Genomic DNA, 115,343 nt, shown 5'->3' on the forward strand with positions numbered 1-115,343 from the left:
CTGAGAGGCGGTGTAAGTGAACTGTAGTTGCCATGTTTTACGGCAATGAGAGCAGAGATAGCGCTGATGTCCGGCAGTGCTTTTGCCGTTACGCACCACGCCTTCAGTAGCGGAGCAGGAAGGACATCTGATGGAAATGGAAGCCACGCAAGCACCTTAAAATCACCATCATACACTAAATCAGTAAGTTGGCAGCATTACCAGAAGCCGGTTAACTAACCGGCTTCTGTCTGTTGTAAATCCACTCTACCTTATGTCTCCGGGGTGTGTTTATACCCCGTCAGCATCAGTATTAGGCTCTCTTTAGAAGAGGCGGGGCTGAACTGGTAGTGGTTGCCCTGACGGTCGCCACCAATGTACCAGGAGATTTCCGTCTTGCCCGCCGCCAGCGCTTTGCGCACCGCCTTATCAACGTCGACCATGCGATATTCACGCTTGTTGTTGAGATACAGCAGCGCATCCGACGAGTAATTGCAGGCCGGACGATTTTTCCAGGTGACGGTGGCGGGATCCCAGTCGTTGCTTGCCGGATAGAAGAAGATCTGATCCGCGCCGTTGGCCTCGACTTTTCCACCATAGATCCGCACCCGGTATTTGAACAGGGACGGATCCTGGCCCTCAGGCAGCGCAGGGATCTTAAACTTAACCAGACTCATCGTTTCGCTGTTACGGGTGCGACCGCCGTTTTTCCAGTTATCCTGAACCAGCAGGGTCTCCGCCCCAGGTACCGGGGTGGTTGGGGTCTCGCTACTCACCCAGACGTTTGCCAGCGCCTTTGAATAGCCATAGGGGACGTTAGTGCCGCAGTCCATGCCCTGATTCATGCACATCTCGGTCATAAAGCGGGCGCCGTCTTCAGTCCAGCCATTCATAAAGTCGGCGTGGGCGGTATAGAGGCTGCCCCAGTGTTCTTCACGCACATCGCCATTCATGGTGGGATCGAGCGACAGCTGGGCTTTCGCGGTATCCAGGGAAGTGATCCCGTGCAGCACATAGGCCACGTTCATATTTACCGTCGGGATTTTCACCGGATAACCGGACGGGCACTGCCCTTTCACATCGTAGGTCGCATTCGCCATGCCATGGTGCGGCTGCAGATGGATACCATCCCAGCAGTTAGGGAACTGGATCCCGATATTAAACTGCACCGCATCTTTGGCTTTTCTCAGCCCACACACTTCCCCGACTTTATTGCTGTAGCCTTTGCCATTAGCGCATAAGAAGGTAATGCGGGAGTTAGGCTTGGTGCCGTGGTGATCGCCCGCCAGCAGCGCCAGCCCGGCCGGGAACGGGCTGAGCGGGAACTGTTCGACGTTAGACGCCTGGTAATAGGTCTTTTGGTAGGCGGGTTGAACCACCGTCCCGTCCGGCAGGCGCAGCGACGGCGCCCAGTAAGCTGAGCTGTCGGCTTTGTTATCGCAGGTGGTTTCTGACTGCTTACGCAGTGATTGATAGGTCGAATGGGCGTCCGTATGGGTGTTGCCGAAAAAGTCGTGCCACATCGCCTGGTTGGTTTTGCCAAACATCATTATGGCGTCATCGCCCAGGGTATGGTTATAAGCGCAGACGACGTGTGCCTGCGGGCCTGCATGGGCATAAAGTGACGGCAGCAGCAGTGCTGACGCCATCGCGGTATAAAGTGCGGTCCTTTTCATAAGTATCTCCTGATAGAAAGGACCACATTGGTAACAAAACGGCACTAACGCTTCGAATTATTTGCGCAATATTTTTCTACTCTTACGCGCTTTACAACGCCGCCGGGCGTTTGTGCAGATACCCCAGCGTCAGCAGACAGATCATCGCCCCGGCATAAAAGGTATATTCCGCCCCCCACATTTCCCAGATGATGCCTGCCCCCAGGCTGGCAATCAGCAGCGCTACGCCGCTTACCATACTGAACAGGCCAAACGCTGTACCCCGCAGGTCGGGAGGTGCCGTCTTCGCAATCATCGCGGTCAGCAGCCCCTGAGTCATCCCCATATGGATGCCCCACAGCGCCACGCCGGCAATAATCCCCATCCAGTGGGTGCTCAGCGCCAGCACGATATCGGCGGCGATCAACACCGCCAGCCCCCATTGCAGCAGACGGGTATGGCTCATGGCATCGGAGAGTTTGCCAAAAGGATAGGCCGAAAACGCGTAAAGCAGATTCATGGCGACCATCACCAGCGGGATCAGCGCCAGTGGAATGTCCGCCTGCTGGGCACGCAGCACCAGAAATGCCTCACTGAAACGGGCGAGAGTAAAGACGGCGCCGAGGCCAATCACCCACCAGCAGCTGGCGCCGAGACGTTTCAGGTTCTCTTTTTTAATCGGATTAGACCGTTTATGGACGACGGGAGAGGCAGGTTCATGCAGGCCAAAAAAGAGCAGCACGACGGCAAGCACGCCGGGGATGACGGCGATCCAGAAGATGGTGCGGAAATCATCGTGCCATAGCAGCATCATGCCGACCGCCAGCAGTGGGCCGAGAAAGGCGCCAATAGTATCCATCGACTGACGCAGCCCGTATGCCGCCCCGCGCAGCTCCGGCGGCGTAACGTCAGCCACCAGCGCGTCGCGGGGGGCACCGCGGATCCCCTTCCCTACCCGGTCGATTAAGCGCGCCCCGAGGATCATCCCCGACGACGAGGCGAGCGCAAACAGTGGCTTGCTGGCCGCACCCAGCCCGTAGCCCAGCAGCGCCAGCCCTTTGCGTTTCCCCAGATAGTCGCTGATGGCGCCGGAGAAGACTTTGATGATCAGCGCCGTGGCTTCCGCCAGCCCTTCAATCAGGCCAATAAAGATAACGCTGGCGCCCAGGGTGGTCACCATAAAGAGCGGTAATAAGCTATGGATGATCTCCGAGGAGATATCCATCAACATGCTGACGCCGCCAACGACCCAGACCCCTTTTGGGATCCGGCTCAGCGTGGAAAACCGGGAGACCATGCTCCACTCCTGTTAACGGGGAAAAAATCATTTAACCCGAAACGGCACAGGAGTGAAACAGGCATTCATCGCGTTGGCGACTCAGTGTTTATCGCTCCCGCCGAGGAAAAATATACCCAGCGGGATAGCCAGCAGCACGGTAAAGACCGTGCTGTAGACCAGCACCATCGCCGATTGCAGCACATACATGCTGGTGGTCCACTCCGTCAGCGGGATGTTGTACTGCTCAACCACGCCAATGATAGTCACACGGCCTACCCCCATCACCGCGATCAGAAAAACCGTCAGCAGTGCCAGCAGAAATTTTTTCCCCGCCGGGGTATTGAGTTTATTACGTACCATGCGTGTTTCCTTCACAGATAGATAACAATGATTGCAGCTCACCCTACCACGATCGCCCCTCTTGGGCCAATTCAGAATTTAAAACCAAATCACAAGGTGATTTCCAGTTATATAAACTAGGTAGAAATAAAATTAAGGTAAAAAACACCATTCATGGTAGTGTATGGCCACCGTTTGACATAAAAAGGAATCACTGTGAAAAACGCCGCTAAAAGTCTCATCACTCTGCTGGCTCTGACCTGCGCCAGCGCATACGCCACCCCTGCTGGCCAGCCGCTCAGTAAAACGGCCCCCTACCCGCAGGCGGAACAGGGGATGAAGCGCCAGGTTATCGACCTGCCCGCGCAAAAAGATGAAGCGAATTACAAGGTGGAACTGCTGATCGGCCAGACGCTGGAGGTGGACTGCAACGTGCACCGCCTCGGCGGTCAGTTAACCAGCAAGACGCTGGAAGGCTGGGGATATGATTATTACATCTTTGATAAGGTCACTTCGCCGGTTTCCACCATGATGGCCTGTCCGGACGGGAAAAAGACAACAAAATTTGTGACCGCGAATCTCGGCGAGCATAGCCTGCTGCGCTACAACAGCAAGCTGCCGATTGTGGTTTATACGCCTGCGAATATCGAGGTGAGATACCGTATCTGGCAGGCTGACGAGAAGGTAGAAAGCGCCGTCACGCGTTAATAAAAAAAGCCGGGTAAATCACCCGGCTTTTTTATATCAGAGTGCGATATCCGCAACCGGTTTGCTTTCCGGCTGGGAGGTCGCCTGCGCCTCAGGCTGAGGCGCCGCATCCGGTGCCTGCGGTTTTTCATACTTCAGCTGCAGCACGCGGCTGGTGTACTCCTGCTCGGTGGCCTCAACGTTGCCGTTCAGCGCCGTACCGTATGAAGGAATAATGGTCTTCAGCTTCGCCTGCCACTCCGGGCTGGCGACTTTGTCTTTAAACACTTTTTCCATCAGGTGCAGCATAATGGGTGCCGCGGTGGAGGCGCCCGGGGATGCTCCCAGCAGCGCGGCGACAGTGCCCTCTTTATCGCTGACCACTTCAGTGCCCAGACGCAGCACGCCGCCTTTTTCCTCATCACGCTTGATGATCTGCACGCGCTGGCCCGCCTGCCACAGACGCCAGTCCGCTTTCTTCGCTTCCGGATAATACTCTTTCAGCGCCTCAAAACGATCGTCATCGGAGAGCATCACCTGGCTAATCAGATATTTCACCAGATCGAAGTTATCCAGACCAACATCAACCATCGGACCCACGTTAGAAGTGGTGGTGGAGCTGAGTAGATCCCACAGCGAACCGTTCTTCAGGAATTTGGTTGAGAAGGTGGCGAACGGCCCGAACAGCACCACGCGCTTACCGTCGAGAACACGAGTGTCGATGTGCGGTACCGACATCGGTGGTGCGCCCACGGACGCCTGACCATAGACCTTCGCCAGATGGCGATTCACCACTTCTGGATTTTCCGACACCAGGAACTGTCCGCCAACCGGGAAGCCCGCGTAATTCTCCGCTTCAGGAATACCGGTCTCTTGCAGCAGCTTCAGCGCCGCGCCGCCCGCACCGATAAAGACAAACTTCGCCTTAATGACGTGCTCTTCTTCATTGTGCTTCAGATCGGCGACGGTCACGCTCCAGGAGTTGTCCGCGTTACGCTTAAAGCCGCGCACTTCGGTATTCAACGACAGGTTGAAGTTCTCTTTTTTCTGCAGAGAGCCCACCAGCTGACGGGTGATTTCACCGTAGTTAACGTCGGTACCGATTTCCGTGCGGGTGGCCGCAACCTTCTGGTTCGGGTCGCGCCCTTCCATCACCAGCGGCGCCCACGCTTTGATCTGGGCGTGATCTTCGGAGTACTTCATGCCGCGGAACAGCGAGCTTTGCTGCAGAGCAGCATAACGTCCGCGCAGGAAGTTTACGTTGTCGTCCCCCCAGACAAAGCTCATGTGCGGGACAGTGTTAATGAAACTGTGTGGATCGTGCAGCACACCGCTGTTCACCTGGTGAGACCAGAACTGACGGGAGATCTGGAACGCTTCGTTGATCTCCACCGCTTTCTCAATGCTGATAGAGCCATCTTTCTTCTGCGGGGTGTAGTTCAGCTCCATTAACGCAGAGTGGCCGGTTCCGGCGTTGTTCCAGCCGTTAGAGCTCTCCTGCGCTACGCCGTCCAGGCGTTCAACCATGGTCATGGACCAGTCCGGCTGAAGCTCCTGCAAATAGGTTCCCAGCGTGGCGCTCATGATCCCGCCACCAATTAACAGAACGTCCGTTTCCTGCTCTTGCGATGCCTGAGCCTTCGCCGCCATGGAGACAGCACTAAGGCTTGCCGCCGCAGCCAGCAGCAGGGCAGTCATTTTTTTCATAATTAATGCCTTCGTAATACGCGTTTGTTCGCTATTTATGCAGATGAAGTCGAGTGCGGCGCCACGGTAGCAATAATTAAATATTGTTTAAAGGTTAAATAATTATTGTAATTATGATAATAAATGTCGCTGCATTTGTAGGGGTATGGCTAATCCGGTGCTGGAAAAGTGCGCCATTTCCCGCTACTATGCAGCGCTTTGTGATCGCGCGCACAGATGCCTCTGGGCTGCACTCATTCTCCTGACCTGCGAAAAACTATGTCTTCAGTACACGCTTCTCCATCTGCGCTCTCTATCCTGCGCTCTCCATCGCTGTTTATGCGTGAAACCCTTGCCGGTGTTATCACCGCCCTGGCCTTGATTCCGGAAGTGATCTCGTTCTCTGTCGTCGCGGGGGTTGATCCGAAGGTGAGCCTGTTTGCCTCGGTGGTCCTCTGCCTGGGGCTGTCGGTGATGGGCGGTCGCCCGGCGATGGTGACGGCCGCCGCGGGCTCCGTGGCGCTGGTGATTGGGCCGATGGTCCATCAGCATGGCGCGCAATACATCCTGCCAGCGGTGCTGCTGGCTGGCGTGATCCAGATCCTGTTCGGCGCGCTGGGAATGGCGCGTCTGATGCGTTTTATTCCCCAGGCAGTGATGACCGGGTTTGTTAACGCCCTGGGGATCCTGATTTTCTTTGCCCAGGTGCCGCATTTCTGGAGCAGAAGCCCGCTGATCGTCGGCCTGTTTGTGCTCACCCTGCTGATTGTGCTCTGGGCGCCCCGCTACATTAAAAGCGTGCCCTCCCCGTTGATTGCCATCGTGGTGCTGACACTCTATACCGTCACCAGCGGCCAGCTGCTACCGACCGTGGGGGATGAAGAATCAATTGGCGGCGGCCTGCCGGGGATCACCCAGATGCTGGTGCCGCTGAATCTGCAAACCCTGAGTATTATCTGGCCCTGCGCCCTGAGTATCGCCTTTGTCGGCCTGATGGAGTCGCTCCTGACCGCGAAGCTGGTGGATGAGCTGACGGCGACCCCGTCCAGCAAGCGCCGCGAAAGCATGGGACTGGGCGTGGCCAATATCATGGCGGGCTTCTTTGGCGGGATCGCCGGTTGCGCGATGATCGGTCAGACCATCGTTAACGTCGAAATGGGCAAAGGCCGCAGCCGCGTCTCCACCTTTGCCGCCGGGCTGGTACTGCTGGTGCTGGTCACTGCCCTGAGCGAAGTGATGGCGAAAATTCCGATGGCGGTGCTGGCGGGGATCATGGCGATTGTCGCCATTAAAACCTTCAACTGGCAGAGCATTCGCCCTGCCACGGTGAAAGGGGCGCCGGTTGCGGAAACGCTGGTGATGCTGGTGACCGTCGGGGCCACCGTTTCAACCGGCAACCTGGCAATTGGTGTGGTAGGCGGGATTATCATGATGGTGATCCTCCCTGCCCGCCTACGACGCAAACACGCCGTTACAGCAGAAACAGCGTCGCCAGCCCAAGAAAAATAAAGAAGCCGCCAGTATCGGTAATGGCGGTGATCATCACGCTCGACCCCACTGCGGGGTCGCGCCCGAGGCGGGTCATGATCATCGGGATGAGGACGCCCATCGTCGCCGCCACCAGCAGGTTCAGCACCATCGCCAGAGTCATTACCCCACCCAGCGCCATATCGCCGTACAGCCACCAGGTCACACCCCCCATGATGCCGCCCCACACCAGGCCATTAATCAGCGCCACGCCGAGCTCACGCAGGATCAGGAAGGTAAAGTTGCCCGGCTGAATATGCTGAAGCGCCAGGGCGCGCACGATCATGGTGATGGTCTGATTACCGGTATTGCCGCCAATGCCCGCCACGATAGGCATCAGCGAGGCCAGCGCCACCAGCTGGGAGATGGTGTGTTCAAATCCGTCAATGACACGTGAGGCGATGAAGGCGGTGCAGAGGTTGATCGCCAGCCACGCCCAGCGGGTTTTCACCGCCTTGCTCACCGGGGCATAGACATCCTCTTCGGCACTTAACCCGCCGAGGGCGCGCATATCGTTGTCGGTCTCTTTGTAGACCACGTCGACGATCTCATCGATGGTCAGGCGCCCCAACAATTTGCCTTCCGGGTCAACTACGCCCGCGCTGAGCAGGTTGTCACGTTCAAAGGTGCGGGCGGCTTTTTCGGCGTCATCTTCCGGGGAAAAGAGCATCGGCTGCGTTTCCATCACCTCGCTGACGAGAGTCTGGGTGCTGTTAAGCAGAATGGTCTGTAGATCAAGCTCGCCGAGCAGGGTTTTATCCCGGGAGGTCACAAACAGCTTATCGGTGTTCTTTGGCATTTTGCCCAGACGTCGCAGGTAGCGCTGGACCGCGCCCAGGGTTACGTCAGGGCGCACCGTAATGACGCTGAACTCCAGGATTGCGCCGACGCGGTCCTGCTCATAGTGCATCACCTGTTGGACCCGGGCACGGTCCTGGGGCGGCAGCGACGCCAGCAACTGTCCGGTCAGGTTACGCGGCAGGTGCTGGACCATGTAGAGCTGGTCGTCGATATCCAGGGTGCGTACCGCGTCGAGAATGGCCTGGTCGCTCATCTCGTCGATCAGATCGTCCCAGACGTTTTCGGAGGCTTCGAGCAATACCTGACCGCGCTCGTGATCCTCCACCAGCCGCCACAAAGCGTGGCGCTCTTCCGAGGGCAGCGCTTCGAGGGTGTCGGCGAGATCCGGCGGCGGCAAATGGGCTACCAGCGCCCCTACCTCAGCAATATCGTCGGCTAACGTCCCGACATCATATTGCTCAGCCAGGGTCAGTTTACCCAGCAGGGTGGAAGTGAGCGCTTTGTCGGTGGTCATCAGCCAGATCAGGCGCGCACGCTCTTCATCGCGCAGCCGTGCGCTGTTTTTGCTTAATACAGACATTAAATATCAATCCATTAAATAAGTTGGCATTAAGCATAGCGTGGGGTTGTGTAAATTTTAATAAACGGATGAGAGGAGAGGTCAAAAAAGCAGCAGGCGGAGAAAACAAGATTGCAGGCCGGGTGAGGCGAAGCCGCCACCCGGCACAGTTACGCTCAGGCGGTACGGGCTACCGCATCACGCGACGCGGCATCGCGCTCCGCGCCGGTCAGTTCCGTCAGCTGGCCGCTGCGCATCTCAAGCAGACGGTCGGCATGGATAAAGTAATGGTCGTCATGGCTGATGGCGAAGATGGTTTTGCCCATCTGCTGCATCAGCGGCAACAGGACCTGGTAAAACTCGCGACGGAAATGCGGGTCCTGATCGGCAGCCCACTCATCCAGCAGAATAATGTCACGTTCTTCCGCCAGCGCCAGCAGCAGCGCCACGCGCTTCTTCTGCCCTTTTGACAGCTTGAGGTTGAGGATTTTGCCATCCTGCAGCTCCAGCTTGTGGGACATTTGCAGATGCGCCAGCCATTTTTCCACCAGCGCCGGATCGGCCTGCTTGCCTTCTGGCCCCAGCAGCTGATCGAACAGCCAGACGTCGGTAAACACCGCCGAGAAGAGCTTGCGGTAATCCTCCGGTTTTTCAGCACTGAGCGGTTTACCGTCCAGCAGGATCTCACCTGACTGGGGCTGATACAGGCCGGTCAGCAGCATCGCCAGCGTCGATTTACCGCTGCCGTTACCGCCAATCAGGAACAGCAGCTCGCCGCGGTTAAGGGTTAAATTCACCGGCCCGACGGAAAATGCATTGTCCTGGTACTGGAAGGTGACGTTACGCAGCTCCAGCGTCTGCCAGTTCGGGAAGGCCTCAGGACGCGGGAATTCAGGTTTGTACGGCGCGAGGGCAAACTTACGCAGCTTGTTAAAGGCGACCTGGGCGCTGAGCAGGGTCGGCAGCGCCCCGACGGCAGAAAGCAGCGGCGTACGCAGGAACAGCAGGGTCAGCGAGTAGGTGGCGGCGACGTTAGTATCCGCCCAGCCGAGGCTGTTCGCCATCCAGAAGACCAGGCCAATCGCCCCCAGCATCATGATGTTTGACCAGTTGACCGCGCTCAGGTGGAAGGTATCGGCCCGCACGATGTGGTGGCGATACTCACGGGCATCCGGAATATAGAGGTTGTTAAAGATATGCTCGGCACGCTCGCGGTTCAGGGTCAGCTCTTTGCGCCCTTCCAGCACCGTCTGATAGTCGTTATAGAGCTTATCTTCGGTTTCGCGCAGCACCGCCATGTGTTTGTAGACCCGCGACACCAACAGGTAGCCGCCCCAGATGGTGATCGCAATCCACAGGGCGGTGATGGCCAGCATTTTGGTGGAGAGCCAGGCCAGATAGGCCGCCGATCCAACGGTCAGGATAATCCCCTGCACCAGCTCCGGCAGACGCACAAAGGCGATGGTGATTGAGCGCACATCGCTGGTCAGCCCGGCCAGCAGCGAGGCGCTGCCCAGCTGCTCGACGCGTTCAACCTGGGTATCCAGAATCCGCTTGATGAACTCGCTGCGCAGGCGGTAGACAAAGTGGTGACCGAGCGTCGTGAGCGCCAGCTGCGAGCCGAGCGTGACGGCCATCAGCAGGACCAGCAGACCGAGAAATTCCGGCAGCACCATCAGGGTGGTATCAACAGTTTCAATCAAACGCAGGTTGATAAAGGCGATCAGCCCAATACCCAGCGCGGCGCTGAGCAGGCTTAATGCCATCACCGCGATAAACGGCCAGCGATATTGGCGCCAGACCAGTAACAGGAGTTCCATGCAGAGCAATCCAGACAAGAAAAAACAGCCAGCAGTGTAAACTGCTCGCCGTTTACATCAAGAATAATTCTTATTTTTATTCGCTGTACGCCGCCTGGCGGAAGGTCAGGTTGTAGCGATAATCGCCGGTAAGAGGATGCGTACCAGGCTTAAGGGACTGAATGCCGTGGTAAAACAGTCGTGATGGCCCGCCCCAGACCACCACGTCGCCGTGCTCCAGCAGCAGGCGTTGCAGCGGATCGTTACGCCGTAATCCGCCGAACTGGAATACCGCCGGCAGGCCGAGGGAAACCGAGACAATCGGCGCCCGCAGGTCCGCTTCATCTTTATCCTGATGCAGCGAGAGCTTAGCCCCAATCGCGTAACGGTTGATGAGACAGGCGTCCGGCTGGAACTCAGGATAGCCCGCCGCGCAGGCAGCATCGTGGCACAGGGTGGCAAACGCCTCCGGCATGGGGGGCCAGCGAGTATCGGTAAGAGGATCGTCCGGGGAGTAGAGATAGCCCCGCTGATTGGTGGTCCAGCCCAGCCCGCCACAGTTGGTCATTGCCACCGACATGGTGTAGCCCCCGGGGGTGACCATCTGGCGGAACGGCGAGACGGTAGCCACCTGTTCGATTGCCTGTATTAATGCAGGCGCTCCAGCCCGGGCGAAGCGGCGCAGGATCACCGCACCGGGCGCAAGCGGCTCCTGCCAGGGTTGTTCATCTGCAAAGAGATCGAGCATCACACCTCCTCTTTTTTCGCTTCCCGACGCAGCAGCGCCGCTTTGCGGGCCGTACCCCAGCGGTAGCCCGAGATCCCGCCATCGCTTCGCACCACACGATGACAAGGGATGATAACCGCCAGTTTGTTGGCAGCACAGGCCCGGGCCACTGCCCGCACCGCGCCAGGATGTCCAATGGCGTTTGCCACCTGTTGATAGCTTGCCGTTTCGCCGCCGGGAATGGCGCGCAAGGCCTGCCAGACCTGACGCTGAAAGGCGGTGCCGCGAATATCCAGCGGCAGGGCGAGCGCCACGGCGTGGTTATCCACGCTGGCGATCACCCGGGCGACGCGGGCGGCAAAGGCGGCATCTGCCTGTTCCCGCCGGGCGTGCGGAAAAAGGGTCGCCAGCTCGGCAACCAGCGTGCTGTCGTCATCGCCGGGTAAAATAGCGCAGATCCCCCGCGCGCTTTCCGCCACCAGGCAACGCCCCAGCGTACAGTCGCTCAGGGCGTAGCGCACGGTGGTCTCTTCCCCGCCGCTGCGGTACTGCTTCGCGGTCATCCCCAGCGTGGCATCGGCGTTGCGATAGTAGCTGCTGCTGTCGGGGAAACCGGCCGCCAGCACGGAGTCGGTAATTTTATCTCCCTGCGCAAGGGCATGACGCAGCCGTTTCGCCCGCGCCGCCTGCTGCCAGGCTTTAGGGGTCATCCCGGTGGCGGTTTTGAACAGACGATGAAGATGATACGGGCTCATCGCCACCTGCTGCGCCAGCTGCTCAAGGGTCAAAGGTTGCTCCTGCTCCAGCAACCGGCAGGCTTTTTCGATGGTGGCGACGCGCTGCGCCTGCGGATCCGGTTGATCCGGGCGGCAGCGTTTGCAGGGACGAAAACCCGCCTGCGCCGCCTGGCGGGCATCAGGATAAAAGCGGACATTCTCACGCAGAGCATGGCGCGCCCGGCAGGAGGGGCGGCAGAAGATGCCGGTGGTCTGCACGGCAAACACAAACTGACCATCGGCATGGCGATCGCGGGCCAGCACCGCCAGCCAGCGTTCATCATCATTATTCAGGTTCGGCTTTTTCATGATCGGCTCCTTCTGTAAGCATACTCATAGCCTGCCTGAGCGCCAGCCGACAAAAACCCGCAACCTTGCTTTTTAATTCTTCCCGTTAACGAGGAAACTGGCAAACTGCGGGGACATCCAGGTTTTGAAGCCCTCCCCTTCGCGGGTGATCATATAGACAGCCAGCCCTTGCTGACGCACAACCTCTTTGGCTTTTTCCGTCCCCAGCACCATCAGGCCCGTATCCCAGGCGTCGGCTTCCAGTGCCGTAGGGGCAATCACCGTTACCGACACCAGATTGTGCGTAATCGGGCGACCGGTCTGGGGATCGATCACATGGGAGATGCGCTTGCCGTCCAGCTCATAATAGTTGCGGTAGCTGCCAGAGGTACTGATGCCGTGACCGTTGATATCGACAATGGCCTGTACGGCGTTTTGCTCATCGGTCGGCTTCTGGATCGCCACGCGCCAGGGTTTATCGCTGGCGTTCATGCCCCGGCTGACCAGCGCCCCGCCCACCGACACCAGGTAGCGCGGGATCCCCTCTTCAGCCATCAGCCGGGCCAGGTGATCGGCGGCATAGCCCTCCCCGACCGTCGAGAGATCGACAAACAGATCGGGGATATCCTTTTCGAGGTATTGCTTGCCGGACTGATTTATCACCGTCAGATGCTGGAGGCCCGTTTGCGCCCGGGCATCGTCAATCTGCGTCTGGTCAGGGGTTTTCACCGGCTGCTTGTTCGGGCCAAAGCCCCACAGGTTAACCAGCGGGCCGACGGTAATGTCCATCGCGCCGTTCGTTTTGTAGCCCACCCGCAGCGATTCGGTGACAATGTCAGCCATCGCTTCGCTCACCGGCCAGGGCGAGGTACTCTTCGACTGATTAAAGCGCATCAGCGCGGAGTCGTTTTTATAAGTGGACATTAACTGGTCATCGCCGTCCAGCTGAGCCTGGATCTTCCCGCGCAGCTCTTCAGCCCGGGCAGCGGAGAGATCGATGGCGCTGACGCGCCAGAAGGTACCCATCGTTTTCCCTTCCAGCACCGTCGCGGCGGCGGTTTCGCTCTTTGCAGAGGGAGCAGGTGCGTCACACGCAGCCAGCATAAACAGCGTCGCCAGCAAGCCGACACGCAAAAAAGTAATTTCCATTCGTTATTATCCTCAAGCCTGAGACCGGCAAGAGTACACCAAAAAACAGGCTTTGTAAGGGCCTGATGGTAAAACAAAAAAAAGGGGCCCTTTGGCCCCTTTCGCAATAGTACGTAAGACTTAGAACTGGTAAACCAGACCCAGTGCTACGATGTCATCGGTGCTGATGCCAGCCTGACGGGTGAAGGAGTTATTATCCAGCAGGTTAATTTTGTAATCCACGTAGGTGGACATGTTTTTGTTGAAGTAGTAAGTCGTGCCAACATCAACATATTTCAGCAGATCCTGGTCGCCGTAGTTATCAATGTCCTTACCTTTAGACTGCAGGTAAGCCACGGATGGACGCAGACCGAAGTCGAACTGGTACTGTGCAACCACTTCGAAGTTCTGTGCTTTGTTAGCGAAGCCGTAAATGTCGCTGCCGTTCTGAGAGTTGCCGAAACGGGTGGCGTTGTAGGTCTGGGAGTACTGCGCTGCCAGGTACAGGTTGTTCGCGTCATATTTCAGGCCGCCGCTGTACACTTCAGCACGGTCGCCGTCGCCGTAAACGCCTGCAGCGTTCTGGTCTGCGGTACGTTTAGAAGAGGCTGCTGCCGCACCTACGCTGAAGCCTTCGCCCAGATCGTAAGTCAGAGAGCCGCCGAAGCCGTCGCCGTTCTGTTTCAGCAGGCTACGGCCGGTGTCGTTTTCGCCGCTGACGCTGCCGTTTTTACCCTGGTACTGCAGAGCAAAGTTCAGGCCGTCAACCAGACCGAAGAAGTCCTGGTTACGGTAGGTTGCAACGCCGTTAGCACGGGATTGCAGGAAGTTGTCGGAACCGTAGGTGTCGCCGCCGAATTCTGGCAGAACGTCGGTCCAGGAGGTGACGTCGTAGATTACGCCGTAGTTACGACCGTAGTCGAAAGAACCTGCTTCAGCGAACTTCAGACCTGCGAAGGCCACACGCGTCCAGGACTGGTTGTCGCTCTCGGTGGTGTTGCCCTGAATCTGGTATTCCCACTGACCGTAACCAGTGATCTGATCGTTAACCTGAGTTTCGCCTTTGAAGCCGAGACGCATGTAAGTCTGATCGCCATCAGCGCCGTCGTCATCAGAGAAATAGTGCAGACCGTCTACTTTACCGTAGAGATCTAATTTGTTGCCGTCTTTGTTATAAATTTCAGCCGCATTCGCTGCGCCTGCTACCAGCAGTGCTGGCACCAGGAGGGACAGTACTTTAACTTTCATTATTTTAACCCTCTGTTATATGTCTTTTATTACCACTGCTTACTGATTAACCCTCTTAACCAGTCGGCAAGTTCATTCTCCTCAAAAATACAGAATAATCCAATAAGAATATGATACGAAAACTTTTAAGATGTTTCATATTGCCGTATAGATGTTTCAAATTGTAAATTTCAGGGAACTTTTTGTCCGCACATTTAGTTAAAAAATAGCGCACTAAAAATCAAAGTTTAAAAATTTATCATATATATCAATAATTTACACAAAAATAAATTATAGCACTGATTGACAAAACAAAAACCGCAGCGGCTACTAAAATATCTCTCGCTATCATCATTAACTTTATTTATTACCGTCATTCAAATTTGAATGTCTGTTTATCCAGAATTGAACCGAATGCAATGCATTCGGTTTTTTTTTACTCATCTTTACGCAATTTTATATAATTTGTGCTACCCACCTGTAACTATAACGACTATTAATTAAATCTTCGCTTGCTATTTTTAGGCTCATAAATTGCGTCTTGAATTTAATTTCTTGTTTATTCGTGCTATTTTTTCCAACTATTGTGAGTTATTTGTACAATTTTCACCTGGGCGTACAGATTTAAGACAATCCTTTTTCGTCCTGCAACGACGTGAAAAAGTCAGCCTCACCCGTGGCGTGAGGCTGGAAATTCGATTATTACGCTTTATACTGCCCTACTCGCCTGAAGCGCAGCCATAACGGGTTAAACACATCAATGAGTCAGTCTGAAACCACAGCCGCGAACAAGTTCTCCCTGCTTCCGGGCAGCATTACTCGTTTCTTTCTTCTATTGATCGTTGTGCTGTTAGTGACCATGGGCGTAATGGTGCAAAGCGCCGTGAACACCTTGCTCAAAGACCGCAGCTATCAGATTGTCGATATCAGCCACGCGCTGCATAAGCGCATCGATACCTGGCGCTACGCCACCTGGCAGATTTACGACAATATCGCGGCAACCCCTACCACTTCCTCTGCTGAAGGTTTGCAGGAGACGCGCCTGAAGCAGGACGTTTACTATCTTGAGAAAACGCGACGCAAAACCGAAGCCCTGATTTTTGGTTCCCACGACAGCGCTACGCTGGAGATGACCCAGCGCATGTCGACCTATCTGGATACGCTGTGGGGCGCGGAGACCGTTCCCTGGTCGATGTACTATCTCAACGGTCAGGACAACAGCATGATCCTGATCTCCACCCTGCCACTTAAAGATCTCTCCTCCGGGTTCAAAGAGTCTACGGTGGGTAATATTGTCGATTCCCGTCGCGCGGAGATGCTGCAGCAGGCTAACGCCCTGGATGAGCGCGAAAGTTTCTCCTCCCTGCGCCGACTGGCCTGGCAAAATGGCCACTACTTTACCCTGCGTACGACGTTCAACCAGCCAGGGCATCTGGCCACGGTGGTGGCCTTTGATCTGCCCATCAACGATCTGATCCCGCCGGATATGCCGCTGGAAAGCTTCCGCCTGGAGCAGGACAACGGAGCGCAAAACCTGCGCACGCCGACGGATAAAGAGAGCCCTGACAGCGTCTCTATCACCTTTAATGGTTCGAAAATCGAAATTGCTTCCACCCTGAACACCACCGGCATGCGTCTGGTCTGGCAGGTGCCTTTCGGTACGCTGCTGCTGGATACGCTGCAAAACATCCTGTTGCCCCTGCTGCTTAATATTGGTCTGCTGGCGCTGGCGCTGTACGGTTACAGTACCTTCCGTTCGCAGCCAGGTCGCCAGAGCGATGTTCCTGTGGCAGCCGGTACCAACAACGAGCTGCGTGTCCTGCGCGCGCTGAATGAAGAGATTGTCTCTGTGCTGCCGCTCGGCCTGCTGGTCCACGACCAGGAGGCTAACCGTACGGTGATCAGCAACAAAATTGCCGACCACCTGCTGCCCCACCTGAATCTGCAAAACATCACCAGCATGGCGGATCAGCACCAGGGGGTGATTCAGGCCACGATTAATAATGAGCTGTATGAGATCCGCCAGTTCCGCAGCCAGGTGGCATCGCGCACGCAGATTTTCATTATTCGCGATCAGGATCGCGAGGTGCTGGTCAATAAAAAGCTCAAGCAGGCGCAAAGGCTGTATGAGAAAAACCAGCAGGGCCGCGCGGCGTTTATGCAAAATATCGGCGAAGCGTTCAAGCTGCCGCTGAAGGCGCTTGCCAGCGAAGCCGCCCATTTATCCACCCCGGAAAGCATGCAGCTTTCCGCTCATGCCGATACGCTGGTACGGCTGGTGGATGAGATCCAGCTTGCCAACATGCTGGAAAATGACACCTGGAAGAGCACGGCCTCGCTGTTTTCCATTCAGGATCTGATTGATGAAGTGGTGCCGGAAGTGCTGCCGGTCATCAAGCGTAAAGGGCTGCAGCTGCTGATTAACAACCCGCTGCGCGCGAACGATGAGCGTCATGGCGACCGTGACGCCCTGCGCCGCATTCTGTTGATGCTGATCCAGTACGCAGTCACCACCACCCAGATCGGCAAAATTACCCTTGAAGTGAGCAGCGATGAATCGGCTGAAGACCGTCTCACCTTCCGCATTCTGGATACCGGCGAAGGGGTTACCGCCAGCGAAATTGATAATCTGCACTTCCCGTTCCTTAACGAGACTCAGGGTGACAACTATGGCAAAGCCAATGCCCTCACCTTCTGGCTCTGCGATCAGCTGGCGCGTAAGCTTGGCGGCCATCTGAATATCAAAGCGCGTGAATCGCTGGGCACCCGCTACTCTCTGCACGTCAAAATGGCGGCAAGCCCGCAGGACGCGGAGGAGGATGAACGCCTGCTGGATGATGTGGTAATAATGGTGGACGTGACCTCAAACGAGATCCGCAATATTGTGGTTCGTCAGCTGGAAAACTGGGGTGCAACCTGTATATCCCCTGACGAACGGCTGGCAAGTCAAGAATATGATCTCTTTTTAACAGATAATCCGTCTAATCTTACTGCCTCGGGCTTGCTTTTAAGCGATGATGAGCCAGGCGTGCGGAAAATTGGCCCCGGCCAGGTGCGCGTCAACTTTAATATGAGCAATGCTATGCAGGAAGCTGTACTACAACTAATAGAAGAGCAACTGGCGCAGGAAACGATCCCGGAATCCCCACTGGGTGGCAATGAAAATGCTGAACTTCATGCCAGCGGATATTATTCGCTCTTTGTAGACACAGTTCCAGATGATGTTAAGAGGTTGTATACTGAATCGGCCGTGAACGACTTCGCGGCGCTGGCTCAGACAGCACACCGGCTCAAAGGGGTGTTTGCCATGCTTAATCTGGTTCCAGGCAAGCAATTATGTGAAACGCTGGAACATCTTATTCGTGAGAAAGATGCCGCCAGCATAGAAAAATACATCAGCGACATTGACGCCTACGTCAAAAGCTTGCTGTAGCAAGGTAGCCCTATACATGAACAATATGAACGTAATTATTGCCGATGACCATCCGATTGTACTGTTCGGTATTCGCAAATCACTTGAACAGATCGAGTGGGTGAATGTAGTCGGTGAATTTGAAGATTCCACAGCACTGATTAATAACCTGCCAAAGCTTGATGCGCACGTGCTTATCACCGACCTTTCCATGCCTGGAGATAAGTACGGTGACGGGATTACGCTGATCAAATACATCAAGCGCCATTTCCCAAGCATTTCGATTATCGTGCTGACCATGAACAATAACCCGGCGATTTTGAGCGCGGTTCTGGATCTCGATATCGAAGGCATCGTCCTGAAACAGGGCGCGCCGACCGATCTGCCGAAAGCGCTGGCCGCGCTGCAGAAAGGGAAAAAATTCACGCCGGAAAGCGTCTCTCGCCTGCTGGAAAAAATCAGCGCTGGCGGTTACGGCGACAAACGCCTGTCGCCAAAAGAGAGCGAAGTCCTGCGTCTGTTTGCCGAAGGTTTCCTGGTCACCGAAATTGCCAAGAAGCTGAACCGCAGCATCAAGACCATCAGTAGCCAGAAAAAATCGGCGATGATGAAGCTGGGCGTGGAGAACGACATCGCCCTGCTGAACTACCTCTCCTCCGTGACCCTGAGTCCGGCGGATAAAGAGTAATTCCGTGAAATGCCGGGTGGCGCTTCGCTTACCCGGCCTACAATGCCCGTAGGCCCGCGCAAGCGAAGCGCCGCCGGGCAATAAAAAAGCCCATTTCTGGGCTTTTTTTTATCCCCGCGCTCTCCTCACCCGCTCCGCATATACCGACAGCGTCTGTTTCAGGACATCCAGCGTTACCGGCTTGGAAAGACAGCTATCCATCCCCGATTCCAGACAACGCTGCTTCTCCTCTGCCAGCGCGTTAGCGGTGACACCCACCACCGGCAGCGTCAGACCGAGCTGACGGATGCGCTGAGTCAGGCGATAGCCATCCATATTCGGCATGTTCACATCACTCAGGACAATGTCGATATGGTTTTTGCTCAACACATTGAGGGCATCCACGCCGTCATTCGCCGTTTTACACTGATAGCCCAGCGAGCCGAGCTGATCGGCTAGCAGGCGGCGGTTAATCGGATGGTCGTCCACCACGAGGATCATCATGTCCTCATTCAATGACTGCTCGGATTCCGGCGACGGCAGCGACGTTGTCCCGTCCGCGCTGTCCATTTCCACACGATAGATACGCGCCAGCAGCGTAATCAGCTCGTGCGGCGAGGCCACGCTGTTCACCCACTCACCGTGCGCACGCTCCAGGGCGATACCGATATGGCGCCGACAGAAGATCACCGCCGCTTTACCCTGCCACGGCTTCGTCAGCTCATCGTCGGTGAGAAGCATATCTTCCGCGTCCGGGGTTTGTCCGGCGTAGCGCGCCACCCGGATGCCGTACGAGGTCAGCAGGGATTCCAGGTAGGCATACAGCGAGGCATTATTGACCGCCAGCCAGCAGCGTTTATCGCTTAATCCCTCTATCAGCATGTTAGCCGGTGACTGCGCCGCATAAAGTGGAATACGGATAGTAAACTGACTGCCCATGCCCGGTTCGGTATCCACCGAGATGTCGCCGTCCATCATGCTGATCAGTTTTTCACAGATCGCCAGCCCCAGCCCGGTGCCCTGGAAGTTGCGCTGAACCCCCGTTCCCACCTGGAAGAACGGGTCGAAGAGTTTGACTACCTCTTTGGCCGGAATTCCCACCCCGGTGTCGCGCACGCGAATGCTCAGGTAGTCCCCTGCTTTGGCGACATGCATCACAATGCAGCCCATGTCAGTAAACTTAATGGCGTTGCTGAGCAGGTTGGAGATCACCTGCTGCAGGCGCATCGGATCGCCCTGCAGCGTTAGCGGCACGTCCGGCTCAATAAAGCAGTACAGCCCCAGCTGCTTACGCACCACCAGCGGCAGGTAGTTGGCGCTGATATGGTTCATCACCTCGCGCGGCGAGAATTCGCGCGGTTCAATTTTCAGCTGCTCGGACTCGATTTTAGAGAAATCGAGAATGTCGCTGATGATTTTCAGCAGCAGGCTGGAGGAGTTGTTCATCGCCGTCACCAGACGGTCAACGCCGCGCGGCAGCTCTTTGGTCTGCAGCAGATCGAGGTTACCGATAATTCCGTAGAGCGGCGTACGCAGTTCGTGACTGACGGTGGCAAGGAACATCGATTTCGACTGGCTGGCCTGTTCGGCGGACTGGGCCATGTCCTGCAACGACTCTTCCATTTTGACGCGCGCGGAGACATCCACCAGCACGCAGATGGCAACGTTCTCATTGCGATAGCGCGAATGGACAAAGCTTATCTGCAGGTTGGTGTTGTTACTGGTCAGGACATCGACGAAGTTGACCTGCTGCCCGCAGATAATTTGCGTCAGCCGCTGTCGGTCCTCATGGGTGAGCATATTGAGATAGTTATGCGCCAGCTCGTTACTGAGGATGTTGGTCCCGTCAAGGGTGCGTAAAATACAGATCCCCACCGGCGCAGAGGCAACAATCTTGCGGTTAAACTGCTCATGCTCTTCAAGACGCTGGGCATCGTTCTCCGCCGGAATAAAGATTTTACGCTCGTACATCCGCGCGAGGGTAAACAGCGCAATCCCCACCAGCACGTTCAGCAGTACCGAGTTGAGGATCAGTATCCGAATACGCTCCAGCACCATATCCACTGGTACGGAGTAAACAATGCTCAGCGACGAAGGCGGCAGGCTTTTTTTCAACACCAGGTCACGAAAACCGGCGCTGTAGCCAAACCATGAGCGCTCCTGCATCCAGCGAGGATCAACCTTCAGCCGCGATTCCGGCCCGGCCAGTGAAATGAGAGAGTGACCGTTTTCATCGAGAATGGTCACGCCCATCGGCAGATTCCCTGGGGTGAAAAAGTTCTCCATGCGGATAGTCTGCTCAATACCGAGCATCGCCTGCAGACGGTTGCCCAGATAAACCGGCGTCAGGGCATAGAAGTAGCCTACTCCTGAACGCGGACCCTGGCTTATCCAGAACAGATTATTACCGCGCTCATCCTGCGGCGCGTTACGGTATTTGATGATCCGCTCGTGCAGGCTTTTCAGTGCGCTGTCGCGGTCCACCGGCACATCGCGCAGGCCAAAATCGGCCATACAGAGATTTTCGCTGCCAATCAGGAAAACGCGGTTCAGGTCATAGGCTGCCGAGAAGTTATCGCGCCAGTAGCGCATAAACCAGGCCAGCGACTCCAGCGATCCCCGCCACGCTGAGCCCATCGCCGAGCAGTCAGAGTCGGGGAAAAGCGGTTCAAAGTTGGGGACATCCGCCTTACTGTCGCGCCCGCGGATAGCCAGCACACCATTCTCCGCCGTCAGACGGTTTTCGGCGATATACTTGAGCTCCTTCATGACGTCCGCGGTGCGCTGAATATAGCGCTGGGACTGATCGAAGCTGAGGCTAAACTCCTGACGGATCTCCGCCTCCTTCTGGTGCAGCGCATTGACGATGTAAAACACCGAAAATAGCGCGATAAGCACCCAAATCAGGAGCGCCAGCGCCCGAAAAAGATAGCGAGAAACTTTCAGCGTGGTTCGAAAGGAGACGAGGTATTTCAAGGGGGCGAGGCTCCGCCGTCAGGTTCACAAGGAATGGGTTAAGGTAGCGGTAAATCGCCGCCGTCGCAACGTTCGGTTGTCTGCAATTCAGCGCCGCGACAAAAGAAAAGGGCCGGAAACCGGCCCTTTGTCATCAGAAGAGATTACTCTTCGGCATCATCTGCCGCATCATCGTCGATTTCCGCTTCCGGCGCGATTTCATCGTCACCTTCTGCCACGCTACCGTCGATAGAGTCGAGCTCTTCGTCATCCACTGGCTCAGCAACACGCTGCAGACCCACCACGTTTTCATCTTCCGCGGTACGGATGAGGATCACGCCCTGGGTGTTACGGCCCACCACGCTGATTTCCGATACGCGGGTACGCACCAGCGTACCGGCATCGGTGATCATCATGATCTGGTCGGCATCATCGACCTGTACCGCGCCAACAACGGAACCGTTGCGCTCGGTGACTTTGATCGAGATAACGCCCTGGGTGCCACGGGACTTGGTTGGATATTCGTCCTGGGCAGTACGCTTACCGTAACCATTCTGGGTGACGGTGAGGATTGCGCCTTCGCCACGTGGAACAATCAGGGAGACCACGCTGTCTTCACCCGCCAGTCTGATCCCGCGGACACCGGTCGCCGTACGGCCCATGGCGCGCACCGCGTTCTCTTTGAAGCGCACCACTTTACCGGCGGCAGAGAAGAGCATCACTTCGTCGGAGCCGGAGGTCAGATCCACGCCAATCAGTTCATCGCCTTCGTTCAGGTTGACGGCGATAATGCCGGCAGAACGTGGGCGGCTGAACTCGGTCAGAGCGGTTTTCTTCACCGTGCCGCTGGCGGTCGCCATAAAGACGTTCACCCCTTCAGCGTATTCGCGAACCGGCAGGATCGCCGTAATACGTTCGTTTTGTTCCAGCGGCAACAGGTTGACGATTGGACGTCCACGAGCGCCACGGCTCGCTTCCGGCAGCTGATAGACCTTCATCCAGTACAGACGGCCCCGGCTGGAGAAGCAGAGGATGGTGTCGTGGGTGTTGGCCACCAGCAGGCGGTCGATAAAGTCTTCTTCTTTAATACGTGCCGCTGACTTGCCTTTGCCGCCACGACGCTGTGCTTCGTAATCGGTTAACGGCTGGTACTTCACGTAGCCCTGGTGAGACAGGGTAACTACAACATCTTCCTGGTTGATCAGGTCTTCGATGTTGATATCTGCGGAGTTGGCCGTAATTTCCGTGCGACGCTCGTCGCCGAACTGATCCCGGACCAGCTCCAGCTCCTCGCGGATTACTTCCATCAGACGATCGGCGCTGCCCAGAATGTGCAGCAGCTCAGCGATCTGCTCCAGCAGCTCTTTGTACTCGTCGAGCAGTTTTTCATGCTCAAGGCCGGTCAGTTTCTGCAGACGCAGATCCAGAATCGCCTGGGCCTGCTGTTCGGTCAGCCAGTATTTGCCCTCGCGAATACCGTACTGCGGCTCCAGCCACTCAGGACGCGCGGCATCGTCGCCGGCACGTTCCAGCATCGCAGAGACGTTGCCCAGATCCCACGGCTGCGCGATCAGGCCCGCTTTCGCTTCGGCAGGGGTTGGCGCACGACGGATCAGCTCGATGATCGGATCGATGTTTGCCAGGGCTACCGCCAGCGCTTCAAGGATGTGCGCACGATCGCGGGCTTTACGCAGTTCGAAAATAGTCCGGCGGGTCACCACTTCGCGGCGGTGACGCACGAACGCGCTCAGAATATCTTTCAGGTTCATGATCTTCGGCTGACCATGGTGCAGTGCCACCATGTTAATACCGAAGGAGACCTGAAGCTGCGTCAGGGAGTAGAGGTTGTTAAGTACTACTTCCCCTACCGCGTCGCGTTTGATTTCAATCACGATACGCATGCCGTCTTTGTCAGACTCATCACGCAGCGCGCTGATACCTTCAATACGTTTCTCTTTAACCAGCTCGGCAATCTTCTCGATCAGGCGCGCTTTGTTCACCTGATACGGAATTTCGTGGACAATAATGGTCTCACGGCCAGATTTGGCATCCGCTTCCACTTCGGCGCGGGCACGAATATAGATCTTGCCGCGACCGGTACGGTAGGCTTCTTCGATACCGCGACGGCCATTAATAATCGCTGCGGTCGGGAAGTCCGGGCCCGGGATGTGTTCCATCAGCCCTTCAATGCTGATCTCTTCATCGTCGATATAGGCCAGGCAGCCGTTAATCACTTCGGTGATGTTGTGCGGTGGAATGTTGGTCGCCATACCTACGGCGATACCGGACGAACCGTTTACCAGAAGGTTAGGGATCTTCGTCGGCATAACGTCAGGAATTTTTTCCGTGCCGTCATAGTTGTCGACAAAATCTACCGTCTCTTTTTCCAGATCGGCCATCAGCTCATGGGCAATCTTCGCCAGGCGGATTTCCGTATAACGCATTGCCGCAGCGGAGTCGCCGTCGATAGAACCGAAGTTACCCTGACCATCAACCAGCATGTAACGCAGCGAGAACGGCTGCGCCATACGGACGATGGTGTCGTACACCGCGGAGTCACCATGAGGATGGTATTTACCGATTACGTCACCAACGACACGGGCAGATTTTTTGTACGCTTTATTCCAGTCATTGCCCAATACGTTCATGGCGTATAGTACGCGACGGTGTACCGGCTTAAGTCCATCGCGGACATCCGGCAGCGCACGGCCAACAATGACCGACATCGCATAATCCAGATAGGAGCTCTTCAGCTCTTCCTCGATGTTAACCGGTGTAATTTCTCTCGCAAGGTCGCTCATCTAACCGCTATCCCTCTACTGTATCCCGGATTCAAAGGTCGGAAATTATAACACACCCGCTTAGGTTTAAACTAATTTGCTTTGTTATCCTGATATACTTCCTCGTCTTTAAATTACGGAGTAAAAGCGTCCATGAATGCGGAAAAATCCCCGGTGGCTCACAACGTTGACCATGAAGAGATCGCTAAATTCGAAGCGGTGGCGTCGCGATGGTGGGATCTCGAAGGTGAGTTTAAACCCCTGCACCGCATTAACCCCCTGCGTCTGGGCTATATCGCGGAGCGCTCCGGCGGTCTGTTCGGTAAGAAGGTGCTGGACGTTGGCTGCGGCGGTGGCATCCTCGCTGAGAGCATGGCGCGCGAAGGGGCAACCGTTACGGGCCTGGATATGGGATTTGAACCTCTGCAGGTCGCCCGCCTTCATGCGCTGGAGTCCGGTGTGCAGGTCGACTACGTGCAGGAAACGGTTGAAGCCCACGCGGCGGAGCACGCCCACCAGTACGATGTTGTCACCTGCATGGAGATGCTGGAGCATGTTCCCGATCCGCAATCGGTGGTGAAAGCCTGTGCCGCGCTGGTGAAACCGGGCGGTCAGGTGTTCTTCTCTACCATCAACCGCAACGGCAAAGCCTGGCTGATGGCGGTGGTCGGCGCGGAGTACGTGCTGCGGATGGTGCCAAAAGGCACGCACGATGTGAAAAAATTCATCAAGCCGGCGGAATTACTGAGCTGGGTCGACGGCACCAGCCTGAAAGAGCAGCATATGACCGGCCTGCACTACAATCCCCTGACCGACAAATTCAAACTGGCGCCAGGCGTGGACGTTAACTATATGCTCCATACCACCGCCAAAAATGAGCAAGAGTAATTACTCTTTTTCTGACGAATGCGCAGCAGTTTGTTGCGCATTTTTGACCACCCGTTGAAGAAATCAGCAGTCGATCAAATTTTCATTTTTTTTTCTGGAATATTGACATGTCGTCCAGGCCTTACGGTACGAGGACTTACGCTTTTTTACGCTTTGACAACCTCAATTTAACCTCAAAATCAACTCTTGTACTCAAAAGAATCCTTACTAGAATACTCACCATCTTGCGTTATGCTTAATGCGAAACCCCTATATATAGTATTTATCCACAACAACCTGTGGATAAACGGGGGATATTTCTTTTTTTCACGGACAGGTAAAAACCCACATGAATCAGAGTCTGCTGGTGACAAAGCGCGACGGTACCACCGAGCGTATCAATCTGGACAAAATCCATCGAGTTCTCGACTGGGCAGCAGAAGGGCTGAATAACGTATCGATCTCCCAGGTTGAACTGCGCTCCCATATCCAGTTCTATGACGGCATCAAAACGTCTGATATCCACGAAACCATTATCAAAGCCGCGGCGGATCTCATCTCCCGCGACGCGCCGGATTATCAGTACCTCGCTGCCCGTCTGGCGATTTTCCACCTGCGTAAAAAAGCCTACGGTCAGTTTGAGCCGCCAGCGCTGTTCGATCATGTGGTGAAGATGGTCGAGCTTGGCAAGTACGACACGCATCTGCTGGAAGACTATACGGAAGAAGAGTTCAAGCAGATGGACGGGTTTATCGATCACTGGCGTGATATGAACTTCTCCTACGCCGCGGTGAAACAGCTGGAAGGGAAATACCTGGTCCAGAACCGCGTGACCGGCGAGATCTACGAGAGCGCCCAGTTCCTCTACATTCTGGTGGCGGCCTGCCTGTTCTCGAACTACCCGCGTGAAACCCGTCTGGAATATGTGAAGCGTTTCTACGATGCGGTTTCCACCTTTAAAATTTCTCTGCCAACGCCAATCATGTCCGGCGTTCGCACCCCAACCCGCCAGTTCAGCTCCTGTGTGCTGATCGAGTGCGGCGACAGCCTGGATTCCATCAACGCGACCTCCAGCGCGATTGTGAAATACGTTTCCCAGCGTGCCGGTATCGGCATCAACGCCGGTCGCATTCGTGCGCTGGGCAGCCCGATTCGTGGCGGTGAAGCGTTCCACACCGGCTGTATCCCGTTCTACAAACACTTCCAGACCGCGGTGAAATCCTGCTCTCAGGGCGGCGTGCGTGGCGGTGCAGCCACCCTCTTCTACCCGATGTGGCATCTGGAAGTAGAAAGCCTGCTGGTGCTGAAAAACAACCGTGGCGTGGAAGGCAACCGCGTGCGTCACATGGACTACGGCGTACAGATCAACAAGCTGATGTATACCCGTCTGCTGAAAGGTGAAGATATTACCCTCTTCAGCCCGTCCGACGTCCCGGGCCTGTATGATGCCTTCTTTGCCGATCAGGATGAGTTCGAGCGTCTGTACAGCAAATATGAAAAAGACGATAGCATCCGTAAACAGCGTGTGAAAGCGGTTGAACTGTTCTCCCTGATGATGCAGGAACGCGCCTCTACCGGCCGTATCTACATCCAGAACGTTGACCACTGCAACACCCACAGCCCGTTCGATCCGGTCGTTGCGCCAGTGCGCCAGTCCAACCTGTGTCTGGAGATCGCCCTGCCGACCAAACCGCTGGAAGATGTGAACGACGAAAACGGCGAAATCGCCCTGTGTACGCTCTCTGCGTTCAACCTGGGTGCGATCAACAGCCTCGACGAGCTGGAAGAGCTGGCGGTGCTGGCGGTTCGCGCCCTGGATGCGCTGCTGGATTACCAGGATTACCCAATCCCGGCGGCAAAACGTGGTGCGATGGGTCGTCGTACCCTGGGCATTGGCGTCATTAACTATGCCTACTGGCTGGCGAAAAACGGCAAACGCTACTCCGACGGCAGCGCTAACAACCTGACGCACCAGACCTTCGAAGCCATTCAGTACTACCTGCTGAAAGCCTCGAACGAACTGGCTATCGAGCAAGGCGCCTGCCCGTGGTTCAATGAAACCACCTATTCCAAAGGCATTCTGCCGATCGACACCTATAAGAAAGACCTGGATGCGATCGCCAACGAGCCGCTGCACCTTGACTGGGAAGGCCTGCGCGAGTCCATCAAGACCCACGGCCTGCGTAACTCCACGCTCTCTGCCCTGATGCCGTCTGAGACCTCCTCGCAGATCTCTAACGCCACCAACGGTATTGAGCCGCCGCGCGGTCATGTCAGCATCAAAGCGTCGAAAGATGGGATCCTGCGCCAGGTGGTGCCGGATTATGAGCTGCTGAAAAACAACTACGAGCTGCTGTGGGAGATGCCAAATAACGACGGCTACCTGCAACTGGTAGGGATCATGCAGAAGTTTATCGACCAGTCGATCTCTGCCAACACCAACTACGATCCGTCACGCTTCCCGTCCGGAAAAGTGCCGATGCAGCAGCTGCTGAAAGACCTGCTCACCGCCTACAAATTTGGCGTGAAGACCCTGTACTATCAAAACACCCGCGACGGTGCGGAAGATGCGCAGGACGATCTGGCCCCGTCCATTCAGGATGATGGCTGCGAAAGCGGCGCATGTAAGATTTAATGTAAATGCCGGGTGGCGCTACGCTTACCCGGCCTACGATTTTGTTTGCCCGATCTACAAAATCTCTCACAGGACATACTCATGGCATACACCACCTTTTCACAGACGAAAAACGACCAGCTCAAAGAGCCGATGTTCTTCGGCCAGCCGGTCAACGTGGCGCGCTACGATCAGCAAAAATATGACATCTTCGAAAAGCTGATTGAAAAGCAACTCTCTTTCTTCTGGCGTCCGGAAGAAGTTGACGTTTCACGCGACCGCATCGATTTCCAGGCGCTGCCGGAACACGAAAAGCACATCTTCCTCAGCAACCTGAAGTATCAGACGCTGCTGGACTCCATTCAGGGACGTAGCCCGAACGTGGCGCTGCTGCCGCTGATCTCCATCCCGGAGCTGGAGACCTGGGTCGAGACGTGGGCGTTTTCCGAGACGATCCACTCCCGCTCCTATACCCACATCATCCGTAACATCGTCAACGATCCGGCGATTGTCTTCGATGATATCGTCACCAACGAACAGATCCTGAAGCGTGCCGAAGGCATCTCCCACTTCTACGACGATCTGATCGAATTGACCAGCTACTGGCATCTGCTGGGCGAAGGTACGCACAGCGTGAACGGCAAAACCGTCACCGTGAACCTGCGTGAACTGAAGAAAAAGCTCTACCTGTGCCTGATGAGCGTGAACGCGCTGGAAGCGATCCGCTTCTACGTCAGCTTCGCCTGCTCCTTCGCCTTTGCGGAACGCGAGCTGATGGAAGGCAACGCCAAAATCATTCGCCTCATCGCCCGCGATGAAGCCCTGCATCTGACCGGCACCCAGCATATGCTGAATCTGCTGCGCAGCGGCGCTGACGATCCGGAGATGGCCGAGATTGCGGAAGAGTGCAAGCAGGAGAGCTATGACCTGTTTGTTCAGGCGGCACAGCAGGAGAAAGAGTGGGCGGAATACCTGTTCCAGGGCGGCTCCATGATCGGCCTGAACAAAGATATTCTCTGCCAGTACGTAGAGTACATCACCAATATCCGCATGCAGGCGGTCGGCCTGGATCTGCCGTTCCAGACCCGCTCCAACCCGATCCCGTGGATCAACACCTGGCTGGTCTCTGACAACGTGCAGGTTGCCCCACAGGAAGTGGAAGTGAGCTCCTACCTGGTCGGTCAGATTGACTCCGAAGTCAACACCGACGATTTGAGCGACTTCCAGCTCTGATGAGCCGCGTAACGCTTCGTCTTTCTGGCACAGAGCTTCTGTGCCAGGAAGAGCACCCCTCCCTGCTTATTGCGCTGGAATCCCACCAGATTGCCGTTGAATACCAGTGCCGCGAGGGCTATTGCGGCTCCTGCCGCTGTCGTCTGGTGACCGGTCAGGTTGACTGGATAACCGAACCGCTGGCTTTCATCAACGACGGTGAAATTTTGCCCTGCTGCTGCCGGGCAAAAGGGGATATAGAGATCGAGATGTGATTGTGCCGGGTGGCGCTTCGCTTACCCGGCCTACAAAACCGCAGTCCGTAGGCCGGGTAAGGCGCAGCCGCCACCCGGCAATTTCAGCGTTAATTCTTCAAAAAGCTCACCGCTTTATCCGGGAAATCCGTAAACAACCCGTCCACATCCGCCTGCTTATATAACACCTCGTAAAGCTGATTCACATCCGTGGCATACGGCGGCAACTGGTCAGCACGCACCGTATACGGATGCACCTGCATCTTGCTGGCGTGAGCCTCTTTCACCATCGCCGTCAGCTTCACGTGGCCCGGGGATGAACCTTCCGCCACCAGCATGTGGTAATCCGGCCCGATCCCGTCGGCGTACTGCGCGATCTGCTTCATCGCGCCCGGCTTAAACATCCAGTCGTAGTTGTAGTTTACCCACTTGCCGTCTGCCTGTTTCTCCTGGGTTTCATTCCAGTCGGTATAAGCGATCAACTGGACCAGATTGAGATCCATCCCCATCTTTGGCTCCAGCTCGGTTTTGATGCGCTTCAGTTCCGCGGCATCAAAACACTGGAGGTAAACTTTGTCCTTCTTGCTGGTGTAGCCGTACTGTTTCAGCACCTCCAGCGTTTTCGCGGCGATATCCTTCCCTTCCTGATGGTGGAACCACGGCGCTTTGATTTCCGGGTAGATACCGATATGTTTGCCGGTCGAGTGGTTCAGTCCCTGAACAAACTCAATCTCCTCCTGGAAGGTATGGATGCGGAAGTCCGATTTACCCATCGGGACACGTCCGGGGTAAACCTGCACCTTCTTACCGTTTTCAATCTCAAAGCCCTCGGTAAAATTCAGAGAGCGGATTTCATCCAGAGTGAAGTCAATGGCGTAAAAACGGCCATCTTTTCGGGCGCGGTACGGGAAACGATCCGCCACATCGGTCACCCGGTCAAGATAGTGGTCATGCAGGACGACCAGCTGGTCGTCCTTCGTCATCACCAGATCCTGCTCCAGATAATCGGCCCCCTGCGCATAGGCCATCGCTTTCGCCGGCAGCGTATGCTCCGGCAGATAGCCGCTTGCGCCGCGATGGGCAATAACGATTTTATCCGCCGCCAGGGCGGAGCCGGACATCAGGCCCGCCAGCAGCAGACCGGTCGCGATTTGCGTTAATTTCATAGCAGTGCTCCTTATTGACGACGCGCCAGCACTTCCGCGTGGTGACGTTTTTCACCGATCATGACCACAATCAGCAGCAGTACCGCCAGCACGCTGCCGCCGATCATCACCATAAAGCCGCCGTCCCAGCCGAAGAAGTCAACGGTATAGCCCACAATAGCGCTCGCCGCGACCGAACCGCCCAGGTAGCCGAACAGACCGGTAAAGCCTGCCGCCGTACCTGCCGCTTTTTTCGGTGCCAGTTCCAGGGCATGCAGACCAATCAGCATAACAGGGCCATAAATCAGGAAGCCGATGACGATCATACAGGCCATGTCCACGCCCGGGTTGCCCGGCGGGTTGAGCCAGTAGACGACGGTGGCAATGGTCACGAGGGTCATAAAGAAGACGCCCGTCGCGCCACGGTTGCCCTTAAACACTTTGTCCGACATCCAGCCGCAAATCAGCGTCCCCGGGATCCCGGCGTATTCATACAGGAAGTAGGCCCAGGAGGATTTATCCAGCGCAAAGTGCTTCACCTCTTTCAGGTAGGTCGGTGACCAGTCGAGGATGCCGTAACGCAGCAGGTAGACGAACACGTTCGCCACCGCGATGTACCACAGCAGTTTATTCGGCAACACGTACTTCATGAAGATCTGCTTTGCCGTCAGCTCTTCTTCATGCTTCTCGCTGTAATCATCCGGATAGTCGTTCTTGTACTCTTCAATCGGCGGCAAACCGCAGGACTGCGGCGTGTCGCGCATCAGCGCAAAGGCGATAATCGCCACCAGGATTGCCCCAAAAGCTGGCATATAGAGCGCGGCGTGCCAGTCGTTGAACCAGGCCATCCCCAGCAGGAACAGCAGCGGTGGAAGCCCGCCGCCCACGTTATGGGCGCAATTCCATACCGACACGATACCGCCGCGCTCTTTCTGCGACCACCAGTGCACCATGGTGCGTCCGCACGGTGGCCACCCCATCCCCTGGAACCAGCCGCAGAGGAACAGCAGCACAAACATAATGGCGATACTGGAGGTCGCCCACGGCACAAAGCCCATGAACAGCATGACCGCTGCCGCCAGGATCAGACCGGCGGGCAGGAACACGCGCGGATTCGAGCGATCCGACACTGACCCCATAATGAATTTCGAAAAACCGTAGGCGATAGAGATCCCCGACAGCGCGAAACCGAGATCGCCGCGTGAGAAGCCCTGCTCCACCAGGTACGGCATGGCAAGCGCGAAGTTTTTACGTACCAGATAGTACGCCGCATAGCCAAAGAAAATCCCCATGAAGATTTGCCAACGCAGACGGCGGTAAAGAGGGTCTATCTCTGCCTCTGGCAGTCGCGCCCGATGTGGCGCAGGTTTAAAGATACTGAGCATAACAGCCTCCGTGGCCTTTCAAAAAATGACCGGACAACACGCGCCCGGCCAGAGAGGCGGGGATGTTAAGAAATCACGGTAATTGTTACTGTGAATCAACGCACAGATTGTTACAGAAATATGACAGAATGCGCAAAAAAGCGCATGAAATCACGTTTCGCTTTCGAATTTCGCTCGTTTGCGTTCGATATCAAACAAACCACAGTTTTTATGTGGCTAAATGAGATAAAACGAACACAGAGGGTTGGCAATGACAATTCACGATCCACGCTATAGCGATGTGATTATCATTGGCGGGGGCGCGACCGGCGCTGGCATCGCCCGCGACTGTGCGCTCAGGGGGCTGAGCGTCACGCTTCTGGAGCGCCATGATATTGCAACGGGCGCCACCGGGCGCAATCATGGTCTGCTGCACAGCGGCGCCCGCTACGCCGTCACCGACGGCGAATCGGCACGCGAATGTATCGCCGAAAACCAGATCCTCCGGCGCATTGCCCGTCACTGCATTGAGCCCACCGACGGTCTGTTTATTACGCTTCCCGAAGACGATATTGCCTTTCAGTCAACCTTCATTACCGCCTGCCAGGCCGCGGGCATTCAGGCGCAAGCCATTGACCCGGCCCTAGCACGCCGCATCGAACCTTCGGTTAATCCGGCACTGACGGGTGCAGTAAAAGTCCCGGACGGCACCGTGGATCCGTTTCGCCTGACGGCGGCCAACATGCTGGACGCCCGCGAGCATAGCGCGCGGATCCTGACCGGCCATCAGGTCACCGGGCTTATCCGTGAGGGGCATCGCATCAAAGGCGTGCGGGTCCTGGATACGCAGTACAATGAACAGAGCGAGCTGTATGCCGCCGTGGTAGTCAACGCGGCGGGGATCTGGGGGCAGCGCATCGCGGAATACGCCGATCTCTCTGTGCGCATGTTTCCGGCCAAAGGCTCGCTGCTGATCCTCGACCACCGCATTAACAACCATGTCATCAACCGCTGCCGCAAACCGTCTGATGCCGACATCCTCGTACCGGGCGATACCATTTCGTTAATCGGCACCACCTCCACCCAGGTGGACTACCGCGAGATTGATTACAATCGGGTCACCGCAGAAGAGGTGGACATCCTGCTGCGCGAAGGGGAAAAACTGGCGCCGGTGATGGCCCAGACGCGTATTCTGCGCGCTTACGCAGGGGTGCGTCCGCTTGTCGCCAGCGATGACGACCCGAGCGGACGCAATGTCAGCCGCGGCATTGTGCTGCTTGACCATGCCGCGCGCGACGGGCTGGACGGCTTCATCACCATCACTGGCGGTAAATTGATGACCTACCGTCTGATGGCCGAATGGGCGACGGATGCCGTCTGCCGCAAACTGGGCAATACCGCACCGTGCGTGACCGCAGACCAGCCCCTGCCCGGCTCGCGCCAGTCCACCGAGAAAACAGTACAAAAAATTATCTCCCTGCCCGCCCCCCTGCGCGGTTCGGCCGTCTATCGCCATGGCGACAGAACACCGGTCTGGCTCGGCGAAGGACGACTGAGCCGCAGTCTGGTATGCGAATGCGAAGCCGTTACCGCCGGGGAAGTGCAATACGCGGTGGAGAATCTGACGGTGAATAGCCTGCTCGATCTCCGCCGCCGTACCCGCGTCGGGATGGGCACCTGCCAGGGGGAGCTGTGTGCCTGCCGTGCCGCCGGGCTGTTGCAGCGTTTTCATACCACCACCGCCACCCAGTCGCTCGATCAGCTCAGCGATTTTCTGAACGAGCGCTGGAAAGGCATTCAGCCTGTCGCTTGGGGCGATGCCCTGCGTGAAAGCGAATTTACCCGCTGGGTGTACCAGGGGCTTTGCGGTCTGGAGAAGGAGCAACGCGATGAAATTTGACACCGTGATCGTCGGCGGCGGGCTGGCGGGTCTGCTCTGTGGCATCAAACTCACGAAGCAGGGGCTGCGCTGCGCCATCATCACCCGGGGCCAGAGCGCCCTGCACTTCTCGTCGGGCTCGCTGGATCTGCTGGACGATACTTACCGCGATACGCTGCCGCCGGAGCATCCCTATCATCTGACTGGCGCGCATAATGTTGAGCGCTTTGCGCTGGAAGCCGAAGCGTTACTGGCTGAGTGTGGCGCACGCATGCAGGGCAGCGCCAGGCAAAATCATCAGCGCGTCACGCCGCTCGGCACCCTGCGTTCCGCCTGGCTCAGCCCGGAGGAGGTACCCGTTGCCCCGTTCAAGGCCACGCGCGTGCGGGTGGTGGGCATTAGCGGTTTTCTGGATTTTCAGCCCCATCTGGCGGCCGCCTCGCTCAGTCGCCAGGGTATCAACGCTGAAACAACAGAGATTGAGCTGCCCGAGCTTGATGTCCTGCGCGATAACCCCAGCGAGTTTCGCGCGGTGAATATTGCCCGTTTTCTCGATAACGAAGAGAAATGGCCTCAGCTGCTTGAAGCGCTCAAACCGCTTGCAAAGGGATACGATGCGCTCTTTATGCCCGCCTGTTTTGGCTTACAGGACAACCTTCTGTGGCGCTGGATCTCCGACCGCCTGCCCTGTTCGCTCGGCCTGCTGCCAACGCTTCCCCCGTCCGTGCCCGGCATTCGCCTGCATACCCAGCTTCAGCGCCAGTTTGTGGCCCAGGGAGGCGTGTGGATGGCGGGCGATGAGGTGAAAAAAATCACCCTGACTGACGGCGCGATGAGCAAAATCTGGACCCGCAACCACGACGACATTCCGCTTCGTACGCGTTACGCGGTGCTGGCAAGCGGCAGTTTCTTCAGCAACGGCCTGCTGAGCAGCCGGGACGGCATTCGCGAGGCGATTATGGGGCTGGATGTCAGCCAGAGTGCCTCCCGCGCGGACTGGTATCAAAGCGATTTCTTCAACCCGCAGCCGTGGCAGCAGTTCGGCGTAATCGTGGATAACCAGCTGCATCCGCAACTTTCAGGAAAGTCAGTACCGAATCTCTACGCCATCGGTTCGCTTTTGGGCGGATACGATCCTATCGCCCAGGGCTGCGGCGGCGGCGTCTGCGCCATAACGGCGCTCTATGTGGCAGAGCAGATTTGCCAGCGCACGGAGGCTGCACAATGAACGACACCCGCTTTGAAAGCTGCATCAAATGCACGGTCTGCACCACCGTCTGCCCGGTCAGCGGCGTTAACCCGCGCTATCCCGGTCCGAAACAGGCCGGGCCGGACGGCGAGCGCCTGCGTCTGAAGGACGGCGCGCTGTACGATGACGCGCTGAAATACTGCATCAACTGCAAACGCTGTGAAGTCGCCTGCCCGTCGGATGTGAAAATCGGCGACATCATTCAGCGCGCCCGGGCACGCTATAGCACGCAAAAACCGTCGCTGCGCGATGCCATTCTCAGCTATACCGACCTGATGGGCAGCGTCTCCACGCCGTTTGCCCCGCTGGTGAACGCCGCGACCTCGCTGAAACCGGTGCGCCAGCTGCTGGATGCCACGCTAAAGATCGACCATCACCGCAGCCTGCCTAAATATTCCCACGGCACCTTCCGCCGCTGGTACAAATCGGTGGCGGCGGAACAGGCGCGGTATGCCGACCAGGTGGCGTTCTTCCATGGCTGCTACGTGAATTACAACCACCCGCAGTTGGGCAAAGATCTGCTGAAAGTGCTGAACGCCATGGGTACAGGGGTGCAGTTGCTGAGTAAGGAGAAGTGCTGTGGCGTGCCGCTGATCGCCAACGGGTTTACCGATAAAGCGCGCAAACAGGCCGAAAGCAACGTCTCGTCGCTGCGCGAGGCCATCGTTGATAAAGGCATTCCGGTGCTGGCCACCTCCTCGACCTGCACCTTCACGCTGCGGGATGAGTATCCGCACCTGCTGGACGTGGACAATACCGGCCTGCGCGAAAAGATTGAGCTGGCAACGCGTTTCCTGTGGCGCAAGCTGGACAGCGGACAGACGCTACCGCTGAAAAATTTACCCCTGAAAGTGGTCTACCACACGCCGTGCCATATGGAAAAAATGGGCTGGTCGCTCTACACGCTGGAACTGTTGCGGTTAATTCCAGGGCTGGCGCTGACGGTACTGGATTCGCGCTGCTGCGGCATTGCGGGGACGTACGGCTTTAAGCGTGAAAATTACGAAACATCACAGGCGATTGGCGCGCCGCTGTTCCGCCAGATTGAGGAGAGCGGCGCCGATCTCGTGGTGACCGACTGCGAAACCTGCAAGTGGCAGATAGAGATGTCCACCAGCAAGCGCTGCGAACATCCCATCACACTGCTGGCGAAGGCGTTGGGTTAGCTATCGCCGGGGCCGCAGCCCCGGCAAACCGGTTACTCAACGAACAGCGATTCCACCACGTTGATCCAGCCGTGCTGGCTGGCCACCTCTTTACCTGCCAGCCAGCGACGCAGCATGTTTAGCGCCATCATGGCGCAGACTTCCTGACGCACCGCCAGGCTGTAGCGCGACGCGCTCATCTTAACGCGCAGGGCATGGGTGCCTTCCGGGGTAGCCAGGGCAAAGTTAAGATGATCCTCTTCCACACCCGACACCGCCAGAGCCAGACCGGCAAAGTGTTTTACGCGCCGCTCGGCAACCCAGTGGGCAGTTTGTGCCAGGGTCTCCTCCTGGGAAGGCACCACTTCGCTTGCCAGCAGCGGAGCGCTTACCCGCGAGAGCTGTAACGCCAGCAGGCCACCGGTGAACTGCTCGCTCAGGGTCAGGCTCAACTGACGGGCCTGCAGATCGCGGGCGATTTGTGCCGGAAGGCCTTCGGTGCCTTCAAAGATCAGGTTTTCGCCCGCCACGCGCTGCACCTCAGGCCAGAGCGCCAGCATCGCGTCTTTTTCCGTGGCCGGGCCGGTGAGCTTTAGCTCGATAATCGGCATGGAAGAGCGATAACCCATCGTCACCCCTGTCGGTAAGCTCAGGTGATCCAGGCTCTGCGCCAGGTCGCTCTCCGAGCGGCCAAAGGTGGTGAGACGTAAACAGATCGGGGGTTCAGGCAAGGTAAAACGCTGGCGCAGACGCGGCAGGATCTGTTGTTCGACCATCACCTTAAATTCGGACGGGACGCCGGGGGTAAAAAACATCAGGCAGCGATTAAGTTGAATGGCAAAACCACAGGCGGTGCCGACCGGGTTATCCACCAATTCCGCGCTGGCCGGAATTTCCGCCTGCTTGCGGTTGCTGGGAGCCATCACCCTGCCGCGATCGCTAAAGAAACGCTCCATATGGCTGAGCCACTCGGTGTGCAGCACCAGCTCTTCACCTTTTGCCGTGGCGGCGGCCAGCGCGCTCAGGTCATCGCTGGTTGGGCCAAGCCCGCCATTTACAATCAGGACATCCGCGTGTTCGCTGCGCTCGCGCAAAATATTGACCAGTGCATCCAGCGAATCGCCCACCGTATTACGGCGCGTTAACGGTAATCCCTGTTCAAAGAAAATATCAGCCAGCCAGGCCGCATTGGTATCGGTAATTTGTCCATGCAGCACTTCATCGCCAGTGGACAGCATCTCCACGTTTATCATTGTGTTCTCCCGCTTAGGTGGTGAAAACACTATAACGCAATCGGCGGAGGGAGAAAGAGAAACAGGCGCGGCAGGAGGCCGCGCCGGGGGGATCAGAAGCCTGCGCTCACGCCCACGTACGGGCCATCAGCAAGGGCGTTGTCGCGGTTGCCCTCTTTGCCCGCCAGGTTCAGGTAGCGATAACCCGCTTCGATGGTAATCGGACGCATAATGGTCCAGCGTGCACCAGCATTCGCCTCTTCATAGCTGTCGATACCGCTGGAGAGGGAGTCCGGAGAGTAGTAATACTCGCCGAACAGGCCGAAGCTGTCGCCAATTTTCCACTGCAGACCGCCGCCCACTGCCGCCGCGTAACCTTCGTCACCGTCGTTCGGGTTGGTGTAAATGCCTTTACCGCCGACGGTCGCCAGGAATGGACCAAGCGGAACGTTAAAACCGAGGCCCAGGCTTGCCGCATCGCCATCGTCGTCGTTATGCGTCCAGCCGCCGGTCATCGCCAGGCCTGCGCTATCCGTGCCAAGACCAAAGCCCAGGTGGGTATAATCCTCGCCCGCCGAGCCGTTGAAGGAAATAGCGTTGGCTGCTGCCGATACACACATCAGGCCTAAGCCCATTAATGCCACTTTTTTCATTGTCGTGATCCCGCACAATTTTATAGAAAGCCCCAAAGCGCGTGATTTTAACGTGCGTGGGCCAACGATCAACGACGACGTGATGTAATAAAAAATTAGATTGTAACGAGTTGATACTTACAGGTTTTAACAATGTTAAAGCCAGGGAAACAGGTTACACCCGGTAACATTGCGCTCGATCAATAATCACCCACCCTAATTTACTTAGATTAATCTGCGCTCAAAACGGAATTACCCACCAATACTGATAAAGAAGGAAGACAATATGAGCAAAAAAGGTTTAACCACCGCATCCGGTTGCCCCGTCCCCCATAACAACAACGTTGCCACCGCAGGCCCGCGTGGACCGATGCTGCTGCAGGATGTCTGGTTCCTGGAAAAACTGGCCCATTTCGACAGGGAAGTGATCCCGGAACGTCGCATGCACGCTAAAGGCTCAGGCGCATACGGCACCTTTACCGTCACCCAGGACATCACCGCTTTTTCCCGCGCGAAGCTGTTCTCCACCGTCGGTAAAAAAACCGATCTTTTTGTCCGCTTCTCTACCGTGGCTGGCGAACGTGGCGCTGCGGATGCGGAACGGGATATTCGCGGTTTCTCGATCAAGTTTTACACCGAGGAGGGCAACTGGGATCTGGTCGGGAATAACACGCCGATTTTCTACCTGCGGGATCCGCTGAAGTTCCCGGATCTTAACCACGTCGTGAAACGCGATCCGCGTACCAACCTGCGTAACCCGACTTACAAATGGGATTTCTTCTCCCAGCTGCCGGAAACGCTGCACCAGCTGACCATTGATTTTAGCGATCGCGGACTGCCGCGCTCCTATCGCACCATGCACGGTTTCGGCAGCCACGCATTCAGCTTTATTAACCATAACAACGAACGCTTCTGGGTGAAATTCCACCTCAAGTCGCAGCAGGGTATTGAGAACCTGCAGGACGATGAAGCCAAACGCCTGGTCGCGGAAGATCGCGAGAGCTCGCAGCGTGATTTGTTCACCGCTATCGAAAAAGGGGACTTTCCGCGCTGGACCTTTTATGTGCAGATCATGCCGGAAAGCGATGCTGCGAAGGTGCCTTACAACCCGTTCGATCTGACCAAGGTCTGGCCACACGGCGACTATCCGCTGATGGAAGTGGGTGTGCTGGAGCTGAACCGTAACCCGGATAACTACTTTGCGGAAGTTGAGCAGGTGGCGATGTCGCCTGCTAACGTGGTGCCGGGGATTGGCTTCTCACCGGATCGTATGTTGCAGGGGCGTCTCTTCTCCTACGGTGATGCACACCGCTACCGCTTAGGCGTCAACCACCATCAAATTCCGGTTAACGCCCCGCGCTGCCCGTTCCACAACTATCATCGTGACGGTGCCATGCGTGTGGACGGCAACAGCGGCAACGGCGCCACCTATGAGCCAAACAGCTTTGGCGTCTTCCAGGAACAGCCTGACTTCAGTGAACCGCCATTGTCCCTTGAAGGTGCCGCTGATCACTGGAACCATCGGGAAGATACCGACTACTTCAGCCAGCCGCGCAAGCTGTTTGAACTCCTGAGCCCGGAAGAGCATCAGCGTATGTTTGACCGCATCGCCGGGGATATGAAGGATGTGCCGGCGTTCATTCAGGCGCGTCAGATTGCCCTTTTCAGCGAAGTCCATCCGCACTATGGCGCGGGTGTCCAGGCTGCGCTGATGCGTCTGGCGGAAGAGAAGTAAAAAACTAACGGGAGCCCTGGCTCCCGTTTTTCGAATAATTAATGTCTGGCCTGCTCGACAATCTCGGGTGCCAGCCCGGTGAGTTGGGTGACCATCTCAGGCTGCAGGCCCTTTTCCAGCATGGCCTTCGCGATACGAAGCGCTTCCTGTTCAACGCCCTCCGCTCTTCCCTCCGCTCTGCCCTGACTTAATCCCTGAGCCATGCCCTCTTCCCGGAGATATTGCGCGATATTCATTAATGTCTCCTTATGCTGATGATCCTTCGTCCTGTGTGCTAATGCCTGCAAAAACGCTGCGGGATCGGCGGTATGACCGGCCTGAAGAAGATAGTTCAGCAACGTTTTTAGCTGGGCGTTGCCAGTGTATCCCAGCGCCAGGATCCTGACCAGATGCTCATGAAGTTCCAGCATGTCCCGTTGCCGGACATGCTTTTGCAGCAGTTCCAGCATCGCAATCCGGCGGTGCTGCATGATGCTTTCGTCCGGCAGACAGGTGATGTCAACCAGGGGAAAGGGGCCGGTATAAAGAGATTCGGCCTGTTCAGGCATCAGAAAGCCATCGAGCCAGCGCAACGACCCTGGATAAGGTGAGATCCGACCATGATAAAACAGCAGCGGGATCACCAGCGGCAGCTCGCGGTGGCCTTTGTCGAGATGTCGCTGCATGGCGGCAATCGCGTAGCGCATCAGGCGAAAGGCCATGTGCCGATCCGGAGAGCTTTGATGCTCGATCAGCACATAAATATACCCCTCACCGTTAGAAGTATTAACGGACCAGAGGAGATCGGCATGACTTTGGCGAAGATCCTCTTCGACAAAGCTGCCAGACTCCAGCCGCAATGATGATAAATCACAGAGAGCGCGTAATTGTTCAGGCAAGTGGATCGTTAAAAAATCACGTGCCGTCTCCGGCTGCGACAGAATATGACGAAACACCGCGTCATGCGGGTTGGGTGTTGATGGGCTGTGCATATTTTCCCTTGCGCCAGTTCCTTTTGCCGGAAAATAGCACAGCGCCTGCTGCAGGGAAGATTGTTGACCTCCTTTCCCGAGCAGGCTCGCAAATCAGCCTCTTAACGACTGGTGAACCCACTGTTGCAGGGCGCGACGGGAGATCTTAATCCCGCCATTTTTCAACTCTGCCGGGAGCACCAGCCAGTGCACCGGCTGCTGAAAGCGCGCCAGTTTGTCGCTGAGCCAGTGCGGAAGCTGTTTGATATCCGCTCCCGCCTCGCATTCGACCACCGCCACCGGCCGCTGGCCAAACTCGGCATCATCCAGGGGAACCACATACACCTGGCTCACCTGCGGATGGGTCACGATCACCCGCTCCAGCTCTTCCGGCTGGATCCCTTCCCCGCCGCTGAAAAAAAGGTTATCCATGCGACCAAGGATCGTCAGGCGTCCGTCAACCATTTCACCGCGATCGCGGGTAGCGAACCAGCCCTGTGCGTTGGTGATACTGACCAGCTTGCCGTCACGCCAGTAGCCGCTGGCCATGCAGGGGGCCTTCAGCCACACTTCGCCCTCCACCAGCTTCACTTCCCGGCCCGACAGGGGGTAGCCGACATCCGCCAGGCCATCCGCCTCTTTGGCACACACCGTGGAGGCAAACTCCGTCAGGCCGTAGCCGCACCAGCTGCGAATGCCCCGGCTTGCGGCTCGCTGGGTTAATTCAACGGGGATCGCCGCGCCGCCCAGTAGCACCGCTCTGAGCGCAACATCCTCGCCGGTATTGAGCAGACGCCAGAGCTGGGTAGGCACCAGCGAGGCGTGGGTGCAGCCCTGCAGCATCTGCTCCAGAGGCTGTTTTTCACAGACGGTCAGGCGGGCACCGGCCAGCAGCCAGCGCCAGAGGATCCCCTGTCCGGAAACGTGAAACAGCGGCAGGGAGAGCAGCCAGTCGTCCTCGCCGGTATAGGGCAGAAGCGACAGCACCCCTTCGGCACTGGCAAGATGGGCAGCACAGGTATGCACTGCCGCTTTCGGCAGCCCGGTCGAGCCTGAGGTTAAGGTCATCGTCGCCAGCCGTTCTGGTTGCCACAGGGCGCCTGCGGTTCCCTGCTGCGGGGTAAGCGTCAGATCAGAGAGGCCGGCATAACCGCCCGCACCGTTGAGAATCAATGCAAACCGCAGCGTCAGGGGGGGCAGCATGATCTCCATCAGCGATCGCGGCAGTTGCGGGTTCACCGGCAGGATCCGCGCTCCGCACTGCAATAGCGCCAGCCATGCCAGCAGCGTGTCGGGATGATTATGTGCCTGCAGCATCACCCCATCGCCTTCCCTTACTCCCTGCTGCACAAAACCGCTCGCCAGCGTATCGGTACGCTGGCAGAGTTCGCGCCAGGTCAGGCATTCGCCGTTAAGCCGCAGCGCCGGTTGTTCAGCCTTGCGCGCGCACCAGTGCCGCCATGGCCAGTCAGAAAAGGTCATAGCAGCGGCTCCAGCGCCTCACGGTCCAGACATGGCAAAGTGCTGCCCGGCCAGGATCGCAGCAGCTGCGCCTGCATCAGGCTCAGGGTGTCCAGCCCGGGTACCGTATCCGGCGTGTACTGCGCGGCAATGCGCGCCAGCTGGGTCAGACCGAGGCTCGACTCAATGGACGAGCTGATGACCGCCGTCAGCCCCAGGGCATGGGCCGCGTTTACCTGCTCATGCACTTTCGTCAGGCTGCCGGTGAGCGTGGGTTTGATCACCACCGCTCTGACTCCCGGCTCGGCAACGAATGCAAAATCGTCCTCGCGCAGGCTTTCATCCCAGGCAATGGCGATCCCTGTCTCGCGGGCGAAGGCCAGCGAGTCCGCGCGGGTTTTACAGGGCTCTTCCAGAAAGGCAATGCGATCGCGCCAGGCCGGATTGACATACTTCGCGAACTGCTGCGCCTTCAGCGGCGTCCAGGCGCGGTTAGCATCCAGACGCAGGCGCAGGTCCGGGATGGCCTCCAGCAGCAGATTCGCCACCATGCCATCACGCACCGCTTCATACAGACCGACCTTGATTTTCGCCACTTTTTCGCCCGGCATCGCCGCCAGTGCAGCAAACAGCTCATCGGGATCGCCGGTGCAGAGCGGTGCGGCGCGGTAGTCCGCCTGTTCCGGCAGGCTGCCGTCCAGTTCCGCCAGCGCACAGCTGATACCAAAGTCTACCGAAGGCAAACCCGGCAACAGCGGCGCCTCGCCGTTGCGCCACGCGCCAGACCATGCCCGCACTGCCGTTTCGGCTTCCTCCAGCGTTTCACGGCTGAAGCCCGGTAAGGGGGCGATCTCTCCCCACCCTTCCCGACCATCCTGCTGCAGATGAACGAACAGACCGTCGCGGGTTTTTAACCGCCGCTCGCGCAGTACCACACCCGCATCCATCGGTATCTGCCAGCGGTAGATCTGCACGCTGCGCATTACGGATTCCGTTTATATTTGCTGAAATCCGGCTGGCGCTTCTCGTTAAACGCGTTGCGCCCTTCCTGACCCTCTTCAGTCATGTAGAAGAGCATAGTGGCGTTACCCGCCAGCTCCTGCAGACCCGCCTGACCGTCGCAGTCGGCGTTCAGCGCCGCTTTCAGGCAGCGCAGCGCCATCGGGCTGTTCTGCAGCATTTCACGGCACCAGCGCACGGTCTCTTTTTCAAGGTCGGCAATCGGCACCACAGTGTTCACCAGGCCCATGTCCAGCGCTTCCTGAGCGTTGTACTGACGGCAGAGGAACCAGATTTCACGGGCTTTTTTCTGCCCGACAATGCGCGCCATGTAAGAGGCACCCCAGCCGCCGTCGAAGGAACCGACTTTTGGTCCGGTCTGGCCGAAGATGGCGTTCTCCGCGGCAATGGTCAGATCGCACATCATATGCAGCACGTGACCGCCGCCGATGGAATAGCCGGCGACCATCGCCACCACAGGTTTCGGGCAGGTGCGGATCTGGCGCTGGAAGTCGAGCACGTTCAGGTGGTGTACGCCTGAGTCATCCTGGTATCCGCCGTAGTCGCCGCGCACCTTCTGATCGCCCCCGGCGCAGAACGCTTTTTCACCTTCCCCGGTCAGGACGATAACGCCGATATTGTCGTCGTAACGCGCATCCGCCAGGGCCTGAATCATCTCTTTGACGGTTAACGGGCGAAACGCGTTACGCACCTCTGGACGGTTAATGGTGATTTTGGCGATGCCGTCAGTGGACTTGTGGTAGCGAATGTCGGTATAGCCTTCGGAGCAGTCCAGCCATTCCACCGGTGCATAAAGCATGTTTTCATCAGGGTAGATCATAGAGTGTCCTTAATTGAAAGACGGAGTATCTGGGCCAGACGCTCAGCCACCGCAGCGGGGTTTTCCCGATGGGCGTTATGTCCGGCGTGGGGAATTTCATGGCGGGTGGCGGTAAGCTGCCGGGCAATATCCCGAAACTTAGGGTCCTGCTCGCCATAGAGATAGAAAAAAGGAAGTGCGCACGAGGCGAGCTCAGGGCGTAAATCGGCTTGTTCGGCAAGCGACGTCGCCTGGAGCATGGCGGCCAGAGCTGGACCATTATTCTGGCTACGCAGGGCGACAAGCTGTTCGCGCTGCGCGGGGGTTAGCGAGGCAAATACCGGCTGCTGATACCAGTCGGCAAACACCGACGCCAGAGGTTCATGGCGCAAGCGTGCCGCCCACTGCGCATCGGAGGCGCGACGGCTCGTCCGCGCGTCTTCATCGCTCAACCCCGGATGCGCCCCCTCCACAATCAGCCCCTGTAGCCCCCCGGGCCGCTGGCAGGCGTGATACATCGCAATGCGGCCGCCGAGGGAGTACCCCACCAGCCAGTAATTTAGTATGTTGTAACTAAAAAGGGTGCGATTCAGTAAACCGCTGAGGTCATGGAAATCACTCACCACAATGGAGGCCGACTCTCCGTGTCCCGGCAGATCGAGATAGAGGCGGGAATAATCGCTCAGGCGCTCTCCTGACATCTGCCATTCGCGGCAATCGCCGGAAAAACCGTGCAGGAAAACCAGCCAGGGCTTATCCGGCTGACCTTTACGCTGGGTTCCCGCGAGGATCATAGATGGCTTACCTGCGCCAGCAGGTTTTGCAGCATCTGCGCCCCGTCGCTGTCGTTTACCACCACCTCGATTAGCGTGGCGCCGGGTTTGCTCCACGCCGTGCTGAGCGCGCTCTCCAGCTCCGCCCAGTTTTCCGGGCGCTGATACTTGAGGCTGAACATCGCCGCCGCATGTTCAAACTGCACGTTCTGCGGCATCAAATAAAAGCGTTCCCGTTCGCTCTGCGGCGTCGGCAGCAGGGAGAAAATCTGGCCGCCGTTGTTGTTGATCACCAGCAGCACAAAGGGCGCCGAAGCCTGACGAAGCAGCGCCAGCGCGTTCAGATCGTAGAGCGCCGAGAGATCGCCGACGATCGCCAGCGTCGAACGGGCATTCGCGCGCTGAACCCCTGCTGCGGTTGAAATCAGCCCGTCGATACCGCTGGCGCCACGGTTACTGTATACCGGGTAGCCCGCTGGCAGACGGGAGAAGGCGTCAATCAGACGCACCACCAGGCTGTTGCCCACAAACAACTGCCCCTGTTCAGGCAGATAGCGATGGATACGGTGGGCCAGCTGCGCTTCACCGAATGCGTCGCTGTGTTGCGCCGTCAGGTCCCAGGCCTGGCGAGAGAGTTCAGGAATCTCGGTTGCCCAGGGGGCGCGTTTTTCCGCCGGATGCAGCTCCAGCCATTCGGCCACGCTGGATACCAGCCGACGGCCACGATGTTGCGCGGGATCCAGCCGCCCTTCGCGGGAATCGACCAGCCAGTACTCTTCCGGCCTGCAGGTGGCCTGCCACTGCAGGAGACGTTTACCCGTCAGGCTGCCGCCAAGCTGCACCACAATCTGCGCCTGCTCCAGTTCGGTCACGGCTCTGGCGTTGCCGAGCCAGAGATCCGCGCACGGCAGCGGCTGGCCGGTCTGGGAGAGCACGTCGCCAATCAGCGGCCAGCCAAGCCGTTGCGCCCACTGCGCTACCTGCTTGCCTTCCTCGGCGCTCATCCTGCCCGCGATAACCACACCACGTTTCTGCCGCCAGAAGAACCAGTCGCGCTGTTGGGGGCTTGAAAGCGCCGCCGGGGCGCGCAGCCAGGGCTTATCGCTCTGCCACCAGTCGCCCAGCGCCTGCTGCCACTCAAGATCGGTCTCATCCATTTCGCCATACAGCGGCTCGGCAAACGGACAGTTAATGTGCAGCGCCCCGGCACGCAGCCCGCCCAGGGCGTTATCTACCGTCGAGACCAGCCAGCGGGCGGGAATATCGCGGGTCGGACGCGGCAGCGACAAGGTTTCTGTCGGATGGGTGGCAAAAATCCCCGACTGGCGAATGGCCTGATTGGCGCCGCAGTCGATCAGCTCCGGAGGACGATCCGCCGTCAGCAGCACCAGTTTTTCACCGGTCAGACCGGCTTCGATCAATGCGGGATAGAGGTTAGCCACCGCCGTGCCGGAGGTCACGATCACCGCTACCGGCTCATGGCTGGCTTTTGCCAGCCCCAGCGCCAGATGGCCGAGACCGCGCTCATCAAAATGGGTGTGATGAATAAAGGCGCGGTTTTCGGCGGCGGCCAGGGTCAACGGCGTTGAGCGCGAGCCGGGCGCGATGCAAACATGCCTGACGCCATGGCGGGTCAGGGCTTCAAGGATCACCGCCGCCCAGCGCCGGTTAAAGGAACTCACTGACATGGAATTGTCCGGTATCAATATTGCGACGTAGTATAAATAATAGAGAAAGATGTAATTTTGATATGAATCGGGAATGTATGACTCAGTATTAATCCTTTAGGAGCAGAGAGCGCAGCCCGGCAGCTTTATTTTCAATCTCCTGCCACTCCTGATCGGGGTCAGAACCGCTGACGATCCCCGCCCCGGCATACAGGCGAACACAGCTCTCCTCGACGCTTGCCGAACGCAGCGCCACGCAGAACTCGCTTTGTGCTAACGAGAGATACCCGGCAGAACCGGCATACCACTCCCGGTCAAAGGGTTCATTGTGGGCGATGAAATCCCACGCTGCCTGACGCGGCAGACCGGCAACTGCCGCGGTGGGCTGCAGGCGCAGCAGGCACTGTTCATCATCCGGCTGTTGCAGCGCGGTCCAGATGCAGCGGCGTAAATGCTGAACCTTACGCAAACGCACGATTTGCGGCGGGAGGACATCAAGTACCCCATTTTCCCGCTGCAGGCGCTGGCAGATATCCTCAACCACCAGCATATTTTCCCGCTGGTTTTTATCGTCGTTCATCAGCCAGTTACCCAGCCGCGCGGCATGGGCATCGTCCGGGTGGCTCGCAACGGTTCCGGCCAGCGCTTCGGTGCGCAGCAGCAAACCGCGCCGCCGCCACAGCCGTTCCGGCGACGAGCCGAGAAATGCCCGGCTGGCATCAGTGCGCATAAAGAAGTGGTAGCACTTGAAGTTGACCTGGCGGCTGGCCGCCATCAGCGCGGCGGGGTTTACCGCCTCGTTAAACTGCAAATCTGTCGCCCGGGCCAGCACCACTTTATCGAATGCCCCCCGGCTGATAGCCTCTGTCGCCCGGGTAATCAGCTGAAGCCAGCCGGCCCGGTCAGGGAGATGCGTTTCGCTCACCACCGCTTGCGTGACCGGGGCGACAGGCTGGCTCTCCGCCAGTGTCTGCATAAACTCCCGCGCGCGCTGGACCTCCGCTTTCAGGGAAGTGTTGCTCCAGAGCACCAGGCGCAACGTTGCGGTCCCGCCGAAGCGCTGCCACAAAAGGCGCGGCAGGAACAGATTGCCCTGCTTTGGATCGAAGGCATTAACGCCCACCACTCTCAGGTCGGGTGCGTGCGGATAACGGTTTAAAAACTGACGGGCGGCGGATAACGAGGGGAAATGCGTTATCGCTCCGAGAGCAGCATACTCTTCGTCGCCATTGCGCTGCTGCCAGTAGAACTGCGGGTAGATGTGCTGGGCATTCAGCCAGCCGAGCGGATCAAACGCATCGTTGAGGGCAAAGGAGACATCGAGATAATGCAGGCCAGGGGTATCGGGAAAATCGTCGGCTAATTGTTGGCAAAGGCCTTTCAGCGCGGTGGAAATCGAGTGCACGCGAACTTCTCCCAGCTCAAAAACCTCACATTATAAGGGGTACTAATCAGAAAAAGCAGTACCCCCGAGTTGGCAGGGAGAAGCGTTCGTGCTGTGTTGTTAACGGCGGGCGAGTAAAATACCCAACACCAGGCCGGCGGCGGCACCTACGCCAATCCCCTGCCATGGCTTTTCACGGACATAATCATCCGCACGATAGACCGCTTTTTTGGCCTTGTAATAGTATTGATCGGACGCATGACCCACGCGCGTTTTCACATCATGTAGAGCCTGCTCAGCACGCGCTTTTAGCTCAATGTATTTCTGATCGGCCGGATCGCCGGAAGAGCGTAAGACCTCCTCCAAGGTTTCACTCAGCAGGGTCAGATCGTCATCTACATGGTTATCCGATGATTGATAAGACATAGTGTTCTCCATGTGGTTGCATCAGTTCCGTAACTATAGACAATGCTTGACGATTCCGCCTGCTACGCTTGTTGTACCTCTTTCGCCATACCCATGTGCGGAATGCCATCTTCGTCGTAGATATCCGTCACCTGCACAAAGCCAAAACGGGCATAAAAGGCGTGCAGATGCGCCTGCGCTCCGAGGTATAACGCCTTGTCGGGTCAGTTATTTTCACAGGAACGCAGCGCGTGCTCCATCAGGGCATAGCCCAGCTTCTCGCCCCGCGCCTCGCGGCTGATAATCACGCGGCCAATCACAACGGGGGAGAAATCGTCGTCACTTTTCAGAATCCTCGCATACGCCACCAGCTGGTTGTCTTTCCAGCCGAGGATATGGCGGTTCTCCCCCGCCAGGTCTTCGCCGTCAATGTCCTGATAGGGGCAGGTTTGTTCAACGACAAACACCTCACAGCGCAATTGAAGTAAGGCGTAAAGCACAGGAACGGTCAGCTCGCTATGGTGCAGATCTTGCCACTGGATCATTGGGGTCTCCTTATCGTGAGGGGAGCCGTTATACTAATGACTTTTCGTCCCCGGTGCAGAGGCTGAGTGCATTATGGAGCTGTTTTTTTTAGGAACATCCGCTGGCGTACCGACCCGTACGCGCAACGTCACCTCAATTTTGCTGGATCTCCAGCACCCCACCCGCAGCGGACTGTGGATGTTTGACTGCGGCGAAGGCACGCAGCAGCAGCTGCTGCGCACCGCCGCGCATCCCGGCAAGCTGGATAAAATTTTCATCACTCACCTGCACGGCGACCATCTTTTTGGCCTGCCGGGGCTGCTGTGCAGCCGCTCGATGGCGGGGAATATCCAGCCGCTGACCATTTACGGCCCGCCCGGTATCCGGGAGTTTGTCGAAACCAGCCTGCGGATCAGTGGCTCGTGGACAGATTATCCCCTCGAGATTATTGAGATCAAACCGGGCGTGGTGTTCAAAGATGATGCGTACACGGTAACCGCCGCGGCGCTCAATCACCCCGTGGAGTGTTACGGTTTTCGCATTGAAGAGCGGGATAAACCCGGCGCGCTGGATGGTGCCGCGCTGATCGCCGCAGGAGTGCCCTTCGGCCCGCTGTTTCAGCAGCTAAAACGCGGCGAAAGCGTCACCCTGGAAGATGGCCGGACTATCAACGGTGCGGAGTATCTCTCCCCGCCCCGTCCAGGTAAGAAGCTGGCCATCTTCGGGGATACCGCCCCCTGCGAGAACGCCCTTGCGCTGGCTCAGGGCGTCGATCTGCTGGTGCATGAGGCCACGCTGGAGGTAGCGATGGAGGAGAAAGCCAACAGCCGCGGCCACAGCTCCACGCATCAGGCGGCCAGGCTTGCCCGCGACGCGCAGGTAAAAAAACTGATTGTCACCCACGTCAGCTCCCGTTACGACGCCGAAGGCTGCGCCATGCTGCTGGCGGAGTGCCGCGCCATCTTTGCTGCCAGCGAGCTGGCAGAAGATTTTGCTACCGTGCGCGTTTAATGCTCTGGTTTTCCCCGAAACTGCCGATAACCCTATCAGGCCGGTATTTTTCACTGAGGGGCAAACATGGATAACTTCCAGAAAGACATTGATGACAGGGCAAATCTTACTCTGTCGAACCGATTTGAGCTGCTGCTGTTTCGTCTTGGCCGCTCAATGAATGAAAACAAATCTGAGCTGTTCGGCATCAACGTCTTTAAGCTTCGCGAGATTGTGCCCATGCCCTCGTTCACCAAACCGGCGGGGATGAAGTCGCCCCTGATGGGTATGGTTAATATTCGCGATCAGGTGATCCCGGTTATCGACCTGGCCGCGGTGGCAGGCTGCAAGCCAACGACGGGGCTGAACATTTTGCTGATCACCGAGTATGCCCGTAGCGTCCAGGCCTTTGCCGTGGAGTCGGTCGAAAATATCATGCGCCTGGACTGGAAGCAGGTGCATGCGGCGGAAACCGCGGTCAGCGGACGCTATATCACCAGTATCGCCTGTCTGGATGAGAAGACGGATACCAACGATCTGGCGATGGTGCTGGACGTTGAGCAGATCCTCTATGACATCACCCCGGCCAACCACGACCTGCATGCTACCGATCTGCAGATCACCAAATTCAATATCAAGCCGGGTGCGGTGGCGATTGTGGCGGAAGACTCTAAAGTGGCGCGCTCAATGCTGGAAAAAGGGCTGCAGGCGATGCAGATCCCGGCGCAGCTGCATATCACCGGTAAAGAGGCCTGGGAGAAGATCGGCGTGCTGGCCGCGCAGGCCCAGGCGGAAGGGGTGCCCATTACCGATAAAATCTCGCTGGTGCTGACCGACCTTGAGATGCCGGAGATGGACGGCTTTACCCTGACGCGCAAAATCAAAACCGACGCCATCCTGAAGGACATCCCGGTGGTGATCCACTCTTCCCTGTCCGGTAACGCCAACGAAGATCATATCCGCAAGGTGAAAGCCGATGGCTACGTGGCGAAGTTCGAACTGAACGAGCTGTCATCGGTGATTGAAGAGGTGCTGGAGCGCGCAAACAAGAAAATCGACGGGCCGCTGATTAGCCGTAAGCAGCTGGCTTAATTTGCACCATTTTGCCGGGTGGCGCTACGCTTACCCGGCCTACAAAACCTGTAGGCCCTGCAAGCGCAGCGCCGCTGGGCAATAAAAAACCCGCCGAAGCGGGTTTTTTTGTTTCTGGCGTTTTTTACATCAGCGGCATCGCATGCTGCACGATGGTGATCAGCGGCTGCGGATAGATACCGAAGATCAGCACCAGCAGCGCGGAGATGAGCACCACAATACCGCCCGCGCTGTACTGCCAGTTGCCTGGCGCATCGCGGTTGAGCTGCTGAGGCGCACTCAGATAGAGGCTCACGGCAACGCGCAGGTAGTAGTAAAGACCAATCGCGGAGCCGATAACGACACCCGCCGTCAGCCACCACAGACCAGCCTGCACACCCACTGCCAGCACGTAAAACTTCCCGATAAAGCCGAGCGTCATCGGGATACCCGCCAGCGACAGCATCATCACGGTCATCACCGCGGAGAGGATCGGACGGTGCCAGAACAGACCACGGTAGGAGAAGAGCGAGTCGGCATCCGGGCCACGGTACGGGCTGGACATCAGGCTCACCACGCCGAAGGCGCCGAGGCTGCTGAACAGGTAACCGGCCAGGTAGACACCCACGGTCTCCATGGACATCTGACCGCTCTGCAGGGCAATCAGCGCCACCATCAGATAACCGAGGTGCGAGATGGAGGAGTAACCGAGCAGACGCTTGATGTTGGTCTGGCTCAGCGCCATCAGGTTACCGAAGATGATGGAGACGAAGGCAATAATACCCAGCACCACGCGAACCGCTTCGCTGTCACCCACCGGGGCGTAAAGGAACAGACGCATCACCACCCCGAAGATAGCGATTTTGCTCGCCGTCGCCAGGAAAGTGGATACCGGCGCTGGCGCACCCTGGTAGACGTCTGGCGTCCACAGGTGGAATGGCACCAGAGAGAGTTTAAAGCCGAGACCAACAATCATCATGCCCAGACCCGCCAGCAGCAGCGGCTCGTGCAGCATGCCGTCGCCGAGGCTCTTGCCGAGCGCTTCAAACGAGAGGTTACCGGACTGAGCGTAGAGCAGCGCAATACCAAACAGCAGGAAGGACGAAGCAGCAGCAGACAGGATCGTATACTTGATACTCGCTTCCAGAGAGCGCTTCTGGCGGAAGGCATAACCGATCAGGCCGAACAGCGGCAGCGAGATCAGCTCAATACCGAGGAACAGCGCCGCCAGATGGTTGGCATTAGCCAGCAGAATGCCGCCCAGGGCCGCAATCAGAACCAGCAGGTAAAACTCTTCTCTGTTGTCGTTGTACCCTTCCAGCCACGGGTAGGCAAAGGTGCAGGTCGCCAGACTGGCTAACAGCACCAGCCCGGTGTAGAGCATGGCGAAGCCATCAACGCGCATCAGCGGCGTGACGTCCATCGCCCCCGCCTGGCCAACAAACCAGAGGGAGACTAACGCAGCGTTCAGACCCAGAACCGCCAGCGTGGCATTCAGGAAGTGATTGCGTCGCCACGCAATGGAGAGCATCACAACCACCACCGTCAATCCGACGATCAGCAGCGGTAGCAGCGCAATCAGTTGTTGTGGAGTTATTGTCATGGCGATTTACGGCCTTGTAGTAGAAGCAGAATTAACAAACCACTGCTGGATGTTACCCATCGCGGAGTGCGAGGTATCCAGAATCGGCTGCGGGAAGAAGCCCAGCAGCACCAGCAGTACGACCAGCAGCAGGATGATGAACAGCTCGCGCAGCGACATCCCCGGCAGTTCTTTGGCAGCGATCTCACTCTTCGCTTTACCGAAGTAAGCGCGGTGCAGCATCGCCAGCGAGTAAACGGAGGCGAACACCAGACCGAAAGTGGAGATCACGGTGATCGTCGGCACCACTTTAAAGCTGCCGAACAGGATCATAAATTCGCCAACGAAGTTACCGGTTCCCGGCATCCCCAGCGTGGCAACCGCGAAGAACATCGACATCGCTGGCAGCCATTTGATTTTGCTCCACAGACCACCCATCTGACGCATATCACGGGTGTGCAGACGTTCGTACAGCTGACCACACAGGATGAAGAGACCGGCTGCGGAGAGACCGTGGGCAATCATCTGGATCACCGCGCCCTGGTAGGCCAGCTGGCTGCCGGTGTAGATAGCAATCAGCACGAAGCCCATGTGGGAAACGGAGGTGTAGGCAATCAGACGCTTGATGTCGTACTGCGTGAAGGCCATCCAGGCACCGTAGAAGATACCGATCACACCGAGCCACATGGCAATCGGCGCAAACTCTGCGGAGGCATTCGGGAACAGCGGCAGCGCGAAACGCAGCAGACCGTAGGCCGCGGTTTTCAGCAGGATGCCCGCCAGGTCAACAGAACCCGCCGTTGGAGCCTGGGAGTGCGCGTCTGGCAGCCAGCCGTGCAGCGGCACCACCGGCATCTTCACCGCAAACGCAATGAAGAAGCCCAGCATCAGCAGGTATTCTACGCCGTGGGACATTGGGGTCTTCAGCAGGTCCTGATAGTTGAAGGTCCAGACGCCGGTCGCGTTGTAGTGCACGAAGACCAGCGCCAGGATGGCAATCAACATCACCAGACCACTCGCCTGGGTATAGATGAAGAACTTGGTGGCCGCCGTGATACGCGTTTTACCGTCGGACGCCTTATGGCCCCACAGCGCGATCAGGAAGTACATCGGCACCAGCATCATCTCCCAGAAGAAGAAGAAGAGGAACATGTCGATGGCAAGGAACACGCCGATCACGCCGCCCAGGATCCACATCAGGTTCAGGTGGAAGAAGCCCTGGTATTTTTCGATTTCTCGCCAGGAGCACAGTACCGCCAGAACGCCGAGCAGACCGGTCAGCACCACCATCAGCAGCGACAGACCGTCAATCGCCAGATGGATCGTGATACCGAAACGCGGGATCCACGGCAGAATGAATTCAGACTGCCACTGCGGAATGCCCGCAGACTGGGTCAGTGAATAGCCGCCCTGCAACCAGAGTTGCAGGCCAAGCGCGAGCGTCAATCCCATGGTGATCAGCGCAATCCAGCGCGGCATCTTCACGCCAAAGCGTTCGGTCTGCCAGCACAGGAACCCACCGATAAAGGGAATTAATATTAGCCAGGGTAGTAACATGGCGATTTGCATTCCTTTTTAAGGCCCCCAGAAGGGGCCTGATTTTCAACGAATTCGAATAAAATTCACTTAACGATCAACGCAATACCATCAGCAGCGCCAGCACCACAACCGCGCCGATGCTCATGGACGCTACATACCAGCGCAGATACCCGTTCTCGCTGAACAGCAGGCCTTTACCGGCCAGGCGAGAAAGGAGTGCCGGGATGTTCATTACCGCGTTCAGCGGATCGCGTTTGATAAGCCACGCAATGCCGAGGAACGGTTTCACGAAGATCATGTCGTACAGCCAGTCGAAGCCCCACGCGTTATACCACCAGGTGCCCAGCAGACGGCCCGGCGCACTGTTGGCAACGGCAGTCACCAGCGTACGTTTGCCCAGCCACAGCCATGCCGCAATCAGGATGCCCGCGATAGCGACCACACCGGAGGTGATTTCAAGCGTCAGAACGCGACCGTGCTCAAGCTCGGTAGTGTCTGGCAGTACGTCCTGCAGCGGTGGCACAATCATCGCGCCAACGAAGGTGGAGAGTACCAGCAGCACAATCAGCGGCAGGTGGTGGGTAATCCCCTTCCCTGCGTGAGCGTGAATTTGTTCTTTACCGTGGAAGACGATGAAAATCATACGGAAGGTGTACAGGGAGGTCATGAATGCACCGACCAGACCCGCAACCATCAGATTGATATGCCCGTTCGCCATGGCGCCCGCCAGGATTTCGTCCTTACTGAAGAAGCCCGCGGTAATCAGCGGCAGTGCCGCCAGCGCCGCGCCGCCCACCAGGAAGCAGACGTAAACCAGCGGGATGGACTTACGCAGTCCGCCCATTTTGAAGATGTTCTGCTCGTGGTGGCAGGCCAGGATCACCGAACCGGACGAGAGGAACAGCAGCGCTTTGAAGAACGCGTGCGTCATCAGGTGGAAAATCGCCGCGTCCCACGCCTGTACGCCCAGCGCAAGGAACATGTAACCGATCTGGCTCATGGTGGAGTAAGCGAGAACGCGTTTGATGTCGGTCTGGACCAGCGCGGCAAAGCCTGCCAGCACCAGCGTCACCGCACCGACGATACCCACCAGATGCAGAATTTCCGGGGTCATCAGGAACAGACCGTGGGTACGCGCAATCAGGTAAACACCGGCGGTCACCATGGTGGCGGCGTGGATCAGCGCAGAGACAGGGGTTGGACCCGCCATCGCGTCGGCAAGCCAGGTCTGCAACGGCAGCTGTGCAGATTTACCCACAGCACCACCCAGCAGCATCAGGGTTGCCCACCACAGCATATTGTTGCTGGCTTCGAAGTGCGCAGGCGCCAGTTCCACCATCTCGCGGAAGTTCAGCGTGCCCAGCTCGTTGTAGAGAATGAACAGCGCGAAGGCGAGGAAGACGTCACCCACACGGGTCACAACGAACGCTTTCATGGCCGCTGCGCCATTCTTCGGATCGGTGTAGTAGAACCCGATCAGCAGGTAAGAGCAGAGACCCACCCCTTCCCAGCCGAGATACATCAGCAGCAGGTTATCCGCCAGCACCAGTACCACCATGCTGGCGATAAACAGGTTGGTGTAGGCGAAGAAGCGGGAGTAACCCTCTTCACCGCGCATATACCAGGAGGCGAACATGTGGATCAGGAAGCCGACACCGGTAACCACGGAGAGCATGGTCAGAGAGAGACCATCCAGCACCAGATTAAAACCGATGTTGAAATCACCCACCGACATCCAGGTCCAGAGTGGAACGCTGAAAGCCTGACGTCCGTTGTTAAAGAAGTCGATCCCCGCATACGCTGTTACCAGTGCGGCCAGGCCCACAGAGCCCATGCCGATGGTCGCAGAGAGATTTTCAGACCAGCGGCCGCGTGAGAACGACAGCAGCAGGAAGCCAATCAGCGGAAAAATAATGGTTAAGGCAAGCATGTTCATCCACGCAACTCACTTACTGAATCGATGTTCAGGTTCTGGCGGCGACGATGGAGCTGCAGCAACAGCGCCAGGCCAATACTCGCTTCCGCAGCCGCGAGGCTGATAGCGAGAATGTACATCACCTGACCATCGGTCTGGCCCCAGTAGCTACCGGCAACCACAAAGGCCAGCGCGGAAGCGTTGATCATGATCTCCAGGCCAATCAGCATAAACAGCAGATTGCGGCGGATAACCAGACCGGTTAAGCCCAGCACGAATAAAATCGCGGCGAGGATCAGTCCGTGTTGTAAAGGGATCATGCGTGATCCTCCGTTTTTCTTTTCGCGCTGTCGTCCTTACGGTTGCTCAGCACTTCACCCATGCGCTCTTCGCGACCTACGTGGAAAGCCACGACCAGGCCTGCCAGCAGCAGCATCGAGGCCAGTTCCACCGCCAGTACGTATGGCCCAAACAGGGTGACACCCACCGCTTTGGCGCTGATTGGCGTGCCGTCGATACCCTGGTCGTTCACACCCAGAATGGCGTAAACGATCACCGCCAGCATGATGGCCGACAGAATTGCAGGGCCAATCCACACCTGCGGTTGCAGCCACTGACGTTCCTGCTCAATTTCAGAGCCGCCCAGGTTCAGCATCATCACCACGAAGACGAACAGAACCATGATGGCCCCGGCGTAAACGATGATTTCAAGCGCACCGGCAAAGTGTGCGCCCAGCGCAAAGAACACCCCGGAAATAGCCAGCAGCGAAATGATTAAATAGAGCAGCGCATGCACCGGGTTGGTGTGCGTAATCACTCGCAGCGTAGCCAGGATGGCGATCAGGCCACAGATATAAAAAGCGAATTCCATTGCCCCTCTCCTTACGGTAACAGGCTCTTGACGTCGATAGGCTTGGCTTCGTTCTCTGCTTCGCCCTTATCTTTGCCGTCGATTGCCATACCCGCCATCCGGTAGAAGTTATATTCCGGGTATTTGCCCGGACCGGAAATCAGCAGATCCTCTTTCTCGTACACCAGATCCTGACGTTTGAATTCACCCAGTTCGAAATCGGGGGTCAACTGAATCGCCGTGGTCGGGCACGCTTCTTCACACAGGCCGCAGAAGATGCAGCGTGAGAAGTTGATGCGGAAGAACTCCGGGTACCAGCGACCGTCCACCGTCTCTGCTTTCTGCAGAGAGATACAGCCAACCGGACAGGCTACCGCACACAGGTTACAGGCAACGCAGCGCTCCGAACCGTCCGGATCGCGCGTCAGCACGATACGGCCACGGTAGCGCGGCGGCAGATATACCGGTTCTTCCGGATACATCCGGGTTTCGCGTTTAGAAAACGCGTGCAGGCCGATCATCCAGATACTGCGTACCTGGGTGCCGAAGCCTACCAATAATTCTTTCAAGGTCATGATCTCAAAGCCCCTTATGGCTGCTGCCAGAGAATGACAGCCGCCGTTACCAACAGATTGACAAGCGTCAGCGGCAGGCACACTTTCCAGCCGAAGGACATTACCTGGTCATAACGCGGACGCGGTAATGCAGCGCGAATCAAAATGAACATCATCATGAAGAACGCGGTTTTCAGCGCGAACCAGATGAACGGCGGTAAGAACGGGCCATGCCAGCCACCAAAGAACAGCGTGACCATCAGCGCGGAAATGGTGACGATACCGATGTACTCGCCCACGAAGAACAGACCGAACTTCATACCGGAATATTCAATGTGGTAACCGTCGGCCAGTTCCTGCTCGGCTTCTGGCTGGTCAAACGGGTGACGGTGACATACCGCCACGCCCGCGATAGCAAAGGTAACAAAACCAAAGAACTGCGGGATGACGTTCCAGATGTCGGCCTGGTTGTTGACGATGTCGGTCATGTTGAATGAACCGGCCTGCGCCACCACGCCCATCAGGGAGAGACCCAGGAACACTTCGTAGCTGAGCGTCTGCGCGGAAGCACGCATCGCACCCAGCAGGGAGTATTTGTTGTTACTGGACCAGCCTGCGAACAGCACCGCGTAAACCGCGAGGCCTGCCATCATCAGGAAGAACAGAATGCCGATGTTCAGGTCAGCCACCACCCAGGTCGGGCTGACCGGAACGATAGCAAACGCCAGCAGCAGCGAGGTAAAGGCGATCATCGGTGCCAGAGTAAAGATTACGCGATCCGAGAAGCGCGGGATCCAGTCCTCTTTAAAGAACATCTTGATCATGTCCGCGACCAGCTGGAGTGAACCACCCCAGCCCACGCGGTTCGGTCCGTAACGGTTCTGGAACAGACCGAGCAGACGACGTTCACCGAAGCTCATGAACGCGCCGCAGGAGACCACCACCAGCAGAATAACAACCGCTTTCAGGATGTTCAGCAGGATGTCGATAAAATCAGGCGTTAACCAACTCATGCTTTTGCCTCCTGCAGGTTATCAAGACGCGCGCCCGCCAGCACCGGGGCAATGCCAGGCATACCCATCGGCAGACCCACCTGCCCTGCTGTCAGACCTTCAGAGATAATCAGCGGCAGGCTGATTGTCTGGCCTTCATAGCTAAAGCTGATGTTCGCGCCCGCGTTGACGCCAAGCTTCGCGGCATCCGCCGGGTTGAGCTTGATGTACGGCTGCGGCATACGGGTCTGGAAGACCGGGGAACGCTGGGACAGCTCGTCGCTACCAAACAGATGGTAGTACGGCGCAATACGCCAGTTGCCCTCTTCAGCCTGGAAGCGTGCCGGAACGGTGGAGAAGAACGCCAGACCGGTTTCGGAGGCTTCAATCAGGCGTACGCCCGGATCGCCGTGGCGCAGAGAACCACCCACTTCAGCCTGGAACTTGTTCCATGCCTGCGGGGAGTTCCAGCCTGGCGCCCATGCGAATGGGATCTGCGAACGTGGCGCAGACGGCTGGTTGTTCCCTTCCATCGAGAAGGCGAACATGGTGTCTTTATCCTGCGGCTGACGCGGTTCGTGTACGCTGATGTTGGCGCGCATTGCAGTACGGCCACTGTAGCGATGCGGTTCACGCGCCAGTTTCTGGCCGCGAATACGGAAGCTCGCTTCCGGCGCCGCATCTTTGATGCCTGCCAGCTGCGGCAGCTTTTCAATAACGGCGTCGATCACGTGGTCGAGCTGCGTCCAGTCCACCTCACGGCTCAGCACGGTGCTATGCAGGGAGTGCAGCCAGCGCCAGCTTTCCAGCATCAGAGTGGTGTTGTCGTAGTAGGCCGGGTCATAAACCTGGAAGAAGCGCTGGGCGCGGCCTTCGTTGTTAATCACCGTCCCGTCGCTTTCCGCGAAGCTTGCCGCAGAGAGCACCAGGTGCGCTTTGTCCATAATGGCGGTGCGCTGATGGTCAATAACCATCACCAGCGGCGCCTTAGAGAGCGCAGCATCTACGCGTGCGGCAGAAGCATGGCGGTGGAGATCGTTTTCAAGTACGACAACGGCATCCGCAGAGCCAGATTCCAGCTCGCTCAGCGCCTCTTCCAGAGAGCCGCCGCCGATCATGCCCAGACCAATGCTGTTTACCGCACGGGCAATCATGGTCACGCCAACGTCGGCGCCACGGCCTTTCAGCGCTTTGGCCACGTTCGCCGCCGCCTGAATGATCTCGCTGCTGCCGGCGTTGGTACCGGAGATAATCAGGGGTTTCTTCGCACCGGCCAGCGCCTGCACGATCACGTCAACTTTGTTCTGCAGGTCGCGATCCAGTTCAACGGCCGGGGCACTGCTGTCCAGGCCGTTAGCAATAGCAAAGCCGAGACGGGCCTGATCTTCCACCGGTGCGCGGTAGGTCCAGGCGGCGATGTCGTCGAGACGGGTGTCATCAACGTTGGTCACAAACAGCGGATGCTTCGCGCGCTGACCGATGTTGAGAATAGCCGCGATCTGCCAGTCAGCCACTTTCTGTGCCGCTGCCATTTCACGCGCTTTCCCTTTCACCGCCTGACGAACCGCCAGGGCTGCGCGCGCGCCGGTCTGGGTCAAATCTTCGCCCAATACCAGTACCGCATCATAGGATTCGATTTCGCGCAGCGCCGGGGTATGGATACCACCTTCGCGCAGCACTTTCAGCACCAGCTGCAGACGTTCCTGCTCGCCCTGAGCGATACCGGTGTAGAAGTTATCCGCACCCACCAGCTCGCGCAGCGCGAAGTTGCTTTCGATGCTGGCGCGCGGGGAGCCGATACCAATCACTTTCTTCGACTGGCGCAGAATGTCTGCCGCGCCCTGCATCGCCTGTTCAGCGTTCAGGGTAATGAAGTCATCGCCACGGCGCTGAACTGGACGACGCGGACGGTCTTTCAGGTTCACATAGCCATAGCCGAAACGACCGCGGTCGCAGAGGAAGTAGTGGTTAACGGTACCGTTGTAACGGTTTTCGATACGACGCAGTTCGCCGTAACGCTCACCCGGGCTGGTGTTACAGCCCAGCGAACACTGCTGGCAGATGCTTGGCGCAAACTGCATGTCCCACTTACGGTTGTAACGCTCGGAGTGGGTTTTGTCGGTGAATACGCCGGTCGGGCAGATCTCTACCAGGTTACCGGAGAATTCGCTCTCAAGCGTACCGTCTTCCGGACGACCGAAGTAGACGTTGTCATGCGCGCCATAGACGCCCAGATCCTGACCATCCGCGTAGTCTTTGTAGTAACGCACGCAGCGGTAGCAGGCGATGCAGCGGTTCATTTCGTGAGAGATGAACGGCCCCAGATCCTGGTTACGGTGGGTACGCTTGGTAAAGCGATAGCGACGGAAGCTGTGCCCGGTCATGACGGTCATATCCTGAAGGTGGCAGTTACCGCCCTCTTCACAGACCGGACAGTCGTGCGGGTGGTTGGTCATCAACCACTCCACCACGCTTTCGCGGAACTGTTTCGCTTCCAGATCGTCGATAGAAATAAATGTGCCTTCGGCGGCTGGCGTCATACAGGACATTACCAGGCGACCACGCGTGTCTTCCGCGTTTTGATATTGCTTCACCGCACACTGGCGGCAAGCACCGACGCTCCCCAGCGCCGGATGCCAGCAAAAATACGGAATATCAAGGCCGAGAGACAGACAAGCTTCCAGCAGGTTGTCCGCCCCGTTGACCTCATATTCTTTGCCGTCTACATGAATCGTAGCCATTAGCATGCTTCCAGTTGTCTCGAATAAATTCGAGCGTTAATCAAAATTCTTTTTACGCTTCATCCTTCAGGCTGCCTCTGCGTTGGCTTCCCTCGCTCATACCAGTCACTTACTGATGTAAGCTCCTGGTCCTCACTCAGTCGCCGCCTTGACGCAGACTGAATGATTTTGCGTAAGGGATTACCAGCGCGCTTTAAGCAGGTTCGGCTGAATACCATTGATTGAATGGGTATTGCTGAACGGCTGCTTGATGCCTGCTTCGAATTCGTCGCGGAAATATTTAATCGCGCTTTGCAGCGGCTCGACCGCACCTGGCGCATGCGCACAGAAGGTTTTACCTGGACCCAGGAATCGACACAGTTGCTCAAGTGTCTCGATATCCCCAGGCTGGCCTTCGCCACGCTCAATAGCACGCAGGATCTTCACGCTCCACGGCAGGCCATCACGGCACGGTGTACACCAGCCGCAGGACTCGCGGGCGAAGAACTCTTCCAGGTTACGCACCAGCGATACCATGCCAATCTCGTGGTCGACGGCCATCGCCAGCGCCGTACCCAGACGGCTGCCTGCTTTACCAATGCTTTCGAATTCCATCGGCAGGTCAAGGTGCGCTTCGGTCAGGAAGTCAGTCCCTGCCCCACCCGGCTGCCAGGCTTTGAATTTCAGTCCATCGCGCATGCCGCCGGCGTAATCTTCCAGAATCTCACGTGCGGTGGTGCCAAACGGCAGTTCCCAGACGCCAGGATTTTTCACGCGGCCGGAGAAGCCCATCAGCTTGGTACCGGCATCCTTACTTTTAGAGATGCCCTGATACCACTCCACGCCGTTGGCGAGGATCGCCGGGACGTTACACAGGGTTTCGACGTTGTTTACGCAGGTCGGTTTACCCCACACGCCGGAGCTGGCCGGGAATGGTGGTTTGGAACGCGGGTTGGCACGGCGGCCTTCCAGGGAGTTAATCAGCGCGGTCTCTTCCCCGCAGATATAACGCCCTGCCCCGGTGTGCACGAACAGTTCGAAGTCGAAACCGGTGCCAAGAATATTTTTGCCCAGCAGGCCCGCTTCAGTGGCTTCGGCAATCGCGCGACGCAGGTTCTCTGCCGCTTCGATGTACTCCCCGCGGAGGAAGATGTAGCCGCGATAGGCTTTCAGGGCGAAGGCGGAGATCAGCATGCCTTCCACCAGCAGGTGCGGCAGCTGCTCCATCAGCAGGCGGTCTTTATAGGTGCCCGGCTCCATCTCATCGGCGTTACACAGCAGGTAACGGATGTTCATGGATTCGTCTTTTGGCATCAGGCTCCACTTCAGACCGGTGGAAAAGCCTGCGCCGCCGCGCCCTTTCAGGCCAGCGTCTTTAACCGCGTTAACGATCTCATCCGGCGCCATGCCGGAGAGGGCTTTACGCGCCCCGGCATAACCGTTTTTACTCTGGTACTCTTCGAGCCATACCGGCTGTTTGTCATCACGCAGACGCCAGGTCAGCGGATGCGTCTCAGCAGTACGAATTACAGTTTTCATTTGTACTGCTCCAGCAGGTCAGGAATGGCTTCCGGCGTCAGATAACTGTGAGTGTCCTCATCAATCATCATGGTCGGCCCCTTGTCGCAGTTACCCAGGCAGCAGGTTGGCAGCAGGGTAAAACGACCGTCAAAGGTGGTCTGGCCCGGCTTGATATTGAGCTTCTTCTCAATCGCAGCCTGAATGCCCTGATAACCAGTGATATGGCATACCACGCTGTCGCAGTAGCGGATCACGTGACGGCCTACCGGCTGACGGAAGATTTGGCTGTAGAATGTAGCCACGCCTTCGACGTCACTCGCCGGAATACCCAGCACTTTTGCGATCTCATAGATCGCGCCATCCGGCACCCAACCACGCTGTTTCTGTACGATTTTCAGCGCTTCAATGGACGCCGCACGCGGGTCTTCGTAGTGGTGCATCTCGTGCTCAATGGCGGCACGCTCTGCTTCACTCAGCTCAAAAGCCTCGGTTTGTGGTTGTTGATTCTCGTGCATAATTAGCGGTCCACATCTGACATAACAAAATCGATACTACCCAGATACACAATCAGGTCAGAGACCAGACTGCCGCGAATGGCTGACGGGATCTGCTGCAGGTGCGGGAAGCTTGGCGTACGTACACGGGTACGGTAGCTCATGGTGCTGCCGTCGCTGGTCAGGTAGTAACTGTTGATACCCTTGGTCGCTTCGATCATCTGGAAGGATTCTTGCGCCGGCATAACCGGACCCCAGGAAACCTGCAGGAAGTGCGTGATCAGGGTTTCGATATGCTGCAACGTGCGCTCTTTCGGTGGCGGCGTGGTCAGCGGGTGATCCGCCTTGAACGGGCCTTCCGGCATGTTGTTGAGGCACTGCTCAAGGATGCGCAGGCTCTGGCGCAGCTCTTCCACTTTCAGCATCACGCGGGTGTAGCAGTCGGAAACACCGCCGCCCAGCGGCACTTCAAAGTCGAAATTCTCGTAGCCAGAGTAAGGACGCGCTTTACGCACGTCGAAATCGATACCGGTGGCGCGCAGGCCAGCACCGGTGGTGCCCCACTCCAGCGCCTCTTTCGCGCCATAGGCAGCCACGCCCTGGGAACGGCCCTTCAGGATGGAGTTGCGCAGCGCGGCTTTCTCGTAAGAGGCCAGACGCTTCGGCATCCAGTCGAGGAACTCACGCAGCAGACGATCCCAGCCGCGCGGCAGGTCATGCGCGACGCCGCCAATACGGAACCAGGCCGGGTGCATACGGAAACCGGTGATCGCTTCCACCAGATCGTAAATCTTCTGACGGTCGGTAAAGGCGAAGAAGACCGGGGTCATCGCGCCGACGTCCTGAATGAAGGTGGAGATGTAGAGTAGGTGGCTGTTGATACGGAACAGTTCAGACAGCATAACGCGAATCACGTTAACGCGATCCGGCACGGTGATGCCTGCCAGTTTCTCAACGGCCAGCACGTACGGCATTTCGTTCACGCAGCCGCCGAGGTACTCGATACGGTCGGTGTACGGAATGTAGCTGTGCCAGGATTGACGCTCGCCCATCTTCTCGGCGCCACGGTGGTGGTAGCCGATATCTGGCACGCAGTCGACGATCTCTTCACCATCAAGCTGCAGAATGATACGGAAAGCACCGTGCGCAGACGGGTGGTTTGGACCGAGGTTGAGGAACATGAAGTCCTCGTTGTCGGTGCTGCGCTTCATGCCCCAGTCTTCCGGCTTGAAGGTCAGCGCTTCCATCTCCAGATCCTGCTTGGCTTTGGTCAGCTCAAACGGATCGAATTCGGTGGCGCGCGCCGGGTAGTCTTTACGCAGCGGGTGGCCGGTCCAGGTCTGCGGCATCATAATGCGCGTCAGATGCGGGTGGCCATCGAAGGTCATGCCAAACATTTCCCAGGTTTCACGCTCATACCAGTTAGCGTTCGGGAAGAGTTTGGTGATCGTCGGCAGATGCATGTCGTTTTCAGACAATGCCACCTTGAGCATGATATCCGTGTTGCGGTCTATTGAGATCAGGTGGTAGAAAACGGAAAAATCCGCCGCGGGTAAACCCTGGCGGTGAGTACGCAGACGTTCGTCCATGCCGTGTAAGTCAAACAGCATGACGTAAGGTTTAGGCAGTTTCTTGAGGAAATCAACCACTTCCAGTAACTGCTCACGCTTCACCCAAACAACGGGTACCCCGGTGCGGGTGGCCTGAACAGTAAAGGCATCCGGCCCAAAACGGTTGCGCAGTTCGCCGATGACCGGGTCATCCAGATGATCCCGTGTTTGCCAGGCGGCGTCTTGCGCGGTTAAGTCGGTCATAGTGTTCACCATTGCAAAAGGTCCGTGGTGACTGTCGGGCGTGGCTTCGCGCTATTTGAATAGTGATATGCGAAGGTTATCTCCATGCCCACAGGCGCAAATTAAATTTCGTCTGGTGTCCGCAGATTGGTCACTGCGATACGTTCACCGCGTTTACGCTCGCGCTCAGACTGCATGTTAGCGCGGTACACACCCTGGTCACCCACAACCCAGGAGAGCGGACGGCGTTCTTTGCCAATCGACTCCTGCAACAGCATCAGCGCCTGCATGTAGGCTTCCGGACGCGGTGGGCAGCCCGGGATATAAACGTCAACCGGGATAAACTTATCTACACCTTGCACGACGGAATAGATGTCGTACATGCCGCCAGAGTTGGCACAAGCGCCCATGGAGATAACCCATTTCGGCTCGAGCATTTGGTCGTACAGACGCTGAATGACCGGTGCCATTTTGGTAAAGCAGGTGCCCGCTACCACCATCAGGTCAGCCTGACGCGGAGATGCACGCAGTACTTCTGCACCAAAACGCGCAACGTCATGCACCGCAGTGAATGACGTCACCATTTCAACGTAGCAGCAAGAAAGGCCAAAGTTGTATGGCCAGATGGAGTTCTTACGACCCCAGTTGACCATATCGTGCATGGCATGCTCGAGCTTGCCCATGTACACGCTTTTGTTGACTTCTTGCTCCAGGGGGTCGGTTACGATCTCCTGCTTTTGCAGGGGGTAACGGTCATTCTCACCGTTAGGATCTATGCGGGTGAGCGTATACTCCATCTTATTGCCTCGCTGTTACTGCTGACGATTAGGGATACTGTTTTCCGGGTTGATACGTTCACGGCGTGAACGTGCAGGTGTCCAGTCCAGCGCGCCAATACGCACCAGATAAACCAGACCGGCCAGTAACACTAAAATGAAAATTGCGGCCTCGACAAAGCCTACCCAGCCACTCTCACGAATGGAGGTCGACCATGCGAACAGGTAAAGCGCTTCCACGTCGAAAATGACGAAGAACATGGCTACCAGATAGAACTTGGCAGACAGGCGTAAACGCGCGGTACCTACCGAATCGATACCCGATTCGAATGGCGTGTTTTTGTGCCTTGCGCGGGCGCGACCGCCCAGGAACCAGCCGCCGACTAGCATCAGGCAGCACAGGCCAATGGCAACGATAAGAAAGATTGCGAATGCCCAGTGATGAGCGATGACTTCTGTGGATGTTGACATACTCATTGCTTACTCATCAAAAGTGATACCTGGAACACTGCTCTTACTGGCAGATGGGCATCACATCGATTCATGGGGAGGAACAAATAACCGTACACTAACTGTCGAAAATGAGACATAGACAGCAAAATGATGTGGTTTTTTACTCCTTTCTATAACCTTTTGTCAACTTTAACAAAAGTTTCTTCACATTAAATTACATTGATCGAACTTCATTAACATTTAATGCCCTTTACCCTCATTAAATGTGAGGCGCATACCTGCGTGGGGGTGTTGAATCGTGTCCGTAATGTACTAATACAAAGATTACCCGCCTATTTTGACAGGCTTTGCCGTCGATTCCTCCCCCCAATGAGGAGTATTTTCTTGATCTGTGACACGCTTTTGTTAATTCAATCAAAAAAACGGCAACATCTTTGCTGCTTTTTTAACATGCCCATTGACATTAGAAAGAACAAGTATAGCGGGATTTTGGAGAAAGGCAGGATATCTATCAGATTGATAAAACAGAAAATTAGCAATGACTTAAGTCAAACCCCTCTGGGTTCCATGCAAAAAAAGAACCACTGCGCGCAGAGGCAGCGGCAGTGATTCGTCATTGTCTGGGCGAATTGTTATCAGATTATTAGGGATTCGTTTACTCGAAATCGCTTTCAATGATTACCGAGTCATCCCCTCCTTGTTGAGTAACAGTATTGTACTGCCAGGGGTTATGGTAATCATCCATGGCGCTAAAGATAGTCTGCGCAAGCTCGTTGTTACTGGCCGGATTATGGCACAACAGATATTCCGTATCCGGCAGCGCGGGCAATCCATCCGCTTTGCCTAACACACGCAAATCGGGGCTCATCATCTCAACCGGACGAGCCGTTACGCCGAGCCCTGCTTTTACCGCGGCGCGGATCGCTGGCAGCGTGGAGGCAACATAGGCCAGGCGCCATGGCACATTGGCGGCGTTGAGCGTAGCCAGCACAACGTCGCGGAACGGGCTGGGATCGGCCAGCAGGACTAACGGCACCGGCTCGCCGCGCTGCAACGTGAACTCGGCGGCGCAGTACCAGTGTGTCGGCGAGGTGCGTAGCGTCAGACATTCGAACTGGCTGGTACGATGGGTGGTGACCACCAGATCGACCTCCTGCTCCTGCAACATATCAACCATAAAGGCGTTGCGTTTCACTCTGACATCAAGAGCAAGTTTCGGGTAAACCGAACTGATGCGGTTGAGCAGGAACGGCAGAATGGTGTCGGCCGACTCATCAGAGGCGCCCAATGTTAAGACACCCTGCAGGTTGCTAAACATTAATGATGAACATGCTTCATCATTGAAGCGCAGAATTTTTCTGGCGTAACCCAGGAGCTGAATACCATGCTCCGTTAACAGCTTATTGCGGCCATGACGGGCAAAAAGCTCTTTACCGACCAGTTGCTCCAGTCGTTGCATTTGTTGGCTCACTGCGGACTGGGTACGGCAAACTGCCGCCGCCGCAGCAGCAAAGGTGTTCAGATCGGCGACCGCCACAAAGGTTCTCAGCAGATCGAGGTCGAGATTCAGTATCGGACGATTTGCATTAATCATATCTTTTCACTTACAGGTTGCTCGTACGGAGCTGCCCCGGGTTTAAGCTGTGTGCGTAAAAGTAATACAGTTCCTTCTGAACGAAATCCGCTGACGTCCCGGTCTGGCAGGGGCCTGCATAATGTAATTGTGCTGGTTATATCAGTGGTCAGAAACAACTTATCTGACGTTATTTTTATTCTCAAAATCGTTCGAGATATATAGGTATTTGCCGGATGATGTAAATTCGATTAAAGAAGATGCATATCCAACGTCAACTTTATCGCAGTACAGGTTGAGCGGCAATGGTATCGCTTAACTTCTCAAGGCAGAGATAATTCTAGCAATTACAATAAACTATTAAAGGTCCAGGCATCAAGGCCTGCTGTGACCTGTTATCTTTCATCGCTAAACCCGGCATACATCTTACCCTAAAACCTTTTTCTTTATAAGCCTTATTGCAAATCCTTTGATTTAACCTGAATGGTAACTAGCTAAACTAATTTTATTTATATTAACGAAAGTTGCGATTTCGTCTTTATTTAGAAATAAACAATAATTGAAACCGGACTTAATGATTAATAATGCTTAACATTAATTTCACATGAGCAACGTTAATATAAAAAGGCAGGAAAGCGAATAGCAGTGAGTTTCATTCAGCTTTAACGAAAAATCACTACAGTAAACTGTAGCACCGCCAGCGTAAGCCGCTCAATTCACGCCTTTTTTACAGCGTAAAATCCATATTAAAAGACCCGTAACAGGACAAAGCACCAGCAACATCCCAAAATACACACAATAAAGTGATTAACCCCTTTAAAAATAGTTAAAAGATTCAGAGTAAACCGTCAGCAATGCACAAAATCTTCTTCTGCCAACGCTTCAAAATCGGGCGTTCGAGGAGTACATTGTTTCGTGCTGACTCCACGGCAGGACGTCGCAATAACAGTGAAAAGGTCAAAGATTCATGTCACCCATCGAAAAATCCAGCAAGTTAGATAACGTTTGTTATGACATTCGTGGCCCGGTTCTTAAAGAGGCAAAGCGCCTCGAAGAAGAAGGTAATAAAGTACTTAAGCTCAATATCGGCAACCCGGCGCCATTTGGTTTTGATGCACCGGATGAAATTCTGGTTGATGTGATTCGCAACCTGCCGACGGCGCAAGGCTACAGCGACTCCAAAGGTCTCTACTCTGCGCGTAAAGCCATCATGCAGCACTATCAGGCGCAGGGTATGCGCGATGTGACTGTAGAAGATATCTATATTGGTAACGGTGTTTCCGAGCTGATTGTCCAGGCGATGCAGGCCCTGCTGAACAGCGGTGACGAAATGCTGGTTCCGGCTCCGGACTACCCGCTCTGGACCGCGGCGGTCTCCCTTTCCAGCGGTAAAGCGGTGCACTACCTGTGTGACGAATCGGCTGACTGGTTCCCGGATCTGGATGATATTCGCGCCAAAATTACGCCGCGCACCCGCGGCATCGTCATCATCAACCCGAACAACCCCACCGGCGCCGTCTATTCCAAAGAGCTGCTGCTGGAGATCGTCGAGCTGGCCCGCCAGCATAACCTGATCATCTTCGCGGACGAGATCTACGACAAAATTCTGTATGACGCCGCGCAGCACCACTCTATTGCCGCGCTGGCGCCGGATCTGCTGACCGTCACCTTTAACGGCCTGTCAAAGACCTATCGTGTTGCGGGCTTCCGCCAGGGCTGGATGGTGCTGAACGGGCCGAAGAAACACGCCAGAGGTTATATCGAAGGGCTGGAGATGCTGGCCTCCATGCGTCTGTGCGCCAACGTCCCTGCGCAGCATGCGATCCAGACGGCGCTGGGTGGCTATCAGAGCATCAGCGAATTTATCGTGCCGGGCGGGCGTCTGTATGAACAGCGACAGCGCGCGTGGGAGCTGATCAACGATATTCCGGGCGTCTCCTGCGTGAAGCCAAACGGCGCGCTCTATATGTTCCCGAAAATCGACATCAAACGCTTCAACATCTTTGACGATCAGAAGATGGTGCTCGACTTCCTGCTGCAGGAAAAAGTGTTACTGGTACAGGGAACGGCGTTTAACTGGCCGTGGCCGGACCATGTGCGTATCGTAACGCTGCCGCGTGAAGATGAGCTGGAAATGGCCATCACCCGGTTTGGACGCTTCCTCGGCGGATACCATCAGTAAACAACTCTCGGGCTGCCACTGGCAGCCCGATTTGCATCTCACCGCCCCTCCCCTCACAATGAAACCTGTCGCTGTGCAGATTTAAGGTAACTTATGAGTCAGAGTCATTTCTTCGCCCATCTTTCCCGACTGAAACTGATCAACCGCTGGCCGCTGATGCGCAACGTGCGCACCGAGAACGTTTCCGAACACAGCCTGCAGGTGGCGATGGTCGCCCACGCGCTGGCCGCCATCAAAAACCGTAAGTTCAATGGTCAGCTGAACGCCGAACGTATCGCGCTGCTGGCGATGTACCACGATGCTTCAGAAGTGCTGACGGGCGATCTGCCCACGCCGGTGAAATACTTCAACTCGCAAATCGCCCAGGAGTACAAGGCGATTGAAAAAATCGCCCAGCAGAAGCTGGTCGACATGGTGCCGGACGAGCTTCGCGATATCTTTGCCCCTTTAATAGACGAGCAGAGCTACAGCGAAGAGGAGCACTTCATTGTGAAGCAGGCCGATGCGCTCTGCGCCTACCTGAAGTGTCTGGAAGAGCTCTCTGCCGGCAATCACGAGTTTTTACTGGCGAAAACGCGTCTGGAGAAGACGCTCGAAGCGCGCCGTAGCGAGGAGATGGACTACTTCATGGAGGTGTTTGTCCCGAGCTTCCAGCTGTCGCTGGATGAGATCAGTCAGGATTCGCCGTTGTGAGTTATGCCCGGCGGCGCTTCGCTTGCCGGGCCTACGGTTTCCAGGCAGCAAGCGTAGCGCCGCGGGCAAAACTGTCAGAATGGGAACAACATCGGGATCATCACTACGCACACCACCATCACCAGGATCGTGAAGGGCACGCCGAGCTTTACGAAGTCGCTGAAGCTGTATCTTCCCGGCCCCAGCACCAGGGTGTTAACCGGTGACGACACCGGCGTCATAAACGCCGCGGAAGCGGCCATCGCCACCATCATGGCAAACGGATAAGGTGAGACTCCCATCGATTTCGCCATCGCCAGCGCAATAGGCGCCATCAGCACGGCAGTTGCGGTGTTGGAGATAAACAGCCCGATCGTGGCGCACATAACAAACAGGCACATCAGCATCATGTAAGGGCCATAGCCGCCGCCCAACTCCATCAGTCCTTTCACCACTAAATCGACACCACCGGTTTTTTGCAGCGCCAGCGCAAAGGGCATCATGCCGACGATCAAAATGATGCTCGGCCAGTGAATCGCTTTGTAAGCGCTTTCAGCGTCGATACAGCGGAATTTCCCCATTAGCAGACAGGCGATGATCGCCGCCACCGGATTAGGGATTTCGTCGGTCAACATCAGGGCGACCATCAATACCAGACAAAAAATGGCGTGCGGTGCTTGGCTGTGGGCCGGGGATGCATCGCTGACCTCAACAGGCAGGTTAAGCACCACAAAGTCTCGCCCTCTCTGCCCCAGCTGGGTAATCAGCTTCCAGTTACCCACGACCAGAAAGATGTCCCCCAGCTCCAGAGGCTCATCCACCACCGAGCCATCCATCGCCTCGCCGTCACGCTTTAACCCCACCACGTTCAGACCGTACCGGGTACGAAAGCCGATTTCGCGAATGGTTTTGCCGAGCAGCTCCGACTCAGGGATCAGCGAGACCTCGGCCATGCCCACATCCAGCGCCTGATCGGAGAAGTACTCCCCGCGCAGGACCATCGGCTCCAGCAGCTGCTCGCTGCAAAATTCGCGCAGATCGACCTCTGCCGAAGACATATCAATGAGCAACACATCCCGGGCGCGAAACTCCGATACACCATTTACGTTAACGATAACCCGACGAAAACGGCGCCAGCGCTCCACGCCGATGACGTTGGCCCCGTAGCGTTCGCGGAGTTTTAGATCGTCCAGGCGTTGCCCAATCAGCGGCGAACCGGGGCGGATCGCCAGACGGCGCGCGCGCCCGGTGAGGCGATACTCTTTGATCAGATCGCGAAACGTGCGGCGCTTCCAGCCGTCGCGGGTTTTATCCTGCTTTTCGCTTTTCAGGGCAAAGCGGGTTAACAGCATATAGACAATGCCTATCACCAGGACAATCAGCCCCAGCGGCGTCACGCTGAAGAAGTCGAAACCGTCCAGGCCTTCACGCAGCAGTTCACTATTCACCACCAGGTTCGGCGGAGTCGCCACCAGCGTCATCATGCCGCTGATAAGCCCGGCAAAACTCAGCGGCATCATCAGGCGCGACGGCGAAATCTGCATGCGCATGGAGACGCTCAACACCACAGGAATGAAGATAGCCACCACCCCGGTGGAGCTCATAAAGGCCCCGAGTCCAGCCACGGTGAGCATCAAAAAGACCAGCATTTTGGTCTCGCTGTTGCCCGCCACGCTCACCAGCCACGAGCCCATACTGGTTGCCACGCCGGTCCGCACCAGGCCGTCGCCGATAATAAACAGGGCGGCAATCAGAATCACGTTGGGATCGCTAAAGCCGGAAAAGGCTTCCGGGAGGGTTAAGGTGCCGCTCAGCACAAAAGCGACGATCACCAGCAGCGCCACGGCATCCATGCGGATTTTGCCGGTTGCAAAAAGAATAATGGCGATAAGAAGCAGGCTTAACACCCAGATAAGTTCACCGTTCACAACAGATCCTTGTCAGAAAAGAGTGCATCAGATAGTGCCATAAAAAAGCCCCAACAATGTGGGGCTAAATCATGTGATTACATTTTCCGGGTGACTGTTACATTCCCGTCGGGCTCACGGCTGACGGCGAGTGCCTCCAGCGTGGTGAGCACAAAATCCGCCTCATCCAGACGCGGCGAGTTAGCGGGGACATTGACGGCAATGACGTGGCTTCCGGCATTGAGGCCCGCCAGCACGCCGGCTGCGGCATCTTCTACCACCACACACTCTTCAGGCGCCAGCCCAAGCAGCTCCGCGCCCAGTAAGAAGGCATCGGGCTCTGGCTTGCCGCGCTTGACCCGCTCCGCGGTGATAAAGACTTCCGGCAGCGGCAGGCCTGCCGCTTTATGGCGGGCATGGGCCACAGGAACCGAACCGGAGGTGACGATAGCCCAGGGGATTGCCGCTTCATTCAGATGGGTGAGCAGCGCCTGTGCCCCCGGCAGCGCGGTGATACCGTCGGTATCGGTAGCCTCGACCTGCTCAAGCCAGGTGAACTCCGCCTGAATTTCCGCTTCACTTTTTCCCTGGAGAAAGTGCCGTAAAGAGGTTATGGCCTGTTTGCCATGGATAAAATTCAGTACGTCCTGATGGTCAATGCCATGCCTGTCGGCCCAACGGCACCAGGAGCGTTCTACAACCGGTAGCGAATCGACCAGCGTACCGTCCAGATCAAACAGAAAACCTTTACACTGCACATCTACCTCCGTCAGGCATTAATAATTTGTTGGATCTCGTTGCTGCTCAGGTGGTACTGGCGCGGGCAAGCGTGCCACACGCTGAGCATGCGCTGATATTTTTCCCACATCGGGGTCTGGGCATTAAAGCCATGGGTACCGGCATCGAAATGGGTATAGCGACCTTCGACATTGACCATAAAGCGGACATAGCTCAGGTAACGGGATTCGGTGGCCGCATCAAAACCCAGGAAGGTGACACGACGTTCATCGATGGTCTGGGCATCTTTCAGGTTGGTCCAGGAGACATGCAGGGCGTGGTACATCTCCATGATGTCGATGACCTGGCGGCAGGTCTCTTCTTTCAGTTCGCCAAAGTCGCGATCCAGCTCGCGCATCTGTAAACCAAAGCCACGTTCGACGATAGTCTGCAAGCGGCGATAGCGCTCTGCGTTGTCGGGATCAAGCATAGTCATCATTTTGTACTGATTGGACAAAATCAGACGTTGAGCGTGGGTCATTTCCATCTTTCGACTCCTGTTGCGCATGGCAGCTTTAAAAAAAGACACGGTAACGGTGGGTTACTGTGCCTTCTTTTGATCATCGTTTCGATGATCAATCACAAGTCATCAAGGAATGTTTTATCAAGTTGCTTAAATGCCCGCTTCAGCGTATCCGCCAGCGCCTGATAATCGGGTTTTCCCTCTACCGGCGCGAGCGCCTGTCCGGCATCCTGCAGCTTACCGCGAACCTCATAGAACCAGGACAACACGGATGGCGGCAGCGGTGTGACCGAGCGTTTACCAAGCCACCACAGCCCCTGCATCGGCAGGCTCAGGGCAAACAGCGCGGTAGCAACGGCAGGGCCAAGCTGCCCGCCCAGCGCAATCTGCCAGCACAGGGTAAAGACCGCGAGAGGCGGCATCAGGCGAATAGCGTGACGAGTGGCGCGGATCACTCGGTTTTCAATAAAGACGGGCGCCAGACGCTTTTCCAGAGGCCACGTCTTTGCATAGTGCTGCCCCCGGCGAAAAAGGCTAAAAAAGCTCACGGATGGATGCTCGGGTGTCGACATGGCTTACCTCAACTTCACATATAAAGATTAAAAAAATCGTGCAAAACCACAACTGGTCATGACAACGTTCAAAAACTTTTGTCAGCGCTACCCAGTATCAGGTATCCTGTGCCGGCCTGCAAAGGCCTTAGACGAGGAACGTTCACTCGTCAAATTATCGCATATTATGCCATTGCCGGAAAAATGCGCAAAATGGCATAAAATCATATGTATTCTTTTCATGATGCCAGAATGTCCTTCCGGCATGATGTTAATCATAAATGTCAGCGATATCTTGCGCTACGATCCTGGACTCACTGACGTTTTTTTAGCCACGTATCAATAATAGGTACTTCCATGTCGAGTAAGTTAGTACTGGTTCTGAACTGCGGTAGCTCTTCCCTCAAATTCGCCATCATCGATGCGCTTAACGGTGAAGAGTACCTTTCTGGTTTGGCCGAATGTTTCCATCTTCCTGAAGCACGTCTGAAGTGGAAAATGGACGGCAGCAAACAGGAAGCGGCTTTAGGTGCAGGCGCCGCTCACAGCGAAGCGCTGAACTTTATCGTTAACACTATCCTGGCACAAAAACCGGAACTGTCCGCTCAGCTGACCGCAATCGGTCACCGTATTGTTCATGGTGGCGAGAAGTACACCAAATCTGTGGTCATTGATGACAGCGTTATTCAGGGCATCAAAGACTCAGCCTCTTTTGCACCGCTGCATAACCCGGCTCACCTGATCGGTATCGCTGAAGCACTGAAAGCCTTCCCGCAGCTGAAAGACAAGAACGTGGCCGTATTTGATACCGCGTTCCATCAGACCATGCCGGAAGAGTCTTACCTCTATGCCCTGCCGTACAAACTGTACAAAGAGCACGGCGTTCGTCGCTATGGCGCACACGGCACCAGCCACTTCTACGTCACGCAAGAAGCAGCAAAAATGCTGAACAAGCCGGTAGAGGAAGTGAACATCATCACTTGCCACCTGGGCAACGGCGGTTCCGTTTCTGCTATCCGTAACGGCAAATGTGTTGATACCTCTATGGGTCTGACCCCGCTGGAAGGCCTGGTCATGGGTACTCGCTCCGGTGATATCGACCCGGCGATCATCTTCCACCTGCACGATACCCTGGGTATGAGCGTAGAAGATATCAACAAGATGCTGACCAAAGAGTCTGGCCTGCTGGGTCTGACCGAAGTGACCAGCGACTGCCGTTACGTTGAAGACAACTACGCAGAGAAAGAAGACGCTAAACGTGCAATGGACGTTTACTGCCACCGTCTGGCCAAGTACATCGGTTCTTACACTGCACTGATGGACGGTCGTCTGGATGGCGTAGTCTTCACGGGTGGTATCGGTGAGAACGCGGCAATGGTGCGCGAGCTCTCCCTGGGCAAACTGGGCGTGCTGGGCTTTGATGTTGACCATGAACGTAACCTGGCCGCGCGCTTCGGTAAGTCTGGCTTCATCAACAAAGAAGGCACCACGCTTGCAATGGTTATCCCAACCAACGAAGAGCTGGTTATCGCGCAAGACGCGAGCCGTCTGACTGCCTGATTCCACACCGCCAGCAATGCTGGCGGTGCTGTTTTGAAGCCCGCCCGTTTTCGGCGGTAACGAAAGAGGATAAATCGTGTCCCGTACTATTATGCTGATCCCGACCGGAACCAGCGTAGGCCTGACCAGCGTCAGCCTCGGTGTGATCCGTGCGATGGAACGCAAAGGCGTTCGTCTGAGCGTGTTTAAGCCAATCGCTCAACCACGTGCTGGTGGCGACGCACCAGACCAGACCACCACAATTGTTCGTGCAAACTCTAACCTGCCAGCCGCTGAACCGGTGAAGATGAGCCACGTTGAGTCTCTGCTCTCCAGCAACCAGAAAGATGTGCTGATGGAAGAGATCATCGCTAACTACCACGCTAACGCCCAGGATGCGGAAGTGGTGCTGGTAGAAGGCCTGGTTCCGACGCGCAAGCATCAGTTTGCCCAGTCTCTGAACTTCGAAATCGCCAAGACGCTGAACGCGGAAATCGTGTTTGTGATGTCCCAGGGTACCGATACCCCGGAACAGCTGAAAGAGCGTATTGAGCTGACCCGCAGCAGCTTCGGCGGCGCGAAAAACAGCAACATCACCGGCGTGATTGTGAACAAACTGAACGCCCCGGTTGATGAGCAAGGCCGTACCCGCCCTGACCTGTCCGAAATCTTCGACGATTCCTCCAAAGCGAAAATCGTGAAAATCGATCCGGCTAAGCTGCAGGAATTCAGCCCGCTGCCAGTGCTGGGCGCGGTGCAGTGGAGCTTCGATCTGATCGCGACCCGTGCTATCGACATGGCGCGTCACCTGAACGCCACCATCGTGAACGAAGGCGATATCAATACCCGTCGCGTGAAGTCCGTAACCTTCTGTGCGCGTAGCATTCCGCACATGCTGGAGCACTTCCGTGCAGGTTCCCTGCTGGTGACCTCTGCTGACCGTCCTGACGTGCTGGTTGCAGCCTGTCTGGCCGCGATGAACGGCGTGGAGATCGGTGCGATTCTGCTGACCGGTGCCTATGAAATGGACCCACGCGTCAGCAAACTGTGCGAACGCGCGTTTGCTACCGGCCTGCCGGTCTTCATGGTGAACACCAACACCTGGCAGACCTCCCTGAGCCTGCAGAGCTTCAACCTGGAAGTGCCGGCTGATGACCACCAGCGTATCGAGAAAGTGCAGGAATATGTGGCCGGTTGCATCAATCCTGACTGGATTGAATCCCTGACCGCGACCTCCGAGCGCAGCCGTCGTCTCTCTCCACCAGCCTTCCGTTACCAGCTGACCGAGCTGGCGCGTAAAGCGGGCAAACGCGTTGTTCTGCCTGAAGGCGACGAACCACGTACCGTTAAAGCCGCAGCAATCTGTGCCGAGCGCGGTATCGCGACCTGTGTGCTGCTGGGTAACCCGGATGAGATCACCCGCGTCGCAGCGTCCCAGGGCGTTGAGCTGGGTGCGGGTATCGAAATCGTGGATCCAGAAGTGGTGCGCGAAAGCTATGTTGCCCGTCTGGTTGAGCTGCGTAAGAGCAAGGGCATGACCGAAGCCGTTGCCCGCGAACAGCTGGAAGACAACGTGGTTCTCGGTACCCTGATGCTGGAGCAGGACGAAGTTGACGGTCTGGTTTCCGGGGCTGTTCACACCACCGCGAACACCATCCGTCCACCGCTGCAGCTGATCAAAACTGCACCAGGCAGCTCTCTGGTCTCTTCCGTCTTCTTCATGCTGCTGCCGGAACAGGTTTACGTTTACGGTGACTGTGCGATCAACCCGGATCCAACCGCTGAACAGCTGGCAGAGATCGCGATTCAGTCCGCTGACTCCGCGATTGCCTTCGGTATCGAACCGCGCGTAGCGATGCTCTCCTACTCCACCGGTAACTCTGGTGCAGGTAGCGACGTAGAGAAAGTACGTGAAGCCACCCGTCTGGCGCAGGAAAAACGCCCGGATCTGGTTATCGATGGCCCGCTGCAGTATGACGCCGCAGTAATGGCTGACGTTGCCAAATCCAAAGCGCCTAACTCGCCGGTTGCCGGTCGTGCTACCGTGTTCATCTTCCCGGATCTGAACACCGGTAACACCACTTACAAAGCGGTACAGCGTTCTGCCGACCTGATCTCCATCGGACCGATGCTGCAGGGTATGCGCAAGCCAGTGAACGACCTGTCTCGTGGCGCGCTGGTAGACGATATCGTCTACACCATCGCACTGACCGCGATCCAGGCTTCACAGCAGTAAGCTGCTGCCAAACGTAAAAAGGCGACCCCAGGGTCGCCTTTTTTATTATCAGAATTACGCTTCTTCTTGCTTAGCCGGTTCGTTGTTGGCGTTGCGGCTCATCCACAGTGCCAGCGCTTTTAACGAATCAGGGGTGAAGTCATCGCAACGGGCGGTGATCTCCGCCGGGGTCATCCAGAACACTTCGCTGACCTCTTCTTCCTGCAGCGCAAACGGACCGTGGGAGACGCAGCTGAACAGGCCTCCCCAGACGCGGCAGTGACTGTCTTCAAAATAGAACTGACCGTGTTCGGCAAACGGCACACCGGCAATCCCCAGCTCCTCTTCCGCTTCACGGCGGGCGGAGTCAAGTAACAGCTCATCGGCCTGCACCACGCCACCAGCCGTTGCATCGAGCATGCCGGGCATGAAATCTTTCGTTTCGGTACGCCGCTGCACCAGAATGTTGCCCATACCATCATGCACCACGATATAGGTTGCGCGATGGCGCAGGCGCTGCGCCCGCATCTGCTCGCGGCTCGCCTGGGCGATGACTTCATTGTCTTCGCTGACTATATCTACCCACTCAGTACTTGCCAAATGACTCTGCTCCACCATCGGGAAACCTTCTCTTTAAAGCGCTCTCACGGCGCGTTTACTGTTGAGGAGTAAGTTACGGATTAATCCTGGACTCTGCAATAACCTGGCTGTCATTCAGCGTCATAACGCACAAATGGCCCTCTTTCAGCATCCCATAGCTGGGTGGAAACCCGCCTTTAGGCAGGCTGACGGAGCCAGGGTTGAAATGAATAATGTCGCCCTTCTTCCCGGCTACCGGAATATGAGTATGACCATAAACCAGTACATCGCCAGCATTCAGCGCGGGCAGATTATCCGGACCAAACAGATGGCCGTGGGTGATAAAGAGACGGCAGTCCTCCAGCAAGATCTGCTGCCACGGGGCGGTGATGGGAAAGTCCAGTAACATCTGGTCGACTTCGCTGTCGCAGTTGCCCCGTACGGCGATAATGCGCGAGGCAAAAGCGTTAAGCCGCTCTGCAACCTCAGCAGGCGCATAGCCTTCAGGAAGCGGGTTGCGCGGGCCGTGATTCAGCACATCGCCGAGGATCACCAGCCATTGCGCCCCGCTCTGGTTAAACATCGAAAGCACTTTTTCGGTCGCCGGTAGCGAGCCGTGAATGTCCGATGCAAACATCAGCTTCATCAGTGACTCCTTGTAGTGAAAAGCCGCCCCATCATACCTGAATCAGCAGGCCTTATCAGCCAGCCCGCTTCGCTGAAAGCGCCACATAACGCTGCACTGAGGCGCGCTGCCACTGGAAGCTGGCGTAATCTACCAGCTGCTGCGGTACGTCGTCACCATTGAGCACCAGGCGGTTGAGCATCAGCGCCAGATCGCTATCCGCAATGCACCATTCCCCGAATAAATTCTGGTTGCCGTGGGCCAGAAGCGAGGTAGCGGTATCCATCAACTGGCTTGCCGCCCGCTGGGCAGTTTCGCTCAGGGCTGGTTTTTTCACCCCGGCAAACACCACATCGGTAGAACGCTCTTCACGGATGGGCATCAGATCGCTGCGCAGCCACGCCTGGATCTGGCGCGCGCGGGCGCGTTTTTGCAGATCGAGCGGATAGATCCGCTCCCATTCCGGCGGCGCAAAACACTCTTCCAGATATTCGGTAATCGCAGAGGATTCGCTGAGTTCAAACCCGTCTACCTCGAGCACCGGTACGCGACGGGTCAGCCCGTAGCCCTGCCACTGCGGCTGCCGGTTTTCTCCCCGGCTGAGGTCGATGGTCTTCAGGGCGAAGGGCAATCCCTTTTCGGCCAACGCGACGTACACGCTCATCACGTAGGGTGAAAAATAGTCGGCATCTGACCACAGGGTAATCGCAGGTTGGCTCATAACGTCCTCATAAGGTTTCAGGTGATGGAGAGATATCCAAAATATAACCTCCTGTCCCGGCTGTCACTTGATGAAAACTCACGATTTATCATCACCACCTATACTCAATTCTATGCAGAAAAAAGCGCTATGACAGGAGTTGCGATGATTGACCTTTATTACGCCCCTACTCCCAACGGGCATAAGATCACTCTTTTTCTGGAAGAGGCCCAGCTGGACTACCGCATCCTGCCGGTCAATATCAGCAAAGGCGAACAGTTCCGCCCCGAGTTTCTCGCCATTTCCCCCAACAATAAAATTCCGGCGATTGTCGATCACGATCCGGAGGATGGCGGTACCCCGCTGAGCCTGTTTGAGTCCGGCGAAATATTGCTCTATCTGGCTGAAAAAACCGGCAAGCTGCTGAGTGGGGAATTACGTGAACGCCACGTCACGCTGCAGTGGCTCTTCTGGCAGGTTGGCGGCCTGGGGCCGATGATTGGTCAGAACTACCACTTTAACCATGCTGCGCCACAGCCTATCGCCTATGCCATCGAACGTTTTCAGGTCGAAACGCAGCGGCTCTATAACGTATTGAACAAGCGGCTGGAAAAATCGCCGTGGCTGGGGGGTGAACACTACAGCATCGCAGATATCGCCTGCTGGCCGTGGGTCAACACCCATGAAAACCATCGCGTCGATCTGGCGTCATGGCCCGCGGTGAACAACTGGTTTGAGCGGATCCGCACCCGCCCGGCAACCGAGCGTGCAATGCAAAAAGTGCAGCAGATATAAACGCTTTCCTCATGTATTATGGTGTCGATAATGACACGGAGGAAGCCTGCAATGTCCCAGCAAGACGCAATTATTCGTATTAAAAATTTACGCCTGCGCACCTTTATTGGAATCAAAGAAGAGGAGCGTGCTAACCGCCAGGATATCGTTATTAACGTGACGATCCACTATCCGGCAGACAAAGCCCGCGCCAGTGAAGACATTAATGATGCGCTGAACTATCGCACCATTACCAAGAGCATTATTCATCTGGTGGAGAATAACCGCTTCTCTTTGCTGGAAAAATTAACTCAGGATGTGCTGGATATCGCACGCGAACATCACTGGGTCACCTATGCTGAAGTCGAGATCGATAAACTTCACGCGCTGCGTTACGCCGACTCCGTCTCTATGACGTTAAGCTGGCAACGCTAAGCGCAACCCTGGAGGTTGTATGAAGATCCTGGTAACCGGCGGCACCGGCCTGATTGGCCGGCATTTGATCCCACGTTTGCAGGTATTGGGCCATGAGCTGACTGTGGTCACGCGTAGCCCTGAGAAGGCGCGCCAGCTACTCGGCTCCGGCATCGATATCTGGAAAGGGCTGACGGAGCACCAGGATCTTAACGGCTTTGATGCTGTCATCAATCTTGCAGGCGAGCCCATAGCCGACAAGCGCTGGACAAAAGAGCATAAACAGCGTCTGTGCAACAGTCGCTGGAACATCACCCAGCGGCTAGTCGATATGGTTAAGGCCAGCGACACGCCGCCCTCGGTGTTTATCTCCGGTTCGGCTTCAGGTTATTACGGCGATTTAGGCGAGGTGGTGGTGACCGAAGAGGAGCCGCCGCACAATGAATTTACCCATAAACTGTGCGCCCGCTGGGAGCAGATTGCCTGCGGCGCGCGGAGCGAAAAGACCCGCGTGTGCCTGTTGCGCACCGGCGTGGTGCTGGCCCCCAAAGGGGGGATTCTCGGCAAGATGCTGCCGGTATTTAAGCTGGGTCTTGGCGGCCCGGTCGGTAACGGGCGTCAGTACCTGGCATGGATCCATATCGACGATATGGTCAACGGCATTCTCTGGCTGCTGGATAACGATCTGCGCGGCCCGTTCAATATGGTCTCCCCCTACCCGGTGCGTAACGAGCACTTTGCCCATGCCCTGGGCCATGCGGTGCATCGCCCTGCCGTAGTTCGCGCGCCCGCCACCGCTATCCGCCTGCTGATGGGGGAATCCTCCGTGCTGGTGCTGGGCGGCCAGCGTGCGCTGCCGAAGCGCCTGGAAGCCTCCGGCTTTGCTTTCAGGTGGTACGACTTAGAAGAGGCCCTGGGAGATGTGGTAGGTTAAATTTACGCTGTCAGCCGTGTTAATTTGTTACGTCCGCTCCCTGTTCAAGGCGCTTCGATGGCAACAATTACTACTTCCCGGCTGACGCTCTCCCCTTTTGAGCTCTCTGACTGGCCCTTTTTCCATACTCTGCGCGAATCCCCGGAGATCATGCGCTATATGGCCACGATTGCTCCGGAAAAAGAGACCCGACGCCTGTTTGCCGCCCGTCTTACCGCCCCGCACACCTTTGTGATCCGCGCCCATGATGATGCCACCCCGCTCGGGGATATTGGTCTGCAGATCAGCGCCCGCTACCCTGAAGAGGCCGATATTGGCTACACCGTGATTGCCGCCGCCCAGGGCCGGGGAATTGCCAGCGAGGCGCTGCGCGCCGTGTGTGAATACGCATTTATCCGGATGGGCGTCAGGGCGGTTAATGCCTGGGTACTGGCGGATAATGGCGGGTCGGTGCGGGTGTTAGAGAAAGCGGGTTTTGTGCGCACCCAGGTACTGGAAAAAGCGTATGAGATTAATGGGGTGCGGTATGACGACTGGGTGTACCGACTGGAGGTGAGTGCGGCCTGAATGCCGGGCGGCACTGTGTTTGCCCGGCCTACACACTCTGTTGGCCGGGCAAAAAACTACTTTAAAGACCCTTTCAGGAACTGCTGCAGACGCGGGCTCTTCGGGTTACCTAATACCTCATCCGGATGCCCCTGCTCTTCGATTACGCCCTGATGGAGGAAAATCACGTGGTTGGAGACGTTACGGGCAAAGCCCATCTCGTGGGTCACCACCACCATGGTTTTCCCCTCTTCGGCGAGCTGCTGCATGATGCGCAGCACTTCGCCCACCAGCTCGGGATCGAGCGCGGAGGTGGGTTCGTCAAAGAGCAGCACTTCCGGCTCCATCGCCAGCGCACGGGCGATAGAGACACGCTGCTGCTGACCGCCGGAGAGATGCACCGGGTATTTCATCTGCTGGCGTTCGTCGATACCCACTTTCGCCAGGTATTTCTCCGCGCGGGCACGGGCTTCCTGCTTGCTTAAGCCCAGCACCTGCACCGGCGCTTCCATGACGTTCTCCAGCACAGTCATGTGGCTCCAGAGGTTAAAGTGCTGGAACACCATCGTCAGACGAGTACGCAACATCCGCAGCTGGTGTTTATCCGCCACCTTCAGCTGACCGTCTTTGTCCTGCACCAGATTAATGTTTTCACCGCTGACCACAATCGAGCCGGCACTCGGCTTTTCAAGAAAGTTAATGCAGCGCAGGAAGGTACTTTTACCCGATCCTGAGGAGCCGATAATACTGATCACATCGCCCGCATTCGCCTGCAGCGACACCCCTTTCAGCACTTCATGTTCGCCGTAGCGTTTGTGCAAATCGATAACGTTTAATTTGTTCTCAGCCATCTTCATTCTCAGTGCGTCGAAGGTTTGACATGCTGCAACCAGCGTTTTTCCGCTTTGCGGAACAGGCTAATCAGGACATAAGAGATGATTAAATAGAGCACTGCTGCGATCCCGAAGGCGGTAAACGGCTGATAGGTCGCCGAGTTAATATCACGGGCAATCTTCAGCAGATCCGGCACGGTAGCGGTAAAGGCCAGCGCGGTGGAGTGCAGCATTAAAATCACTTCGTTGCTGTAGGCAGGCAGCGCAATACGCAGCGCCGACGGCAGAATAATGCAGCGATAGAGCTTCACGGAGGAGAAGCCATACGCCCGCGCCGCCTCAATTTCACCGTGCGGCACGGAGCGGATCGCGCCGGCAAAGATCTCGGTGGTGTAGGCGCAGGTGTTCAGCGTTAACGCCAGCACGGTACAGTTCAGCCCGCTGCGGAAGAACGCATTCAGCATCTCGGTGCCTTTGACGATTTCCAGCGTGTACATCCCGGAGTAGAAGACCAGCAGCTGCACATAGAGCGGCGTACCGCGGAACACGTAGGTAAACAGCCAGATGGGGAAGCGGATGTAGTTATTGCTGGAGACGCGGCCAATGGCGAGGAAAATCGCCAGGATCCCGCCCATCACCACAGAAGAAATCAGCAGCCAGAGGGTGATCGCCACACCGGTAAAGCGGTATCCGTCGGTCCACAGCAGGGATTTCCAGTATTCCTGAATAATTTCGATCACAGGTCAGCCCTCTTCACACCCACGGAATAGCGACGTTCGAGCAGCAGCAGCACGCCATTGGAGACAGTGGTAAACACCAGATAAATCACCCCGCAGACAATCGCGAAGTAGAACGGTTCCCAGGTGCTTTTGCCTGCCAGCTGCGTGGCTTTTACCACATCTTCCAGCCCCAGTAAGGAGACCAGTGCCGTCGCTTTGAGGATAACCTGCCAGTTGTTGCCAATCCCCGGCAGCGCAAAGCGCATCATGGCCGGAAACATAATGCGGCGAAACGTCTGTGAGGAGGTAAACCCGAAGGCCGTAGCCGCTTCGATATGCCCTTTCGGCACCGCGAGATAGGCCCCGCGGAAGGTTTCGGTAAAATAGGCGCCGTAGATAAAGCCCAGGGTGATGATACCGGCCACCATCGGATCGATATCAATCTGCGCCATACCGATGGCATCCGTGATGCCGTTAAGGGCGATTTGCAGACCGTAGAAGATCAGCAGCATCAGCACCAGGTCAGGCACCCCGCGGATCAGGGTGGTATAGCCCTCAAACAGCAGCGCCATCGCCCGATTCGCAGAGAGCTTCGCGCCCGCGCCTGCAAGGCCTATTAACACGGCCAGCACCACCGAACTGAGGGCCAGTTCAAGGGTGACCAATGCGCCTTGTAAAATTACGCCAGAAAATCCGTACAGCATACCGCCTGCCCTGTCGTGAGTGGTGTAGCCGTGTCTTTTCCCCTCCCGGGACGGGAGGGGCCGCACGTTATTAAGTGGAGGGATTAACCACCGTAGACATCAAAGTCGAAGTATTTCTTCGCCAGTTTTTCGTAAGTGCCGTCGGCGCGCATCTCGGCAAAGGCTTTGTTTAGCGCTTCACGCAGTTCGTTATCCTCTTTACGCAGCCCCATACCGGTGCCCACGCCGAAGAGTTTCTCGTCCTTGATGGACGGACCGCCGAACTTGTAATCTTTACCAACCGGCTGCTTCAGGAAGCCTTCACTGGCAGCCACTTCATCCTGGAAGGCGGCGTCAATACGGCCTGCAGTCAGGTCAGCGTAGATATTCTCCTGGCCCTGGTAAGAGACGATTTCAATCCCTTTTGGTGCCCAGTGCTCGTTGCCGAAGGTCTCCTGAGTGGTGCCCTGCAGCACGCCCACACGTTTACCTTTCAGTGATTCGATGGTCGGCTGAATATCGGAAGATTTTGCTACCACCAGACGCGAGTCCGCTGCATAAAGCTTGTCGGTGAAGGCAATCTCCTGCTGGCGTTTTTCGGTGATAGAGAGGGAAGACATAATGGCGTCGATTTTTTTCGCTTTCAGCGAAGGGATCAGCGCATCCAGTGGGTTTTCAACGAAGGTACACTCTGTTTTGATACGTTTGCACAGCTCTTTAGCCAAATCGATATCAAATCCTACCAGTTCACCCTGCGCATTCTTCGATTCGAAGGGAGCATAAGTCGGGTCAGTACCAATACGAACTTTTTGCGGAATTGCTGCAAATGCCGCGGTAGCGCTGGAAAAGGCCAGAGCCAGAGAAAGTGACAAAACCAGTTTTTTCATATCTATCCTCAACAGACTGTCTTCTTACGGGATTTTAACGTCGACAGGGTGCCTTTAATGTGCCACTAATCGCCGCGGCAAGGCAAAAGATTATGCCCGGCAGGCGCGAAAAAGTGCATCGCGAGTGCTTAACTATTCACTTTATAACCAACGCGGCGCACGATTTGCACCATCCTGGTTCGCAAAGGCCATTGTCGCACCATAACGGGGAGCCATTATGGTGCGCACCCGTCAGTTCCGGTTAATCGCCGTAAACATTGAAGTCGAAGTATTTCTTCGCCAGTTTGTCGTAGGTACCGTCTTTACGCAGTTCAGTGAAGGCTTTATCAAAGGCCGCTTTCAGCTCGGCATCGTCTTTACGCAGGCCGATCCCGGTGCCGTCGCCGAAATATTTTTTGTCTTTAACGGACGGGCCAGCAAAGGCAAACTCTTTACCCGCAGGCTGCTTCAGGAAGCCTTCGCTCGCGGCGACTTCATCCTGGAAAGCTGCATCCAGACGCCCTGCCGCCAGATCGGAATAGATCAGATCCTGGTTCTGGTACGCCACCACGTCCACGCCCTTCTCACGCCAGTTAGCGTTCGCATAGCCTTCCTGCGTTGAGCCCTGCAGCACGCCAACATGCTTGCCTTTCAGCGAGTCAATGGTTGGCTGGATTGGGGAGCCTTTCGCCGCAATCAGACGTGAATCCGCCGCGTAGAGCTTCTCAGAGAAGGCGATCTCCTGCTGACGTTTTTCAGTAATCGAGAGCGAGGAGATGATCGCGTCAATCTTCTTGGCTTTCAGGGACGGGATCAGCGCGTCAAAGTCGCTGCCCACCCAGGTACATTTCACGGACATGCGTTTGCACATCTCATTTCCCAGGTCGATATCAAACCCAACGAAATCCCCCTTCGCATCTTTCGATGAGAACGGGGCATAGGTTGCGTCTGTACCGATACGTACGTTCTGTGGGAGCGCCGCAAAGCTGCTTGCCGCAGCGCTTAATCCCACCAGCAAAGACAGAGCCAGAACCGTCTTCTTCATACATTACCCTCAAGTGTCGTGATTTTCTTATGTAATAGATTGTGTTGTGTGTTGTTGCAGGCAATCTCTTGCAGGTCTTATGCCACATTGCACATAACGCAAAATTACGGCGTTAAATATGTTAATGAAAGGTTGCAGGATTGCCTTAATGGTGAAAGATAGCAGGTCTGCCAAACGAACCGCAGTGCCTGGAAAGGAAAAAAGGGATTAAATGTTGAGGATATGATCGCTGTTGCAGAATTGCCCTGAAACAGGGCATGTTGCGGTGAGCTGCACTCTGGCAGAACAGCTTTACCGTCAGGCGCCCTGCCAGCGGGTAAAGAGATCGTCCGGCAGGTCAATGTCGAACTGATCGAGCACCCGATTCACGGTCTGATTAATCACATCATCCAGGCTTTGCGGACGGTGATAAAACGCCGGCACCGGCGGCATGATCACCGCCCCCAGTTCAGCGGCCTGGGTCATCAGGCGCAGATGGCCCAGATGCAGCGGGGTTTCACGCACGCACAATACCAGCGGACGACGCTCTTTTAATATCACATCGGCCGCGCGGGTCACCAGCGTATCGGTATAGCTGTTGACGATACCGGAGAGAGTTTTGATGGAACAAGGCAGGATCACCATGCCCGCCGTTTTAAACGACCCGGAGGAGATGCTGGCGGCGATATCGCGCGCGTCATGCACCACATCGGCCAGCGCCTGAACGTCACGCAGGGAGTAATCGGTTTCGAGAGAGAGGGTCTGACGCGCAGCCTGGCTCATCACCAGATGCGTTTCAACCTCGGCGACGTCGCGCAATACCTGCAACAAACGGACACCGTAAATCGCGCCGCTGGCCCCTGAGATCCCTACAATTAATCGTTTCATGATGTTCGCCCTTGCTGTTACAGGGCTGACTGTGCAGGATTTTGGCGGGAGTTGCAAGCGAGGGCAGATGCCCTCGCTTGCGATAGTGCTTAACCTTCGTTATGCATCTCTAAACTTTCGAGATCGTTCGCCAGCTGGACGGCTTTCGCGTCGTCGTTGCGCAGCGAATCGAGGTAGTCCAGGTAGCCCTGATCCACATCTTTGGTTACGTAGATACCGTTAAACACCGAGCACTCGAACTGCTGAATATCCGGGTTCTCGGCGCGCACCGCGTCGATCAGATCGTTCAGATCCTGGAAAATCAGGCCGTCGGCACCGATGATCTGGCGGATCTCATCCACTTCACGACCGTGGGCAATCAGCTCGTTGGCGGTAGGCATATCGATGCCATACACGTTCGGGAAGCGAATCTCCGGTGCCGCAGAGGCCAGATAGACCTTCTTCGCACCCGCTTCACGGGCCATCTCGATAATCTGCTCAGAGGTGGTGCCGCGCACGATAGAGTCATCCACCAGCAGCACGTTCTTGTCGCGGAACTCGGCGCGGTTGGCGTTCAGCTTGCGGCGCACCGATTTACGGCGCAGCTGCTGGCCCGGCATGATAAAGGTACGGCCAACGTAGCGGTTCTTCACGAATCCCTGGCGGTAAGGTTTACCCAGAATACGCGCCATCTCCAGGGCGATATCGCAGGAGGTTTCCGGGATAGGGATCACCACGTCGATATCCAGGTCTTCCCACTCACGGGCAATCTTCTCGCCGAGCTTGGTTCCCATATTCACACGGGCGCTGTAGACGGAGATCTTGTCGATGAAGGAGTCCGGACGGGCGAAGTAGACATATTCGAACAGGCACGGATTGCTGACCGGGTTTTCCGCACACTGACGAGTAAACAGCTGGCCTTTCTCGGTGATGTAAACCGCTTCGCCAGGTGCGACGTCACGCAGGAACTCAAAGCCCAGGGTATCCAGCGCCACGCTTTCGGAGGCCACCATATACTCGGTGCGGCCGTCGCCAATATCGCGCTTGCCCAGCACCAGGGGGCGGATGCCGTTAGGATCGCGGAAGGCAACCATACCGTGGCCGATAATCATCGCGACGCAGGCATAAGCGCCACGGATCAGACGGTTAGTGGCGGCTACCGCGGCAAAAATGTTGTCAGCTTCCAGCGGATAGTGACGGAAGTTATCCAGCTCGCTGGCAAAGACGTTGAGCAGGATTTCAGAATCAGAAGTGGTGTTAATGTGACGACGCTTCTCTTCAAACAGCTTCTTACGCAGCTCGTGAGCATTGGTCAGGTTGCCGTTGTGGGCAAGCGTAATGCCATACGGCGAGTTAACGTAGAACGGCTGAGCTTCAGAGGCGCTGGAACTGCCAGCAGTCGGGTAACGAACGTGACCAATACCCATGTTGCCTTGAAGACGCTGCATATGGCGGGCTTCGAACACATCGTTTACCAGGCCGTTGGCCTTACGTAAACGGAAGCAGTTGTGTGCATCAATGGTGATGATACCCGCAGCATCCTGCCCACGGTGCTGAAGCACCGATAATGCGTCATAAATAGACTGGTTTACCGGCATGAAACCGGCGATACCGACAATACCGCACATTCGTCATTTCCTCGTTAAGCCACATCTCAGGGTTTATGCCCTGGGCAAAAAACTCGACGAGCTTTGCAGATAGTCAAAGAACCATCTGATGATGAAGCTGAACTGCGGGATAAGCTGCGATTTCTGCCAGTCTTCACTTTTTGAGAACCCGGTAAAGGTATCAAGGAAGAACAGTATCGCGGCAACAATCAGCGCGCCTCGCAACGCCCCGAAACAGATCCCCAGCACCCTGTCCGTTCCTGACAACCCGGTTTTCTCAACCAGCTGGCCAATCACGTAGTTAACAATGGCGCCGACAATCAGCGTCGCGATAAACAGCACCGCGATGGCAATCCCATTTCGAACCAGTTCATCTTCAAAGCCCGTGAACCAGACAGACAGGTAAGTGTAGTAATGACTGGCAACAAAGAAGGCACAGCCCCAGGTTACCAGCGATAACGCTTCACGAACAAAGCCACGGATCAGGCTAACCAGACAGGAAAAACCTATCACCGCAATGATGGCGTAATCAATCCAGACCATATGTGTCCCACGATCAAACGCCCTGTCATCCAGTTCGGGGCGAATTCTAACAGAAAAAGAAAACGTTTGCGTAGGGATTTCCTTCCCGCGCGTAAATAAAAAAGCGCTGAAAAAATATTCAGCGCCCCAGGCGGGTTACCTTCTCAGGCAATCTGCTGCGCCTGTTTTTGCCTTATCCCGTAAGTGAGAGAAACCCTCAGTTCACGCTGTAGTTCATCACCACGCCGCTCAAACCCGAGAGTTTATTCAGTTCTCCAAGCGATCCCTTCAGCTTGTCTCTCGACGCATCCGGCCCTACGAGAATACGGGTGATTTTACCCTGTACCGGTGTGGTAGGTGAAGTGTAAACGCGATACCCCGCGCCACGGAGTTTAGCCACCACCTCGTTGACCTTATCGGCGTTTTTCAGGGCGCCGAGCTGCACAACGTAGGCTTTACCGGTCGGGGCCGGTTTCTCTTCTGCCGCCGGTTTGGCCGGTGGGGTTTCTGTCGCTGCCGCCAGCTGCTGGCTGGTGTTATCGCGCTGCGGCTTCTCAACCGGTTTCGGTTTTTGCACCGGTTTCGGCGCATACTGCTCTACCGGCGCCGCAACGGGATCCAGCTCGTTGTTGTTTCCAGCTGCCAGACGCGCCGGATCTAACGATGGCGCCGCGGCGTCGCCTGCGCGCACCTCTTCAGCTGCCCCTTCTGGTGGCTGTGCAGGCAGAGCCTGTGTCGCCGCCGGAAGCATGTCCGGCTCATCCCGATCGCCCGGTTTCGGCACCAGCGGGATCGCCGCAAACTCATCCTGATAATGTTTTTTCTGTCCATCAAGCAGCCCGGGGAGAATAATCACCCCCAGCGCCACCAGCACAATGGTGCCTGCTAAACGGTTCTGAAACTTACTTGCCACCGGTTCTCCCCGCATCCATTACGTCCATGACATGTGCCACCGTGTGGAACGAACCACACACCAGCACGGTATCTTCTGGTCTGGCATCGGCCATCGCCGCGCGCCAGGCCCGCGCCACGCTATCAAAGCGCTGCCCTGCGCCGAGATGCGCCATTAACTGTTCGGCAGTCGCCCCGCGTGGGCCTTCCAGAGGGGCACAATACCAGCTATCGACCACACTCTCCATGCAGGCCAGCGTGCCGCCAATATCTTTATCATGAAGCATACCGATAACCGCCAGCACACGCCCGGTTTTTGGCAATGATTTGAGACGTCCTGCGAGATACGCCGCGGCATGGGGGTTATGCGCCACATCCAGAATCAGACGCGGTGATTCGCTGACTATCTGGAAACGCCCCGGCAGAATCGCATGCTGAATGCCGTCGCGCATCGCCTGCTCCTCTACCGCCAGACCACTGGCGCGCAGTGCGGCCAGCGCCGTGGCGGCATTCGGCTGCGGTACCTGGGGCAGCGGCAGGTTATCCAGCGCGCCCGCTGCATCTTCAAAGCGCCAGCCGCTTTCCGTCACGCTGTAGCGCCAGTCTACGTCACGGCGCTGCAACAGCGACCCTTTCTCCTGCGCCACGTCAGCAATAGTGTGCGGCATATCGGGTTCGCCGACGATAGCCGGTTTGCCCGGGCGGAAAATACCGGCTTTTTCACGGCCAATGCTCTCGCGATCGGGCCCCAGCCAGTCAGTATGATCCAGCGCGATGCTGGTGATCACCGCCACATCCGGGTCGACAATATTCGTGGCATCCAGACGCCCGCCTAACCCGACCTCAAGGAGCACCACGTCCAGCTGCGCCTGCTTAAAGAGCCACAGCGCCGACAGGGTGCCATATTCAAAATAGGTCAGCGAAATATCGCCGCGCGCGGCTTCGATCTCCGCAAACGAGGCGGTGTGCGCCGATTCGGCTAATTCTGTATTCTGCACCCGCACGCGCTCGGTATAGCGCACCAGATGGGGCGAGCTGTAGACCCCTACTTTGTAGCCTGCCGCCATCAGCATCGCTTCCAGGGTGCGGCAGGTGGTGCCTTTGCCGTTAGTACCCGCCACGGTGAAGACAAAGGGAGCCGGTTTCAGAACATCAAGGCGCGCCGCGACCTGGCTGACGCGCTCAAGTCCCATGTCGATGGCTTTACTGTGCAGGTTTTCCAGATAAGAAAGCCACGCGGCCAGAGGCGACGTGGCTTGGGGAAGAGTAGTATTTTCCATGTTGCGCGCTTTTCAGTTACGGTTAGAAAGCAAAAGGGCAGCGCCACTGGCCCTGCCCTTTTCAGTTATCAGGCCTCGGGTTCCTGATCCGGTACCACCACGCCTTCGCGCGGCTCATCCGGGCTCGGCGATGGCAGATTCATCAGCTTCGCCAGAATGCTGGCCAGTTTCAGGCGCATTTCCGGACGGCGAACGATCATGTCGATAGCGCCTTTCTCGATAAGGAACTCACTGCGCTGGAAGCCCGGCGGCAGCTTTTCACGTACCGTTTGTTCGATAACGCGCGGGCCGGCAAAGCCGATCAGCGCTTTCGGTTCAGCGATGTTCAGATCGCCCAGCATCGCAAAACTTGCCGATACGCCGCCCATGGTTGGGTCGGTCAGCACGGAGATGTACGGCAGACCGCGCTCCTGCATTTTCGCCAGCGCTGCGGAGGTTTTTGCCATCTGCATCAGCGACATCAGCGCTTCCTGCATACGTGCACCACCGGAGGCGGAGAAGCAGATCAGCGGACAGTTGTCTTCCAGCGCCTGCTCAACGGCACGCACGAAGCGTGCGCCTACTACGGAGCCCATTGAGCCGCCCATAAAGGAGAACTCAAACGCCGCCGCGACAACCGGCATCTCGTGCAGGGTGCCTTTCATCACCACCAGGGCATCTTTCTCGCCGGTCTCTTTTTGCGCAGAGGCCAGACGGTCTTTGTATTTCTTGGAGTCACGGAACTTCAGCACATCTTTTGGCTCAAGCTCGCTACCCAGTTCAACCAGAGAACCTTCATCCAGCAGGCTATGCAGGCGGTTACGCGCCGACATACGCATGTGGTGATCGCACTTCGGACAAACTTCGAGATTACGCTCCAGTTCGGCGCGGTACAGGACCTGGCCACAGCTGTCACATTTAGTCCACACCCCTTCAGGAATACTCGCTTTGCGGGTTGGGGTGATATTGCTTTTAATTCGTTCAATCCAGCTCATTGATAACCTTTCTGCCTGAACCAGGTTTGCTGCAAGGGGCGCATAATGCCATTTTTGCCCCCGACAGACCATGAATGTTGCACATTAAAACATAACAGCCCGAAACTTTGGATAAAAAAGTGGTCGAACCGCAGTCGTGCCTTTATTTTGCTTGTTTTGCCGCCGCGCGACGGTGACGAATCACTTCGATGACGCCCGGCAGAATGGAAACCACAATAATCCCTACGATCAGCAACTTAAGGTTTTCCTGGATCATAGGAATGGTCCCGAAGAAATAACCCGCGTAGGTAAAGCTCAGCACCCACAGCAGCGCGCCGGTGACGTTATAGAGCGCGAACTGACGGTACGACATATGACCCATACCCGCAACAAACGGGGCGAAGGTTCTGACGATAGGCACAAAGCGCGCGAGAATGATGGTCTTACCGCCGTGTTTCTCATAAAACGCATGGGTTTTATCGAGATAGCTGCGACGGAAAATCTTCGAGTCCGGGTTACTGAACAAACGCTCGCCGAATAGCCGCCCTATAGTGTAGTTCACCGCATCGCCAAGGATGGCGGCAATCAGCATTAACACCACCATCAGGTGAACGTTAAGGTCGTTGGTCTCCAGCGACGCCAGCGCGCCCGCCACGAACAGCAGCGAATCGCCCGGTAAGAAGGGCGTCACCACCAGCCCGGTTTCGCAAAACAGGATCAGGAACAGAATGGCATACACCCAGACGCCATAATCAGCGACCAGCTCTGCCAGGTGAACATCGATATGCAGAATGAAATCGATCAGAAAGCGAATTAAATCCATATTGTCTAAACCTTTATTGCCACGGCTATCAGTCCGCTAAGAAAAGCGGGCCCATTGGCGGTTTTGGAAGGTCAAACCGATCCGGGTAATCGACCGAGACCAGATAGAGCCCTTCCGCTTTCGCCGTTGCTGCCGCCAGCGTTCTGTCCTTCGCCGCCAGCAACTCTGCAATCCAGCTCTCCGGCTGGTGTCCGGCGCCTACTTCCATCAGGCTGCCTGTAATATTCCTGACCATATGATGAACAAAGGCATTCGCTTTGATGTCCACCACCACATACGCGCCATGCCGACTGACGTTAATGTGCATCACGTTGCGCCAAGGCGTGCGAGACTGGCACTGTACGGCACGGAACGAGGTGAAGTCGTTTTCGCCAATCAGCGCCTGCGCCGCGCGATGCATGCGATCGGCATCCAGCGGCTCGTAAAAATGGGTGACGCCCTGGCCCAACACCGCCGGGCGAAGGCGCTGGTTATAGATGATGTAGCGGTAGCGGCGCGCGGTGGCGCTGAACCGAGCATGAAAATCATCCGGCACATTTTTGACCCAACGTACCGCGATGTCACCAGGCAAATTCGCATTTACCCCCAGCGTCCAGGCCGCATCTTTACGCACTGCGGTGGTTTCAAAATGCACCACCTGCCCCGTACCATGGACACCGGCGTCGGTACGCCCCGCGCACAGGACATTGATGGGCTCATTCGCCACCTGAGAGAGCGCTTTTTCCAGCTTTTCCTGGACGCTGCGCACCTCATTCTGACGCTGCCAGCCATAATATTTACTGCCATCGTACTCAATACCGAGGGCAATCTTATGAACGGGCTTTTGCTCCACTTCAGACATCAGTAGAGATACTCCTGCACCAGTTTTTCAGCGATTTTCACCGCCATCAGCGCGCCGCCGAAACGCACGTTATCGGCGACCGACCAGAACTGGATCTGCTCCGGCATACCGTAATCGTTACGTACACAGCCAATGGAGAGACGCGCGTTGCCCGTTGCGTCGCCCACCTGGGTCGGGAATTCGCTCTCTTCAGACAGCTCAATATCTTCACCGCGGCCAAAGGCATCGCGCGCCTCTTCCGCTGCCAGCGGACGCATGGCTTCAAAGCTCACCATCTGGGCATGGCCGTAAAACACCGGGGACTGCACGCAGTTGGCGGAGATCATCAGCCCGTCGTCCTGCAGGATCTTACGCACTTCATCGATGATACGGCGCTCTTCGCGCACGCTGCCTTCGCGATCCGGCAGCAAGGGCAGCATGTTGAACGCCAGCTGACGGCCAAAGAAATCCTCTTCGTCCACCGGAATACCGTTCAGGAGCTTCGCGCTCTGCCCCGCCAGGGCATCCACCGCTTTTTTACCGCGGGCAGAGACTGACATCAGGCTGGTTACGGCGATACGGGACAAGCCACCTTCGTCGATGAGCGGTTTCAGGGCGCTAAGCAGCTGGCTGGTCAGGCTGTCCGGGACGGCGATGATGTTACGGTTGCGATAGTCGGCCAGCACGAAGGGGTTCACCTCCGGCACCACCAGCGGCACGTCCGGCTCAAGGGCAAACAGGCCGCTCAAATCAATGACCAGACAGCCCGCGTTGGTGGCCTCTTCAATATATGCTGCGGAGGCGTCGACCCCGGCCGCGAAAAAGGCCAGCTGCGCCTGGGTCCAGTCGAACTCAGCCGCATCCTGAACCATGACGGATTTACCCGCAAAACGCAGGTGCTCGCCCGCGCTCTCATTACGCGCCAGGGCATAGATGTCGCCCACCGGGAACTGACGCTCAGCAAGGGTTTCGAGCAGGGCTTCGCCCACGGCGCCCGTTGCGCCCAGTATGGCAATGTTCCAGCCTTCAGACATGGTGGTTTACTCCAGAAATAAAAAAGCGTCCCTGGCGGGGTATCCGCCAGGGAGCATTAAGAAGACATTAACGAACCGGGTGATGAACGGCGTTGAAACCCAGCTTATGCAGCAGCGACGCCGCAGCAGGATCATCACACATCACATACAGAGAGGACCATTCGCGGCGCTCAACGTAATGTTTACGCAGCTTGTCAAACTCACCCGGTATACCCGCTACTTTTCGCAGCAGCGCGTCATCGCGGCGCACATCATACACTAAATGCACCAGCCTTTTCAGCGTTCCCTGATCCAGCGGGCCGTGCAGGGTGATGCGGCCAAAATCCGGGGTTGGCAGCAGGGTATCCAGCGCCACCTGCTGGGATTTACCGATAAAGGCGCTGTACGCCTCAAACACCTGGGTGGTGCCGCGGGCTTTACCTTCGAGGGTGTAACCCGCGATATGCGCGGTACCGATATCCACTTTGTCCAGCAGGGCCACGTTGAGATCCGGCTCTGGCTCCCACACATCCAGCACCACGCTCAGATCCTGACCCGCTTCCAGGCGCTGCAGCAGGGCCGCGTTATCCACCACCGGGCCACGGCAGGCATTAATCAGGATGGTGCCCGGCTTCAGGCGGCTAATCAGAGCGTCGTCTGCCAGATGGCGCGTTTTATACGGCCCGTCTTTAAACAGCGGCGTATGGAAGGTGAGCACGTCACACTCGGCCACTAGCTCATCCAGGCTGCGGAAATCCCCTTCATCGCCACGGTCAGCGCGGGGCGGATCGCACAGCAGCATGCGGATACCTAACGCCTCAAGGCGCTTTTGCAGGCGGCTGCCGACGTTACCGACCCCGACAATGCCTACGGTGCGATCGGCCAGGCTAAACCCATCACGCTCGGCCAGCATCAGCAAAGAGGAAAAAACATACTCCACGACGGCAATAGCGTTACAGCCCGGTGCGGCGGAAAAGCCAATCCCGGCCTGCTTCAGCCACGCGTCATCCACATGATCGGTTCCTGCGGTTGCCGTGCCGACAAATTTGATCCCTTTGCCAGACAGCAGCGCCTCATTCACTTTGGTCACTGAGCGCACCATCAGCGCGTCGGCATCATCCAGCTCGGCGAGCGGAATGGGACGTCCAGGAACGGCCTTAACCTCACCCAGGCGGCTGAACAGCTCGCGGGCGTAAGGCATATTTTCATCAACGAGGATTTTCACGTCTGAGTACCTGTTTGAGAGGAAGAAAACCTGTCAAGTGTGCCATAATCTGGCCGCCAGGCATATACGTAAACCTGGTTAACGATGAGTAACGACTTTAAGGATTTTTTGCCGATGCAGCCCATTTCAGGTACGCCGCCACAACCTCCGGGTGATGGCCCGCGTCCATCCCACGTCGCGGGCGAACAGCCCCTCTCCACACAGCAACGCACTGTACTGGAACGTCTGATCACCCGGTTAATCGCCCTGACGTCGCAGCAGAGTGCGGAGGTGTGGGCCGGAGTGAAACACGATCTGGGATTAAAGAGTGATGCGCCCATGCTGTCGCGCCACTTCCCTGCTGCGGAGCAAAACCTCAACCAGCGCCTGAACACCGCCCAGCAAAACCACACCACCCGGCAGATGGTCTCCCAGCTGACGGAGCTGCTGACTCAGGGCAATAACCGCCAGGCGGCCAGCGATTTTATTCGCCAGCAGTATGGCCAGACCGCCCTGAACCAGCTGACGCCCAATCAGCTCAAAACGGTGCTGACGCTGCTGCAAAATAATCAGCTTAATATTCCGCAGCCACAGCAGCGCCCGGCCACGGAGCGCCCGCTGCTGCCTGCCGAACACAATACGCTGAAGCAGATGGTGACCAAACTTGCCGCCGCCACGGGCGAGCCAACCAAGCTCATCTGGCAGTCGATGCTGGAACTGTCGGGGGTGAAAGCGGGAGAGTTAATCCCGGCCAGGCAGTTTACCCATCTTGCCACCTGGCTGCAGGCACGCCAGACGCTGAGCACCCAGAGTGCGCCCACGCTGCATACTCTGCAGGCCGCGCTGAAGCAGCCGCTGGAGGCCCAGGAGTGGGACAGCATTCAGGACTATGCCCGACAGAACTGGCAGGCGACGCCGCAGACGGTGCTGACCACCGCCCAGGTACAGGATCTGCTCAACGAGATCTTCGTCCGCCGCACCGAGCGTGAAGCTGGCGTGACGGAAGTGCGCAATATCCAGCCGATCTACAGTCCGCTCTTTGCCCCGGTAGTGGAAACCTTCAGAACGCTGTCTGCCCGTCCAGGCCTGATGTTGATCGCGTTAATCATTGCGCTGGCGATTTTCTGGCTGGTCGCCTGATGTTTTGCCCGGTGGCGCTACGCTTACCGGGCCTACAAAAACACAACCTGTAGGCCGGGTAAGGCGTAGCCGCCACCCGGCAACAAACCGCTAAGATTTCCGAAACGCCACCAGCGTCACCACAATCCCAACCACCGCTGAAACGGCTCCCGCCAGGAAGACCGACGGATAGCCAAACGAGGTGGCTAACAGCCCCGCCAGCGGCCCGGTCACGCCGTATGAGATATCCTGAAAGGCGGCGTAGCCTCCCAGCGCCGTGCCCCGCACCTGTGGGGCAACGCGTTTAACCACCTCAACACCCAGCGCCGGGAAGATCAGCGAACAGCCGCAGCCGGTCAGGGCTGCCCCCAGCAGTGCTACCGGCGCGGTCGGCGCCTGCCAGAGCAACACCAGACCCACGGTTTCAATGACCAGCGACGCCACCGCTACCTTTACGCCACCATAACGATCCGGCATCCAGCCGAACAGCACCCGCATCAGGACAAACGCGCCGACAAAAGCGGTAAGCGTAAACCCGGCCATCGCCCAGCCGCGGCTCATAAAGTAGAGCGAGACGAAGGTGCCAATCACCGCGAAGCCTACGCCCTGCAGCGCAAGGCCCAGACCTGGCTGCCAGATCTGCCCCACCACGCTCCACAGAGAGGGACGTTCGCCTTTATGGGCCGGAACTTTACGCACCGTGCCGTTAAACGCCCAGGCCAGCAGCGGCAGCGCCATGGTGGTGGCGGCCAGCGCCGCAAAGCCAAACTGACTGTTCATCAAAAGACCCAGCGGTGCACCCGCAGCCAGCGCACCATAGATAGCCATCCCGTTCCACGACATCACTTTGCCGGAGCGCGCGGGCCCGACCAGCCCCATCCCCCAGGTGAGGGTGCCGGTCAGGAGCTGACTTTCACCAAAACCGAGTATTAAGCGCCCTACCACCAGCAGCGCGAATTTATAGGCCGCCTCCACCGGCAGCAGCGCGGCCAGTAACCATGCGCCACCCGCCAGTGCGCAGGCGAACATGCCCTGCAATGCCGAGCGTTTTGCGCCGTGCTGATCCGCCAGCCGTCCGGCATAGCCGCGGGTTAACACCGTGGCTAAAAACTGAATACCCACGGCGATGCCGACCATGGTGTTGCCATAGCCCAGCTCCTGGTGCACAAACAGCGGGATCACCGGCAATGGCAGGCCGACGGTCATATAGGTGAGGAATACCGCAAAGGCGATACGGAACAGCGAGACGTTGCCGGAAGCGGCGTTTTTATCTTTGGTAACGGCCGTCATGCATAACTCCATGTTCAGGCATAAAAAAAGGGAGCCATCAGGCTCCCTTCTACTATACATTCAAACGCTTATGCTTTCAGCTTACGCATCACCAGCGTGGCATTGGTGCCGCCGAAACCGAAGCTGTTGGACATAACGGTAGTCAGTTCACGCTCGGTTGTCGCAGTGACGATGTTCAGACCTGCAGCCTGCTCGTCCATCTCTTCAATGTTGATGCTCGGCGCGATAAAGCCGTTTTCCAGCATCAGCAGAGAGTAGATCGCTTCCTGCACGCCAGCCGCACCCAGGGAGTGACCGGTCATGGCTTTGGTAGCGGAGATAGCCGGGCTGTTGTCGCCGAACACTTCACGGATAGCACCCAGCTCTTTTACGTCGCCTACCGGAGTAGAGGTACCGTGGGAGTTCAGGTAGTCGATTGGGGTATCAACGCCGTGCATCGCCATCTTCATGCAGCGCACTGCACCTTCGCCTGATGGAGCCACCATGTCTGCGCCGTCAGAGGTTGCGCCGTAGCCAACAATTTCAGCATAGATGTGCGCACCGCGGGCCAGAGCGTGTTCCAGCTCTTCCACCACGACCATACCGCCGCCGCCTGCGATAACAAAGCCGTCACGGCTTGCATCATAGGTACGGGAGGCTTTTTCCGGGCATTCGTTGTATTTGGTGGACAGAGCACCCATCGCATCGAATTCACAGGCCATTTCCCAGCCCAGCTCTTCGCCGCCGCCAGCAAATACGATGTCCTGTTTACCCAGCTGGATCTGCTCTACTGCGTTACCGATACAGTGAGCGGAGGTCGCGCAAGCGGAGCTGATGGAGTAGTTTACGCCGTGGATTTTGAATGGGGTCGCCAGACAAGCGGAAACCGCTGAACCCATCGCTTTGGTCACCACGTATGGACCGACCGCTTTCAGGCCGCGCGGGCTACGCATCGCGTCCGCACCAAACACCTGCGCTTTAGAAGAGCCGCCGGAGCCAGCAATCAGACCTACACGCGGGTTGTTTTGATAAACCTCTTCGCTCAGGCCAGCGTCAGCAATCGCTTCCTGCATAGAGAGATAGGCGTAGATGGAGGCATCGTTCATGAAACGGACCACTTTGCGATCGATCATGCCCGTGGTGTCCAGTTTTACATTACCCCATACGTGGCTACGCATGCCGGAATCTTTAAACTCTTCAGAGAAGGTGATCCCGGAGCGTCCTTCACGCAGAGATGCCAGGACTTCCTGCTGGTTATTACCGATGCTGGAAACGATGCCCAAGCCAGTAATCACTGCACGTTTCATTCAATACCTCTGTAAGTCGCACTATTTAAGTTTCGAGTCGCACAATAGCGTACACTTGTACGCCGAACAAGTCCGATCAGCCATTTTCTGCGGAAATTTGCACCATCAGACGCACATCGTTAAGATCGCGGCACAGCCTGTCAGACGAGTAACTTACGTGAAACAAAACGCTATACAACCCGCCAACCTCGAATTCAACGCTGAGGGTACACCTGTTTCCCGAGATTTTGACGATGTCTACTTCTCTAATGATAACGGACTGGAAGAGACACGTTATGTTTTCCTCGAAGGAAATCAGCTGAATTCCCGTTTTCTGCTGCATCCCCGCGATCTCTTTGTGGTGGCGGAGAGCGGATTTGGCACCGGGTTGAATTTCCTCACCCTCTGGCAAGCGTTCGATCGCTTTCGTGCGGCGCACCCTGACGCTACGCTGCAAAGGTTACATTTCATCAGTTTTGAGAAATACCCGCTGGCCGCCGACGATCTCCGTCTGGCGCATCAGCACTGGCCGGAATTAGCCCCCTGGGCGGAACAGCTTCAGGCCCAGTGGCCACTGCCTATCGCAGGCTGTCATCGCCTGCTGCTGGACGGCGGGCGCGTCACGCTCGATATCTGGCTGGGGGATATTAACGAACTCACCGACAAGCTGGATGATTCCCTGAACCAGCAGGTTGACGCCTGGTTCCTCGACGGTTTTGCCCCGGCCAAAAACCCGGATATGTGGACCCCAGAGTTGTTTGCCGCCATGGCGCGTCTGGCGCGGCCCGGTGGGACGCTCGCCACCTTTACCTGCGCCGGGTTTGTCCGTCGCGGCCTGCAGGAAGCAGGCTTTACCATGAAAAAAACCAAGGGCTTTGGCCGCAAGCGCGAAATGCTCGTTGGGGTGATGGAGCAGGACCGCCCCTCCCCTGCCCGCACCCCGTGGTTTGCCCGTCCGGCCAGCGACGGGCGCGAAACCGCCGTAGTGGGCGGCGGGATTGCCAGCGCGTTGCTGTCGCTGGCGCTGCTGCGCCGTGGCTGGCAGGTGACGCTCTACTGTGCCGACGACGCTCCGGCAGCGGGTGCCTCCGGCAATCGTCAGGGGGCGCTCTATCCCCTGCTTAGCGCCCACGATGCTGCGCTGAGCCAGTTTTTCCCGGCGGCGTTCACCTTTGCCCGCCGCCTGTACGACACCCTGCCGGTGGCCTTTGATCATGCCTGGTGCGGCGTGACTCAGCTTGGCTGGGATGAGAAGAGTCAGCAGAAAATTGACCATATGCTCGCTCTGGGCCTGCCCGAGCAGATCGCGGTGGCGGTCAACGCCCGTCAGGTGGAAGAGAGCACCGGGGTGCCCACCGGCTGCGGCGGGATCCAGTATCCGCTCGGCGGCTGGCTGTGCCCGGCGCAGCTTACCGCGGCGGCGATCGCGCTGGCGCAAACTCTGGGCCTGCAGGTGCACTATGGCCGCAAGGTGACGTCGCTGGCGCAGACCGACGCCCGGTGGATGTTGCAGTTTGCCGACGGTGAGCAGGCGCAGCATGGCAGCGTGGTGCTGGCGAATGGACACGGCATCAGCCAGTTTAGCCAGACTGCACCACTGCCGGTCTACCCGGTGGGTGGCCAGGTGAGCCATATCCCGGCGGCACCGCAGCTGAGCCAGCTACGTCAGGTGCTCTGCTACGACGGGTATCTGACGCCACAAAATCCGGCCAACGGCCAGCACTGCATCGGCGCAAGCTATCATCGCGGGCAGACCGAGCCGCAGTACAGCGATGAGGACCAGCAGCATAATCGCCAGCGTCTGCTCGACTGTTTGCCGCAGGCGGCATGGGCGCGTGAGGTGGATGTCAGCGCAGGCGAGGCGCGCAACGGCATTCGCTGCGCCACCCGCGATCATCTGCCGATGACCGGGGCGGTACCGGACTATGAAGCCACGCTGACGGCTTATCAGGATCTCGCCAGCAACACATCCCAGGCGGTCAGCGCCCCGGCGTTCCGGAATCTGTTTATGCTGGGCGGGCTGGGCTCCCGCGGGCTCTGTACGGCGCCGCTGACGGCGGAGGTTCTTGCCGCCCAGATGAGTAACGAGCCGATTCCACTGGACAGCCACACGCTGGCCGCTCTCAATCCGAACCGGTTATGGGTGAGGAAGTTGTTGAAGGGGAAGATGGTGAAATCGTAGGCCCGGTAAGCTTAGCGCCACCGGGCGTCTGGCAGAGGAGCCGTTTTAACGCCGGGCGGCGCATCCGCTTGCCCGGCCTACATGTCCTGGCGCTAACTTATGACGTCAGGCTGGCTTTCTGAAACAAGGTTTCCCACATCCCCAGCACTAATGACTGGTCGCGCGGAGAGAGTTCGCCGGCCAGAATCGCTTTTTCCAGGCTGCGGGAGACTTCAGCATGCACCGCGTCCGCAGAGTGGTCGTCACCGGCTTCCAGTTCGGCGACGGCCAGCGTCAGGTGACCACGCAGATAACCGCTGGCAAACAGTTCATCGTCACTGGCGTGCTCCACCATGTCATCAATTAACGCCAGAATGCGTGATTCAAATTCTGCGATCATCTTCTTTCCTCAGTTAAGATCTTCCGGCCACGGGAAGTGTTCCGCCGTGATGTCCGGCGTGTGGTAATAATTCTGTAAAGCCTTGATCAAGCGCGCCGGACGTTCCGGGATGCCTTTCTCAAGATACTCCATCACCTGCGCGTGCACGCGGCGCTGGAAGACAATACGGTCTGGCTCGAAGTCGCCTTCGAGATTGTCGCAGCTGACGTTGAACGGAAATCCTGCCGCCACGCAGAAGAGCCATTCCAGCGCCTGGGGTTTCACTTCCACATCTTCAAACTGCCCCTGGGTCGCAGCGTCACGCCCGTCCGGGCAGTACCAGTAGCCAAAGTCCACCAGCTCGCGGCGCGCTTTACCGGCAATGCACCAATGGGATATTTCGTGCAGCGCACTGGCGTAAAAGCCGTGGGCAAAGACGATCCGGTTGTACGGTAGCTCTGCATCAGCAGGAAGATAGATCGGTTCGTCGTCGCCTTTAATCAGACGGGTATTAAAATCTTGTGCGAAGCAGCCGTCGAAAATCTCAATCAGCTGTTCGTATTTATGCGTACTGTTCATTAGTTCATCCCCAACCAGTGGAGGATCTCCTGTCCGTGGCTGTCATAAAGAAGTTTGGCACTCATCACGGCCGAGACAATGACAATCATCGGACGGATAAGCTGTTGCCCTTTGCTTAACACCAGGCGCGAACCTGCCCGCGCGCCCAGAAATTGTCCGGCCATCATTACGAAGCCGGTCGCCCAAATCACCTTCCCGCCGATGATAAAGAGCAGCAGACCACCGACGTTAGAGGTGGCGTTCAGCACTTTCGCATGGGCGGTGGATTTGGCGAGGTTGAAACCAGCCAGCGTGACAAACGCCAGGGCGTAAAACGACCCGGCCCCGGGCCCGAAGAAGCCGTCGTAAAAGCCGACGCAGCCGCCCGCGATCAGGGCAAATGGCAGACCGTGCAGGCGGCGCTGCCTGTCCTCTTCACCCAGTTTCGGCATCAGTAAAAAATAGAGACCAATGCAGATGACGAGAATCGGCAAAATCTGGCGCAAAATATCGGACTGCACATGCTGAACCAGCAGCGCCCCGCTGGTCGATCCAATAAAGGTCATCAGGATGTTGAGCTTCTGATCGGCCAGGCTCACCACCTTGCGGCGGATAAAATAGAGCGAGGCGGATAACGATCCGCCACACGCCTGCAATTTGTTGGTCGCCAGCGCCTGGGCCGGGCTCATGCCCGCCGCCAGCAGGGCCGGAACCGTCAGTAACCCGCCGCCACCGGCCAGGGCATCAATAAACCCGGCCAGCATGGCGATAAAAAACAGCGCCACCAGCATCAGCGGCGACACCATAAACAACTCAGCAAATTGGTCCATCACAGGGCATGCTCATCCAGTAGCGCCTGACAGGAAGGCGGCAACGGAGGCGGTGTCTTCTTCACAGGCTTGGTGGGTCCAGGTTTCGCTGGCTCAAACCAGCTTTGTAATTCCGCGCCGCAGCCATCGCCTGGCGGCGGTAACGGTTGATCTTCACACTCGAGGCTGTTCGCCGGGCATCGCAGGCGCACGTGCATGTGCGCGCGGTGCTGGAACCACGGCCGCACTTTACGCAGCCAGTCGCGGTCGGTTCCGGCATCTTCGCATAGCTGCTGCTTGATGGCCGGGTTAACGAAGATACGTGTGACGTCGTTATCTTCCGCCGCCAGCTTGATCATGCTGGAGACCTCTGGCGACCAGCGCGACGGCACCACCCGCTTGCCATCGCTGGAAACCAGATCGAGCGCCTGCGGCTTCAGCAGTTGCGAAGATGACCAGCGCGTTTTCGGCAGCTGGAGGAAGATATCGACATCCAGCCCGGTCTGGTGGCTGGCGTGGCCGCCGTTAAAGCGTCCGCCTGCCGGCATCCCCATATCGCCCACCAGCACCGTGCCGAGTCCCAGGTTATGCACCTGGTTACCCAGTCGCTGAATAAACAGCACCAGGTCCGGGTGGCCGAAGTAGCGGCGCTGGTCGGTACGCATCACCTGATACGTATCCGACTGCAGAGGAAGTTCCTGCGCACCAACGATACAGCCATTAGAGAACGCCCCAATTGACTGGGCGCTGCCCGCGATCGGGTGGGTGATTTTTTGCCATGGCGTTGCCGCCAGAGCGGCTCCACTGGCAAGCAGCGCCAGCAGAGCAATTGCGGTTTTTTTCATGGTTACCAGCGTGGAATGGTGGTCGTCACATCCGCATTCTGCGCGCGATGGCGCAAGAAGTGATCCATCAGAACGATCGCCAGCATTGCTTCGGCGATCGGCACTGCGCGGATCCCGACGCAGGGATCGTGACGTCCTTTGGTGATCATCTCAACTTCTTCACCAGAGCGGTTAATGGTGTGGCCCGGCACGGTAATGCTGGAGGTCGGTTTCAGCGCGATGTTGGCGATAATCTGCTGACCGCTGCTGATGCCGCCTAAAATACCGCCCGCGTGATTGCTCTGGAAGCCCTGGGCTGTGATCTCGTCCCGGTTCTGGCTGCCACGAAGCTGAACCACGTCAAAACCGTCGCCAATCTCCACCCCTTTTACCGCATTGATGCTCATCATCGCATGGGCGATATCAGCATCGAGGCGGTCAAAGACCGGCTCGCCCCAGCCCGGCGGTACGCCGTCAGCCACCACGGTGACTTTGGCGCCAATGGAGTCGCCCTCTTTCTTCAGGGCGCGCATCAGTTCATCGAGCGCTTCCAGCTTCGAGGCGTCAGCGCAGAAGAACGGGTTCTGTTCAACCTGCTCCCAGTCGGCGATCGCCAGCGGGATATCGCCCATCTGGGTCAGGCAGCCGCGAATGGTGATGCCAAACTTCTGTGCGAGGTATTTTTTGGCAATGGCCCCTGCCGCGACGCGCATGGCGGTTTCACGGGCGGAGGAGCGTCCGCCGCCGCGATAGTCGCGGAAACCATATTTCTGCTCGTAGGTGTAATCGGCGTGACCCGGACGGAACACATCCTTAATGGCACCGTAGTCCTGGGAACGCTGATCGGTATTCTCAATCAACAGGCCGATGCTGGTGCCGGTGGTGCGTCCTTCAAAGACGCCTGACAGAATTTTGACTTGATCCGGCTCGCGGCGCTGGGTGGTGTAACGTGACGTGCCTGGACGGCGTCGGTCGAGATCGTGCTGTAAATCGGCTTCAGTCAGTTCGATACCTGGCGGTACGCCATCAACGATACAGCCCAGCGCCAGCCCGTGGGACTCACCAAACGTCGTCACACGGAATAATTGTCCAATACTGTTTCCTGCCATCACGGCTCCGTTTTCGTTGTTCTGTATTTGAGCTTTCTGTGTTTGCGCAATGTGAAACGGGCCGAAGCCCGTTGGATTAATCTTTGTAGATGCTGAAATGTTCGCGCGCGGCGAGAAGCTGCGCTTTGGTCAGCATGAAGACGCCGTCGCCACCGTTGTCGAACTCGAGCCAGGTGAACGGCACATCCGGATATTGCTCCATCAGATGTACCATGCTGTTACCGACTTCACAAATCAGAATGCCGTTGTCGGTGAGATAATCTGGCGCGCAGGCCAGAATGCGGCGGGTCAGCTTCAGGCCGTCGGAGCCGGAAGCCAGGCCCAGCTCTGGCTCGTGACGGTATTCGTTTGGCAGGTCTGACATGTCTTCTGCGTCAACGTACGGCGGATTGGTCACAATCAGGTCGTACTGCACTTTTGGCAGGTCACGGAACAGATCGGAACGGATCGGCGTGACGTGATGGATCAGACCGTGCTCTTCAATATTGTGTTCCGCTACCGCCAGCGCATCAGGGGAGATATCGACAGCATCCACTTCCGCTTCCGGGAAGGCGTACGCGCAGGCAATGGCGATGCAGCCGCTGCCGGTACACATATCCAGGATATGCTCAGGCTGATGGTCAATCAGGCCAGCGAACTGGTTGTTGATCAGCTCACCAATCGGCGAGCGCGGCACCAGCACGCGTTCATCGACAAAAAACTCATGGCCGCAGAACCAGGCTTTGTTGGTGAGGTAGGCCACCGGAATGCGCTCGTTAACGCGACGGATCACGCGCTCAACAATGCGGTGTTTTTCGCTGGAGGTAAGGCGCGCGGAGCGCATATCTTCAGGAATATCCAGCGGCAGATAGAGGGATGGCAGAACCAGCTGTACCGCCTCATCCCACGGGTTGTCGGTACCATGGCCGTACCAGATATTGGCCGCGCTGAAACGGCTGACCGCCCAACGCAACATGTCCTGAATGGTTTGCAGCTCATTTACCGCTTCATCGACAAAAATTTTATCCACTATGTTCTCCAGGGCATGCTCGCTAAATTTTCGGCGGCTAGTGTGCCATGAAGACGGCGATAAATCAGCACTGTCGCTAACGGCTTGCGGGTAAAAAATGCGTTTTGCCGCGCAGTGAGTCAGGTACACTGTCGGAAATAAGAGATGAGACGACCCCATGAAAAAGAAAATATCGCTCAGCGAGGAGGATCAAACGCTGTTTCGTCAGCTAATGACCGGCACGCGTCAAATCAAGCAGGACACCATTGTCCACCGCCCGCAGCGCAAAAAAGTGAGTGAAGTTCCGGTAAAACGACTGATTCAGGAGCAGGCCGACGCCAGCCACTACTTTTCCGACGAGTTTCAGCCGCTGCTGAACACGGAAGGTGCGGTGAAATATGTGCGCGCGGACGTCAGCCATTTCGAGCTGAAAAAACTGCGTCGGGGAGATTATTCGCCGGAGCTGTTCCTCGATCTGCACGGGCTTACCCAGATGCAGGCGAAACAGGAGCTGGGCGCGCTGATTGCCGCCTGCCGTCGCGAACATGTTTTTTGTGCCTGCGTGATGCACGGCCACGGCAAACATATTCTCAAGCAGCAAACCCCACTGTGGCTGGCTCAGCATCCACACGTGATGGCATTTCATCAGGCACCGAAAGAGTATGGCGGTGATGCCGCCTTGCTGGTGTTGATTGAAGTGGAAGAGTGGCAACCGCCTGAGCTGCCCTGAGAGGCAGGCGGGTGGCTCATGCTACCCGCCTGGGTCCGATTTACATCAGATAGCTTTCGCCATCTTCAGATTGCAGGGGCTCATCTGCCAGTTGAAGACGCCAGCACCCGTTTCAGAGAGGGTAACGTTGGCAATGGCAGAGGTGCTGAACATTGGCGGCGTTTCGCCCGGGCAGAGTTCAGCCACCAGATAGCCGACTAACGGCAGATGGGAAATTACCAACGCAGAGGCGACACCTTCATTGCACAGCGCCTGAAGATAAGCACTGACAAGACCCACGTCGCCACACGGGGTAAGCTCTGGCAGAACATCGACATTGGCTGGCAGGTTCATACACTCCCCTACCACATCCAGCGTCTGTTCAGCGCGTAAGAACGGGCTGACGAGGACACGTTCAATATCCACTTTTTGCCCTTTCAACCAGGTAGCCATTTGACGGGACTCGTCACAGCCGCAAGGCGTCAGAGGACGTACAGAGTCACTGGCAGCATCAAGTGCCGCGTCACCGTGACGCATGATAAAAACTTGCATATTGCACCGCTTTTGTTGACCAGGATCACCGGTGTTATTACCCCGTGTGAACACATAACGAGGTAGAAAACCCGATGGCCGGGCATTGTGCCTGATCCATCCGTTGAATGAAACGCTGTTTTTTACCTCAACGGCGTAAGTATAGTCAATGTCTGTTTACAAATTAGACAGGACCAGACCCTTCAACGGCGGATTTACTCTTATTTGACCTTAATTTACAAGGTCAGTTTCCTTTGCTGGCCAAAATCGCAGCCCCTGATCCGCCATCTGCAATAATGTGTCACACGGTGTAAACCGAGGCCCATATTGCACAGCCAGTCGTTGTAAAATCGCAACAACTTCACCCGCACCTACGCTATCCATATAGCGGAACGGGCCACCCAGGAAAGGTGGGAAACCAATGCCAAAGACGGCGCCAATGTCGCCATCGCGGGCATTTTTAATGACCTTCTCATCAAAGCAGCGCGCCGCTTCGTTGAGCATCATCATCACGCAGCGTTCCGCGCACTGTGTCGCAGAGAGTTTGCCCTCGCCGCCAGACTTAATAAGCCCATAAATCGCCGGGTCGACCCGCTTCTTGCTTTTACGCCCTTTTGGGTCGTAAAGATAGAAACCGCGGCCATTTTTTCTGCCTTTGCGATCGTCATTCAAAATTGCAGAAACAATGTTTGCGGGCGCGCTAAAGCGTTCGCCGTAAGCGCTTTCCAGCACAGGTATAATTTTAGTGCCGGTATCGATTCCCACCTCATCCAAAAGTTGGATTGGGCCCACGGGGAAACCAAACTTCACCAGCGCATTATCGATATGCTCGACCTTTTCGCCTTCGGTCAGCAGGCGCATGGCCTCGTTGATATAGGGGGCCAGAATGCGGTTGACGTAGAACCCGGCTTTATCAGCCACCACCACCGGCGTTTTGCCCTGCATTTTTGCCAGCTTAACGACGGTGGCGATGGTCTGCGGGCTGGTTCCGGCATGGGGGATAACCTCCACCAGAGGCATTTTTTCAACCGGACTAAAGAAATGCAGCCCGATCACCTGCTCAGGGCGCGCGGCCTGGGCTGCAATATCGCCGATAGGCAATGAGGAGGTATTAGAGGCAAATATGGTGTGCGGCGCACAGTTCGCTTCGACCTCGGCCACCATCTGCTGTTTCAGCGCCAGGTCTTCAAATACTGCCTCAATCACCACATCGCGATGACGGAATCCGCTGTAGTCAGTGGTGCCGGAGATCAGCGCCAGCTGGCGATCGCGCTCGCTGGCTTTGATATGGCGGCGTTTGACCTTTTTATCAAGCAGCTGCCAGCTGTACTGCAGGGCGTGGTTGATCCCTTTCGGGTTGATGTCTTTGATCCGCACCGGTAATTTGCCTTTGCTGGCGCTGACGAAGGCGATCCCGCCCCCCATCAGGCCACCGCCCAGCACGCCAATTGACGCCAGCGGCGCAGGCTCGGCTTCGCTGCCGGGATCTTTCTTCACGTCGGTGCTGGCAAAAAAGATGCTGCGCAGCGCCTGAGACTGCGGCGTCATCGCCAGCTCGCCAAAGGCTTTCGCTTCTGCGGCATAGCCGCTGCTGCTACCCTGGGTCAGACCGGTATGAATAACCTCAAGAATGCGTTTTGTCGCCGGGTAGTTGCCCTGGGTTTTTTGCTCGGTTTTGTTCGCCACCATTTTAAACAGCAGCGCACGGCCCAGCGGCCCTGCCAGCACACGCTCGCGCACCGGTAAGCGACGGCTGTCGGGTTTGCCTTTCAGCGCGCGCGCCACGGCGGCCTCCAGCAGAATGGAATGCGGAACCACCTCATCCACCAGCCCGACTTTCAGGGCCTGGCGTGGGCGCAGCTGTTTGCCGGCGAGGATCATCTCCAGCGCCGTGCTGACGCCCACCAGTCGCGGCAGACGCTGGGTGCCGCCTGAGCCGGGCAGTAAGCCAAGCTGTACCTCCGGCAGGCCCAGCACCGTTTTGGCGTCGTCGGTACAAATTCGTCCGTGGCAGGCCAGCGCCAGCTCCAGGCCGCCACCGAGACAGGCGCCGTTGATCGCCGCAATCACCGGAATGGTCAGGGCGTGAATTTCGGCCATGATCTGCTGCCCCTGACGGGCCAAATCTTCCGCTTCCTGGGCGCTTTCAGCGCGGGCAATCATGTTGATATCGGCCCCGGCGATAAAGTTATCCGGCTTGGCCGAGATAAACACCAGCCCGCGCAAGGCTTTGTTTTCTCGCACCTGTTTGAGGATAGCGCGAACCTGACCGCCAAACTCCGCTTTCAGGGTATTCATCTTTTCGCCTGGGGCGTCAATGGTGACGACCGCCACGTTGTCCGGACGCACGTCCAGGGTGAATGCCGTTGTCATCTCCATTACTCTGCCTCCAGAACCATTGCGGCACCCAGGCCACCCGCAGCACAGGCGGTGACCAGTCCAAACCCACCGCCGCGACGGCGCAACTCATGCAGCGTCTGGGTAATCATCCTCGCCCCGGTCGCCGCAAAGGGGTGGCCATACGCAATGGAGCCCCCCAGCACGTTAAATTTGCTTTCGTCCACTTCGCCGGTGGCGTGGGCGCGGCCCAGCACATCGCGGGCAAAACGATCGCTTGCCAGCAGTTGCAGGTTGGCCAGAGTTTGCGCGGCAAAGGCTTCATGCATGTCGATGAGCGTCAGATCGCCCATCGTCAGTCCGGCGCGCTCCAGCGCCAGCGGCGTGGACCAGGCAGGCCCCAGCAGCATGTCCTGCCAGACATCAATGGCGGTAAAGGCATAGCTGCGCAGATAGCCGAGCGGCTTCAGCCCCAGCTCTCTGGCGCGGGATTCGGTCATCAGGATCACCGCTGCCGCGCCGTCGGTTAACGGCGTGCTATTCGCCGCCGTGACGGTGCCATGTTTGCGGTCGAATGCCGGACGCAGTTTCGCGTAATCCGCCAGCGTAGAGGTGCCGCGAATATTGTTATCCTGGCTTAGCGGTTCGCGGAATGGTGGGGTGTAGGCGGTCATCACCTCCTCCGCCAGCTTGCCTTCGGCCCAGGCCTGAGCGGCGCGCTGATGCGAGCGGTGCGCCAGGGCATCCTGCTGCTCACGGGTGATGCCATAGGTCTTCGCCATCTGCTCGGCGGTATCCCCCATTCGCAGCCCGGTGGAGTATTCCGCGACCGCAGGCGGAACAGGAAGGAGATCGCGCAGACGCAGGCGCGAGAACAGTGACAGCCGCTGCCCGGTGGTGCGGGCCTTGTTGACGTCTACCAGCACGCGCGCGAGCTTTTTGCTGACGCCAATCGGTAACACGGACGAGGAGTCTGCGCCCCCGGCTATCCCGGCGCGAATGGTGCCGGTAATCAGGCTTTCTGCCACGTTCGCCACTGCCTGAAAGCTGGTGGCGCAGGCGCGGCTGACGCTGTAGGCATCGGTGTGGACATTCATTCCGGTGCCCAGCACGATTTCACGGGCGATATTTGGCGCTTCCGGCATTTGCACGACCTGGCCAAAGACCAGCTGTTCAATCACCTCGGGTGGGATTTCACTGCGAGCCAGCAGCTCCCCTACAACCATTTTTCCCAGATCGACGGCAGGTACGCCATGATACGCCGTCGCCTGACGGGCAAATGGCGTGCGTAATCCACTGACAATGGCAATGCGATCCCCCTGACGGGTGATTAGCGGTAATGCCTGACTCATAACGCTCCCCTGTGAATAACAAATGCGCAAAGTGGTCTGACCTGATAACAGTCTTAACTAAATTTTTACATTAGCCAATCGGGGAGAGGAAAAATTGCGAGCGAACACACAGAGAGGAGACGAAACGCCTCCCGGAAGGGAGGCGCGGGAAGGGATTAACGCAGACCGAGTTGAAAAATCAGGGATTCTGCTTCGCAGCTGAACACGAAGTCGATGTCCAGACGAACGCCGCCTTCCACTTCGGTGAAGTTGGCGTTGATTGCGCACGGTTCGGACTCCACGCTGCGGGCTTTTTCGGTCAGTGCGGCCAGCGTCTCTTCGGCGTCGGCACGGCAGGTAAACTCACGGCTGTAAGAGGCGGTGCAATCCGTGTTGTCCACAATGGTGCCCACATCCATACAGCAGCAAACCGGGGTTTCATCAGCACTGCATTTACTCATAGTAGATTTCCTCTTCATTCGCGCATGGCGCGAGATAAACACGATGCTGATATTTTACGCGCCGGGCGGGAGCGGCTCCAGTTGTTAATGGCTTTAAACCGGGTAAGTGAGCAATATCACAAGTAAAAATGATCTAAAACAAAAATCACCCATTAGGAGGACGCGAACTGGTCACAATTTTGCCAACCAGATCCCGTTTCGAAAAACATATCGGTAAATATTCATAAACACCCTTGCAACATTCTATCTGGTCAGACCTATACTCTCGCCACTGGTCTGATTTCTAAGTGTTACCACAGACCCTACACTTCGCGCTCCTGTTACGGTATGTAACAAAAATTGAATAAAAATAACTCAATGAGGTTATGGTCATGAGCCAGAAAACCCTGTTCAAAAAAACTGCGCTGGCAGTCGCAGTGGCAATCGTCTCCACCTCCGCCTGGTCAGCGGGCTTTCAGTTGAATGAGTTCTCTTCCTCAGGCCTGGGCCGCGCCTATTCCGGGGAAGGTGCTATCGCTGATGACGCAGGGAACGCGAGCCGTAACCCTGCCCTGATCATGATGTTTGATCGTCCTACCTTCTCCGCAGGCGCCATCTTTGTTGACCCTGATGTGGATATCTCTGGACGCTCGCCAACGGGCGCAAGCCTGAACGCGGATAACATCGCGCCAACAGCATGGGTGCCAAACCTGCACTTTGTCGCACCAATCAATGATCAATTCGGCTGGGGCGCATCCGTCACCTCTAACTACGGACTGGCGACCGAGTTCAATAACAACTACGCAGCAGGGGCATACGGCGGTACCACCGACCTGGAGACCCTCAACCTGAACCTGAGCGGTGCTTATCGCCTGGATAATCACTGGAGTTTCGGTGTTGGCTTTGATGCAGTCTATGCGAAAGCGAAAATTGAGCGCTACGCGGGTGACCTGGGTCGCATCGTTGCAGGCTCCGGCGCATTACCTCCGGCTCTGGCACGACAGGTCGCGGGGATCCAGGGAGATACCCAGATTGCCTACCTGAAAGGTGATGAGTGGGGCTTTGGCTGGAACGCCGGTATTCTGTATGAAATCGATAAGAACAACCGGTATGGCTTGACCTACCGCTCTGAAGTGAAAATCGATTTCGATGGCGACTATAAGAGCAGCCTGCCTTCAGCCTATAACCAGATCCTCGGCAACTTTGGTCTGCCAATGGGGACGGATGGCCGCACCACTGGCGGTTCTCTGACCCTGAATTTACCTGAGATGTGGGAACTGTCCGGTTATAACAGAGTCGCGCCGCAATGGGCTATCCACTATAGCCTGACCTACACGAGCTGGAGCCAGTTCCAGGAGCTGAAAGCGACTAACAGCGGCGGTGATACGCTCTTCTATAAAGATGAAAGCTTCCGTGACGCTTACCGTATCGCTCTGGGTACCACCTACTATATGGACGATAACTGGACGTTCCGTACCGGTATCGCCTTCGATGACAGCCCGGTTCCGGCAGACAAACGCTCTATCTCCATTCCGGATCAGGATCGCTTCTGGCTGAGCGCCGGTGCGACCTATGCATTCAACAAAGATGCCTCAATTGATGCGGGTGTCTCTTATATGCATGGTCAGAAAGTGTCGTTCCAGGAAGGTCCGTATGAGTTCTCTTCTGAAGGTAAAGCCTGGCTCTATGGCATGAACTTCAACTACGCGTTCTAATCACGCAGGGATAAAAAAAGGTGAGCCTCGCGCTCACCTTTTCTTTTTTATTCCGCATCAATCTCGGAGAGTTCATTCTCGATCGCTTTCGCGTTCGGGTTCTCTTCCGGTTTCAGCTTACCGCCGTTAGCAATGAAGTCGTGATTCTGGAAGTACGCTTCACGCACCATGAGATACGGATCGGAAGACTGACGCAGCAGACCGTCTGAATCCAGCAGTTGCGCGCGCGTCTCCACCCCTTCCAGCGTCCATTTACCCACCGACAGCGGCCAGGTCAGCCACGACAGCACCGGATAGAGCGTATCGACCATATCACCGCCGTCATCACGCAATGTGAAGCTACCGTAGAACGGCAGATGCACATACGGGCCGTAACCCACATTGTAGTGACCCAGCGTACTACCGAAACGGTGCGGCTGTTCGCGCTGCAGCTTCGGATTCGCCATCCCGGCAACGTCAATAAAGCCACCCATACCTAACAGGGTGTTCAGGAAGAAGCGGGTAAAGTGGACCATCCCCTGATAGGGATCGCCCTGCAGGAAGTAGTTCGCCATCACCGCTGGCTCTTCGAGGTTGCTGGTGAAGTTGCTCAGCCCGTTACGGGCAGGTTGTGGAACATAATCCCGCCATGCCACCGCAACCGGACGCACCACATACGGATCCAGCACGTTGTAGTTGAAGTTGTACATGGTGCGGTTAAATCCTTCCAGAGGATCGGAACGCCCCTGCTGCTCGCCAGAGCTGGCGCAGCCCATCAGCAACGTGGTGCTCAACGCAACCACCGACAGCCGAAGTTTCATATCTTTCTCCCTGTTAAGTATGGCTATCAGCAAAAGCCATCCGTCATGGCGCTTTCGCGCTCTGTCTGTAAACGTGTAAGTGATTGTATCAGCGCGTTTACTGATGTCTACGACCACAAATCGGGGCAATAAACACTCTCTGGTATGATCTCAGAATAGCCTGGCTTTAGGTTTTCGTTTGGCTGGCAATTTTATACGGCCTTTGCTGGCGATGTATCGCCTTTATTGCCATTACAGGAATTTAAGAGCTTCCCCACGGGCGGCGGGAGAAAAAGCGCTACGCTTAAAGGTATCTGCAACCTATGGAGCATTGCGATGGACGAGCTAAAAGAAGAAAAAATTGATAGCCATACCGAAGAGCTGGAAGTTGAAAGCGAGGAGAATCGCCGGGGAAAGAAGATTGAGGTTGACGAGGATCGCCTGCCCTCACGCGCAATGGCAATCCACGAACATATTCGCCAGGATGGTGAAAAGGAGCTGGAGCGCGACGCCATGGCGCTGTTCTGGTCGGCCATTGCCGCCGGATTATCGATGGGCGCCTCCCTGCTGGCGAAAGGGATTTTTCATGTCGAGCTTGAAGGGGTACCCG

General features: G+C 56.8%; 101 protein-coding genes and 1 pseudogene (1 of these 102 only partly in view). 27 read left to right on the plus strand and 75 right to left on the minus strand.

Annotation, left to right across the window (positions count from 1 at the left end):
* The 4 genes from FHC51_RS20570 to FHC51_RS20585 form a co-directional block, all read right to left on the minus strand.
* The coding region (locus tag FHC51_RS20570) for an IS1 family transposase (RefSeq protein WP_032305469.1) at positions 1-147 on the minus strand (147 nt) is incomplete at its 3' end.
* Positions 148-251: 104 nt separating this feature from the next.
* Entirely contained in the window at positions 252-1,655 is a 1,404-nt protein-coding gene (locus FHC51_RS20575) for a DUF1996 domain-containing protein (RefSeq protein WP_220436480.1), read from the minus strand.
* 91 nt (positions 1,656-1,746) lie between these two features.
* Complete coding sequence (locus FHC51_RS20580) at positions 1,747-2,931, minus strand: MFS transporter (RefSeq protein WP_220436481.1); 1,185 nt, start codon at positions 2,929-2,931, stop codon at positions 1,747-1,749.
* Between the two features lie 81 nt (positions 2,932-3,012).
* Positions 3,013-3,273, minus strand: a complete 261-nt coding sequence (locus FHC51_RS20585) for a DUF2534 family protein (RefSeq protein ID WP_039031021.1) — start codon at positions 3,271-3,273, stop codon at positions 3,013-3,015.
* Positions 3,274-3,468: 195 nt separating this feature from the next.
* On the opposite strand from FHC51_RS20585, the gene eco reads away from it, so the two are divergent.
* Positions 3,469-3,960 carry a serine protease inhibitor ecotin gene (gene eco, locus FHC51_RS20590; protein ID WP_220436482.1) on the plus strand — a complete coding sequence of 164 codons (492 nt, stop codon included), beginning with the start codon at positions 3,469-3,471 and terminating at the stop codon, positions 3,958-3,960.
* A 36-nt stretch (positions 3,961-3,996) separates the two neighbouring features.
* Here the strand turns inward: eco and mqo are convergent, their stop codons facing one another.
* A complete protein-coding gene (mqo, locus tag FHC51_RS20595) occupies positions 3,997-5,646 on the minus strand; it encodes a malate dehydrogenase (quinone) (RefSeq protein WP_220436483.1) in 1,650 nt (549 codons plus the stop codon).
* A 258-nt stretch (positions 5,647-5,904) separates the two neighbouring features.
* Between mqo and FHC51_RS20600 the strand changes: the two genes are divergently transcribed.
* Positions 5,905-7,134, plus strand: a complete 1,230-nt coding sequence (locus tag FHC51_RS20600; RefSeq protein ID WP_255584939.1) for a SulP family inorganic anion transporter — start codon at positions 5,905-5,907, stop codon at positions 7,132-7,134.
* On the opposite strand, the gene mgtE is transcribed toward FHC51_RS20600, so the two are convergent.
* The 6 genes from mgtE to FHC51_RS20630 form a co-directional block, all read right to left on the minus strand.
* Positions 7,097-8,533: a magnesium transporter gene (mgtE, locus tag FHC51_RS20605; protein WP_114386068.1), complete on the minus strand. Its 1,437-nt coding sequence runs from the start codon at positions 8,531-8,533 to the stop codon at positions 7,097-7,099. The genes FHC51_RS20600 and mgtE overlap by 38 nt on opposite strands.
* Positions 8,534-8,688: 155 nt before the next feature.
* Positions 8,689-10,332, minus strand: coding sequence for a multidrug ABC transporter permease/ATP-binding protein (locus FHC51_RS20610; RefSeq protein WP_103825108.1), 1,644 nt, complete (start codon positions 10,330-10,332; stop codon positions 8,689-8,691).
* Positions 10,333-10,408: 76 nt separating this feature from the next.
* Positions 10,409-11,059 (minus strand): DNA oxidative demethylase AlkB, encoded by a 651-nt coding sequence (gene alkB / locus FHC51_RS20615; protein ID WP_220436485.1) that lies wholly within the window; start codon positions 11,057-11,059, stop codon positions 10,409-10,411.
* Positions 11,059-12,123 (minus strand): bifunctional DNA-binding transcriptional regulator/O6-methylguanine-DNA methyltransferase Ada, encoded by a 1,065-nt coding sequence (gene ada, locus FHC51_RS20620; protein WP_220436486.1) that lies wholly within the window; start codon positions 12,121-12,123, stop codon positions 11,059-11,061. The genes alkB and ada overlap by 1 nt, the downstream gene beginning before the upstream one ends.
* A gap of 72 nt (positions 12,124-12,195) precedes the next feature.
* Positions 12,196-13,251 carry an FAD:protein FMN transferase ApbE gene (apbE, locus tag FHC51_RS20625; RefSeq protein WP_220436487.1) on the minus strand — a complete coding sequence of 352 codons (1,056 nt, stop codon included), beginning with the start codon at positions 13,249-13,251 and terminating at the stop codon, positions 12,196-12,198.
* A 120-nt stretch (positions 13,252-13,371) separates the two neighbouring features.
* Positions 13,372-14,478: a porin OmpC gene (locus tag FHC51_RS20630; protein WP_103825112.1), complete on the minus strand. Its 1,107-nt coding sequence runs from the start codon at positions 14,476-14,478 to the stop codon at positions 13,372-13,374.
* A 739-nt stretch (positions 14,479-15,217) separates the two neighbouring features.
* On the opposite strand from FHC51_RS20630, the gene rcsD reads away from it, so the two are divergent.
* Positions 15,218-17,890, plus strand: a complete 2,673-nt coding sequence (rcsD, locus tag FHC51_RS20635; RefSeq protein ID WP_220436488.1) for a phosphotransferase RcsD — start codon at positions 15,218-15,220, stop codon at positions 17,888-17,890.
* 16 nt (positions 17,891-17,906) lie between these two features.
* Positions 17,907-18,557 (plus strand): response regulator transcription factor RcsB, encoded by a 651-nt coding sequence (gene rcsB, locus FHC51_RS20640; RefSeq protein WP_032612710.1) that lies wholly within the window; start codon positions 17,907-17,909, stop codon positions 18,555-18,557.
* Between the two features lie 108 nt (positions 18,558-18,665).
* Here rcsB and rcsC read toward each other — a convergent pair whose 3' ends face one another.
* Both rcsC and gyrA read right to left on the minus strand, forming a co-directional pair.
* Positions 18,666-21,512, minus strand: a complete 2,847-nt coding sequence (rcsC, locus tag FHC51_RS20645) for a two-component system sensor histidine kinase RcsC (protein ID WP_114314399.1) — start codon at positions 21,510-21,512, stop codon at positions 18,666-18,668.
* 143 nt (positions 21,513-21,655) lie between these two features.
* Positions 21,656-24,292: a DNA topoisomerase (ATP-hydrolyzing) subunit A gene (gene gyrA / locus FHC51_RS20650; RefSeq protein WP_220436489.1), complete on the minus strand. Its 2,637-nt coding sequence runs from the start codon at positions 24,290-24,292 to the stop codon at positions 21,656-21,658.
* A gap of 132 nt (positions 24,293-24,424) precedes the next feature.
* Between gyrA and ubiG the strand changes: the two genes are divergently transcribed.
* From ubiG to yfaE, 4 genes are all read left to right on the plus strand, one after another.
* On the plus strand, positions 24,425-25,159 hold the full coding sequence (gene ubiG / locus FHC51_RS20655) for a bifunctional 2-polyprenyl-6-hydroxyphenol methylase/3-demethylubiquinol 3-O-methyltransferase UbiG (RefSeq protein ID WP_220436490.1): 735 nt from the start codon (positions 24,425-24,427) through the stop codon (positions 25,157-25,159).
* 328 nt (positions 25,160-25,487) lie between these two features.
* Entirely contained in the window at positions 25,488-27,773 is a 2,286-nt protein-coding gene (gene nrdA, locus FHC51_RS20660; protein WP_103825117.1) for a class 1a ribonucleoside-diphosphate reductase subunit alpha, read from the plus strand.
* A gap of 81 nt (positions 27,774-27,854) precedes the next feature.
* Complete coding sequence (nrdB, locus tag FHC51_RS20665) at positions 27,855-28,985, plus strand: class Ia ribonucleoside-diphosphate reductase subunit beta (protein WP_220436491.1); 1,131 nt, start codon at positions 27,855-27,857, stop codon at positions 28,983-28,985.
* A complete protein-coding gene (yfaE, locus tag FHC51_RS20670; protein ID WP_103180417.1) occupies positions 28,985-29,239 on the plus strand; it encodes a class I ribonucleotide reductase maintenance protein YfaE in 255 nt (84 codons plus the stop codon). The genes nrdB and yfaE overlap by 1 nt, the downstream gene beginning before the upstream one ends.
* Before the next feature lie 89 nt (positions 29,240-29,328).
* Here the strand turns inward: yfaE and glpQ are convergent, their stop codons facing one another.
* Both glpQ and glpT read right to left on the minus strand, forming a co-directional pair.
* Positions 29,329-30,384, minus strand: a complete 1,056-nt coding sequence (gene glpQ / locus FHC51_RS20675; protein WP_220436492.1) for a glycerophosphodiester phosphodiesterase — start codon at positions 30,382-30,384, stop codon at positions 29,329-29,331.
* Positions 30,385-30,395: 11 nt separating this feature from the next.
* A complete protein-coding gene (gene glpT, locus FHC51_RS20680; protein WP_103825121.1) occupies positions 30,396-31,748 on the minus strand; it encodes a glycerol-3-phosphate transporter in 1,353 nt (450 codons plus the stop codon).
* Between the two features lie 250 nt (positions 31,749-31,998).
* Here glpT and glpA point away from each other — a divergent pair, with 250 nt between their 5' ends.
* From glpA to glpC, 3 genes are read left to right on the plus strand one after another with little or no spacing between them, the layout of a single operon-like run.
* Positions 31,999-33,627 carry an anaerobic glycerol-3-phosphate dehydrogenase subunit A gene (gene glpA, locus FHC51_RS20685; protein WP_220436493.1) on the plus strand — a complete coding sequence of 543 codons (1,629 nt, stop codon included), beginning with the start codon at positions 31,999-32,001 and terminating at the stop codon, positions 33,625-33,627.
* Positions 33,617-34,834, plus strand: coding sequence for a glycerol-3-phosphate dehydrogenase subunit GlpB (gene glpB, locus FHC51_RS20690; protein WP_220436494.1), 1,218 nt, complete (start codon positions 33,617-33,619; stop codon positions 34,832-34,834). Before glpA ends, glpB begins: the two co-directional genes overlap by 11 nt.
* Positions 34,831-36,021, plus strand: a complete 1,191-nt coding sequence (glpC, locus tag FHC51_RS20695; RefSeq protein ID WP_220436495.1) for an anaerobic glycerol-3-phosphate dehydrogenase subunit GlpC — start codon at positions 34,831-34,833, stop codon at positions 36,019-36,021. Before glpB ends, glpC begins: the two co-directional genes overlap by 4 nt.
* Positions 36,022-36,053: 32 nt before the next feature.
* On the opposite strand, the gene FHC51_RS20700 is transcribed toward glpC, so the two are convergent.
* Together FHC51_RS20700 and FHC51_RS20705 are read right to left on the minus strand one after the other, a co-directional pair.
* Positions 36,054-37,253, minus strand: a complete 1,200-nt coding sequence (locus tag FHC51_RS20700) for a nicotinamide mononucleotide deamidase-related protein YfaY (RefSeq protein WP_220436496.1) — start codon at positions 37,251-37,253, stop codon at positions 36,054-36,056.
* A gap of 92 nt (positions 37,254-37,345) precedes the next feature.
* Positions 37,346-37,885 carry a YfaZ family outer membrane protein gene (locus FHC51_RS20705; RefSeq protein ID WP_114386058.1) on the minus strand — a complete coding sequence of 180 codons (540 nt, stop codon included), beginning with the start codon at positions 37,883-37,885 and terminating at the stop codon, positions 37,346-37,348.
* A 265-nt stretch (positions 37,886-38,150) separates the two neighbouring features.
* Between FHC51_RS20705 and FHC51_RS20710 the strand changes: the two genes are divergently transcribed.
* Entirely contained in the window at positions 38,151-39,599 is a 1,449-nt protein-coding gene (locus FHC51_RS20710; protein ID WP_220436497.1) for a catalase, read from the plus strand.
* Positions 39,600-39,637: 38 nt separating this feature from the next.
* Here FHC51_RS20710 and FHC51_RS20715 read toward each other — a convergent pair whose 3' ends face one another.
* The 9 genes and pseudogenes from FHC51_RS20715 to FHC51_RS20755 form a co-directional block, all read right to left on the minus strand.
* Positions 39,638-40,570: an Rpn family recombination-promoting nuclease/putative transposase gene (locus FHC51_RS20715; RefSeq protein WP_220436498.1), complete on the minus strand. Its 933-nt coding sequence runs from the start codon at positions 40,568-40,570 to the stop codon at positions 39,638-39,640.
* 93 nt (positions 40,571-40,663) lie between these two features.
* Complete coding sequence (menE, locus tag FHC51_RS20720; RefSeq protein WP_220436499.1) at positions 40,664-42,031, minus strand: o-succinylbenzoate--CoA ligase; 1,368 nt, start codon at positions 42,029-42,031, stop codon at positions 40,664-40,666.
* Positions 42,028-42,993, minus strand: coding sequence for an o-succinylbenzoate synthase (menC, locus tag FHC51_RS20725; protein WP_220436500.1), 966 nt, complete (start codon positions 42,991-42,993; stop codon positions 42,028-42,030). Before menC ends, menE begins: the two co-directional genes overlap by 4 nt.
* Positions 42,993-43,850, minus strand: coding sequence for a 1,4-dihydroxy-2-naphthoyl-CoA synthase (gene menB / locus FHC51_RS20730; RefSeq protein ID WP_114314385.1), 858 nt, complete (start codon positions 43,848-43,850; stop codon positions 42,993-42,995). Before menB ends, menC begins: the two co-directional genes overlap by 1 nt.
* Entirely contained in the window at positions 43,847-44,623 is a 777-nt protein-coding gene (gene menH, locus FHC51_RS20735; RefSeq protein WP_220436501.1) for a 2-succinyl-6-hydroxy-2,4-cyclohexadiene-1-carboxylate synthase, read from the minus strand. Before menH ends, menB begins: the two co-directional genes overlap by 4 nt.
* Positions 44,620-46,290, minus strand: coding sequence for a 2-succinyl-5-enolpyruvyl-6-hydroxy-3-cyclohexene-1-carboxylic-acid synthase (menD, locus tag FHC51_RS20740; protein WP_220436502.1), 1,671 nt, complete (start codon positions 46,288-46,290; stop codon positions 44,620-44,622). Before menD ends, menH begins: the two co-directional genes overlap by 4 nt.
* An 88-nt stretch (positions 46,291-46,378) precedes the next feature.
* Complete coding sequence (gene menF, locus FHC51_RS20745; protein ID WP_220436503.1) at positions 46,379-47,674, minus strand: isochorismate synthase MenF; 1,296 nt, start codon at positions 47,672-47,674, stop codon at positions 46,379-46,381.
* Positions 47,675-47,773: 99 nt separating this feature from the next.
* Positions 47,774-48,079 carry a stress response protein ElaB gene (gene elaB, locus FHC51_RS20750; RefSeq protein WP_103180450.1) on the minus strand — a complete coding sequence of 102 codons (306 nt, stop codon included), beginning with the start codon at positions 48,077-48,079 and terminating at the stop codon, positions 47,774-47,776.
* Positions 48,080-48,141: 62 nt separating this feature from the next.
* A pseudogene (locus tag FHC51_RS20755) lies at positions 48,142-48,603 on the minus strand (GNAT family N-acetyltransferase).
* Between the two features lie 73 nt (positions 48,604-48,676).
* Here FHC51_RS20755 and rnz point away from each other — a divergent pair.
* Positions 48,677-49,594 carry a ribonuclease Z gene (gene rnz, locus FHC51_RS20760; protein WP_114314380.1) on the plus strand — a complete coding sequence of 306 codons (918 nt, stop codon included), beginning with the start codon at positions 48,677-48,679 and terminating at the stop codon, positions 49,592-49,594.
* Between the two features lie 66 nt (positions 49,595-49,660).
* Complete coding sequence (locus FHC51_RS20765; protein ID WP_220436504.1) at positions 49,661-50,665, plus strand: chemotaxis protein; 1,005 nt, start codon at positions 49,661-49,663, stop codon at positions 50,663-50,665.
* A 124-nt stretch (positions 50,666-50,789) separates the two neighbouring features.
* Here FHC51_RS20765 and nuoN read toward each other — a convergent pair whose 3' ends face one another.
* The 14 genes from nuoN to lrhA all read right to left on the minus strand — a co-directional run bounded on the left by nuoN (position 50,790) and on the right by lrhA (position 67,427).
* Entirely contained in the window at positions 50,790-52,247 is a 1,458-nt protein-coding gene (gene nuoN / locus FHC51_RS20770; RefSeq protein WP_220436505.1) for an NADH-quinone oxidoreductase subunit NuoN, read from the minus strand.
* A gap of 6 nt (positions 52,248-52,253) precedes the next feature.
* Positions 52,254-53,783 (minus strand): NADH-quinone oxidoreductase subunit M, encoded by a 1,530-nt coding sequence (gene nuoM / locus FHC51_RS20775; RefSeq protein WP_103180459.1) that lies wholly within the window; start codon positions 53,781-53,783, stop codon positions 52,254-52,256.
* 76 nt (positions 53,784-53,859) lie between these two features.
* Positions 53,860-55,701, minus strand: a complete 1,842-nt coding sequence (gene nuoL, locus FHC51_RS20780; protein ID WP_220436506.1) for an NADH-quinone oxidoreductase subunit L — start codon at positions 55,699-55,701, stop codon at positions 53,860-53,862.
* Positions 55,698-56,000, minus strand: coding sequence for an NADH-quinone oxidoreductase subunit NuoK (nuoK, locus tag FHC51_RS20785; RefSeq protein WP_049841347.1), 303 nt, complete (start codon positions 55,998-56,000; stop codon positions 55,698-55,700). The genes nuoL and nuoK overlap by 4 nt, the downstream gene beginning before the upstream one ends.
* Complete coding sequence (nuoJ, locus tag FHC51_RS20790; RefSeq protein ID WP_103180463.1) at positions 55,997-56,551, minus strand: NADH-quinone oxidoreductase subunit J; 555 nt, start codon at positions 56,549-56,551, stop codon at positions 55,997-55,999. Before nuoJ ends, nuoK begins: the two co-directional genes overlap by 4 nt.
* Positions 56,552-56,562: 11 nt before the next feature.
* Positions 56,563-57,105 (minus strand): NADH-quinone oxidoreductase subunit NuoI, encoded by a 543-nt coding sequence (gene nuoI / locus FHC51_RS20795; protein ID WP_103180465.1) that lies wholly within the window; start codon positions 57,103-57,105, stop codon positions 56,563-56,565.
* 14 nt (positions 57,106-57,119) lie between these two features.
* Entirely contained in the window at positions 57,120-58,097 is a 978-nt protein-coding gene (gene nuoH, locus FHC51_RS20800) for an NADH-quinone oxidoreductase subunit NuoH (RefSeq protein WP_220436507.1), read from the minus strand.
* Positions 58,094-60,817: an NADH-quinone oxidoreductase subunit NuoG gene (gene nuoG, locus FHC51_RS20805; RefSeq protein WP_220436508.1), complete on the minus strand. Its 2,724-nt coding sequence runs from the start codon at positions 60,815-60,817 to the stop codon at positions 58,094-58,096. Before nuoG ends, nuoH begins: the two co-directional genes overlap by 4 nt.
* Positions 60,818-60,997: 180 nt before the next feature.
* Positions 60,998-62,335: an NADH-quinone oxidoreductase subunit NuoF gene (gene nuoF / locus FHC51_RS20810; protein WP_103825143.1), complete on the minus strand. Its 1,338-nt coding sequence runs from the start codon at positions 62,333-62,335 to the stop codon at positions 60,998-61,000.
* On the minus strand, positions 62,332-62,832 hold the full coding sequence (nuoE, locus tag FHC51_RS20815; protein ID WP_014170998.1) for an NADH-quinone oxidoreductase subunit NuoE: 501 nt from the start codon (positions 62,830-62,832) through the stop codon (positions 62,332-62,334). Before nuoE ends, nuoF begins: the two co-directional genes overlap by 4 nt.
* A gap of 2 nt (positions 62,833-62,834) precedes the next feature.
* Positions 62,835-64,637: an NADH-quinone oxidoreductase subunit C/D gene (gene nuoC / locus FHC51_RS20820; RefSeq protein ID WP_103180472.1), complete on the minus strand. Its 1,803-nt coding sequence runs from the start codon at positions 64,635-64,637 to the stop codon at positions 62,835-62,837.
* An 89-nt stretch (positions 64,638-64,726) separates the two neighbouring features.
* Positions 64,727-65,401 carry an NADH-quinone oxidoreductase subunit NuoB gene (gene nuoB / locus FHC51_RS20825; RefSeq protein ID WP_220436509.1) on the minus strand — a complete coding sequence of 225 codons (675 nt, stop codon included), beginning with the start codon at positions 65,399-65,401 and terminating at the stop codon, positions 64,727-64,729.
* Positions 65,402-65,416: 15 nt separating this feature from the next.
* Complete coding sequence (gene nuoA / locus FHC51_RS20830) at positions 65,417-65,857, minus strand: NADH-quinone oxidoreductase subunit NuoA (RefSeq protein ID WP_103825145.1); 441 nt, start codon at positions 65,855-65,857, stop codon at positions 65,417-65,419.
* A 631-nt stretch (positions 65,858-66,488) separates the two neighbouring features.
* Entirely contained in the window at positions 66,489-67,427 is a 939-nt protein-coding gene (gene lrhA / locus FHC51_RS20835; RefSeq protein ID WP_220436510.1) for a transcriptional regulator LrhA, read from the minus strand.
* 946 nt (positions 67,428-68,373) lie between these two features.
* On the opposite strand from lrhA, the gene FHC51_RS20840 reads away from it, so the two are divergent.
* On the plus strand, positions 68,374-69,588 hold the full coding sequence (locus tag FHC51_RS20840; protein WP_103825148.1) for a pyridoxal phosphate-dependent aminotransferase: 1,215 nt from the start codon (positions 68,374-68,376) through the stop codon (positions 69,586-69,588).
* A gap of 93 nt (positions 69,589-69,681) precedes the next feature.
* Positions 69,682-70,281 carry a 5'-deoxynucleotidase gene (gene yfbR / locus FHC51_RS20845; RefSeq protein WP_103180476.1) on the plus strand — a complete coding sequence of 200 codons (600 nt, stop codon included), beginning with the start codon at positions 69,682-69,684 and terminating at the stop codon, positions 70,279-70,281.
* 74 nt (positions 70,282-70,355) lie between these two features.
* Here the strand turns inward: yfbR and FHC51_RS20850 are convergent, their stop codons facing one another.
* From FHC51_RS20850 to yfbV, 4 genes are all read right to left on the minus strand, one after another.
* On the minus strand, positions 70,356-72,188 hold the full coding sequence (locus FHC51_RS20850) for an SLC13 family permease (RefSeq protein WP_220436511.1): 1,833 nt from the start codon (positions 72,186-72,188) through the stop codon (positions 70,356-70,358).
* A gap of 77 nt (positions 72,189-72,265) precedes the next feature.
* On the minus strand, positions 72,266-72,925 hold the full coding sequence (locus FHC51_RS20855; RefSeq protein WP_114386045.1) for a sugar phosphatase: 660 nt from the start codon (positions 72,923-72,925) through the stop codon (positions 72,266-72,268).
* Positions 72,926-72,936: 11 nt separating this feature from the next.
* Positions 72,937-73,431, minus strand: a complete 495-nt coding sequence (locus FHC51_RS20860) for a YfbU family protein (RefSeq protein ID WP_103825151.1) — start codon at positions 73,429-73,431, stop codon at positions 72,937-72,939.
* Between the two features lie 92 nt (positions 73,432-73,523).
* A complete protein-coding gene (gene yfbV, locus FHC51_RS20865; RefSeq protein ID WP_103825152.1) occupies positions 73,524-73,979 on the minus strand; it encodes a terminus macrodomain insulation protein YfbV in 456 nt (151 codons plus the stop codon).
* Positions 73,980-74,315: 336 nt separating this feature from the next.
* On the opposite strand from yfbV, the gene ackA reads away from it, so the two are divergent.
* Positions 74,316-75,518 carry an acetate kinase gene (gene ackA / locus FHC51_RS20870; protein WP_114386044.1) on the plus strand — a complete coding sequence of 401 codons (1,203 nt, stop codon included), beginning with the start codon at positions 74,316-74,318 and terminating at the stop codon, positions 75,516-75,518.
* Between the two features lie 76 nt (positions 75,519-75,594).
* Positions 75,595-77,733 (plus strand): phosphate acetyltransferase, encoded by a 2,139-nt coding sequence (pta, locus tag FHC51_RS20875; RefSeq protein WP_220436512.1) that lies wholly within the window; start codon positions 75,595-75,597, stop codon positions 77,731-77,733.
* Positions 77,734-77,787: 54 nt separating this feature from the next.
* Here the strand turns inward: pta and yfcD are convergent, their stop codons facing one another.
* The 3 genes from yfcD to yfcF are packed head-to-tail and all read right to left on the minus strand — an operon-like array spanning position 77,788 to position 79,637.
* Positions 77,788-78,330: an NUDIX hydrolase YfcD gene (yfcD, locus tag FHC51_RS20880; protein WP_103825155.1), complete on the minus strand. Its 543-nt coding sequence runs from the start codon at positions 78,328-78,330 to the stop codon at positions 77,788-77,790.
* A gap of 55 nt (positions 78,331-78,385) precedes the next feature.
* Entirely contained in the window at positions 78,386-78,937 is a 552-nt protein-coding gene (yfcE, locus tag FHC51_RS20885) for a phosphodiesterase (protein WP_220436513.1), read from the minus strand.
* Positions 78,938-78,992: 55 nt separating this feature from the next.
* Positions 78,993-79,637 (minus strand): glutathione transferase, encoded by a 645-nt coding sequence (gene yfcF / locus FHC51_RS20890; RefSeq protein ID WP_156239437.1) that lies wholly within the window; start codon positions 79,635-79,637, stop codon positions 78,993-78,995.
* Positions 79,638-79,781: 144 nt separating this feature from the next.
* Between yfcF and yfcG the strand changes: the two genes are divergently transcribed.
* From yfcG to FHC51_RS20910, 4 genes are read left to right on the plus strand one after another with little or no spacing between them, the layout of a single operon-like run.
* A complete protein-coding gene (gene yfcG / locus FHC51_RS20895; protein WP_103825158.1) occupies positions 79,782-80,411 on the plus strand; it encodes a GSH-dependent disulfide bond oxidoreductase in 630 nt (209 codons plus the stop codon).
* Between the two features lie 51 nt (positions 80,412-80,462).
* Positions 80,463-80,825: a dihydroneopterin triphosphate 2'-epimerase gene (folX, locus tag FHC51_RS20900; protein ID WP_103180493.1), complete on the plus strand. Its 363-nt coding sequence runs from the start codon at positions 80,463-80,465 to the stop codon at positions 80,823-80,825.
* Between the two features lie 19 nt (positions 80,826-80,844).
* A complete protein-coding gene (locus FHC51_RS20905; RefSeq protein ID WP_220436514.1) occupies positions 80,845-81,738 on the plus strand; it encodes a TIGR01777 family oxidoreductase in 894 nt (297 codons plus the stop codon).
* A gap of 57 nt (positions 81,739-81,795) precedes the next feature.
* On the plus strand, positions 81,796-82,305 hold the full coding sequence (locus tag FHC51_RS20910) for a GNAT family N-acetyltransferase (protein ID WP_220436515.1): 510 nt from the start codon (positions 81,796-81,798) through the stop codon (positions 82,303-82,305).
* A gap of 56 nt (positions 82,306-82,361) precedes the next feature.
* On the opposite strand, the gene hisP is transcribed toward FHC51_RS20910, so the two are convergent.
* The 15 genes from hisP to pdxB all read right to left on the minus strand — a co-directional run bounded on the left by hisP (position 82,362) and on the right by pdxB (position 96,410).
* Positions 82,362-83,135: a histidine ABC transporter ATP-binding protein HisP gene (gene hisP, locus FHC51_RS20915; protein WP_220436516.1), complete on the minus strand. Its 774-nt coding sequence runs from the start codon at positions 83,133-83,135 to the stop codon at positions 82,362-82,364.
* Between the two features lie 8 nt (positions 83,136-83,143).
* Positions 83,144-83,857, minus strand: coding sequence for an ABC transporter permease (locus tag FHC51_RS20920; protein WP_103825161.1), 714 nt, complete (start codon positions 83,855-83,857; stop codon positions 83,144-83,146).
* Entirely contained in the window at positions 83,854-84,540 is a 687-nt protein-coding gene (locus tag FHC51_RS20925; protein WP_103180501.1) for a histidine ABC transporter permease HisQ, read from the minus strand. Before FHC51_RS20925 ends, FHC51_RS20920 begins: the two co-directional genes overlap by 4 nt.
* Positions 84,541-84,623: 83 nt before the next feature.
* On the minus strand, positions 84,624-85,406 hold the full coding sequence (hisJ, locus tag FHC51_RS20930) for a histidine ABC transporter substrate-binding protein HisJ (RefSeq protein WP_103825162.1): 783 nt from the start codon (positions 85,404-85,406) through the stop codon (positions 84,624-84,626).
* A gap of 241 nt (positions 85,407-85,647) precedes the next feature.
* Positions 85,648-86,430 carry a lysine/arginine/ornithine ABC transporter substrate-binding protein ArgT gene (gene argT, locus FHC51_RS20935; protein WP_103180503.1) on the minus strand — a complete coding sequence of 261 codons (783 nt, stop codon included), beginning with the start codon at positions 86,428-86,430 and terminating at the stop codon, positions 85,648-85,650.
* A 297-nt stretch (positions 86,431-86,727) separates the two neighbouring features.
* A complete protein-coding gene (locus FHC51_RS20940) occupies positions 86,728-87,297 on the minus strand; it encodes a UbiX family flavin prenyltransferase (RefSeq protein ID WP_103825163.1) in 570 nt (189 codons plus the stop codon).
* 89 nt (positions 87,298-87,386) lie between these two features.
* Positions 87,387-88,904 (minus strand): amidophosphoribosyltransferase, encoded by a 1,518-nt coding sequence (gene purF / locus FHC51_RS20945; protein WP_103180507.1) that lies wholly within the window; start codon positions 88,902-88,904, stop codon positions 87,387-87,389.
* A gap of 33 nt (positions 88,905-88,937) precedes the next feature.
* Complete coding sequence (gene cvpA, locus FHC51_RS20950) at positions 88,938-89,426, minus strand: colicin V production protein (RefSeq protein WP_039030950.1); 489 nt, start codon at positions 89,424-89,426, stop codon at positions 88,938-88,940.
* Positions 89,427-89,622: 196 nt separating this feature from the next.
* Positions 89,623-90,318, minus strand: a complete 696-nt coding sequence (dedD, locus tag FHC51_RS20955) for a cell division protein DedD (RefSeq protein ID WP_220436517.1) — start codon at positions 90,316-90,318, stop codon at positions 89,623-89,625.
* Positions 90,308-91,576 (minus strand): bifunctional tetrahydrofolate synthase/dihydrofolate synthase, encoded by a 1,269-nt coding sequence (folC, locus tag FHC51_RS20960; RefSeq protein ID WP_220436518.1) that lies wholly within the window; start codon positions 91,574-91,576, stop codon positions 90,308-90,310. The genes dedD and folC overlap by 11 nt, the downstream gene beginning before the upstream one ends.
* 68 nt (positions 91,577-91,644) lie before the next feature.
* Positions 91,645-92,550: an acetyl-CoA carboxylase, carboxyltransferase subunit beta gene (gene accD / locus FHC51_RS20965; protein WP_103825166.1), complete on the minus strand. Its 906-nt coding sequence runs from the start codon at positions 92,548-92,550 to the stop codon at positions 91,645-91,647.
* A gap of 142 nt (positions 92,551-92,692) precedes the next feature.
* The gene (locus tag FHC51_RS20970) at positions 92,693-93,352 is read right to left on the minus strand and encodes a DedA family protein (RefSeq protein ID WP_103825167.1); all 660 of its coding nucleotides are present in this window, start codon (positions 93,350-93,352) and stop codon (positions 92,693-92,695) included.
* Between the two features lie 28 nt (positions 93,353-93,380).
* Positions 93,381-94,193, minus strand: a complete 813-nt coding sequence (truA, locus tag FHC51_RS20975; protein ID WP_103180516.1) for a tRNA pseudouridine(38-40) synthase TruA — start codon at positions 94,191-94,193, stop codon at positions 93,381-93,383.
* A complete protein-coding gene (locus FHC51_RS20980) occupies positions 94,193-95,206 on the minus strand; it encodes an aspartate-semialdehyde dehydrogenase (RefSeq protein WP_156239443.1) in 1,014 nt (337 codons plus the stop codon). The genes truA and FHC51_RS20980 overlap by 1 nt, the downstream gene beginning before the upstream one ends.
* A gap of 67 nt (positions 95,207-95,273) precedes the next feature.
* Positions 95,274-96,410 (minus strand): 4-phosphoerythronate dehydrogenase PdxB, encoded by a 1,137-nt coding sequence (gene pdxB, locus FHC51_RS20985; RefSeq protein ID WP_220436519.1) that lies wholly within the window; start codon positions 96,408-96,410, stop codon positions 95,274-95,276.
* Between the two features lie 114 nt (positions 96,411-96,524).
* Here pdxB and flk point away from each other — a divergent pair, with 114 nt between their 5' ends.
* Entirely contained in the window at positions 96,525-97,529 is a 1,005-nt protein-coding gene (flk, locus tag FHC51_RS20990; protein ID WP_220436520.1) for a flagella biosynthesis regulator Flk, read from the plus strand.
* Between the two features lie 90 nt (positions 97,530-97,619).
* On the opposite strand, the gene FHC51_RS20995 is transcribed toward flk, so the two are convergent.
* Positions 97,620-98,798: an MFS transporter gene (locus FHC51_RS20995; protein WP_220436521.1), complete on the minus strand. Its 1,179-nt coding sequence runs from the start codon at positions 98,796-98,798 to the stop codon at positions 97,620-97,622.
* 68 nt (positions 98,799-98,866) lie between these two features.
* A complete protein-coding gene (gene fabB / locus FHC51_RS21000; RefSeq protein ID WP_114386035.1) occupies positions 98,867-100,084 on the minus strand; it encodes a beta-ketoacyl-ACP synthase I in 1,218 nt (405 codons plus the stop codon).
* 157 nt (positions 100,085-100,241) lie between these two features.
* Here fabB and mnmC point away from each other — a divergent pair, with 157 nt between their 5' ends.
* On the plus strand, positions 100,242-102,245 hold the full coding sequence (gene mnmC / locus FHC51_RS21005; protein ID WP_220436522.1) for a bifunctional tRNA (5-methylaminomethyl-2-thiouridine)(34)-methyltransferase MnmD/FAD-dependent 5-carboxymethylaminomethyl-2-thiouridine(34) oxidoreductase MnmC: 2,004 nt from the start codon (positions 100,242-100,244) through the stop codon (positions 102,243-102,245).
* 97 nt (positions 102,246-102,342) lie between these two features.
* Here mnmC and FHC51_RS21010 read toward each other — a convergent pair whose 3' ends face one another.
* The 6 genes from FHC51_RS21010 to prmB all read right to left on the minus strand — a co-directional run bounded on the left by FHC51_RS21010 (position 102,343) and on the right by prmB (position 106,912).
* Positions 102,343-102,624: a YfcL family protein gene (locus FHC51_RS21010; protein ID WP_103825173.1), complete on the minus strand. Its 282-nt coding sequence runs from the start codon at positions 102,622-102,624 to the stop codon at positions 102,343-102,345.
* A 9-nt stretch (positions 102,625-102,633) separates the two neighbouring features.
* Positions 102,634-103,182 carry an elongation factor P hydroxylase gene (locus tag FHC51_RS21015; protein ID WP_114314355.1) on the minus strand — a complete coding sequence of 183 codons (549 nt, stop codon included), beginning with the start codon at positions 103,180-103,182 and terminating at the stop codon, positions 102,634-102,636.
* Positions 103,182-103,991: a sulfite exporter TauE/SafE family protein gene (locus FHC51_RS21020; RefSeq protein WP_103180532.1), complete on the minus strand. Its 810-nt coding sequence runs from the start codon at positions 103,989-103,991 to the stop codon at positions 103,182-103,184. The genes FHC51_RS21015 and FHC51_RS21020 overlap by 1 nt, the downstream gene beginning before the upstream one ends.
* Positions 103,991-104,815, minus strand: a complete 825-nt coding sequence (mepA, locus tag FHC51_RS21025; RefSeq protein WP_114314353.1) for a penicillin-insensitive murein endopeptidase — start codon at positions 104,813-104,815, stop codon at positions 103,991-103,993. Before mepA ends, FHC51_RS21020 begins: the two co-directional genes overlap by 1 nt.
* A gap of 2 nt (positions 104,816-104,817) precedes the next feature.
* Complete coding sequence (aroC, locus tag FHC51_RS21030) at positions 104,818-105,903, minus strand: chorismate synthase (RefSeq protein ID WP_220436523.1); 1,086 nt, start codon at positions 105,901-105,903, stop codon at positions 104,818-104,820.
* 76 nt (positions 105,904-105,979) lie between these two features.
* Positions 105,980-106,912, minus strand: coding sequence for a 50S ribosomal protein L3 N(5)-glutamine methyltransferase (gene prmB, locus FHC51_RS21035; RefSeq protein WP_114386029.1), 933 nt, complete (start codon positions 106,910-106,912; stop codon positions 105,980-105,982).
* Between the two features lie 157 nt (positions 106,913-107,069).
* Here prmB and smrB point away from each other — a divergent pair, with 157 nt between their 5' ends.
* Entirely contained in the window at positions 107,070-107,621 is a 552-nt protein-coding gene (smrB, locus tag FHC51_RS21040) for an endonuclease SmrB (RefSeq protein WP_103825178.1), read from the plus strand.
* Between the two features lie 45 nt (positions 107,622-107,666).
* Here the strand turns inward: smrB and sixA are convergent, their stop codons facing one another.
* The 4 genes from sixA to FHC51_RS21060 all read right to left on the minus strand — a co-directional run bounded on the left by sixA (position 107,667) and on the right by FHC51_RS21060 (position 112,260).
* On the minus strand, positions 107,667-108,152 hold the full coding sequence (gene sixA / locus FHC51_RS21045) for a phosphohistidine phosphatase SixA (protein WP_103180541.1): 486 nt from the start codon (positions 108,150-108,152) through the stop codon (positions 107,667-107,669).
* Between the two features lie 210 nt (positions 108,153-108,362).
* A complete protein-coding gene (gene fadJ, locus FHC51_RS21050; protein WP_220436524.1) occupies positions 108,363-110,510 on the minus strand; it encodes a fatty acid oxidation complex subunit alpha FadJ in 2,148 nt (715 codons plus the stop codon).
* Positions 110,510-111,820 (minus strand): acetyl-CoA C-acyltransferase FadI, encoded by a 1,311-nt coding sequence (gene fadI / locus FHC51_RS21055; RefSeq protein ID WP_103825180.1) that lies wholly within the window; start codon positions 111,818-111,820, stop codon positions 110,510-110,512. Before fadI ends, fadJ begins: the two co-directional genes overlap by 1 nt.
* Positions 111,821-111,975: 155 nt before the next feature.
* On the minus strand, positions 111,976-112,260 hold the full coding sequence (locus FHC51_RS21060) for a YfcZ/YiiS family protein (protein WP_220436525.1): 285 nt from the start codon (positions 112,258-112,260) through the stop codon (positions 111,976-111,978).
* 371 nt (positions 112,261-112,631) lie between these two features.
* On the opposite strand from FHC51_RS21060, the gene fadL reads away from it, so the two are divergent.
* A complete protein-coding gene (fadL, locus tag FHC51_RS21065; RefSeq protein ID WP_197080103.1) occupies positions 112,632-113,954 on the plus strand; it encodes a long-chain fatty acid transporter FadL in 1,323 nt (440 codons plus the stop codon).
* Between the two features lie 47 nt (positions 113,955-114,001).
* Here fadL and mlaA read toward each other — a convergent pair whose 3' ends face one another.
* Entirely contained in the window at positions 114,002-114,754 is a 753-nt protein-coding gene (gene mlaA / locus FHC51_RS21070; protein ID WP_103825183.1) for a phospholipid-binding lipoprotein MlaA, read from the minus strand.
* A gap of 315 nt (positions 114,755-115,069) precedes the next feature.
* On the opposite strand from mlaA, the gene FHC51_RS21075 reads away from it, so the two are divergent.
* Positions 115,070-115,343 carry the 5' end (the start) of a formate/nitrite transporter family protein gene (locus FHC51_RS21075; protein WP_220436526.1) on the plus strand. 668 nt of this gene lie beyond the right edge of the window, so only the first 274 of its 942 coding nucleotides appear in the window; its start codon is at positions 115,070-115,072; its stop codon lies beyond the right edge, outside the window.

Origin of the sequence: Leclercia sp. EC_58, assembly GCF_019584355.1 — a bacterium.
Taxonomy (GTDB): domain Bacteria; phylum Pseudomonadota; class Gammaproteobacteria; order Enterobacterales; family Enterobacteriaceae; genus Enterobacter.

Excerpts from the sequence above, each read along its gene's own strand:
- FHC51_RS20860 (WP_103825151.1), bottom strand. The coding sequence starts at position 73,431 with ATGGAAATGACCCACGCTCAACGTCTGATTTTGTCCAATCAGTACAAA.
- fadJ (WP_220436524.1), bottom strand. The coding sequence starts at position 110,510 with ATGGAGATGACAACGGCATTCACCCTGGACGTGCGTCCGGACAACGTG.
- FHC51_RS20910 (WP_220436515.1), top strand. The coding sequence starts at position 81,796 with ATGGCAACAATTACTACTTCCCGGCTGACGCTCTCCCCTTTTGAGCTC.
- nuoB (WP_220436509.1), bottom strand. The coding sequence starts at position 65,401 with ATGGAGTATACGCTCACCCGCATAGATCCTAACGGTGAGAATGACCGT.
- ubiG (WP_220436490.1), top strand. The coding sequence starts at position 24,425 with ATGAATGCGGAAAAATCCCCGGTGGCTCACAACGTTGACCATGAAGAG.
- truA (WP_103180516.1), bottom strand. The coding sequence starts at position 94,193 with ATGTCTGAAGTGGAGCAAAAGCCCGTTCATAAGATTGCCCTCGGTATT.
- mepA (WP_114314353.1), bottom strand. The coding sequence starts at position 104,815 with ATGAAAAAAACCGCAATTGCTCTGCTGGCGCTGCTTGCCAGTGGAGCC.
- FHC51_RS20580 (WP_220436481.1), bottom strand. The coding sequence starts at position 2,931 with ATGGTCTCCCGGTTTTCCACGCTGAGCCGGATCCCAAAAGGGGTCTGG.
- yfcD (WP_103825155.1), bottom strand. The coding sequence starts at position 78,330 with ATGGTGGAGCAGAGTCATTTGGCAAGTACTGAGTGGGTAGATATAGTC.
- yfaE (WP_103180417.1), top strand. The coding sequence starts at position 28,985 with ATGAGCCGCGTAACGCTTCGTCTTTCTGGCACAGAGCTTCTGTGCCAG.
- nuoK (WP_049841347.1), bottom strand. The coding sequence starts at position 56,000 with ATGATCCCTTTACAACACGGACTGATCCTCGCCGCGATTTTATTCGTG.
- lrhA (WP_220436510.1), bottom strand. The coding sequence starts at position 67,427 with ATGATTAATGCAAATCGTCCGATACTGAATCTCGACCTCGATCTGCTG.
- fadL (WP_197080103.1), top strand. The coding sequence starts at position 112,632 with ATGAGCCAGAAAACCCTGTTCAAAAAAACTGCGCTGGCAGTCGCAGTG.
- elaB (WP_103180450.1), bottom strand. The coding sequence starts at position 48,079 with ATGTCTTATCAATCATCGGATAACCATGTAGATGACGATCTGACCCTG.
- FHC51_RS20840 (WP_103825148.1), top strand. The coding sequence starts at position 68,374 with ATGTCACCCATCGAAAAATCCAGCAAGTTAGATAACGTTTGTTATGAC.
- alkB (WP_220436485.1), bottom strand. The coding sequence starts at position 11,059 with ATGCTCGATCTCTTTGCAGATGAACAACCCTGGCAGGAGCCGCTTGCG.
- mgtE (WP_114386068.1), bottom strand. The coding sequence starts at position 8,533 with ATGTCTGTATTAAGCAAAAACAGCGCACGGCTGCGCGATGAAGAGCGT.
- apbE (WP_220436487.1), bottom strand. The coding sequence starts at position 13,251 with ATGGAAATTACTTTTTTGCGTGTCGGCTTGCTGGCGACGCTGTTTATG.
- menB (WP_114314385.1), bottom strand. The coding sequence starts at position 43,850 with ATGATCTACCCTGATGAAAACATGCTTTATGCACCGGTGGAATGGCTG.
- nuoI (WP_103180465.1), bottom strand. The coding sequence starts at position 57,105 with ATGACCTTGAAAGAATTATTGGTAGGCTTCGGCACCCAGGTACGCAGT.
- fadI (WP_103825180.1), bottom strand. The coding sequence starts at position 111,820 with ATGAGTCAGGCATTACCGCTAATCACCCGTCAGGGGGATCGCATTGCC.
- FHC51_RS20980 (WP_156239443.1), bottom strand. The coding sequence starts at position 95,206 with ATGTCTGAAGGCTGGAACATTGCCATACTGGGCGCAACGGGCGCCGTG.
- aroC (WP_220436523.1), bottom strand. The coding sequence starts at position 105,903 with ATGGCAGGAAACAGTATTGGACAATTATTCCGTGTGACGACGTTTGGT.
- menE (WP_220436499.1), bottom strand. The coding sequence starts at position 42,031 with ATGACCTTTTCTGACTGGCCATGGCGGCACTGGTGCGCGCGCAAGGCT.
- smrB (WP_103825178.1), top strand. The coding sequence starts at position 107,070 with ATGAAAAAGAAAATATCGCTCAGCGAGGAGGATCAAACGCTGTTTCGT.
- rcsD (WP_220436488.1), top strand. The coding sequence starts at position 15,218 with ATGAGTCAGTCTGAAACCACAGCCGCGAACAAGTTCTCCCTGCTTCCG.
- nuoH (WP_220436507.1), bottom strand. The coding sequence starts at position 58,097 with ATGAGTTGGTTAACGCCTGATTTTATCGACATCCTGCTGAACATCCTG.
- rcsB (WP_032612710.1), top strand. The coding sequence starts at position 17,907 with ATGAACAATATGAACGTAATTATTGCCGATGACCATCCGATTGTACTG.
- nuoG (WP_220436508.1), bottom strand. The coding sequence starts at position 60,817 with ATGGCTACGATTCATGTAGACGGCAAAGAATATGAGGTCAACGGGGCG.
- yfbR (WP_103180476.1), top strand. The coding sequence starts at position 69,682 with ATGAGTCAGAGTCATTTCTTCGCCCATCTTTCCCGACTGAAACTGATC.
- folX (WP_103180493.1), top strand. The coding sequence starts at position 80,463 with ATGTCCCAGCAAGACGCAATTATTCGTATTAAAAATTTACGCCTGCGC.
- FHC51_RS21015 (WP_114314355.1), bottom strand. The coding sequence starts at position 103,182 with ATGAACAGTACGCATAAATACGAACAGCTGATTGAGATTTTCGACGGC.
- purF (WP_103180507.1), bottom strand. The coding sequence starts at position 88,904 with ATGTGCGGTATTGTCGGTATCGCCGGTTTCATGCCGGTAAACCAGTCT.
- nuoE (WP_014170998.1), bottom strand. The coding sequence starts at position 62,832 with ATGCACGAGAATCAACAACCACAAACCGAGGCTTTTGAGCTGAGTGAA.
- FHC51_RS20700 (WP_220436496.1), bottom strand. The coding sequence starts at position 37,253 with ATGATAAACGTGGAGATGCTGTCCACTGGCGATGAAGTGCTGCATGGA.
- yfcG (WP_103825158.1), top strand. The coding sequence starts at position 79,782 with ATGATTGACCTTTATTACGCCCCTACTCCCAACGGGCATAAGATCACT.
- nuoM (WP_103180459.1), bottom strand. The coding sequence starts at position 53,783 with ATGTTACTACCCTGGCTAATATTAATTCCCTTTATCGGTGGGTTCCTG.
- FHC51_RS20765 (WP_220436504.1), top strand. The coding sequence starts at position 49,661 with ATGGATAACTTCCAGAAAGACATTGATGACAGGGCAAATCTTACTCTG.
- menD (WP_220436502.1), bottom strand. The coding sequence starts at position 46,290 with ATGTCAGTGAGTTCCTTTAACCGGCGCTGGGCGGCGGTGATCCTTGAA.
- FHC51_RS21010 (WP_103825173.1), bottom strand. The coding sequence starts at position 102,624 with ATGATCGCAGAATTTGAATCACGCATTCTGGCGTTAATTGATGACATG.
- glpC (WP_220436495.1), top strand. The coding sequence starts at position 34,831 with ATGAACGACACCCGCTTTGAAAGCTGCATCAAATGCACGGTCTGCACC.
- accD (WP_103825166.1), bottom strand. The coding sequence starts at position 92,550 with ATGAGCTGGATTGAACGAATTAAAAGCAATATCACCCCAACCCGCAAA.
- FHC51_RS20600 (WP_255584939.1), top strand. The coding sequence starts at position 5,905 with ATGTCTTCAGTACACGCTTCTCCATCTGCGCTCTCTATCCTGCGCTCT.
- hisP (WP_220436516.1), bottom strand. The coding sequence starts at position 83,135 with ATGGCTGAGAACAAATTAAACGTTATCGATTTGCACAAACGCTACGGC.
- yfbV (WP_103825152.1), bottom strand. The coding sequence starts at position 73,979 with ATGTCGACACCCGAGCATCCATCCGTGAGCTTTTTTAGCCTTTTTCGC.
- glpB (WP_220436494.1), top strand. The coding sequence starts at position 33,617 with ATGAAATTTGACACCGTGATCGTCGGCGGCGGGCTGGCGGGTCTGCTC.
- FHC51_RS20575 (WP_220436480.1), bottom strand. The coding sequence starts at position 1,655 with ATGAAAAGGACCGCACTTTATACCGCGATGGCGTCAGCACTGCTGCTG.
- FHC51_RS20630 (WP_103825112.1), bottom strand. The coding sequence starts at position 14,478 with ATGAAAGTTAAAGTACTGTCCCTCCTGGTGCCAGCACTGCTGGTAGCA.
- yfcF (WP_156239437.1), bottom strand. The coding sequence starts at position 79,637 with ATGAGCCAACCTGCGATTACCCTGTGGTCAGATGCCGACTATTTTTCA.
- nuoN (WP_220436505.1), bottom strand. The coding sequence starts at position 52,247 with ATGACAATAACTCCACAACAACTGATTGCGCTGCTACCGCTGCTGATC.
- FHC51_RS20610 (WP_103825108.1), bottom strand. The coding sequence starts at position 10,332 with ATGGAACTCCTGTTACTGGTCTGGCGCCAATATCGCTGGCCGTTTATC.
- folC (WP_220436518.1), bottom strand. The coding sequence starts at position 91,576 with ATGGAAAATACTACTCTTCCCCAAGCCACGTCGCCTCTGGCCGCGTGG.
- nrdA (WP_103825117.1), top strand. The coding sequence starts at position 25,488 with ATGAATCAGAGTCTGCTGGTGACAAAGCGCGACGGTACCACCGAGCGT.
- FHC51_RS20905 (WP_220436514.1), top strand. The coding sequence starts at position 80,845 with ATGAAGATCCTGGTAACCGGCGGCACCGGCCTGATTGGCCGGCATTTG.
- mqo (WP_220436483.1), bottom strand. The coding sequence starts at position 5,646 with ATGAAAAAAATGACTGCCCTGCTGCTGGCTGCGGCGGCAAGCCTTAGT.
- mlaA (WP_103825183.1), bottom strand. The coding sequence starts at position 114,754 with ATGAAACTTCGGCTGTCGGTGGTTGCGTTGAGCACCACGTTGCTGATG.
- FHC51_RS20995 (WP_220436521.1), bottom strand. The coding sequence starts at position 98,798 with ATGACGGCCGTTACCAAAGATAAAAACGCCGCTTCCGGCAACGTCTCG.
- glpA (WP_220436493.1), top strand. The coding sequence starts at position 31,999 with ATGACAATTCACGATCCACGCTATAGCGATGTGATTATCATTGGCGGG.
- yfcE (WP_220436513.1), bottom strand. The coding sequence starts at position 78,937 with ATGAAGCTGATGTTTGCATCGGACATTCACGGCTCGCTACCGGCGACC.
- fabB (WP_114386035.1), bottom strand. The coding sequence starts at position 100,084 with ATGAAACGTGCAGTGATTACTGGCTTGGGCATCGTTTCCAGCATCGGT.
- FHC51_RS20925 (WP_103180501.1), bottom strand. The coding sequence starts at position 84,540 with ATGCTGTACGGATTTTCTGGCGTAATTTTACAAGGCGCATTGGTCACC.
- glpQ (WP_220436492.1), bottom strand. The coding sequence starts at position 30,384 with ATGAAATTAACGCAAATCGCGACCGGTCTGCTGCTGGCGGGCCTGATG.
- FHC51_RS20970 (WP_103825167.1), bottom strand. The coding sequence starts at position 93,352 with ATGGATTTAATTCGCTTTCTGATCGATTTCATTCTGCATATCGATGTT.
- FHC51_RS21060 (WP_220436525.1), bottom strand. The coding sequence starts at position 112,260 with ATGAGTAAATGCAGTGCTGATGAAACCCCGGTTTGCTGCTGTATGGAT.
- sixA (WP_103180541.1), bottom strand. The coding sequence starts at position 108,152 with ATGCAAGTTTTTATCATGCGTCACGGTGACGCGGCACTTGATGCTGCC.
- FHC51_RS20940 (WP_103825163.1), bottom strand. The coding sequence starts at position 87,297 with ATGAAACGATTAATTGTAGGGATCTCAGGGGCCAGCGGCGCGATTTAC.
- glpT (WP_103825121.1), bottom strand. The coding sequence starts at position 31,748 with ATGCTCAGTATCTTTAAACCTGCGCCACATCGGGCGCGACTGCCAGAG.
- nrdB (WP_220436491.1), top strand. The coding sequence starts at position 27,855 with ATGGCATACACCACCTTTTCACAGACGAAAAACGACCAGCTCAAAGAG.
- rnz (WP_114314380.1), top strand. The coding sequence starts at position 48,677 with ATGGAGCTGTTTTTTTTAGGAACATCCGCTGGCGTACCGACCCGTACG.
- FHC51_RS20585 (WP_039031021.1), bottom strand. The coding sequence starts at position 3,273 with ATGGTACGTAATAAACTCAATACCCCGGCGGGGAAAAAATTTCTGCTG.
- ackA (WP_114386044.1), top strand. The coding sequence starts at position 74,316 with ATGTCGAGTAAGTTAGTACTGGTTCTGAACTGCGGTAGCTCTTCCCTC.
- menH (WP_220436501.1), bottom strand. The coding sequence starts at position 44,623 with ATGATCCTCGCGGGAACCCAGCGTAAAGGTCAGCCGGATAAGCCCTGG.
- ada (WP_220436486.1), bottom strand. The coding sequence starts at position 12,123 with ATGAAAAAGCCGAACCTGAATAATGATGATGAACGCTGGCTGGCGGTG.
- FHC51_RS20715 (WP_220436498.1), bottom strand. The coding sequence starts at position 40,570 with ATGCACAGCCCATCAACACCCAACCCGCATGACGCGGTGTTTCGTCAT.
- gyrA (WP_220436489.1), bottom strand. The coding sequence starts at position 24,292 with ATGAGCGACCTTGCGAGAGAAATTACACCGGTTAACATCGAGGAAGAG.
- nuoA (WP_103825145.1), bottom strand. The coding sequence starts at position 65,857 with ATGAGTATGTCAACATCCACAGAAGTCATCGCTCATCACTGGGCATTC.
- nuoC (WP_103180472.1), bottom strand. The coding sequence starts at position 64,637 with ATGGTGAACACTATGACCGACTTAACCGCGCAAGACGCCGCCTGGCAA.
- nuoL (WP_220436506.1), bottom strand. The coding sequence starts at position 55,701 with ATGAACATGCTTGCCTTAACCATTATTTTTCCGCTGATTGGCTTCCTG.
- nuoF (WP_103825143.1), bottom strand. The coding sequence starts at position 62,335 with ATGAAAACTGTAATTCGTACTGCTGAGACGCATCCGCTGACCTGGCGT.
- argT (WP_103180503.1), bottom strand. The coding sequence starts at position 86,430 with ATGAAGAAGACGGTTCTGGCTCTGTCTTTGCTGGTGGGATTAAGCGCT.
- FHC51_RS20705 (WP_114386058.1), bottom strand. The coding sequence starts at position 37,885 with ATGAAAAAAGTGGCATTAATGGGCTTAGGCCTGATGTGTGTATCGGCA.
- FHC51_RS20710 (WP_220436497.1), top strand. The coding sequence starts at position 38,151 with ATGAGCAAAAAAGGTTTAACCACCGCATCCGGTTGCCCCGTCCCCCAT.
- flk (WP_220436520.1), top strand. The coding sequence starts at position 96,525 with ATGCAGCCCATTTCAGGTACGCCGCCACAACCTCCGGGTGATGGCCCG.
- FHC51_RS21020 (WP_103180532.1), bottom strand. The coding sequence starts at position 103,991 with ATGGACCAATTTGCTGAGTTGTTTATGGTGTCGCCGCTGATGCTGGTG.
- nuoJ (WP_103180463.1), bottom strand. The coding sequence starts at position 56,551 with ATGGAATTCGCTTTTTATATCTGTGGCCTGATCGCCATCCTGGCTACG.
- hisJ (WP_103825162.1), bottom strand. The coding sequence starts at position 85,406 with ATGAAAAAACTGGTTTTGTCACTTTCTCTGGCTCTGGCCTTTTCCAGC.
- cvpA (WP_039030950.1), bottom strand. The coding sequence starts at position 89,426 with ATGGTCTGGATTGATTACGCCATCATTGCGGTGATAGGTTTTTCCTGT.
- menC (WP_220436500.1), bottom strand. The coding sequence starts at position 42,993 with ATGCGCAGCGTGCAGATCTACCGCTGGCAGATACCGATGGATGCGGGT.